This is a genomic window from Vibrio thalassae (assembly GCF_900089835.1).
GTDB classification, from domain to species: domain Bacteria; phylum Pseudomonadota; class Gammaproteobacteria; order Enterobacterales; family Vibrionaceae; genus Vibrio; species Vibrio thalassae.
This window is the reverse complement of the sequence record NZ_OANU01000002.1, coordinates 115,344-230,686: the sequence shown is the minus strand read 5'-3', so window position 1 is coordinate 230,686 and position 115,343 is coordinate 115,344. Positions and strand designations below refer to the sequence as shown.

General features: G+C 44.8%; 108 protein-coding genes, 2 tRNA genes and 1 pseudogene (1 of these 111 only partly in view). 84 read left to right on the top strand and 27 right to left on the bottom strand.

Annotated features, from left to right (window positions below):
* A complete protein-coding gene (locus VTH8203_RS01040) occupies positions 1–186 on the bottom strand; it encodes a DUF3545 family protein (RefSeq protein ID WP_096991961.1) in 186 nt (61 codons plus the stop codon).
* A 704-nt stretch (positions 187–890) separates the two neighbouring features.
* Between VTH8203_RS01040 and VTH8203_RS01035 the strand changes: the two genes are divergently transcribed.
* Both VTH8203_RS01035 and yaaA read left to right on the top strand, forming a co-directional pair.
* Complete coding sequence (locus tag VTH8203_RS01035; RefSeq protein WP_096991960.1) at positions 891–2,327, top strand: alanine/glycine:cation symporter family protein; 1,437 nt, start codon at positions 891–893, stop codon at positions 2,325–2,327.
* 107 nt (positions 2,328–2,434) lie between these two features.
* Positions 2,435–3,208 carry a peroxide stress protein YaaA gene (yaaA, locus tag VTH8203_RS01030; protein WP_096992180.1) on the top strand — a complete coding sequence of 258 codons (774 nt, stop codon included), beginning with the start codon at positions 2,435–2,437 and terminating at the stop codon, positions 3,206–3,208.
* A gap of 96 nt (positions 3,209–3,304) precedes the next feature.
* Here yaaA and srmB read toward each other — a convergent pair whose 3' ends face one another.
* A complete protein-coding gene (gene srmB / locus VTH8203_RS01025; RefSeq protein ID WP_096991959.1) occupies positions 3,305–4,528 on the bottom strand; it encodes an ATP-dependent RNA helicase SrmB in 1,224 nt (407 codons plus the stop codon).
* A gap of 99 nt (positions 4,529–4,627) precedes the next feature.
* Positions 4,628–5,350, bottom strand: a complete 723-nt coding sequence (locus VTH8203_RS01020) for a tRNA1(Val) (adenine(37)-N6)-methyltransferase (protein ID WP_096991958.1) — start codon at positions 5,348–5,350, stop codon at positions 4,628–4,630.
* 295 nt (positions 5,351–5,645) lie between these two features.
* Between VTH8203_RS01020 and brnQ the strand changes: the two genes are divergently transcribed.
* Positions 5,646–6,956, top strand: coding sequence for a branched-chain amino acid transport system II carrier protein (brnQ, locus tag VTH8203_RS01015; RefSeq protein WP_096991957.1), 1,311 nt, complete (start codon positions 5,646–5,648; stop codon positions 6,954–6,956).
* 88 nt (positions 6,957–7,044) lie between these two features.
* Here brnQ and fldB read toward each other — a convergent pair whose 3' ends face one another.
* Positions 7,045–7,563 (bottom strand): flavodoxin FldB, encoded by a 519-nt coding sequence (gene fldB, locus VTH8203_RS01010; protein ID WP_096991956.1) that lies wholly within the window; start codon positions 7,561–7,563, stop codon positions 7,045–7,047.
* 150 nt (positions 7,564–7,713) lie between these two features.
* On the opposite strand from fldB, the gene xerD reads away from it, so the two are divergent.
* From xerD to VTH8203_RS00980, 6 genes are all read left to right on the top strand, one after another.
* Positions 7,714–8,628 (top strand): site-specific tyrosine recombinase XerD, encoded by a 915-nt coding sequence (gene xerD / locus VTH8203_RS01005; protein ID WP_370739184.1) that lies wholly within the window; start codon positions 7,714–7,716, stop codon positions 8,626–8,628.
* Between the two features lie 30 nt (positions 8,629–8,658).
* Positions 8,659–9,444 (top strand): bifunctional protein-disulfide isomerase/oxidoreductase DsbC, encoded by a 786-nt coding sequence (gene dsbC / locus VTH8203_RS01000; RefSeq protein WP_096991954.1) that lies wholly within the window; start codon positions 8,659–8,661, stop codon positions 9,442–9,444.
* A 42-nt stretch (positions 9,445–9,486) separates the two neighbouring features.
* Positions 9,487–11,226, top strand: coding sequence for a single-stranded-DNA-specific exonuclease RecJ (gene recJ / locus VTH8203_RS00995; RefSeq protein WP_096991953.1), 1,740 nt, complete (start codon positions 9,487–9,489; stop codon positions 11,224–11,226).
* Positions 11,227–11,330: 104 nt separating this feature from the next.
* Positions 11,331–12,429, top strand: a protein-coding gene (gene prfB, locus VTH8203_RS00990) for a peptide chain release factor 2 (protein WP_096991952.1) whose coding sequence is annotated in 2 segments (ribosomal slippage) — positions 11,331–11,405 and positions 11,407–12,429 — 1,098 coding nt in all. Because the reading frame shifts where the segments join, the coding sequence is not laid out codon by codon here.
* Between the two features lie 34 nt (positions 12,430–12,463).
* A complete protein-coding gene (gene lysS / locus VTH8203_RS00985; protein ID WP_096991951.1) occupies positions 12,464–13,981 on the top strand; it encodes a lysine--tRNA ligase in 1,518 nt (505 codons plus the stop codon).
* Positions 13,982–14,197: 216 nt separating this feature from the next.
* Positions 14,198–15,526, top strand: coding sequence for a sigma-54-dependent transcriptional regulator (locus VTH8203_RS00980; RefSeq protein WP_096991950.1), 1,329 nt, complete (start codon positions 14,198–14,200; stop codon positions 15,524–15,526).
* 95 nt (positions 15,527–15,621) lie between these two features.
* Here VTH8203_RS00980 and VTH8203_RS00975 read toward each other — a convergent pair whose 3' ends face one another.
* From VTH8203_RS00975 to VTH8203_RS00960, 4 genes are all read right to left on the bottom strand, one after another.
* Positions 15,622–16,227, bottom strand: a complete 606-nt coding sequence (locus tag VTH8203_RS00975) for a fructose PTS transporter subunit IIA (protein WP_096991949.1) — start codon at positions 16,225–16,227, stop codon at positions 15,622–15,624.
* 9 nt (positions 16,228–16,236) lie between these two features.
* The gene (locus VTH8203_RS00970) at positions 16,237–17,931 is read right to left on the bottom strand and encodes a sugar phosphorylase (protein WP_096991948.1); all 1,695 of its coding nucleotides are present in this window, start codon (positions 17,929–17,931) and stop codon (positions 16,237–16,239) included.
* A gap of 15 nt (positions 17,932–17,946) precedes the next feature.
* Positions 17,947–20,577, bottom strand: coding sequence for a glycoside hydrolase family 38 N-terminal domain-containing protein (locus VTH8203_RS00965; RefSeq protein ID WP_096991947.1), 2,631 nt, complete (start codon positions 20,575–20,577; stop codon positions 17,947–17,949).
* A gap of 91 nt (positions 20,578–20,668) precedes the next feature.
* On the bottom strand, positions 20,669–22,072 hold the full coding sequence (locus VTH8203_RS00960; protein WP_096991946.1) for a PTS fructose transporter subunit IIC: 1,404 nt from the start codon (positions 22,070–22,072) through the stop codon (positions 20,669–20,671).
* Positions 22,073–22,247: 175 nt separating this feature from the next.
* On the opposite strand from VTH8203_RS00960, the gene VTH8203_RS00955 reads away from it, so the two are divergent.
* From VTH8203_RS00955 to VTH8203_RS00950, 3 genes are all read left to right on the top strand, one after another.
* Positions 22,248–22,895, top strand: a complete 648-nt coding sequence (locus VTH8203_RS00955) for a MurR/RpiR family transcriptional regulator (protein ID WP_096991945.1) — start codon at positions 22,248–22,250, stop codon at positions 22,893–22,895.
* Positions 22,896–23,210: 315 nt separating this feature from the next.
* Positions 23,211–23,336: a hypothetical protein gene (locus VTH8203_RS25340; RefSeq protein ID WP_268745541.1), complete on the top strand. Its 126-nt coding sequence runs from the start codon at positions 23,211–23,213 to the stop codon at positions 23,334–23,336.
* 114 nt (positions 23,337–23,450) lie between these two features.
* Entirely contained in the window at positions 23,451–23,702 is a 252-nt protein-coding gene (locus VTH8203_RS00950) for a hypothetical protein (protein ID WP_038225532.1), read from the top strand.
* Between the two features lie 52 nt (positions 23,703–23,754).
* On the opposite strand, the gene VTH8203_RS00945 is transcribed toward VTH8203_RS00950, so the two are convergent.
* Positions 23,755–24,789 (bottom strand): NADP(H)-dependent aldo-keto reductase, encoded by a 1,035-nt coding sequence (locus tag VTH8203_RS00945; RefSeq protein WP_096991944.1) that lies wholly within the window; start codon positions 24,787–24,789, stop codon positions 23,755–23,757.
* 145 nt (positions 24,790–24,934) lie between these two features.
* On the opposite strand from VTH8203_RS00945, the gene VTH8203_RS00940 reads away from it, so the two are divergent.
* Positions 24,935–25,240, top strand: coding sequence for a DUF6482 family protein (locus tag VTH8203_RS00940; protein WP_096991943.1), 306 nt, complete (start codon positions 24,935–24,937; stop codon positions 25,238–25,240).
* 17 nt (positions 25,241–25,257) lie between these two features.
* On the opposite strand, the gene mutH is transcribed toward VTH8203_RS00940, so the two are convergent.
* Positions 25,258–25,923: a DNA mismatch repair endonuclease MutH gene (gene mutH, locus VTH8203_RS00935; protein ID WP_096991942.1), complete on the bottom strand. Its 666-nt coding sequence runs from the start codon at positions 25,921–25,923 to the stop codon at positions 25,258–25,260.
* A gap of 628 nt (positions 25,924–26,551) precedes the next feature.
* On the opposite strand from mutH, the gene rppH reads away from it, so the two are divergent.
* The 5 genes from rppH to VTH8203_RS00910 are packed head-to-tail and all read left to right on the top strand — an operon-like array spanning position 26,552 to position 31,846.
* Positions 26,552–27,070, top strand: a complete 519-nt coding sequence (gene rppH / locus VTH8203_RS00930) for an RNA pyrophosphohydrolase (RefSeq protein WP_096991941.1) — start codon at positions 26,552–26,554, stop codon at positions 27,068–27,070.
* Between the two features lie 2 nt (positions 27,071–27,072).
* Positions 27,073–29,322: a phosphoenolpyruvate--protein phosphotransferase gene (gene ptsP / locus VTH8203_RS00925; protein ID WP_096991940.1), complete on the top strand. Its 2,250-nt coding sequence runs from the start codon at positions 27,073–27,075 to the stop codon at positions 29,320–29,322.
* Between the two features lie 20 nt (positions 29,323–29,342).
* Positions 29,343–30,134, top strand: coding sequence for a sulfite exporter TauE/SafE family protein (locus VTH8203_RS00920; RefSeq protein ID WP_096991939.1), 792 nt, complete (start codon positions 29,343–29,345; stop codon positions 30,132–30,134).
* 33 nt (positions 30,135–30,167) lie between these two features.
* Entirely contained in the window at positions 30,168–30,983 is an 816-nt protein-coding gene (lgt, locus tag VTH8203_RS00915; RefSeq protein ID WP_096991938.1) for a prolipoprotein diacylglyceryl transferase, read from the top strand.
* 11 nt (positions 30,984–30,994) lie between these two features.
* On the top strand, positions 30,995–31,846 hold the full coding sequence (locus VTH8203_RS00910) for a thymidylate synthase (RefSeq protein ID WP_096991937.1): 852 nt from the start codon (positions 30,995–30,997) through the stop codon (positions 31,844–31,846).
* Positions 31,847–31,999: 153 nt separating this feature from the next.
* Here VTH8203_RS00910 and VTH8203_RS00905 read toward each other — a convergent pair whose 3' ends face one another.
* Positions 32,000–32,308, bottom strand: coding sequence for a YMGG-like glycine zipper-containing protein (locus tag VTH8203_RS00905; protein ID WP_096991936.1), 309 nt, complete (start codon positions 32,306–32,308; stop codon positions 32,000–32,002).
* Between the two features lie 246 nt (positions 32,309–32,554).
* Between VTH8203_RS00905 and VTH8203_RS00900 the strand changes: the two genes are divergently transcribed.
* Positions 32,555–33,124, top strand: a complete 570-nt coding sequence (locus VTH8203_RS00900) for a Slp family lipoprotein (protein WP_096991935.1) — start codon at positions 32,555–32,557, stop codon at positions 33,122–33,124.
* Positions 33,125–33,176: 52 nt separating this feature from the next.
* Here VTH8203_RS00900 and VTH8203_RS00895 read toward each other — a convergent pair whose 3' ends face one another.
* Positions 33,177–34,322: a Na/Pi symporter gene (locus tag VTH8203_RS00895; protein WP_167385774.1), complete on the bottom strand. Its 1,146-nt coding sequence runs from the start codon at positions 34,320–34,322 to the stop codon at positions 33,177–33,179.
* A gap of 407 nt (positions 34,323–34,729) precedes the next feature.
* Here VTH8203_RS00895 and nhaR point away from each other — a divergent pair, with 407 nt between their 5' ends.
* Both nhaR and VTH8203_RS00885 read left to right on the top strand, forming a co-directional pair.
* Positions 34,730–35,623 (top strand): transcriptional activator NhaR, encoded by an 894-nt coding sequence (nhaR, locus tag VTH8203_RS00890; RefSeq protein ID WP_096991933.1) that lies wholly within the window; start codon positions 34,730–34,732, stop codon positions 35,621–35,623.
* 176 nt (positions 35,624–35,799) lie between these two features.
* Positions 35,800–36,099, top strand: coding sequence for an ArsR/SmtB family transcription factor (locus tag VTH8203_RS00885; RefSeq protein WP_096991932.1), 300 nt, complete (start codon positions 35,800–35,802; stop codon positions 36,097–36,099).
* A 64-nt stretch (positions 36,100–36,163) separates the two neighbouring features.
* Here the strand turns inward: VTH8203_RS00885 and rpsT are convergent, their stop codons facing one another.
* Positions 36,164–36,424 carry a 30S ribosomal protein S20 gene (gene rpsT, locus VTH8203_RS00880; protein WP_031493675.1) on the bottom strand — a complete coding sequence of 87 codons (261 nt, stop codon included), beginning with the start codon at positions 36,422–36,424 and terminating at the stop codon, positions 36,164–36,166.
* A gap of 258 nt (positions 36,425–36,682) precedes the next feature.
* Here rpsT and murJ point away from each other — a divergent pair, with 258 nt between their 5' ends.
* The 7 genes from murJ to VTH8203_RS00845 all read left to right on the top strand — a co-directional run bounded on the left by murJ (position 36,683) and on the right by VTH8203_RS00845 (position 45,561).
* Positions 36,683–38,245 carry a murein biosynthesis integral membrane protein MurJ gene (gene murJ / locus VTH8203_RS00875; protein WP_167385767.1) on the top strand — a complete coding sequence of 521 codons (1,563 nt, stop codon included), beginning with the start codon at positions 36,683–36,685 and terminating at the stop codon, positions 38,243–38,245.
* A 69-nt stretch (positions 38,246–38,314) separates the two neighbouring features.
* Positions 38,315–39,250, top strand: coding sequence for a bifunctional riboflavin kinase/FAD synthetase (gene ribF / locus VTH8203_RS00870; RefSeq protein WP_096991931.1), 936 nt, complete (start codon positions 38,315–38,317; stop codon positions 39,248–39,250).
* A gap of 62 nt (positions 39,251–39,312) precedes the next feature.
* Positions 39,313–42,141 carry an isoleucine--tRNA ligase gene (gene ileS / locus VTH8203_RS00865; protein WP_096991930.1) on the top strand — a complete coding sequence of 943 codons (2,829 nt, stop codon included), beginning with the start codon at positions 39,313–39,315 and terminating at the stop codon, positions 42,139–42,141.
* 115 nt (positions 42,142–42,256) lie between these two features.
* Entirely contained in the window at positions 42,257–42,760 is a 504-nt protein-coding gene (gene lspA, locus VTH8203_RS00860; RefSeq protein ID WP_096991929.1) for a signal peptidase II, read from the top strand.
* 127 nt (positions 42,761–42,887) lie between these two features.
* Complete coding sequence (fkpB, locus tag VTH8203_RS00855; protein WP_096991928.1) at positions 42,888–43,319, top strand: FKBP-type peptidyl-prolyl cis-trans isomerase; 432 nt, start codon at positions 42,888–42,890, stop codon at positions 43,317–43,319.
* A 29-nt stretch (positions 43,320–43,348) separates the two neighbouring features.
* Positions 43,349–44,305, top strand: coding sequence for a 4-hydroxy-3-methylbut-2-enyl diphosphate reductase (gene ispH, locus VTH8203_RS00850; protein WP_096991927.1), 957 nt, complete (start codon positions 43,349–43,351; stop codon positions 44,303–44,305).
* Positions 44,306–44,715: 410 nt separating this feature from the next.
* Positions 44,716–45,561: a magnesium transporter gene (locus VTH8203_RS00845; RefSeq protein ID WP_096991926.1), complete on the top strand. Its 846-nt coding sequence runs from the start codon at positions 44,716–44,718 to the stop codon at positions 45,559–45,561.
* A gap of 32 nt (positions 45,562–45,593) precedes the next feature.
* On the opposite strand, the gene dacB is transcribed toward VTH8203_RS00845, so the two are convergent.
* A complete protein-coding gene (gene dacB / locus VTH8203_RS00840) occupies positions 45,594–47,033 on the bottom strand; it encodes a serine-type D-Ala-D-Ala carboxypeptidase (RefSeq protein ID WP_208617708.1) in 1,440 nt (479 codons plus the stop codon).
* Between the two features lie 459 nt (positions 47,034–47,492).
* Between dacB and greA the strand changes: the two genes are divergently transcribed.
* The gene (gene greA, locus VTH8203_RS00835) at positions 47,493–47,966 is read left to right on the top strand and encodes a transcription elongation factor GreA (RefSeq protein ID WP_096991924.1); all 474 of its coding nucleotides are present in this window, start codon (positions 47,493–47,495) and stop codon (positions 47,964–47,966) included.
* Between the two features lie 143 nt (positions 47,967–48,109).
* On the opposite strand, the gene yhbY is transcribed toward greA, so the two are convergent.
* A complete protein-coding gene (gene yhbY, locus VTH8203_RS00830; protein WP_038225582.1) occupies positions 48,110–48,406 on the bottom strand; it encodes a ribosome assembly RNA-binding protein YhbY in 297 nt (98 codons plus the stop codon).
* Between the two features lie 112 nt (positions 48,407–48,518).
* Between yhbY and rlmE the strand changes: the two genes are divergently transcribed.
* The 17 genes from rlmE to VTH8203_RS00745 all read left to right on the top strand — a co-directional run bounded on the left by rlmE (position 48,519) and on the right by VTH8203_RS00745 (position 66,746).
* Positions 48,519–49,148, top strand: a complete 630-nt coding sequence (rlmE, locus tag VTH8203_RS00825) for a 23S rRNA (uridine(2552)-2'-O)-methyltransferase RlmE (RefSeq protein WP_096991923.1) — start codon at positions 48,519–48,521, stop codon at positions 49,146–49,148.
* A 97-nt stretch (positions 49,149–49,245) separates the two neighbouring features.
* A complete protein-coding gene (gene ftsH, locus VTH8203_RS00820) occupies positions 49,246–51,234 on the top strand; it encodes an ATP-dependent zinc metalloprotease FtsH (protein ID WP_096991922.1) in 1,989 nt (662 codons plus the stop codon).
* Between the two features lie 55 nt (positions 51,235–51,289).
* Positions 51,290–52,120 (top strand): dihydropteroate synthase, encoded by an 831-nt coding sequence (gene folP, locus VTH8203_RS00815; RefSeq protein ID WP_096991921.1) that lies wholly within the window; start codon positions 51,290–51,292, stop codon positions 52,118–52,120.
* A gap of 21 nt (positions 52,121–52,141) precedes the next feature.
* Positions 52,142–53,479 carry a phosphoglucosamine mutase gene (gene glmM, locus VTH8203_RS00810; RefSeq protein WP_096991920.1) on the top strand — a complete coding sequence of 446 codons (1,338 nt, stop codon included), beginning with the start codon at positions 52,142–52,144 and terminating at the stop codon, positions 53,477–53,479.
* 281 nt (positions 53,480–53,760) lie between these two features.
* Positions 53,761–54,096: a preprotein translocase subunit SecG gene (gene secG, locus VTH8203_RS00805; protein ID WP_096991919.1), complete on the top strand. Its 336-nt coding sequence runs from the start codon at positions 53,761–53,763 to the stop codon at positions 54,094–54,096.
* 34 nt (positions 54,097–54,130) lie between these two features.
* Positions 54,131–54,214 (top strand) — tRNA-Leu (locus VTH8203_RS00800).
* Positions 54,215–54,269: 55 nt separating this feature from the next.
* A tRNA-Met gene (locus VTH8203_RS00795) sits at positions 54,270–54,346 on the top strand.
* 234 nt (positions 54,347–54,580) lie between these two features.
* Positions 54,581–55,036, top strand: coding sequence for a ribosome maturation factor RimP (gene rimP / locus VTH8203_RS00790; RefSeq protein ID WP_096991918.1), 456 nt, complete (start codon positions 54,581–54,583; stop codon positions 55,034–55,036).
* Between the two features lie 33 nt (positions 55,037–55,069).
* The gene (gene nusA, locus VTH8203_RS00785; RefSeq protein ID WP_096991917.1) at positions 55,070–56,557 is read left to right on the top strand and encodes a transcription termination factor NusA; all 1,488 of its coding nucleotides are present in this window, start codon (positions 55,070–55,072) and stop codon (positions 56,555–56,557) included.
* Between the two features lie 22 nt (positions 56,558–56,579).
* Positions 56,580–59,300: a translation initiation factor IF-2 gene (infB, locus tag VTH8203_RS00780; protein WP_096991916.1), complete on the top strand. Its 2,721-nt coding sequence runs from the start codon at positions 56,580–56,582 to the stop codon at positions 59,298–59,300.
* Positions 59,301–59,512: 212 nt separating this feature from the next.
* The gene (gene rbfA, locus VTH8203_RS00775; RefSeq protein ID WP_096991915.1) at positions 59,513–59,929 is read left to right on the top strand and encodes a 30S ribosome-binding factor RbfA; all 417 of its coding nucleotides are present in this window, start codon (positions 59,513–59,515) and stop codon (positions 59,927–59,929) included.
* Positions 59,929–60,882: a tRNA pseudouridine(55) synthase TruB gene (gene truB, locus VTH8203_RS00770; protein ID WP_096991914.1), complete on the top strand. Its 954-nt coding sequence runs from the start codon at positions 59,929–59,931 to the stop codon at positions 60,880–60,882. Before rbfA ends, truB begins: the two co-directional genes overlap by 1 nt.
* A 118-nt stretch (positions 60,883–61,000) precedes the next feature.
* Positions 61,001–61,270 (top strand): 30S ribosomal protein S15, encoded by a 270-nt coding sequence (gene rpsO, locus VTH8203_RS00765; RefSeq protein WP_096991913.1) that lies wholly within the window; start codon positions 61,001–61,003, stop codon positions 61,268–61,270.
* A 312-nt stretch (positions 61,271–61,582) separates the two neighbouring features.
* Positions 61,583–63,724 (top strand): polyribonucleotide nucleotidyltransferase, encoded by a 2,142-nt coding sequence (pnp, locus tag VTH8203_RS00760; RefSeq protein ID WP_096991912.1) that lies wholly within the window; start codon positions 61,583–61,585, stop codon positions 63,722–63,724.
* Positions 63,725–63,893: 169 nt separating this feature from the next.
* Positions 63,894–64,829, top strand: coding sequence for a lipoprotein NlpI (gene nlpI, locus VTH8203_RS00755; protein ID WP_096991911.1), 936 nt, complete (start codon positions 63,894–63,896; stop codon positions 64,827–64,829).
* A gap of 119 nt (positions 64,830–64,948) precedes the next feature.
* The gene (locus tag VTH8203_RS00750; RefSeq protein ID WP_167385765.1) at positions 64,949–65,359 is read left to right on the top strand and encodes a MarR family winged helix-turn-helix transcriptional regulator; all 411 of its coding nucleotides are present in this window, start codon (positions 64,949–64,951) and stop codon (positions 65,357–65,359) included.
* 46 nt (positions 65,360–65,405) lie between these two features.
* Complete coding sequence (locus VTH8203_RS00745; RefSeq protein WP_096991910.1) at positions 65,406–66,746, top strand: MATE family efflux transporter; 1,341 nt, start codon at positions 65,406–65,408, stop codon at positions 66,744–66,746.
* Between the two features lie 40 nt (positions 66,747–66,786).
* Here the strand turns inward: VTH8203_RS00745 and VTH8203_RS00740 are convergent, their stop codons facing one another.
* From VTH8203_RS00740 to VTH8203_RS00730, 3 genes are all read right to left on the bottom strand, one after another.
* Positions 66,787–67,665 carry a U32 family peptidase gene (locus tag VTH8203_RS00740; RefSeq protein ID WP_096991909.1) on the bottom strand — a complete coding sequence of 293 codons (879 nt, stop codon included), beginning with the start codon at positions 67,663–67,665 and terminating at the stop codon, positions 66,787–66,789.
* A 13-nt stretch (positions 67,666–67,678) separates the two neighbouring features.
* Entirely contained in the window at positions 67,679–68,692 is a 1,014-nt protein-coding gene (gene ubiU / locus VTH8203_RS00735; protein WP_096991908.1) for a ubiquinone anaerobic biosynthesis protein UbiU, read from the bottom strand.
* Positions 68,693–68,818: 126 nt separating this feature from the next.
* On the bottom strand, positions 68,819–70,858 hold the full coding sequence (locus VTH8203_RS00730) for a bifunctional diguanylate cyclase/phosphodiesterase (RefSeq protein ID WP_096991907.1): 2,040 nt from the start codon (positions 70,856–70,858) through the stop codon (positions 68,819–68,821).
* Positions 70,859–71,037: 179 nt separating this feature from the next.
* Between VTH8203_RS00730 and ubiT the strand changes: the two genes are divergently transcribed.
* The 7 genes from ubiT (at position 71,038) to VTH8203_RS00695 (ending at position 75,379) form a co-directional block, all read left to right on the top strand.
* The gene (ubiT, locus tag VTH8203_RS00725; RefSeq protein ID WP_096991906.1) at positions 71,038–71,565 is read left to right on the top strand and encodes a ubiquinone anaerobic biosynthesis accessory factor UbiT; all 528 of its coding nucleotides are present in this window, start codon (positions 71,038–71,040) and stop codon (positions 71,563–71,565) included.
* Positions 71,549–72,064, top strand: coding sequence for a GNAT family N-acetyltransferase (locus VTH8203_RS00720; RefSeq protein WP_096991905.1), 516 nt, complete (start codon positions 71,549–71,551; stop codon positions 72,062–72,064). The genes ubiT and VTH8203_RS00720 overlap by 17 nt, the downstream gene beginning before the upstream one ends.
* 148 nt (positions 72,065–72,212) lie before the next feature.
* Entirely contained in the window at positions 72,213–72,644 is a 432-nt protein-coding gene (locus tag VTH8203_RS00715) for a DNA polymerase III subunit psi (protein WP_096991904.1), read from the top strand.
* Positions 72,637–73,095 (top strand): ribosomal protein S18-alanine N-acetyltransferase, encoded by a 459-nt coding sequence (gene rimI, locus VTH8203_RS00710; RefSeq protein WP_096991903.1) that lies wholly within the window; start codon positions 72,637–72,639, stop codon positions 73,093–73,095. The genes VTH8203_RS00715 and rimI overlap by 8 nt, the downstream gene beginning before the upstream one ends.
* Before the next feature lie 161 nt (positions 73,096–73,256).
* Positions 73,257–74,048, top strand: a complete 792-nt coding sequence (locus VTH8203_RS00705) for a hypothetical protein (protein ID WP_096991902.1) — start codon at positions 73,257–73,259, stop codon at positions 74,046–74,048.
* A 188-nt stretch (positions 74,049–74,236) separates the two neighbouring features.
* Complete coding sequence (locus VTH8203_RS00700; RefSeq protein WP_096991901.1) at positions 74,237–75,004, top strand: SDR family NAD(P)-dependent oxidoreductase; 768 nt, start codon at positions 74,237–74,239, stop codon at positions 75,002–75,004.
* 12 nt (positions 75,005–75,016) lie between these two features.
* Entirely contained in the window at positions 75,017–75,379 is a 363-nt protein-coding gene (locus tag VTH8203_RS00695) for a YMGG-like glycine zipper-containing protein (RefSeq protein WP_096991900.1), read from the top strand.
* 59 nt (positions 75,380–75,438) lie between these two features.
* Here the strand turns inward: VTH8203_RS00695 and VTH8203_RS00690 are convergent, their stop codons facing one another.
* Positions 75,439–77,052 carry a transmembrane adenylate cyclase gene (locus VTH8203_RS00690; protein WP_096991899.1) on the bottom strand — a complete coding sequence of 538 codons (1,614 nt, stop codon included), beginning with the start codon at positions 77,050–77,052 and terminating at the stop codon, positions 75,439–75,441.
* A 313-nt stretch (positions 77,053–77,365) separates the two neighbouring features.
* Here VTH8203_RS00690 and VTH8203_RS00685 point away from each other — a divergent pair, with 313 nt between their 5' ends.
* A complete protein-coding gene (locus tag VTH8203_RS00685; protein ID WP_096991898.1) occupies positions 77,366–78,490 on the top strand; it encodes a BamA/TamA family outer membrane protein in 1,125 nt (374 codons plus the stop codon).
* 53 nt (positions 78,491–78,543) lie between these two features.
* Here the strand turns inward: VTH8203_RS00685 and VTH8203_RS00680 are convergent, their stop codons facing one another.
* Positions 78,544–79,725 carry an MFS transporter gene (locus VTH8203_RS00680; protein WP_096991897.1) on the bottom strand — a complete coding sequence of 394 codons (1,182 nt, stop codon included), beginning with the start codon at positions 79,723–79,725 and terminating at the stop codon, positions 78,544–78,546.
* A 323-nt stretch (positions 79,726–80,048) separates the two neighbouring features.
* On the opposite strand from VTH8203_RS00680, the pseudogene VTH8203_RS25430 reads away from it, so the two are divergent.
* Both VTH8203_RS25430 and VTH8203_RS00675 read left to right on the top strand, forming a co-directional pair.
* Positions 80,049–80,126 (top strand): annotated as a pseudogene (locus VTH8203_RS25430) (peptide chain release factor 3); the annotation flags it as partial.
* A gap of 596 nt (positions 80,127–80,722) precedes the next feature.
* Positions 80,723–80,917: a helix-turn-helix transcriptional regulator gene (locus VTH8203_RS00675; RefSeq protein WP_096991896.1), complete on the top strand. Its 195-nt coding sequence runs from the start codon at positions 80,723–80,725 to the stop codon at positions 80,915–80,917.
* A 16-nt stretch (positions 80,918–80,933) separates the two neighbouring features.
* Here the strand turns inward: VTH8203_RS00675 and VTH8203_RS00670 are convergent, their stop codons facing one another.
* The 3 genes from VTH8203_RS00670 to VTH8203_RS00660 are packed head-to-tail and all read right to left on the bottom strand — an operon-like array spanning position 80,934 to position 83,423.
* Positions 80,934–82,175, bottom strand: coding sequence for a tyrosine-type recombinase/integrase (locus VTH8203_RS00670; protein ID WP_012368404.1), 1,242 nt, complete (start codon positions 82,173–82,175; stop codon positions 80,934–80,936).
* Between the two features lies 1 nt (position 82,176).
* Complete coding sequence (locus VTH8203_RS00665; RefSeq protein WP_040523228.1) at positions 82,177–82,446, bottom strand: hypothetical protein; 270 nt, start codon at positions 82,444–82,446, stop codon at positions 82,177–82,179.
* A 2-nt stretch (positions 82,447–82,448) separates the two neighbouring features.
* Entirely contained in the window at positions 82,449–83,423 is a 975-nt protein-coding gene (locus VTH8203_RS00660; RefSeq protein ID WP_096991895.1) for a ParM/StbA family protein, read from the bottom strand.
* 464 nt (positions 83,424–83,887) lie between these two features.
* On the opposite strand from VTH8203_RS00660, the gene mobI reads away from it, so the two are divergent.
* Positions 83,888–84,331, top strand: a complete 444-nt coding sequence (gene mobI / locus VTH8203_RS00655) for a conjugative transfer protein MobI(A/C) (protein WP_096991894.1) — start codon at positions 83,888–83,890, stop codon at positions 84,329–84,331.
* Positions 84,332–84,454: 123 nt separating this feature from the next.
* A complete protein-coding gene (locus VTH8203_RS00650) occupies positions 84,455–85,120 on the top strand; it encodes a pentapeptide repeat-containing protein (RefSeq protein ID WP_096991893.1) in 666 nt (221 codons plus the stop codon).
* A gap of 200 nt (positions 85,121–85,320) precedes the next feature.
* Here the strand turns inward: VTH8203_RS00650 and umuC are convergent, their stop codons facing one another.
* On the bottom strand, positions 85,321–86,628 hold the full coding sequence (gene umuC / locus VTH8203_RS00645; protein ID WP_279627159.1) for a translesion error-prone DNA polymerase V subunit UmuC: 1,308 nt from the start codon (positions 86,626–86,628) through the stop codon (positions 85,321–85,323).
* The gene (umuD, locus tag VTH8203_RS00640; protein ID WP_007105028.1) at positions 86,597–87,046 is read right to left on the bottom strand and encodes a translesion error-prone DNA polymerase V autoproteolytic subunit; all 450 of its coding nucleotides are present in this window, start codon (positions 87,044–87,046) and stop codon (positions 86,597–86,599) included. Before umuD ends, umuC begins: the two co-directional genes overlap by 32 nt.
* Before the next feature lie 656 nt (positions 87,047–87,702).
* Here umuD and VTH8203_RS00635 point away from each other — a divergent pair.
* Positions 87,703–88,608, top strand: a complete 906-nt coding sequence (locus VTH8203_RS00635; RefSeq protein ID WP_096991891.1) for a 3'-5' exonuclease — start codon at positions 87,703–87,705, stop codon at positions 88,606–88,608.
* A gap of 63 nt (positions 88,609–88,671) precedes the next feature.
* Here VTH8203_RS00635 and VTH8203_RS25335 read toward each other — a convergent pair whose 3' ends face one another.
* On the bottom strand, positions 88,672–88,803 hold the full coding sequence (locus VTH8203_RS25335) for a hypothetical protein (protein ID WP_262593537.1): 132 nt from the start codon (positions 88,801–88,803) through the stop codon (positions 88,672–88,674).
* Here VTH8203_RS25335 and VTH8203_RS00630 point away from each other — a divergent pair.
* The 17 genes from VTH8203_RS00630 (at position 88,750) to VTH8203_RS00555 (ending at position 109,064) form a co-directional block, all read left to right on the top strand.
* Complete coding sequence (locus VTH8203_RS00630; RefSeq protein ID WP_244181129.1) at positions 88,750–88,995, top strand: hypothetical protein; 246 nt, start codon at positions 88,750–88,752, stop codon at positions 88,993–88,995. The genes VTH8203_RS25335 and VTH8203_RS00630 overlap by 54 nt on opposite strands.
* 317 nt (positions 88,996–89,312) lie before the next feature.
* Positions 89,313–90,236, top strand: a complete 924-nt coding sequence (locus tag VTH8203_RS00625; protein WP_096991889.1) for a WYL domain-containing protein — start codon at positions 89,313–89,315, stop codon at positions 90,234–90,236.
* 113 nt (positions 90,237–90,349) lie between these two features.
* Positions 90,350–92,794 carry a type I restriction-modification system subunit M gene (locus VTH8203_RS00620; protein ID WP_096991888.1) on the top strand — a complete coding sequence of 815 codons (2,445 nt, stop codon included), beginning with the start codon at positions 90,350–90,352 and terminating at the stop codon, positions 92,792–92,794.
* On the top strand, positions 92,794–94,104 hold the full coding sequence (locus tag VTH8203_RS00615) for a restriction endonuclease subunit S (protein ID WP_096991887.1): 1,311 nt from the start codon (positions 92,794–92,796) through the stop codon (positions 94,102–94,104). Before VTH8203_RS00620 ends, VTH8203_RS00615 begins: the two co-directional genes overlap by 1 nt.
* Before the next feature lie 9 nt (positions 94,105–94,113).
* The gene (locus VTH8203_RS00610) at positions 94,114–95,277 is read left to right on the top strand and encodes a DUF4268 domain-containing protein (protein ID WP_096991886.1); all 1,164 of its coding nucleotides are present in this window, start codon (positions 94,114–94,116) and stop codon (positions 95,275–95,277) included.
* A 14-nt stretch (positions 95,278–95,291) separates the two neighbouring features.
* Positions 95,292–98,309: a type I restriction endonuclease subunit R gene (locus tag VTH8203_RS00605; RefSeq protein WP_096991885.1), complete on the top strand. Its 3,018-nt coding sequence runs from the start codon at positions 95,292–95,294 to the stop codon at positions 98,307–98,309.
* 18 nt (positions 98,310–98,327) lie between these two features.
* Entirely contained in the window at positions 98,328–99,413 is a 1,086-nt protein-coding gene (locus VTH8203_RS00600) for an ATP-binding protein (RefSeq protein WP_096991884.1), read from the top strand.
* Between the two features lie 22 nt (positions 99,414–99,435).
* A complete protein-coding gene (locus VTH8203_RS00595) occupies positions 99,436–99,987 on the top strand; it encodes a MarR family transcriptional regulator (RefSeq protein ID WP_096991883.1) in 552 nt (183 codons plus the stop codon).
* Between the two features lie 129 nt (positions 99,988–100,116).
* Complete coding sequence (locus VTH8203_RS24710) at positions 100,117–100,290, top strand: hypothetical protein (RefSeq protein ID WP_000224748.1); 174 nt, start codon at positions 100,117–100,119, stop codon at positions 100,288–100,290.
* Position 100,291: 1 nt separating this feature from the next.
* The gene (locus tag VTH8203_RS00590; RefSeq protein ID WP_096991882.1) at positions 100,292–100,660 is read left to right on the top strand and encodes a metal-dependent hydrolase; all 369 of its coding nucleotides are present in this window, start codon (positions 100,292–100,294) and stop codon (positions 100,658–100,660) included.
* Between the two features lie 9 nt (positions 100,661–100,669).
* Positions 100,670–101,824 (top strand): SAVED domain-containing protein, encoded by a 1,155-nt coding sequence (locus VTH8203_RS00585; RefSeq protein ID WP_096991881.1) that lies wholly within the window; start codon positions 100,670–100,672, stop codon positions 101,822–101,824.
* A complete protein-coding gene (locus VTH8203_RS00580; RefSeq protein WP_096991880.1) occupies positions 101,817–103,007 on the top strand; it encodes a nucleotidyltransferase domain-containing protein in 1,191 nt (396 codons plus the stop codon). The genes VTH8203_RS00585 and VTH8203_RS00580 overlap by 8 nt, the downstream gene beginning before the upstream one ends.
* Positions 103,008–103,721, top strand: coding sequence for a ubiquitin-conjugating enzyme family protein (locus VTH8203_RS00575; RefSeq protein WP_096991879.1), 714 nt, complete (start codon positions 103,008–103,010; stop codon positions 103,719–103,721).
* A gap of 116 nt (positions 103,722–103,837) precedes the next feature.
* Positions 103,838–105,988: a MobH family relaxase gene (gene mobH, locus VTH8203_RS00570; RefSeq protein WP_096991878.1), complete on the top strand. Its 2,151-nt coding sequence runs from the start codon at positions 103,838–103,840 to the stop codon at positions 105,986–105,988.
* 48 nt (positions 105,989–106,036) lie between these two features.
* Positions 106,037–107,872, top strand: a complete 1,836-nt coding sequence (gene traD / locus VTH8203_RS00565; RefSeq protein ID WP_096991877.1) for a conjugative transfer system coupling protein TraD — start codon at positions 106,037–106,039, stop codon at positions 107,870–107,872.
* 9 nt (positions 107,873–107,881) lie between these two features.
* Complete coding sequence (locus VTH8203_RS00560; RefSeq protein ID WP_096991876.1) at positions 107,882–108,442, top strand: conjugative transfer protein; 561 nt, start codon at positions 107,882–107,884, stop codon at positions 108,440–108,442.
* Entirely contained in the window at positions 108,429–109,064 is a 636-nt protein-coding gene (locus VTH8203_RS00555) for an IncC plasmid conjugative DNA transfer DtrJ family protein (protein ID WP_096991875.1), read from the top strand. The genes VTH8203_RS00560 and VTH8203_RS00555 overlap by 14 nt, the downstream gene beginning before the upstream one ends.
* A gap of 26 nt (positions 109,065–109,090) precedes the next feature.
* On the opposite strand, the gene VTH8203_RS00550 is transcribed toward VTH8203_RS00555, so the two are convergent.
* Positions 109,091–109,678, bottom strand: a complete 588-nt coding sequence (locus tag VTH8203_RS00550) for a plasmid-related protein (RefSeq protein WP_096991874.1) — start codon at positions 109,676–109,678, stop codon at positions 109,091–109,093.
* A gap of 288 nt (positions 109,679–109,966) precedes the next feature.
* Between VTH8203_RS00550 and traL the strand changes: the two genes are divergently transcribed.
* The 8 genes from traL to VTH8203_RS00505 form a co-directional block, all read left to right on the top strand.
* On the top strand, positions 109,967–110,248 hold the full coding sequence (traL, locus tag VTH8203_RS00540) for a type IV conjugative transfer system protein TraL (protein WP_000433889.1): 282 nt from the start codon (positions 109,967–109,969) through the stop codon (positions 110,246–110,248).
* On the top strand, positions 110,245–110,871 hold the full coding sequence (locus VTH8203_RS00535; protein WP_096991872.1) for a TraE/TraK family type IV conjugative transfer system protein: 627 nt from the start codon (positions 110,245–110,247) through the stop codon (positions 110,869–110,871). The genes traL and VTH8203_RS00535 overlap by 4 nt, the downstream gene beginning before the upstream one ends.
* A complete protein-coding gene (locus tag VTH8203_RS00530) occupies positions 110,855–111,751 on the top strand; it encodes a TraK domain-containing protein (RefSeq protein ID WP_096992177.1) in 897 nt (298 codons plus the stop codon). Before VTH8203_RS00535 ends, VTH8203_RS00530 begins: the two co-directional genes overlap by 17 nt.
* 2 nt (positions 111,752–111,753) lie before the next feature.
* The gene (locus tag VTH8203_RS00525) at positions 111,754–113,043 is read left to right on the top strand and encodes a TraB/VirB10 family protein (RefSeq protein WP_096991871.1); all 1,290 of its coding nucleotides are present in this window, start codon (positions 111,754–111,756) and stop codon (positions 113,041–113,043) included.
* A gap of 74 nt (positions 113,044–113,117) precedes the next feature.
* Entirely contained in the window at positions 113,118–113,690 is a 573-nt protein-coding gene (gene traV, locus VTH8203_RS00520; protein WP_158296034.1) for a type IV conjugative transfer system lipoprotein TraV, read from the top strand.
* The gene (gene traA / locus VTH8203_RS00515; RefSeq protein WP_000180225.1) at positions 113,687–114,073 is read left to right on the top strand and encodes a TraA family conjugative transfer protein; all 387 of its coding nucleotides are present in this window, start codon (positions 113,687–113,689) and stop codon (positions 114,071–114,073) included. Before traV ends, traA begins: the two co-directional genes overlap by 4 nt.
* Positions 114,074–114,293: 220 nt before the next feature.
* Positions 114,294–115,085 carry a type IV toxin-antitoxin system AbiEi family antitoxin gene (locus VTH8203_RS00510; protein ID WP_000095577.1) on the top strand — a complete coding sequence of 264 codons (792 nt, stop codon included), beginning with the start codon at positions 114,294–114,296 and terminating at the stop codon, positions 115,083–115,085.
* On the top strand, positions 115,078–115,343 hold the 5' end (the start) of the coding sequence (locus tag VTH8203_RS00505; protein ID WP_008844785.1) for a nucleotidyl transferase AbiEii/AbiGii toxin family protein. Its footprint extends 673 nt past the window's final position; 266 of the gene's 939 nt are visible here — the first part of the coding sequence; the start codon lies at positions 115,078–115,080; the stop codon falls past the right edge of the window. The genes VTH8203_RS00510 and VTH8203_RS00505 overlap by 8 nt, the downstream gene beginning before the upstream one ends.

The window sequence follows — 115,343 nt, the reverse complement described above, 5'->3', positions numbered from 1 at the left end:
CTAGAGGTCTACATCATCGAGAGAAAAATCGAGTCCGATGTCCATATCGTTGAGTTCTCGTTGTAAGCGCTGTCTGTCTTTAATGGCTTCAATTTCGCGCCATTTTCTTTTCACGGGTTTAGAGCGTCCTGCGCGAGCACGTGGAGCAACTAGTTCCGCAATCTCATCCAGTTCAAAGCCTTCCATAAGCTACCTCTACTATTGTTATTCTCCTCACGGAGCCCTCTTAGTACCATATTCTATGGCAGACTAACTTTGATTTGTTTCTCATTTGTTTCGCTAGTATGAAGTTTTTATGCCATTTTGAATGCAACCTCACACTTTTTAGTAACGCAATTGTCTAAAAAACAATCGATTGAATCACATTACGAAAAAGAAATTGTTCAGTAAGATTGTTAATACCGTGTGCTGAGAAGAGGGTAACTGGCGAATCTTGTCTTACGATAAACGTTCTCATTGCATGATAATGTCTAAAAAGTATTCCATTTGGTAAAGTGCCGTTCATCCGTTGATGCACCTAGGCTTGTCTTCTAATAAGCAAACATTCAGTTGTTTACTTGCTATGCTTATCTATTGTTACTGGTATGTTGGTGTTTTAATAATCGATGGTAAATAAATTGCTTTGCAAAGTGTTAACTTTTCGTGATTTTATGGTGAAAAATAACAATAATATACGCATTGTTGCGTATTGATTTTTGTGCGCCATGACTGCAAAATCCGCCCGTCAAAAATAAGCCGACTTGTATGGCGTTCCCAATAGGTAAGAAATACAAGCTAAGTTGTCGTGAAAAACAGTGAAATTAACAAAACCACAGGGATAGGGATAACCACACAACTTAGGAAGCACTCGGATGTGCAGCTCGGTACTCTAACTTTAAGTGAGGTTTAAAGTGACAGACGTTATTAATCTAATGAACGATCTTCTGTGGGGATCGATTCTGGTTTATTTACTCGTAGGTGTGGGGATTTACTTTACAGTACGCCTTGGGTTTATTCAGTTCCGCCATTTTGGTCATATGTTCAGTGTGCTGAAAAACAGCCGTAAAGCTGACAGTGCTGGTATCTCTTCTTTCCAAGCTCTTTGTACCAGTCTTGCAGCTCGTGTTGGAACCGGTAATATGGCTGGCGTTGCCGTTGCGCTAACCGCTGGTGGTCCTGGTGCTATCTTCTGGATGTGGCTTATTGCTATGCTCGGTATGGCGACATCATTTGCTGAAAGCACATTAGCGCAGCTATACAAAACGAAAGATGACGACGGCAACTACCGTGGTGGTCCTGCGTACTACATGGAAAAAGGATTGGGCATGCGCTGGATGGGCGTGTTGTTCTCCATCTTCCTAATCATTGCTTTCGGTTTAGTCTTTAACGCTGTACAAGCGAACGCGATTGCCAATGCAATGAATACCGCGTTTGGCTTCGACCCTATGATTGTTGGCGTTGCTATCGTCCTTATCTCTGCGTTCGTTATTTTCGGTGGTGTACGTAAGATTGCTCGTACTGCTGAACTGATCGTTCCAATCATGGCGCTAGCTTACCTTGCACTTGCGATTGTCGTCATGGTAATGAACCTTGAGAAAGTGCCAGAAGTCATCGCTTACATTTTCAAAAGTGCCTTTGGTTTTCAAGAAGCGGCAGCGGGTGGTTTAGGTTACGCGATTGCTCAAGCGATGATCCAAGGTATTAAGCGTGGTCTGTTCTCGAATGAAGCGGGTATGGGTTCTGCACCCAATGCTGCGGCATCGGCTACGCCTTATCCACCGCACCCAGCGTCACAAGGCTATGTTCAAATGCTAGGTGTCTTTACCGACACTATCGTAATTTGTAGTGCGACTGTGGCGATTATTCTGATGTCAGGTGAGTATGTTCCACACGGTGAAGTGACAGGTATCGAGCTGACTCAGCGCGCGCTAAGCTCTCAAGTTGGTAATTGGGGTGGTATCTTTGTTGCTGTGGCGATTTTCTTCTTCGCATTCACATCAATCATTGCTAACTACTCATACGCAGAAACGAACCTTATCTTCCTAGAACACAACCACAAAGCAGGTCTTGGTCTGTTCCGTGTCATCGTACTTGGTATGGTAATGTTTGGTTCAGTCGCGACGCTACCAATGGTTTGGGCTCTGGCCGATGTTTCGATGGGCTTGATGGCCATTGTTAACTTGATTGCGATTATCTTGCTATCCGGCATTGTTATTAAGCTTGCAAAAGACTACAACCAACAACTTAAAGCAGGCAAAGTACCAACGTTTGATGCCAATGATTACCCTGAACTGAAGTCTCAACTTGAGGAAGGTATCTGGTATAGCAAAGAGACAGATAACAAGTAATTACTTTTACCTATCTCAAAAATAGATTAAGCCATGCACTATTTGATTGAAGAAAGTGCATGGCTTTTTTTATACTGGAAGAAACCATTATTAAAAAGAGTACAGTCATGCTTATTGTCGTTTCACCAGCAAAGACCTTAGATTACGAATCACCACTAGCCACTGAGCGATTCACGCAACCTGAATTGGTCGATCAGTCTGCGGAGTTGATTGAGGAGTGTCGCAAGTTAACGCCAGCTGATGTATCTGCATTAATGAAAGTGAGCGATAAGATTGCAGGGCTGAATGTTGCTCGATTTGAACAGTGGTCACCGACGTTCACGACCGATAATGCTCGTCAAGCGATACTGGCCTTCAAAGGCGATGTGTACACTGGGTTAGCAGCGGAAACCTTATCCGAAGCCGATTTTGATTATGCACAGCAACATTTACGTATGTTGTCGGGTCTTTATGGTCTTCTAAAACCACTCGACTTAATGCAACCCTATCGATTAGAGATGGGCACTAAGTTAACCAATGCTCGCGGAACCAATCTCTATCAGTTTTGGGGCGATATTATTACCGATAAGCTGAATGACGCCTTGAATGAGCAAGGTGATAATGTGCTAATCAATCTTGCTTCGAATGAATACTTTAAAGCGGTTAAGCCTAAGCGGCTAGATGGCAAAGTGATTACTCCAGTATTCAAAGACTGCAAGAAAGGGCAATATAAAGTGATTAGCTTCTATGCTAAGAAAGCGAGAGGCATGATGGCGCGTTATATTATTGAAAACCGTGTTGATTCTATCGAAAAGCTTACAGAATTTGATGTTGCGGGTTACTACTTTGTTGAAGAAGAGTCGACAGCCACAGAATTGGTGTTCAAGCGAGAAGAACAGTAGTTTTTCAGCGGTGGTGCTATGCACTGCTTAGCGCAATGAGAAAGGGCTCTAATGTTTCATCATTAGAGCCCTTTTTGTTACTGAGACAAGGTGAAGTTATTTTTTCTTACTGCTTTTCTTTTTCACGGCTTTTTTCTTGTCTTCTTTTTTCTTCTTTTTCTTGAATACCGGTTTTTTATGGGTCGGGCGCATACCATCAATGAAGCGCTCTTTGACGAGCTCTTTGGTGTAGCGACCTACACGATCCATCATTGGTTGGTCATGAGCTTCTACAATCGAGATGGCAATGCCTTTTTTACCTGCACGAGCAGTACGACCAATGCGATGTAAATACACATCAGCGCTGCGCGGTAAGTCATAGTTGATCACGTGTGAAACGTCTGGAAGATCAATGCCGCGAGCCGCGACATCCGTGGCTAACAATACGTTTACGCTACCATCTCGGAAGCGGCTAATCGCGTTGTTGCGGCGATCTTGAGGCATCTCACCTTGAATCCACGCACAAGGTATTTGTGCACTGTCTAGTTGCTGACGCAGCTCGCCAAGACGTTCGCGGGTTTTCAAGAACACAATGGTACGCTGAGCTTGTTCAGTCAGGATATGCTTAAGCAGAGCCAGTTTGTGCTCGGCATTGTCTGCACGATGGTACCACTGAGTGATTTTTTTGCGCTCACGCGTTGATGGCTCTGCAGAAATTTCAGTGGGCTCTTTCAACAGGTCGGCAGTAAACCCTTCTACACCACGACCTTCGAGTGTTGCGGAGAATAACAGCGTTTGCTTGCGCCAACGACATTCTGCAGACAAACGGTCAACGGTCGGTCCAAAACCAAGATCGAGCATACGGTCCGCTTCATCCAACACTAACCATTCGATCGCGCGACAATCAAAACGCTCGGATTCGATGTATTCCATCAAGCGTCCTGGTGTTGCTACAACAATATCTTGAGTTTGAGCGAGCGTATCGGCATGCGTATCGTAAGTCACACCACCAGTGATAGTCGCCACTTTTAAGCGTGTATGTTTTGCGAGCGCCTGAGTGTGCTCTGCTACTTGCATCGCGAGTTCACGAGTTGGCGTTAAAATCAGAATACGCGCAGGCCCTGCTTTCTTGCGTGGAAAGTCCAGCAAATATTGAATTGCTGGAATAGCAAAGGAAGCCGTTTTACCCGTCCCCGTTGGCGCTGAGGCTAAGATGTCTTTGGCATCGAGTGCTTGTGGGATAGCCTGTGCTTGGATCTCTGTAGGGCGGCTATAGCCCATTTCCTCTATCGCTTCTAAAAGGACAGGATCTAAATCTAATTCAGCGAAGGTTCTGATCACTATGGTGTCTCCACAAGACGTAAGTTAGCCCTGAGCAAAAAAACAGCAATCAGGGAAAAAGTAGGGCGGCTATTATACTCAAACAGAGCCAGAGCGCACTTACATTTTAAGGTAAAAGTCTTTGGTTAAGGCAATAAAATCCTCTGAGTAGCCACCAGTGTCAGAATGAATGACCAAATGCTCTGATATTAGAGTGGTTGGCTGCTTGCCTAGGGCAAATAAAAGTCGATGACACGGCTTTGTTTTGGTCGATTGGACATAACAAATACGACGTAAGTGCCAGCCTTGCTGTTTGGCAAGGGCAATACACTGCTCCCCTTCGACTTTGGGCAAAACGAAATTGGCCTCACCATCGTTGGTGAGCAAGTTAAAACAAGTCGCAAGCAACTGTTGATGGGAGAGTGTATCAGTATGTCGTGCAGTGGCTCGATGTTGGTTCTGAGCCTGCTCACCACTATTGAAATAAGGTGGGTTACAGATAACTCCGCTAAACGACTGTGAGAACGACGTCGTTAACACGTTACCGTGAAGCAAAGACACTCTTTGAGACCACGGAGAGTGACAGATGTTGTGGCTTGCGTCTTGGATAGCGATATCATCGATATCGATAGACGTGATACGCGCTTTGGCATAGCGCTGTGCAACCATTAACGAGAGTAATCCCGTTCCGGTTCCTATGTCTAAGATATCCGTTGAATCGCTGTATTGCGCCCACGCTCCCAATAGCACTCCGTCAGTGCTAACAGGCATACCCGCATGACCGTCAAAAATGGTGAACTGTTTGAATTGGAAACCTTTGGTTTTTGAAATATTGGAAGTCATGGTTTATTTTGTTATTTGTGTTCTAAATAGTAACTATCACTATTGTTAAATATTTGAGTGGTTATATGTTCTGTTTGTAATCAATGTGTTTTTATTTTTAGATAGTATAAATGTTCGCCCAAAAAGAAAGTGGTAGAGAATCTAACTAGTTTGACAATGCCAAAGCAAATTAATGTAGTGTTTATTTCTATATCTATTGCTTATTGACTAGTGATTCGTCATTATGCCAGCCTTATTTTTACGTTAGAGCAAAGACTCTTTCGGTCAACACAACATAACAAGTAAGGGCATATCTGTGAAACAGACGTTGAAAACAACAGATATTATAGCAGTCGGCTTCATGCTGTTTGCATTTTTCCTTGGCGCAGGAAACATCATCTTCCCACCATTGGCTGGCCAATTAGCGGGCGATCACTTATTACCAGCGATGACTGGTTTTCTTCTCACTGCAGTAGGTCTTCCTCTTATTACCATTATTGCTGTTGCGGTGGCTGGAGGTTCTTGGGAGCATCTGACTAAGGATCTGCCAAAACGAGCTGCTACCCTGATTGCAGTACTTATCTTTATCATCATTGGTCCTGCGTTCGCGGCTCCGCGTACTGGTTTGGTTGCGTATGAAATGGCGGTTCGTCCATTTTTTGCAGATGCAGCTCAAATGCACTTGACCGTTTTCTCGATTTTGTTCTTTGTTATTGCGATGGCGTTTGCATGGTCTCAAGGCAAACTGATTGATGTGATCGGTAAGATTTTGACACCAGTACTATTTATCGGTCTCATTATTCTAGCGGGTGCGGTATTTATTGATCCTCAAGGAGAGTTGATTGCACCGGTTGGTGATTATCTTACTCAACCGCTGACCAAAGGTTTCCTTGAAGGTTATAACACCATGGACACGTTTGGTTCTCTGATGTTTGGTATGCTTATTGTTGATGCATTACGCAGTAAGGGCATTACGGAACGTGCTGCGACGACCAAGTACCTGATCAGCTCTGCATTGATTGCAGCAGCAGGTCTTGCGTTTGTTTACATCTCACTATTTTATTTGGGCGCTACGAGTGCAACCGTTGCGACTAGCGCTGACAATGGCGGTGTGATTCTTAGCCACTATGTTCAAGCTTTGTTTGGTCCATATGGTCAAATCGTGTTATCAGTGATTGTACTGTTGGCGTGTTTGACAACTGCTATCGGTTTGATTTCAGCATGCTCTGATTATTTCAGCTCACTGACTTCTATCAGCTATCACAAGTGGGTCATCATTGTTGGTGTGGCTTGTGCTACAGTAGCGAACATTGGTTTGTCTCAATTGATCGCGCTCTCAGTGCCAGTTCTATTTGCACTTTACCCAGTAGCGATTGCGTTAGTGGCTTTGACGTTTGCTCGTAAGAAACTAGCGAACCCTAAATTAGCGTATCGTGTGGTAGTACTTGTTGCTCTTACTTTTGCGTTAATTGATGCGGCAAAAGTAGCGGGTCTGGATGTTTCTGTCTTTAACGTTCTGCCACTATTTAGTGTCGGTATGGGCTGGGCAATGCCAACATTTGCGGCGATTATTTGCATGTGCTTTATCGGCAAAAATGATGAAGAGTTGACGCAAAAGGCCGCCTAACAAATCTTGGTGAATACTTTGATGATAAAAATGGCGCTTCTTTGGAAGCGCCATTTTTTTTTGTGCATTGGTGTTGAGTGGGTAGGGCTTAAAGTAAGTGTTGATATTCTACCAAAATCTGTTCACACCACGTCGCGATACGTTCATCACTGAGTTCGTACTGAGAATCTTCATCCAGTGCTAAACCAACAAATTGACTGCCGTCTTTAGTCAATGCCTTTGAGGCATCGAATTCGTACCCTACATTCGGCCAGTAACCAATGAATGTTGCACCTGTCGCCTTGAGTTCATCGTGGAGCAGACCCATAGCATCAAGATACCACTCACCGTAACCTTCTTGATCACCAAGGCCGAACAAAGCAACGACTTTACCTTGTAGTGAAACATCGGAAACTTGGTCCCAAATTACGCCCCAATCTTCTTGAATCTCGCCAAAATCCCAAGTAGAGATGCCGAGAATCAATAAGTCATACTCGCTCATCTGAGAAATAGGCGTATCTTTGACGTTAAAAATATCGACGATATCTGGGCCTATGATTTCGCGAATCTTTTCTGATGCCATTTCGGTATAGCAGGTTGACGAACCGTAAAATAAACCTATTTTCATCATTCTTTCTTGCTGTCGTCCTATATTGTTCGAGATTCTACCCTTAATCTGGACATCTTTGCAGCGCTTATTCATCTTCAATGGGTTTTTTATGGCATTATCGTTTCTTCTCGCATACTCTGTTAAAAGTACTGTATAAACATCCAAGAGGTGGTGGTGAGCGACGTAAATATCCAAGATCAGGGCTTAGTGGAACAGTTTCTAGATTCCATGTGGATGGAAAGAGGTTTGTCAGAAAATACACTCTCTTCATATCGCAATGATCTATTTAAGTTATTGAAATGGATGAATGAACAGAACTACCGTTTGGACTTTATTAGTTTCTCGGGGTTGCAGGAGTATCAAACGTGGTTGATGGATGAAAACTACCAACAAAGTTCTCGTGCAAGAATGCTCTCTGCGATTCGCCGTCTGTTCCAATACCTTCATCGTGAAAAAATACGTTCGGATGATCCTACAGCATTGTTGGTCAGTCCGAAGTTGCCAAAACGATTACCTAAAGACTTAACAGAAGATCAAGTGACTGCATTACTCGAAGCCCCTGATCCTAATGACCCGATTGAACTGCGCGATAAAGCCATGTTGGAGCTGTTGTACGCAACGGGATTGCGTGTGACGGAGTTAGTGAGCCTGACGATGGAGAATATCAGTTTACGTCAAGGTGTAGTTCGAGTCGTTGGTAAGGGGAATAAAGAGCGTTTGGTCCCTATGGGTGAAAATGCCATTGACTGGATCGGTGAGTTCATCGACAAGGGTCGGCCTAGTTTACTGGGGGATAAAACCTCGGATGTGGTATTTCCGAGTAAACGTGCAAGGCAGATGACCAGACAGACCTTTTGGCATCGTATTAAGTTTTATGCTGTGTTGGCGGACATTGATACTGAATTACTGTCACCACACGTATTAAGACATGCTTTTGCGACACATTTACTGAACTATGGGGCCGACCTTCGTGTCGTACAGATGTTGTTGGGGCATAGTGACTTATCGACAACACAAATTTATACTCACGTAGCAACAGAGCGACTGAAAAATATTCATAGCCAGCATCATCCAAGGGCTTAACTTAACGTTTTTTATACAAAGGTGATTTTAATGAGCGTAATGCGCCGTTTGACTTTACTTACTCTTCCTTTTTTTGTTACTGCTTGCGGTGCGGAAGAAACACAATCAACTCCTCAGAAAGCGGAAACTGTCTCGGTAGCAGCCGTACAAGCCGATGAGGCCGCAATCAAGGCGAGGTTTGCCAAGATAGGAATCCAAGTTGATGACATCGTTGCCTCAGATATTAATGGGTTAGTTGAAGTACGCACCGAAGGTGGTGTTCTATTTGCTGCTCCAAGCGGTGATCATTTTATTGCTGGTACGCTCTATTCTTTGGATGATAACGGAAATTACAAAGACATCATTGCTGAGCGTCAGGCTCCGATTAATGCTGAAAAAATTGCTAAGTTCAGCGACAGCATGATCGAGTACAAAGCAAAAGATGAAAAGTATGTGGTGAACATTTTTACCGATATCACATGTGGTTATTGTGTTCGTCTTCATAGTCAAATGCAGGGTTATAACGACCTAGGTATTACGGTTCGTTATCTTGCTTACCCACGTCAAGGTGCTACGGGGCAGGTTGCCGAGCAAATGGCAAAAATTTGGTGTTCTGATGATCCTGCCGCCGCGATGCACGATGTCAAAGTCAATCGTCAAGAACCCAAGTCAGAAGGCGATTTAGCACAATGCAAAGAGACCATTGTCAAACACTACAATCTAGGTCGTGAGTTAGGTATTAGTGGTACCCCAGCTATTTTCTTACCAAACGGTGAGATGGTAGGAGGGTATTTACCACCTGCTGAGCTTCTTAAGCGCCTAGAGCAAATCAAATAATTATTAGGATAAGGGCTCGATATTACGAGCCCATTTTTGTTTATGATAGAAATCCAACGCCGTCCCGAAGTCGATATATCTGCTTTACCTGATTCCATTCCACCGCTATTAAGACGCCTGTATTTATCACGAGGTGTCACTGATGTTGCTCAGCTAGAGAAAACCGCGCGTGGCCTAATTTCTTATCAACAGCTTGCGGGCATTGACGCTGCTGTCGCCTTGTTATTCGAGGCAATCAAGCAGCAAAAGCGCATTATTGTTGTCGGAGATTTTGATGCTGATGGCGCGACGAGTTCAGCGCTGTCTGTTCTAGCTCTTCGGATGCTGGGCAGTCGAAACGTTGATTACCTTGTCCCCAATCGTTTTGAAGATGGTTACGGTTTAAGTCCGGAAGTCGTTGACCAAGCCATTGAAATTGGGGCTGAAGTGATCATGACCGTTGATAATGGCGTGTCCTCTATTTCGGGTGTCCAGTACGCGAAAGACAATGGCTTACAAGTTTTGGTGACTGACCATCACTTACCTGGGGCAGAGTTGCCCAATGTCGATGCTATGGTTAACCCCAACCTTAACGAATGCGGTTTTCCTTCGAAAGCATTAGCCGGTGTAGGGGTAGCCTTTTACTTAATGATGGCGCTGTGTGTGTTTATGCGCAAACAAGGTTGGTTTGCCGAGCAAGGCATGGCTGAACCCAAGCTCATGGAGCTGATTGATTTGGTCGCCCTTGGTACGGTAGCGGATGTGGTCCCTTTAGATGAAAACAATCGTATTTTGGTTCATCAAGGTTTGCAGCGCATTCGTGCCGGCAAGGCTCGCCCGGGGATACAAGCGTTAATTGAAATCGCCAAACGTGATGCACGCAAGTTGGTCGCATCAGATTTTGGTTTTGCGTTAGGGCCAAGAATTAATGCCGCAGGGCGACTTGATGATATGTCGTTTGGCGTTGAGTTGTTGATGTCCGATAACATCCATGCAGCGCGACGTATGGCGAGCGAATTGGATGGCTTAAACCAAACTCGTAAAGATATTGAAGAGGGCATGAAACAAGAGGCGCTGGCGTTTTGTGAACGCTTGCAGATCAGCGATAAATCTGAGCTTCCTTACGGTTTGGCTCTGTTTCAGCGAGATTGGCACCAAGGGGTGATAGGTATTCTGGCTTCGCGGATCAAGGATAAATTCCATCGACCAGTGATCGCCTTTGCTGATGGTGGTGAAGGCACTATCAAAGGCTCATGCCGCTCTATTCAAGGGCTGCATATGCGCGATGCCTTAGATCGAATCGATACACAAAATCCAGGACTTATTTTGAAGTTTGGTGGGCACGCGATGGCGGCTGGTCTGACTATCATGGAGAAAGACTACGAACGTTTTAGTAAGCTGTTCGATGCAGTGGTTCGTGCTGAGTTAGGGGATACCGCACTTAAAGGCATCATTTTGTCCGATGGCGAATTAACACCTGAAGAGTTTTCAATGCACACAGCGGAGCTGCTTCGCGCTGGTGGGCCGTGGGGGCAAGCTTTTCCTGATCCGCTATTTGATGGTGAATTTAAAGTATTGCATCAAAAACTGGTGGGCGAAAAGCACCTTAAGTTGATGGTTGAACCTATGCATAAAGGGTTTGGTAGCAATATTATGTTAGATGCGATCGCCTTCAACGTAGATTTACGCCGTTGGCCAGATGCCTCAGTGAAAACGGTTACGTTGGCATATAAATTGGACATTAACGAATTTCGCGGAAACCAATCGTTACAGTTGATGGTAGACCATATAGAACCTCGCTAGAGCTGGCTATTTTAGGTCAAGGAAGTTCGATATTTTTCTGTATCTTCGTCACATTTTTGAGTAGAATTCTTCGGTTAAATTCTACTCATAAATGCTGAGCAAATATGTTTGAAATCAATCCAATTAAAAACCGCCTACAGGATGTGACTGAGCGCACTAATATCCTGAGGGGGTATCTTTGACTATGACGCCAAGAAAGAGCGTCTAGAAGAAGTTAATGCAGAACTTGAACAACCGGATGTATGGAATGAACCAGAGCGTGCTCAAGCGCTAGGTAAAGAGCGTGCATCACTAGAAGCAGTGGTAGAGACTATCGACCAACTTGACCAAGGTGTTGAGGATGTTGACGGCCTATTAGAGCTTGCGGTTGAAGAAGAAGATCAAGAAACCTTCGACGAAATTGAGCCGGAACTTGCTGAACTGGAAACCAAGCTGGCTAAGCTTGAGTTCCGTCGTATGTTCTCTGGCGATCATGACGCATCAGATTGTTATATCGATTTACAGTCTGGCTCTGGTGGTACAGAAGCGCAGGACTGGACTAACATGATGCTACGCATGTATTTGCGTTGGGCTGAAGCAAAAGGCTTCAAGACCGAAGTGATCGAAGTGTCTGAAGGTGAAGTTGCTGGTCTTAAAGGCGCAACAGTGAAAGTCTCTGGTGAGTACGCTTACGGTTGGCTTCGTACTGAAACGGGTGTACACCGTTTAGTGCGTAAATCACCATTCGATTCTAGCGGTCGCCGTCATACTTCATTTGCTTCTGCATTTGTCTATCCTGAGATTGATGACAATATTCAAATCGATATTAACCCTGCCGATCTTCGCATTGACGTATATCGTGCGTCTGGTGCTGGTGGTCAGCACGTAAATACCACAGAGTCTGCGGTACGTATTACTCACGTGCCAACCAACATCGTGGTGCAATGTCAGAATGACCGTTCTCAGCACAAGAACAAAGACCAAGCGATGAAACAGCTTCGTGCCAAACTGTTCGAATTTGAGCTTCAAAAGCAAAACGCAGAGAAGCAAGCGAACGAAGATGCGAAATCTGACATCGGCTGGGGTAGCCAAATTCGTTCGTACGTTTTAGATGACTCGCGTATCAAAGACTTACGTACAGGTGTCGAAAATCGTAACACTCAAGCAGTACTTGATGGCGATCTAGACAAGTTTATCGAAGCTAGCCTTAAATCAGGCCTTTAAGCTTTTCACCAATTTAAAACGGGATACATCGAAAATGACTGATGATGTTCAAAATGAAAACCTACAAGAAGAAAACAAGCTGATTGCTGAGCGCCGCGCTAAATTGGAACAAATCCGAAAGAGCTGCAAGGCGAACGGACATCCGAACGATTTCCGTCGTGATGCGCTTGCTGGTGATCTGCAAAAAGAATTTGGTGAAAAGAGCAAGGAAGAGCTGGAAGCACTGAACCATGTCGTGTCAATTGCTGGCCGTATCATGGCAAAACGTGGCCCATTCCTTGTGATTCAAGAAACTTCTGGTCGTATCCAAGCATACGCAGCGAAAGATGTTCAGAAAGAACTTAAAGAAAAATACCAAGGTTTAGACATCGGTGATATTGTCGGTGTAAAAGGCGCGCTTCACAAATCAGGTAAAGGCGATCTTTATGTAAACATGGAAGAGTACGAGTTGCTAACGAAAGCACTGCGTCCACTTCCAGAGAAGTTCCACGGTCTAACTGACCAAGAGATGCGTTATCGTCAACGTTATGTTGACTTGATCGTCAACGAAGATTCTCGTCAAGCATTCATCGTGCGTTCTAAACTTGTGTCTGCGATTCGTAACTTCATGAGCTCAAAAGGCTACCTAGAAGTGGAAACACCAATGATGCACGTGATCCCTGGTGGCGCGACAGCTCGTCCATTTGTGACACACCACAATGCCTTGGATATCGACATGTACCTACGTGTTGCTCCAGAACTTTATCTGAAGCGCCTCGTTGTTGGTGGTTTTGATCGTGTATTCGAGATCAACCGTAACTTCCGTAACGAAGGTCTTTCTCCTCGTCACAACCCAGAATTCACAATGATGGAATTCTACCAAGCTTACGCAGACTACAAAGATTTGATGGATCTGACTGAAGAAATGCTAAGCACAGTTGCGATGGATGTTCTAGGTTCTACTTCAATGCCTTACGGTGATGAGACGGTAGAATTTGGTGGTAAATATGCTCGTATGAGCATGTTTGATGCGATCAAACACTACAACCCTGAGCATGAGCAAATTCAAGCGCTAACAGAAGAAGACCTAACTAATCGTGATCTTATGGTTTCTATCGCGAAATCAGTACACGTTGAAGTGGAAACGTTCTGGACATGTGGTCAGCTTCTAGAGGAAATCTTTGGTGAAACGGCAGAACCAAAACTGATTCAGCCAACTTTCATCACAGGCTACCCAGCGGATATCTCACCGCTAGCACGTCGTAGCGATGACAATCCATTCTTTACTGACCGTTTCGAGTTCTTTATCGGTGGTCGTGAAGTAGCTAATGGATTCTCTGAGCTTAACGATGCAGAAGACCAAGACGCTCGCTTTAAAGCACAAGTTGATGCAAAAGATGCAGGTGATGACGAAGCGATGTACTACGATGCAGACTACATCACTGCGTTAGAACACGGCTTACCGCCAACAGCGGGTCAAGGTATTGGTATTGATCGTTTAGCAATGCTATTTACCAATACTCACACAATTCGTGACGTGATTCTGTTCCCAGCAATGCGTCCACAGCAATAAGCTGACACCTTAACTTATTCGAGCAAAGCCTCTCTTCGGAGAGGCTTTTTTCATGCCAAATTTCCATAAATGTTGATACGAAAGTCATAAATCGTGCGCCAGTCTTATTTATGAGACAGTGGCGATTGCGTTAATTGCGATAGTTCTATTTGATAGAACAGATGAATTTAATAAAATTAATAATTTGAATCTAAAAGCAATAAAAGGAATGATGTAATGGGAACCGAGTTTCGGATGGATTCTATCCCCGGCTCTTTAGTTGTAGTGGGTGGGACCTATGAGCCATGGCTATCTGTATTGGAACAGGCAGGGTGGCGATGCACGCAATGTTCTGACTTGCGAAAAGCCGATGCCTTGTTTTCAGAGATAGGTCCTTGTATTGGGATTGTAGACTTAACAAGAGACGACTTTAGCCTGAATGGGATAGCGAAACTTGTCAGTACCCACAAGCAGGTTCGCTGGATAGCCTTTATTCGTGAATCTCAATTGAGTTCAGATACGATCTGCCAGTTTATTGTTAACTTCTGTATCGATTTTTTCACCACTCCGATTCCCGACTCGCGTTTGATGAGCACCATTGGTCACCAGTTAGGAATGCTAAAACTGGAACAAAAAGTATGGCCGCACAATGGCAACGACAACGACCTTGGTTTGGTAGGGCAATCACTACCAGTTAGACGATTGCGCGATCAGATAAAACGCATCGGCCCCACCGATGTCAGTATAATGATTCATGGCGAAGTTGGATCAGGCAAGGAGTCAGTAGCTAAAGCCATTCATCGCTGTTCTGCACGTTCTCAAAAACCCTTCATCGCCGTCAACTGCCGAGCATTTTCCGACGCGCGTTTTGAAAATGAATTCTTTGGCATGCATGATGCCGACCGAGCATCGCTTTTAGATCAAGCCTCGGGCGGAACCATTGTTCTGAATGACATTTTTACCTTACCTCCCAAACAGCAACTTAACCTGCTTAAGTTCTATCAAGATGGTCAAATAGAGACGGCTAAGGGCATCAAAGAATTTGATGTGCGTATTTTAGCAGCGGATACATCTGATATTGAAAAAGCACTAGGCGATGGCATGTTCAACGAAGATCTATTTCATTGCATAAATGTTCTTCGTATCAATGTACCAAGCCTTAAAGAGCGTGCGACGGACATTGGTTTGCTGGTCAGTCACCATATCGGTCAGTTTGCTAAAGAGTTTAATTCTCCAGTCAAATCTATCGATGATGATGCTCTGAAAACGCTGACGTATTACCATTGGCCTGGAAATGTGAAAGAGCTGATGAATCAGGTGAAACGTGCGGTGCTGATGACGGAAGAAGAAGTGCTGACTAAAAAGCATTTTGAGCTGCCCGGTACTTTCTCTGGCAAGCGCAGCTTGAAGAGTATTCGAGAACGTTCTGAGCGTGATGCGTTGATCTTAGTGCTAGATAGCCATAATGGACAAGTTACACTAGCTGCCAAAGAGTTGGGCATTTCTAGGGCGACGATGTATCGTTTACTTAATAAACATAACCTTATTACTGAAGAGACGGTTTAGGTTTATGTTAATTCAGCAAAAAAGGCGCAATAGCGCCTTTTTGGGTTCATGAAGTTGGTAACGAGCCAATCTGCGACTGAAGTATGAGTAAGTCGTTAGAGCATTAGAAACAACAGTACAGAAATTACCAAGCCAGCACCTAAGACTAGAGGGTAAGCTTTACCACTGATATCGCGTGCCATTTCAGGTTGTTCCATCGGCGGTACATCGTTTTCAGTCTCAGCTGGTTGTGACTCTAAATTCTCCTCGTCTGAGGAGAGCAGTGCCATAACTTGTTGCTGGCTTGTCGCATTTTGCAGTGCTTCGCGAAAGTCATCTTCTACTAAAGATGATGTCAACGTAGTCAACACTTCCATATGAGTAGACCCCGCTTCTGCAGGTGGAATTGCGAGTAAAAAGATCATAGTTACTGGCTCGTCGCCGTCTAGTCCTTTCCACTGCAGTTCGTTTTTCAACAGCGCACAAGCAAAAACAGGCTCAGTAACGGCAATAGACTTACCATGAGGAATAGCAAGGTACTCCCCTAAAGCGGTTGGGCCTTCTTCTTCTCGCAGCATAACCGCATCTAAAAACTGCTGTCGGTTTGTCAGTTTTCCTGCTTGGTCAATACGATCTGTGAGCGCATTAATTGCGCTAAAGCGGTCTTCAAAAACCGCATCCAACATGATCAAATTTTCTGAGGTCAGTTGTGATAAGTTCATCTGCGGCTCCTATGAGTTTGTTAACCAAACAAATTGATAAGGGTTAAGAGTAAGCTGGGCGTCGAAGATTGCTCCGGAAACGAGATCTTGACCGCCATTGTCTAGAGAGACATGTTGTGTGTTTTCAGAAAGATTAACGATAAAACGAATGGCGTCGTTACCTTCACCTCGTTGTAATCCAAATAACTGCGGTGCTAGCTCCAATACACTTTGTGTAGAGGTAGGCGAGAACGCTTTATGCTGCTTTCGGATATTCAGTAAGCGCACCATTTCTTTGTAGACTTTTTGACGTAGTGAACCCACCTCATCCAACTCCGCTTCTAAACTTTCGAGTTCGAATTTCTCTCGGTTAATGCGGCGATTGATACCAGAATCTATCATCCCTGGTAGGTCATTTTCACTCCCCAACAAACTGTGGTAGTAAATCGCTGGAACGCCAATAAATGACAGCAAAATAGCTTGTGCGGCTAGGAATTTCCTGGATTTGAGTTCAATGTTATCTTCCGGCTCAGTTATGGCACTTAGATAATTAATATTTAACTCATAAGGTGACTGTGTGCCATCACCATTGTGCTTATAATTGACTCTGCCGCCTTTGCGCTCAACATGCTCGCACATCATCTGTCGGTCCTCATTAGTGAGGATACCTTCTGTTGGGCGTACACCAATACCATCGTGACTCGCAAGGAAGTTGAAATAGGTGGTTTTGCGCCCGAGCTTAAGAGATGTGACGGCTTCTTCAGTTAATCCTTTCGCCCACCGTGTGAGAACTTGGCTATCTTGGCATAAGAAAGCATGCAGAGTTAACGGTGGCAGTGGGAATTGGTACACCATATGAGCCTCATCACCTTGACCGAAGTAAGAAATGTTTTCTTTATGTGGCACGTTGGTTTCGGTAATAAGAAGGCTACCCGGCATGACCTCATCTAGCACTATACGCCACAATTTGATGATGTTGTGTGCCTCTGGTAAGTGGATGCAACTAGTATTAAGGACTTTCCAGATAAAGCCGATTGCATCGAGGCGGATGGAGCGGCCACCATTAGCTGCGTACATTAATAAGATATCAATACTTTCTAACAACACTTTTGGTGACTGGAAATTAATATCAATTTGGTCGTCAGAAAATGTGGTCCACACATGAGTAGTGTCGCCGTTTGCTTTGGTAAAGGGTGTCAGCAGTGGCAAAGCTCGCGGGCGTGTAACGCTTGAGTAATCTAATTCAGGGTCACATTCTACAAAATAATCTTGATAAGCTTCATCGTCAGCAAGGAAGCGTTGGAACCAATCACTGCTCTTAGAAATATGATTAATGACGCAGTCGTACATGAGGTCAAAGTTTTCAGCCAATGCATTTAGATCTTGCCACTCTCCAAGATTCGGATCGACTTCACGATAATCCACTACGCTGAAACCATCGTCTGAGGTATATGGAAACATGGGTAAGATATGGATATTGCTGATAGCTCCGGCAAGATACTTATCCGCAAAACACTTCATGGTTTGTAACGTTGGTTGTCCTAGTTTCTTGAAGCTATCACCATACGTGATTAAATATGTGCTGTTTTGATCCACCCAATTGGAATATTGTGGTGCGCGCTCACGCCATTTCTCCACCAAATTAAGGATGTCGTTGGTCATTGATTCTGCTTTATCTTCGCCGTATAAAGCCGAGACCTTGGTATAGATTCGTTGTTTGATCATGTAATTGTTCCTAGCCTACAACTTAAATTTGAAACTGACACGTAAGTCGATGGTGTTATTTGGTTTAACTTGCCATTGTTGTTCAACTAAATGCTCACGATGGTTAACGCGCTCTACCGTGGCAAAGTGTTTAAAGGCGTTGGTATCAAGCTGTATCGTCTGCTCAGTCGGGTTGTAGAGGCGCACGATAATGGCATTACTTTCATAGAACGAGTGACCTACGCTGGATAATTGCAGTGCTTGGTTAAGTTCGAATAGACTAAAATGTTGAGCAATTTCATGATTCTCAAAGCGAACTTGGAAACGCTCAAGACGGTTTTCGAAGCTATTGAGAATCTGTTTCTGATAACTGAATGGTGAGTCTAGAAACTCTTGCTCCATTTTACGTACGGTCTGATGACTAGACTCTTCGGTTAATGCGATAGCAAAGCTGAAGGTCATAGCTTTCTGTAGTTGAGCATCCGGAGTGTAAACCACGGTGTTGTTGATACCGGAAGCTCGGCCAGGACGCCACAAGAGATCATCTTTACCAAGTCGGCCAGTTGACTTAAAAAGAGTTAATGCAATGGCGCTTGAGTGTTGTTGTGGTAAAACTTGAAACTCTTTAATGCCGCGGCCGTTAATGATCATGGCTTGACCTGCATTTTCAATGGCGACAGCACCGTCAGTGGTTTCAATATCAATAGGACATTCGCGGAACTGCTCTTGCCAGCCTTCAGTAGAGGGTGCAATAGGTCGTTTCATTAACGCAAACGGCTGAGTGCTTAGCGACTCTTCGGCGACTACATCTGAGTTGATGACTACTCGCACTCGGTGGTCAGAAACTTGATTCTCGGTTTCAATATCTACGCGAAGCTGCTGTTCATCACGAAGCAGAGTGAGAGTGATATCAAAGGTTGCTAATACGGAGTTGTTGCCAGATACACGAGCTTCTAGATCTTTTGGTAAAGCTAGCTGAGCCCTTAAAGCCATGCGCTGTTGTAACTCGCCTTGGTTTACTTCTAGCATGCGTAGTTTGGTACAAGTTATTGGCGTATCGCCTGCAAGTGGCGAAAAGTCGTAGGAATCACCATCATCGGCTTGCTCTTCAAAGCTCAGTAATTGTGTGATTATACGACCTGTACGTTTGTCTTCTAGAGTTAGCTGATCCTCAACGAAACTTAATTTTATAGCTTGGTTTTCAATGAAAAACGCATCGCTGGCGGTATTATTTTTCTCACTAGCTATTGCGTTAGTCACTTGAAGAACTTGATATCCTAAAGCAGGAAGGTCTTTAACAACTACATTCAGCTCAAATCGATAGTAAGGCGGGACTTCTACCTCGCGTTCACCATCTTTAGTGACTTCTATAACCTTGCCACCATCTAGAGTCTCGCGACTAAGAACTTCAGTTTCTAAAGTATTCTCACCATCTTTGAGGGTAATATGTTCAGACTTTGAGAAAGCAACCACTCGCGCTATGCCGTTATAGGTGGTTGGGCGAGAATTGAAAATCATTACTTCATTGTCTTGGCAAGCTTGGCTTGCGAGTTCTTTCACCACTAGGTTGTATAAACCGTGACAAATTTCTTGAGCTTGTTTTAAGCGGTGCATGATATCGGCATTAGTGGCATCGCTGTTGCAGCCCCCCATGCTGTCATGAGCATGACATTCAAGGATTTTTTTCCAGGCGATGTCCACAAGCTCAGTATGTACTTTGATTCCTTGTGCTTTCGCTATAGCAATCACTACTTCAAGCTTTTTCACTAAAAATTGCTCAATTTCGAAGTTCAGTTTTTTGATGTCGTAACGCACTGAACCGATAGTTTTATGAATACGGGTATAGCGTGGTGCTTTAAACTCTCCAAGGTACGTCTCAAACTGTTCGTTATTGTGGCGCAGATATTCAACGAAGTTCTCCATAGAAGAGATGGTGTAAATATCCTTACTAGGCGAGCGCTCTGTCGCAGCAGCTAACGTCGCCGGAAGATTTGGGTCAATGTTGACTTGATCACCCCCTGATGGAATAAGCACTTCATCTAGCCCGGATAGCGCTTTGATTTTCTCCACCATAGGGAAGATTTTTTTGTCTAAATGGTCTGGGTCTGGAACAATGTTCTTGGCCGCTCCATAGCCGTGGACCAAGTTATAAGCGTAGATAGTGTCATCGCCTGGTGATTGCCAGTGGAAATGGGATTTTTTGACTTGTTGGTCGTAATCTATACCTCGCCAGAACACGATGTTATCAATACCCAGACCTTTAAATAGCGTAGGCATTTGAGCATTGTGACCAAAAGTATCAGGTAAGTAACCAACGGTCATGCTATGGCCCATTTCTTCCGCTATGTGTATACCGTACTTTAGGTTACGGATGATGGACTCTGCACCAACATTGTAAGTGTCCGTTTGAGTGTACCAAGGCCCAACAAATAACTTACGTTCACGGATTAGCTTACCCATACGTTCACGCATATGAGGGAGTACTTTAAGGTAGTCTTCGACAATGGAAGATTGGCCATCTAAGTGATAGCAGCTATAGCTAGATTGGTTTTCTAGTGTCTCTATCACTTTAGTAAAGTTGTAGGTGGCAAGCACGTCACTGTCTTGCTGAGTAAAATACCACTCACGATCCCAGTGAGTGTGCGGAATGACATGTACTTTCGCCATGGGAAAATCTCTTTAACTGGTCTATCTAACTGCGATTAAGCAAGTTCAATATGAGAAGAATAAGGGGACGAGCATGTCGTCCCAGTGACGTTTATGCGTTTGAAGTATCTGGCTTAGTGCATAGCAGTAGAGCGAGTGCGATAAAACCTGAACCAATTAATACTGAAATGGTATAGCTGATTGGGTCAGAGGATAGGAACCAACCCCAAACAGCCGGCAATGGTAGGTCTTGCCAGACGTTAAGTAAGACGCCGACTTGTGTACCTATGATCGAACCTAGGATCATAATTGGAATCATTTTCGGGTTCTTAAGAATAAATGGAATCGCACCCTCTGAAATACCAATCAAGCCAAGCATTAAAGAGGTTTTGCCAACCGTTTGTTCTTCACTAGAGAAAACCGGTTTACGGAACTTGCCGTCAAGCATTGCGGCGATACCAACCCCAATTGGTGGGATAACAATACCCAGTTCACGAGCTAATAAATCGAAACCTTCACCCATACCGTTAAGGCCAAGAGCTACTGAACCGGCTGCTTTGTTGATAGGGCCACCTAGGTCAAAGGCTGTACCTGCGGCAATCACCATTGAGTAGATGCCTCGTCCAGCATCACCAGCTTGGGTGAACAACTCGATCATCGCCATATTCAACGCGCCAAAAAACGGATTGATGGCATACTCCATAGTGAGCACCATGACCACACCAGTAATAGCTGGTACCAGTAACATGGTTTTCAGGGTAGTAAGCTCGGTCTTCACCTTAATTGTGTCATTAAGGTAACGAACTAGATAACCCACTAAGAAACCGATAGCTATAGCCCCAAAGAAGCCTGAAGGAGCCCAGCCTTCAAGGTCGAAGAAGCGTTTGTACACTTCATCACTCATGATGCCGCCAATAAACGCTGGAATAAGAGCTGGTTTTCCTGCTATCGAATAAGCCAAGTATGCCGCGAAAATGGGGTACATAAACTTGATGGTCATGAAACCAAGCTTGTCGAGAGTTTGGATTGGCGTACCCGAGATATCAATGAATTCACCAGTAATCTTCGCTACTGCCATCAGCAAACCACCGAGCACGACGACAGGCAGCATATAACTGATACCTGTCATGATATGGCCGATGGCAACTTGATAGGCTGAGCGGTGTTCTTCGACTACATGAGTACTTGTATTGCTCTTTTGCTTGCCGAGGTTGAAGACAGTCGGTAGTAAATCGTCAACGCGTTTGATGAGTTCTTGGGTGCGGACTTTGAGTGGGTTAGCACTATCAAATCGTTCCATTTCCATGATTGGCACATCGATCGCGAGTACAACGCCATCTGCGGTTGCGATGTCGTGGGCGGTTAGCTTGTTCTTTACGCCATCACTGCCTTGAGTTTCAACTTTGACTTCATAGCCTTGTTGTTCTGCCCAGCTTTGGATTTTCTTTGCTGCCATAAAGGTGTGCGCAATGCCTGTGGGGCAAGCGGTTACTGCAACGATTTTCTTCTTCGTCATGGTTATTCACCGTTATTATTATTTAACTGCTCGCAGTATATTTTTCCGTGATGTATCAAGATACTGTTTCTTGGTACAAGCCATGTATGACGATACTTTTGTGAGACTCATCAAGGAAAAAAACGTCATTTTCGCGCCTAATAATAGTCAAACCGTTTCTAATTAAGTGTAAGCGATGAATACCTTTAAGGGCATAGAGCGAGCGATCTACGAATATCTTATTACTCACACTGGTGAGTTACACGAGATCTCGGCTAAAACTATAGCTAATAAGGCGCTGACTACGACGACATCTGTCAATCGAGTATGCAAAAAAATGGGGTATGCGAGCTATACCGAGCTTCGCTATAGGCTTAAAAATGACTTGCGTAAGCAAACAGTGACAAAGGATGAAGAAGAGTCACAATTGCAGCGTATTTCATCTGTCGTGAATGCCCTTAGTCAATCTCCTGTTGTCTATCTCTATTCGCGCGGAGCATCGATTGTTAGCGTGACCTATTTATCGCGCTTTTTATCGCTGGCGAACATACCTCATCTAGTGATTACCGATATTCATCAGTTAGCTCGAGCTGAAAAAGGAACGTTGATCTTAGTCAGTAAGTCCGGTGAAACGCAGGCAGTTGTGGAAATGGCACATAATGCAAAGCGTAAGGGGTTGAAAGTGTTTGCTATTAGCCATATCGGTTCGACATTGGCTTCGATTGCTAACACTAACCTTGACTTGGAAGAGCAGGTCGACGGTATTTCTCCATACCGGCGCGAGTCGCAAATTCAGTTGCTTAAAATTATCGATGTTATTGGACAAACGCTTTTGGAGGGCTAATAGACCAATTATTTGTCTGTAATTTGTTATTTCTAGCAAATTTAAGTGATCTTTCTCGTGTAACGACAGAGTCTTACAAAGTCTGATGGTTTTTCTCTAGAATAAAATCATTCTCTAATTTTCTTTACATATTCAACGAAATACTTTGTATCACTAGAGTGAATTTGTATTTAGTTAGAATAATCATACTTATTCAATTGTTTTGTAACATATTCGTTGAATTTATAAACGATTTGCATAAGAATCATCCCTGAGCACTACGCTCAACCTTTCAAATTTATTTCGGATTATTAAGTGATTATGGAGGCACAGAAAATGATGAATCGTATTTCTTTTATCAATATTTGTGCTGGCCGTTTTACTCATGCGGATCGAATCTCGACTGATCTATCTACTGCAATGGCAGCGGATAAACCGTCAATCGATACAGCACACGCTTAATTAGTCCGTAACCTCAAGAGGCTGCGGAAATAGCAGTCAACTGAGGAATCACAACATTTCTCCTTATATCCTGACCGCTATTTCTCTCCTCAAATTATTTTCTAGGAGAAAACGATGCGTACTTCAATTTACTTAACAGTTGCAACTTGGCTTATTAAAGCAGACATCCAAAAAGAAGAGCGTGAGTGGAGACGACGCTACCGTCGCAATGCACACCACTTGCCACTCCACAATGAGCACTTGTTAAAGGACATTGGTTTCGATAAACATGGCCGCCCACTGGGCCAAGTTGCTCCACCTCACATTGTAGCGAAACGTAAAACTCGTCATCTTCGTCGAGAATTACACTCTAGAATAGCTACGTAAAAAAAGGGCAGGTCGCTTATCGCGACCTGCCCATACTGTGTGAAAAACCTATTTAGGGGCATGGGTTAGAATATTTAGCCCCTATTTCTTGAAGTTCATTCAAGAGTTCATCAGAGAGTTCCACGTCGATGCTGTTTATGTTGCTTTCTAATTGCTCAAGATTGGTTGCACCAATAATATTAGAAGCGACAAATGGACGTTGATTAACAAAGGCTAGTGCCATCTGAGCTGGTTCAAGGTTATGCTCGCGAGCTAGGTCCACATAAGCCTGCGTCGCTTTAATACCTTGCGGAGTAAAGTAACGGACAAATCGCTCAAATAGACTGCAACGCGCTCCCTCTGGACGTTGTCCATCGAGATATTTTCCGCTCAAACAGCCAAAAGCGAGTGGTGAGTAGGCAAGCAGTTCTACGCCTTCGTGGTGGCTAATTTCAGAAAGGCCGACTTCAAAGCTACGATTGAGTAAGTTGTAAGGGTTTTGGATCGAGACAATTCTTGGCAGATCATGTTTTTCGGCCAATTTAAGTAGCGTCATGACTCCCCAAGGTGTTTCATTGGAAACGCCGATATAGCGTATTTTTCCTGCCTTAATGAGCTCGTTTAATGCTTCGAGTGTCTCTATGAGCGTCACTTCTTCATTACCCTCAGGATAGGGGTAGTTAAGTTGGCCAAAACAATTGGTTTGTCTTTGTGGCCAATGTAATTGGTATAAATCGATATAATCCGTTTTCAGACGGTTTAAACTGTCATCCACAGCTATATGTATATTGCGCCTATCTAGGCTCATATTGTCGCGGATATAAGGAATATTTCTGGGCCCAGCGACTTTAGTGGCCAAGACGATTTTTTGTCTTTTATCGGAGTGTGAAAGCCAATCCCCAATATATTGTTCCGTTTTTCCTTGAGTCTTAGCACTTGGTGGGACAGGGTACATCTCAGCGGTATCAATAAAATTTACTCCGCGTTCGAGTGCAAAATCGAGTTGATTGAATGCTTCCTGCTTGGTGTTTTGCGCACCAAACGTCATGGTTCCTAAGCATATCTTACTGACTTCTAGCGAAGAATGTGGGAGGTTATGATATTTCATTGAGCCTTCCTTGTTTGTTGTTGTTTTTCTCCACTATACCGAGTTTTGATAAAAGATCTGTGTGTTTAATAGCCAATGTGATTATTTTTACTAAACTGAAATTTATCAGTATGCATTATCCACAAGAAAAGTAAGGAGGTGGAATATGCAAAAGCATCAGCTCGATCGCTGGTTACATGGTTATCACAAAGACACCTATAAGCAACCGAAAGTCTTTGTGATTGGTTGTGCTGATATTTCACACTATTTGTTAGCGGTGGAATACAAACATAAATTAGAACCTATAAAACAAGACGATGAACCAATTCACTTTGAATCCTTGGATTTGGTAAAAGAAGAGTTACATCGTTTAGGCATAGAAAAAGCTTATCTTAGATTACATAATGCGTATGATGAGTGTGGCAGCACTGAAATTAACCGTTATTGTGATATTGAATTAAAGCTTCATTAATTATAGGTGCGCTTTTTCTAAGCGAAGTACTGCTCTAATAAATAGGCAGTGAAGCGTGCTCGCAGGTAAAAGCCTCGGGGGAGGGTTCGTATTCTTTGACCAGAGGTGCCATAAGCCTCGGTTTTTACACGGCTGTTAGCGGCTTTAGGACGAATCTGAAGCACTTCACCGGTATGAGCTGTAATCTGATTGACCTGACCTAGCGTGATAAGCTCCATCAACTCTTCCCAATCATTTTTCAGCATGGTTTCTTCTTCTGCCGATGGGCTCCAAATTAAAGGGGAGCCGACATGACGTTCAGCAACCGGAATCTCCCGCTCTCCCTCTACGGGCAGCCAAAGCACGCGTGATAATTTATTCCGTATATGACTGGTTTCCCAAGTTACTCCCTGAATACCGGTCAATGGAGCCACGCAAACAAAAGTCGATTCTAATGGTTTTCCGGTGTAGCTGATTGGAATGCTCTTTAGTTCAACCCCGATCTCAGGGAAATCTTGAACAGGTTTACTGCCTGCTTTGGCACCTAAATGCCATTCGAGCAGCTGTCCTACCCAACCTTTATCTCGTTTCAGATTCTCAGGTACGTTCATACCTGCTTGAGCAGCGAGCTCGCCAAACGTGAGTCCAGCGATATCACGAGCACGTTGTAACAGTTCTGCTTCGGAAGTGGGAGTGGGGTTCATAGATACGTTGTAAACTGCTGTTTGCTTATTGAAGAGTCTTCCATTCTACCATGGCCTAGCTGAATTTCTCGGTATAAAAAAAGATCAGTCTGACTGAGAATTGATCTATTCATGACTTATCCACAGAAAATTTATCAGATTTGCTATTCTATACTTGATCTGTATGAATAATCAGTATTTTGTCGTGGATTAATGCTTGATAAATCGAGGTTTGTTTGAAATATGATAGATTGAGTGTGGATAAAATAGCCGTAGGTTGATCTTTGACCGATCTGAGTGTGTGCATTTTTTGGAGTTTAATAATTGATCAGTTTAAAGGTGAGTTTGTTTTAATTGCCTGAAATAATTAAGTTTAATTGTTTTTGGTTAATTAAACTCTGTTCCAACGTGCTAGAAAAAACAACAAAATCTAATGAAGAACATAGATTCTTCACATGGTTATTCACAGAAAAGGTGAATAAATGTGGGCTGGGTCTCATTGTTGTGTTGATAACTAGGGCTTTGTGCGAAACTTATCCAGTAAGGTGTCATTTAGTGGTAATTGTTCAAATTTACGGGCGACTAAGTTTGCTCAACTTGGGGATATGTGGAAAAATCAGAGTAATGAAAATTTAATTGAGGTTGGCCAGTGATAGATGGCGATGGTTACCGACTCAATGTTGGTATTGTGATATGTAACAACCATGGTCAGGTCTTCTGGGCTAAGCGATACGGACAACACTCATGGCAATTTCCTCAGGGCGGTATTGACGATGGTGAATCCCCTGAGCAAGCTATGTATCGAGAACTGTATGAAGAGGTGGGATTAACCAAGAACGACGTTAAAATCGTTGCGGTAAGTCGCCATTGGCTGAGATATAAGTTACCTAAACGATTAGTACGTTGGGATTCGAGACCGGTCTGTATTGGGCAAAAACAGAAATGGTTTTTACTGCGCTTAGATTGTGATGAATCTAAGATCAATATGCAGCGTGGTAATACCCCTGAGTTTGATGGTTGGCGCTGGGTAAGCTATTGGTATCCAGTGAGACAAGTGGTTTCTTTTAAACGAGATGTGTACCGACGTGCGATGAAAGAGTTCGCGTCACTAGCAATGCCGTTTAAGGAACGTAAATTCAAAGGCAAGAGAAAGCATCGAAGAGGGTAAGTATGCTATCGCAACTAAGGGATATAGTTGAGCACGTTTCAAAGGTTGAAAATGTGCACGCCGCCCTCGAAATTCTTGTTCAACAAACTTGTGCAGCTATGCATACTGAGTGCTGCACAATCTATTTGGCGAATAACGATAAACAGCGTTTGGAGTTAATGGCGACACAGGGCCTGACCTTCAAAGGCGATACTATTCATATTAGTTTCAATGAAGGTTTAGTGGGTTTGGTAAAGCGAACGGCTGAACCAATCAACTTAGCCGAAGCGGCCAAACATCCTGCATTCAAATTCTTCCCTCAGCTTGGTGAGGGTATCTACCATTCCTTCTTAGGTACGCCGATCATCCATCGCAAACAGGTACTAGGGGTTTTGGTTATCCAGCAAAAAACCTCGCGTCAGTTTAGTGAGATGGAAGAATCTTTCTTAGTCACGCTTGCTGCACAGATAGCGGTTTTGATAGCACACGCCACCGCGCAAGGTCATGGCTTCTTTGACGACAATAAAACAGCCGTTATTAAAGGTATTGGGGCGTCTTCGGGCATAGCGATAGGTCCAATATGGTGGGATAACACTCAGCCGGATCTTAATAACGTGTTCCCAGCGTCGGCGCTGGACATTGCCCGTGAACATGAAACGTTGTCAGTCGCGATCGAAAACGCACTGGCAGATTTCAAGCGTATGCGTAAAAAGTTGGATCTGGAGTTAAATAAAGACGCTCTGGCCATCTTTGACTTATTTACCCACTTACTGAACGACCCTATGCTGCGCAATGATTTAAAAGCGCAGATTCAAAAAGGTGACAAAGCGGACTGGGCATTGCGCCAAGTCGTAGAAAGCTATGCGAATCGTTTCGCTAGGATGTCTGATGTCTATATGCGAGAGCGTGCCCAAGATGTGAAAGAACTTGGTCAACGTTTGCTGTTTTTCCTACATCATACTGAACAGCCTATTCACGAGTTCAATGAACCTGTCATTCTGGTAGTGCGTGAGCTTACGGCATCAATTCTTGCTTCTGTTCCAAAAGAGCAATTATTGGCTGTGGTCTCTTTAGAAGGGGCTGCTAACTCTCATGCGGCGATTTTATCTAGAGCGATGGGCATACCTGCCGTTATGGGGGTTAACACCAACCCTGAGCGATTGAGTGGCAAAATAGGGATCGTCGACGGCTACAGCGGTGAAATTTTCCCAGATCCTAGCAGCGAGTTACTGCTTGAATACCAAGAGCTTGTCACAGAAGAAACCGAGTTGTCTCGGATGGTCGAACAGACGGTTGATTTAGAAGGCTGTACAAGTGATGGTCGGCGTATACAAATATTACTCAATGCAGGCCTGAGTGCGGATACCAGTATCTCTCTGAACAGGAATGTTGATGGAGTAGGACTGTACCGAACCGAAATCTCGTTTTTGCTTCAACAACAGTTCCCATCAGAAGAAGAGCAAGTACATCAGTATCGTTCGGTACTCGGTGCTTATCCCACCAAGCGTGTGGTGATGCGTACACTCGATATTGGTGGAGACAAACCTTTACCTTACCTACCCATTGATGAGGATAATCCTTTCTTAGGTTGGCGAGGTATCCGTTTCACTCTCGATCATCCCGATATTTTCTTGATCCAGCTGCGCGCCATGCTAAGGGCAAGTGAAGGGCTAGATAACCTGAGCATTCTTTTGCCTATGGTGTCGTCGGTTCAAGAGCTTGATGGGGCGACAGCCCTTATTGAACAAGCTTATCAGGAAGTGTCTACAGAGCATCCGAAGGTAAAACGCCCAGAGATTGGCGTTATGATCGAAGTTCCTTCCATGTTGTATCTTTTGCCGTTTATGGCCCAGAAGGTGAACTTTGTCTCGGTCGGTACCAACGATCTTACACAATATCTATTGGCTGTTGACCGCAACAATGCTCAAGTCGCTGATATCTACGAAACACTGCACCCGTCAGTCTTAGCAGCGATGAAACATATATTTGAAACGTGTCAGTCGTATCATCTCCCCGTTTGTATTTGTGGTGAGTTAGCCGGTGACCCGATTGGTGCTCTGCTGCTGGTTGGGTTGGGATACGATACGTTAAGTATGAACACCTCGAACGTTGCGAAAGTGAAATATTTACTCAGACAAACCTCACAGCAAGAACTGAAACTGCTTGCTGACAAAGCATTGATGCAACCTTATGGTGAAACCATTTATAATCAAATGCGTGATTACTTTGAGGATAAAGGACTAGCCGGCTTTATCCGAGCAGGTAAGTCCTAACTAAACCCTTTGGAATACATGTGAACTACGAACTGATCTTATTGCTATTGTGCCTTGGTGCAGTAGTCGGCACCATGTCCGGATTACTCGGTATTGGTGGGGGGCTCATTGTTGTCCCTGCGCTGGCGTTTATCCTACCTAAATTTGGCATTGCAAGTGATATGGTTATGTATATTGCGCTGGCAACCTCGTTGGCCTCTATCATTATCACATCGGGCTCGTCAGCGCTTAACCACCTTAAGCTGGGGAATGTTGATTTGTTTGTGATCAAGTGGCTTATGCCTGGCGTGGTCATAGGCGGGTTTGCAGGCTCCAATGTTGCAGAGTGGATTCCTTCTCATTATCTACCCAAAGTATTTGCTGTCATTGTATTGTTACTGGCGATACAGATGTTTCTGTCAATCAAATCACAATCAACGCGAAGCCTTCCTAGTCCATTTATTACCACATGTTGCGGTGCAGGGATTGGGATGGTGTCGAGTTTAGCTGGAATAGGTGGAGGTTCGATGTCAGTGCCTTTTCTTAGTAAACATGGCGTTGAGATGAGAAAAGCGGTAGGCTCTTCTTCAGTATGTGGTTGCGTGATCGCGATCGCAGGTATGGTTGGCTTTATTTTGCATGGCGCTAAAGCGCAAGGACTGCCGGAATACAGTATCGGCTATGTCTACTTGCCTGCTTTGCTCTCAATTGCAGCCACTTCAATGTTGACAACGAAATTTGGTGCAAAATTGGCGACAACCATGCCAACACCGAAACTAAAGAAGATTTTTGCAGTCTTCTTATTATTCGTTGCATTTTCAATGATGTTTTAATTTCAATATTTAAACCTGATAAGTGAGCGTTTTATGTCTCAGGGATATATCCAGTTTCCTAATATCGACCCGGTTCTCGTTGAATTAGGTCCCATTTCTATTCGTTGGTACGGCTTGATGTATCTTGTCGGTTTTGCATTTGCGATGTGGTTAGCTAATCGCAGAGCAGACAAGCCAAACTCAGGATGGACGCGAGAGCAAGTGTCTGATCTGTTGTTTGCGGGCTTCCTTGGGGTAGTGCTTGGTGGTCGTATTGGTTATGTTCTTTTTTATGGTTTTGATGAACTGCTGCGTGACCCGCTTTATTTGTTTAAAGTTTGGACCGGAGGCATGTCATTCCATGGTGGCTTGTTAGGTGTTATTACCGCCATGTTCTGGTATGGCAAAAAGAATGGACGCACGTTTTTCAATGTTGCCGACTTCATCGCACCTCTTGTTCCTTTTGGGCTTGGTATGGGGCGTCTAGGTAACTTCATGAACAGTGAACTCTGGGGCCGTGTGACCGACGTGCCTTGGGCGATCATCTTCCCAAATGGTGGACCTTTTCCACGTCACCCATCTCAACTGTACGAATTTGCGTTAGAGGGAGTGGTGCTATTCTTGATTTTGAATTGGTTTATCAAGAAACCGCGTCCAGAAGGGGCGGTGTCAGGTTTATTCCTTCTTGGCTATGGTACATTTAGATTCTTGGTCGAGTTCGTACGTGAACCTGATGCGCAGTTAGGACTGTTTGGTGGCTTTATTTCTATGGGCCAAATCCTGTCTTCTCCGATGATCATCATTGGTGCGCTAATGATTGCGTGGGCATACAAGGTTAACGGACCTAAACTACAAAAAGTATCGAAGTAATAGGAATTGTCGTGAAGCAGTATTTAGACTTATGTCAGCGAATCGTTGACGAAGGTGTTTGGATTGAAAATGAGCGTACAGGTAAGCGCTGTTTGACGGTAATCAACGCTGATCTTACCTATGATGTCGCCAACAACGCATTTCCTCTTGTCACCACGAGAAAGAGTTTCTGGAAAGCGGCTGTTGCGGAGCTTCTGGGATACATTCGTGGTTACGATAACGCGGAAGATTTTCGTAAACTGGGAACCAAAACGTGGGATGCTAACGCGAACTTAAACGATGCGTGGCTGAATAATCCTTACCGTAAAGGTGAGGACGATATGGGGCGCGTCTATGGTGTACAAGGTCGCGCATGGACTAAACCTGATGGTGGTCACATAGACCAACTTCGCAAGATAGTAGACGACTTAAGTAAAGGTGTTGACGATCGTGGTGAGATCCTAAATTTCTATAACCCAGGTGAGTTTCATATGGGGTGTTTGCGCCCATGTATGTACAGTCATCACTTCTCGCTATTGGGAGATACCTTGTATCTAAACAGTACGCAGCGCTCGTGTGACGTTCCGCTTGGCCTAAACTTCAACATGGTTCAAGTTTATGTGTTCTTAGCGATTATGGCTCAGATAACAGGCAAGAAACCGGGGCAAGCATTCCACAAGATCGTGAACGCGCATATTTATGAAGACCAGTTGGAACTGATGCGAGACGTTCAATTAAAGCGTGAACCATTGGCCGCTCCGACGTTCCGAATTAATCCTAAGATTAAGACCCTTGAGGACTTAGAAACGTGGGTAACGCTGGATGATTTTGACGTGGAAGGCTACGAGTGCCACGAACCCATTCGATACCCATTTTCAGTCTAATACACAGGCCGAGCATTGCTCGGCCTGATTGTTTTAAACAAGCGCTACCAGCTGATTTTATCTCTCACTAAAGAAACCTGCTGTAGGGCTAAAAAGGCAGTAACGAGGGGGGAATGTTACTCTGCCTTAAACGTTAAATCACGATGTAAGCGCTTAGTCGTAATAAGCATCCTCGATAATCTCCTCTTCGACGATATCTTCTTCTACGGCAACTTCTGTCGCTACTTCACAGGCGCCTTCATCGTAGGCACCGTCAACGGTACCTGCAACCGCGCCAGCACCGCCGCCAATAGCAGCACCAGCTGCTGCGCCAGATCCCCCGTCAACGATACCGCCAACGACAGCTCCGGTAATGGCGCCATCAACAGCGCCATCAATAGCGCCTTCAGCAGTTTGATCACAGTAGTAGGCATAACTTGGTGAAGAAAGGAGTAAAGCGAGGGCAAAGAGTTTAAGTTTCATGGTTTGTTGCTTGATTGATGAATTTACCTATTATCCTAAGTAATTGAATTGGTTATTATAAGTAACACATCGTCAAACCTTGGTTAGTTTCAAGTGTGTTTATTGTTGCAGCCAATTGACGAAGGTGAATAGATTTTCACCATTGATTGTATCGTTAATAATATAAAGAAAAGAAGGTCATGAGAGACTTGCAGGGGGGCAAATAAGTCACTCATACTTGAATAAAAGCAGTAATGGAGAGGGAATATGCGATTTTTAGGGATGGTGTTAAGTCTGATATTGATAGGATGCAGTAGTGCGCCTGATGAAGTCAAAGTCGCCGACGAGAAGCTATTGGTTGGGTTTGCTCAAGTCATGGAAGAGGCCACACCTTATGTCGGTCAGCCTGCGAGATGGGGTGGGGTGATTGCAAATTTGACTCATTCAACATCCGGTGCGAGTGAACTACAGATCAGTCAATTTGAATTGGACTCAAGAGGCCGTCCAGATAAGACCCTGCAGGGCAGCCAACGATTTGTCGTCAAGATCGACAGATTTTTAGACCCCAAAGTATTTACTCAAGGTAAATCAATGACATTTGTCGGTGTAATCGAGGGTATGTCGTCAATTACTGTTGGGCAACAGAAACTCAAGGTCCCAGTACTGAAGGCTTCAAACTACTACCTTTGGACAGAGGATAAGCGCATTAAGGCCTATTACGTTGGCGATCCATATTATGACTATTACTACGATCGCTATTACTATTGGGATGATATCAACGACGCTGACTTGATCGAGCACTATGACGACTTCGATTATGATTATGGTGATTTCTAGATAGCAAAAGGCCCAGCTAAATGTAGCTGGGCCTTTAAATCAAACTGAATATCTATGCTGTTAGCGCTAGAATAGTGCCTGGAATAACAACAAAAATAGAAGCAAGGTAACCAGCGACAACGGCTTTATTTTTAATAGCCATATCTGAGAGATAGTCTGCGCCTTTCACTGGCAGCTCTCTCAAGAAAGGAATACCGAAGATAAATACGGTTGCCATGATATTAAACACAAGGTGCACCAGCGCGATTTGCAGTGCGAATACTGCGTATTCTCCAGAAACGGCTGTCGCTGCTAGTAGGCCAGTGATACATGTACCGATGTTGGCACCTAAAGTAAATGGATAAACATCACGAACTTTCAGCGCACCTGAACCAACAAGCGGAACCATAAGGCTAGTCGTTGTTGATGAAGACTGTACAAGGATCGTAACGATTGAGCCTGACGCGATACCGTGTAGTGGACCACGACCAATTGCGTTCTTAAGAATCTCACGTGCACGACCAACCATTAGGCTCTTCATCAATTTACCCATTACCGTAATTGCTACGAAGATAGTTGCGATACCTAGAGCAATCAACAGAACACCACCAGTCACACTACCAAATGAGCTTAGTGGCTCTTGAATAGCAGAAACGACAGGCTTGGTAATTGGTTTGATAAAGTCTAGCCCCTTCATGCTCATATCACCTGTTGAAAGCATTGGTGAAACAAGCCAGCTAGAGATTTTGTCTAGAATGCCAAACATCATTTCCAAAGGAAGGAAGATAGCAACGGCTAGTAGGTTAAAGAAGTCATGGATCGTCGCGCTAGCAAACGCACGCTTAAACTCAGTGTTGCAACGAACGTGACCTAAACTTACTAGTGTATTGGTAACCGTAGTACCAATGTTTGCACCCATGATCATAGGGATAGCCGTCGTGACAGGTAATCCACCCGCAACCAAGCCAACGATGATAGAAGTAACAGTACTTGATGATTGAATCAGTGCCGTCGCTACCAAACCGATCATTAAGCCAGCCACAGGGTGTGAAGCAAATTCAAATAGAACTTTGGCTTGTTCACCTGTCGCCATTTTAAAGCCACTACCCACCATAGAAACGGCAAGTAGTAATAAATAAAGCATGAAGGCCAAGTTAGCCCAGCGTAACCAACGCGTCGTATTCGACATTGGAGTCGCAGCTGTAGTTGCTTGGTTCATCATAGTTTTCTCCATTTGGCCTGTGTAATTCGTAAAGTGGCCTGTTGTTGAATCTGACGCGATATTAGATCTCAAATATTACAGAAATATGACGTTTCTGTTTCTATGTTAATTAACTGCGATGTTTGCTTGATTTTTGTGCACCATCTATATCTTAATTTATCTAATATATTGATTTTTATGATTAAAATTATTGGTGAGAAAAAGAGATTAATTTACTCTCGTCGATGGAAAAATTCGATTTATGGGCATTTTTATGATGCTTATATGACAAATAAGCCTTCATTGTGACAGTTGTTTATTCGGAAATTTCGTTGAATTTTATTTGTATCGTAAATTTTACCGAATATTGTCGCCTTGGAGAGATTTTGCTATAAATGAAACTCACTCATTTTAGGCGCTATCGTATGTCACACCTTAACTACAATCACCTCTATTACTTCTGGATGGTCTGCAAGCAAGGCTCGGTAACAAAAGCTGCAGATGCGTTGTTTTTGACACCTCAAACCGTGACTGGTCAGATTAAAGCTCTCGAAGAGAGGATGGATGGCAAACTCACAAAGCGTAATGGGCGTAGTGTTGAGCCAACAGAGTTAGGTCAACTGGTGTATAAATATGCCGATCGCATGTTTGGCTTGAGTTATGAAATGTTGGATATAGTGAATTACAGTCAGCGTTCCAATGTTTTGTTTGATGTGGGGGTGGCTGATGCACTTTCTAAGCGCCTAGTGAGTAAAATATTGATGACGACTATTCCTGCCGATAACAGTATTCATTTACGCTGTTTTGAATCGACCCATGAGATGTTGTTAGAGCAATTAGCTCAGCACAAGCTCGACATGATCTTATCGGACTGCCCTGTAGATTCAAGTCAGAGCCCGGGTTTATTTAGTAAGAAGCTTGGAGAAAGTCGCATGAGTTTCTTCACCTCAGGCCATATCGATAATGTGAGTTTTCCAGAGATTCTCGAACAAAGACGTTTGCTTATACCAGGCAGTCGCACTTCCATGGGACGTAAAGTCCTACAATGGTTTGATCAGCAAGGCATTCAACCGAATATTCTCGGTGAATTCGATGATGTCGCTCTGATGAAAGCATTTTCTATGTATAAAGAAGACGTGATATTTCTCGCACCGAGTATCTACATGTCCGAAATGAGAGATAAGCGTAACCTTCAATTGATTGGTGATATTGAAGATCTTAAAGAAGAATACTACGTCATATTTGCAGAAAGAATGATTCAGCACCCAGCAGTGAAGAGTGTTTGTGAAGCCGATTTCACCGATCTTCTCGCTTTTTGAGACAGGCTGAGGTAACAAATTGGTAAAGAGAAATACACTATTTTAAACAAAGCGCTACTAACAATATTTTTATCCATGTAAAATGTGATGAGATTTACGGATTTATTACTTGAAAGATGGTTGGTATCTAAGTGGTAACGAAGTAAATAAGAATGGATGATACATAGAGGTAAAATATGAACTTGCAGGAGATGGAAAAAAACGCGTCACAAGCGGTAGTTCTCCTTAAGGCAATGGCTAATGAGAGACGTCTACAAATTCTATGCATGTTGCACAATACAGAATTATCAGTAGGAGAATTGTGTGCTCGGTTAGAACTTAGCCAATCGGCGCTATCACAGCATTTAGCTTGGCTACGTCGAGATGGTTTAGTGTCCACGAGAAAAGAAGCGCAAACGGTCTACTACAAATTGAGTAGTAAAGAGGTTCGTCAACTGATTGAACTATTGCATGGCTTTTATTGCAGTTCAGACTAACGTGATTTATAGATATAAAAAAACCGGCATCAGCCGGTTTTTTTAACACAATACAAAGTCTAAATTATAGAGCTTTGATTGCAGCAGAGAAGCGTGCCTTGTGACGAGCTGCTTTATTCTTATGAATAAGGCCTTTAGTCGCCATGCGGTCAAGGATTGGAGTAACTTCTGCAAATGCTGAAGTTGCTGCTTCTTTATCGCCAGCTGCGATAGCTGCGATTGTTTTCTTCATGTAAGTGCGCATCATAGAGCGACGGCTAGCGTTGTGCTGACGACGTTTCTCAGCTTGGATAGCGCGCTTCTTAGCAGATTTACTGTTTGCCAAGGGTCTAACTCCCAAAAACTTAGTTCGGTGACAATTTAAGGGCGAGGAATATCCCTCATTTGCGCTTAATTGTCAAATGATTTGTGCAAAAACCCGACGATACAAAACAAATTTTGATATCTGTGGGCTATCGCGGTTAAGATGGCGGGGATTCTAACAGTATTTTTCGACCAATGCTAATACTAATCCTCTCTTCAATAACAAACGCTATTGAATCCGATAAATAGCAAGCATTGGCTAGGTAATTCAGAGGTTATTGTGAGTAAACGCCTTCTTAAGTCGGGCATGGTTGTTAGTGCCATGACGCTGGTGTCTCGTGTGCTTGGGCTAGCACGAGATGTTGTAGTTGCCAACCTCATGGGGGCAGGTGCGAGCGCAGATGTTTTCTTCTTTGCGAACAAAATTCCTAATTTTTTACGCCGTCTATTTGCTGAAGGCGCCTTTTCTCAAGCCTTTGTTCCCGTTCTGACGGAATACCATGCTTCCGGTGATAAGGACAAAACTCGAGACTTAATTGCTAAAGCATCAGGGACCTTGGGTGTTATTGTCACAATAGTGACTTTATTGGGCGTATTAGGGTCGGGTGTGGTCACGGCGTTATTTGGTTTCGGCTGGTTCTTAGATTGGCTGCATGATGGCCCCGCTGCGTCAAAATTCGAGCTTGCCAGTCTGATGCTTAAAATTACCTTTCCTTATTTATGGTTCATCACTTTTGTCGCGCTATCTGGGGCGATTCTCAATACCTTAGGTAAGTTTGCTGTTTCTTCTTTTACTCCTGTTTTTCTGAATGTCATGATTATCCTCTGTGCGTGGTTTATTTCTCCAAACCTTGCTCAGCCGGAAATTGGTTTAGCGATCGGCGTCTTCTTAGGCGGTTTCGTCCAGTTTGCGTTTCAATTGCCTTTTCTTATTAAAGAGGGCGTATTGGTGAAGCCCAAGTGGGGGTGGCGCGATCCTGGGGTCGTGAAAATCAGAACCTTGATGATCCCTGCCTTATTTGGGGTGTCAGTGAGCCAAATTAACCTGCTTTTCGACACCTTTATTGCCAGTTTCCTAGCGACAGGCTCGATCAGTTGGCTTTATTATTCCGATAGACTTTTAGAGTTTCCGCTAGGCTTGTTTGGCATTGCCATTGCGACGGTTATTCTTCCTGCATTATCTCGTAAGCACGTAGATGCGCATAGCGAAGGATTTGCTAGTACGATGGATTGGGGCGTTCGCATGGTGATTTTGCTTGGATTGCCCGCCATGTTGGGGCTGATGGTCTTGGCAAAACCGATGCTTATGGTGCTGTTTATGCGTGGAGAGTTTACGCCGAATGATGTTCATCAAGCGTCTTTGTCACTGTTAGCTTATGCTTCTGGATTGCTTAACTTTATGTTAATTAAAGTTCTCGCTCCAGGTTATTACTCGCGTCAGGATACCAAAACACCAGTGAAGTATGGCATTGTAGCCATGGTATCGAACATGGTGTTCAATGCTATCTTTGCTTATTTTTATGGCTATGTTGGACTAGCAATGGCGACGGCGTTGTCAGCATTTATCAATATGGCGTTGCTGTATCGTGGGTTGCATCTGCAAAACGTCTATCAGATTAGTCGTCAAACGATTGGGTTTGTTGCCCGTCTCGCAGTCGCTGCTGTGGTGATGGTATTGGTGCTACGTTGGCAACTGCAAGATATGCAACAATGGTTAACGTGGGGCTTAACACAACGAGTGTATACGCTGGTTGGTTTGATTTTGATTGGTGCGGTAAGTTACCTAGTCAGCTTGATGATAATGGGTGTGCGACCTCGAGATCTAAAAGCAGCGACAGATTAACAATGATTGGTTATAATCCGTCGGTTTCACACTAGTATAATTTCATTAAGCAGGTGGTTTAGTCGTTTCATGGAACTCATTCGAGGCATACATAACCTAAAAAATCAGCACCATGGCTGTGTGTTAACCATCGGGAATTTTGATGGTGTGCATTTGGGGCACCAACGTGTACTCGAACAGGTAAAGAAAAAGGCCTCGCTTTTAGGCTTACCTGCAGTGGTAATGACTTTTGAACCACAACCGATGGAATTGTTTGCCAAAGATAAGGCACCAGCAAGACTAACTCGTCTTCGAGATAAGTTTGAGTTGCTGGATGCGATGCACTTGGATCGCTTGTTGTGTGTCAATTTTAACCGCCGCTTTGCCAGTATGTCTCCAGAGTCTTTTATCAAAGACTTGTTGGTGAATAAATTGGGTGTTAAGTTCCTTGTTATTGGCGATGATTTTCGCTTTGGCAAAGGGCGTGAAGGCAACTTCGAGATGCTCAAAAAAGCCGGGGAAGAGTTCGGTTTTGAGGTGGTGAATACCGCGAGCTTTTGTGTCGAAGAGACGCGTGTGAGCAGTACGGCGATTCGTCAGGCGCTGGCAAGTGATCATCTTGATGAAAGCGCAGAAATGTTAGGGCGTCACTATACGTTGTCAGGAAGAGTGGCTCACGGTCAGAAATTGGCGCGTGATTTTGGTTTTCCGACCGCTAATATTTCTTTGAAACGTTATGTTTCTCCTGTGCGTGGTGTATACGCAGTGCAGGTCTTTGGGGTGGACAGTCAACCGTTACCCGGTATTGCCAATGTAGGCAAAAAGCCGACAGTAGCAGGGACAACCCCAGATCTAGAAGTGCATATATTTGACTTTGAAGGCGACCTTTACGGTAAGCAAATCGAAGTCGCGCTATTGCATAAAATTCGTGATGAGAAAAAGTTCGAGTCACTTGAGCTGCTTAAGCAGCAAATAGAATTGGATGCTGATGTAGCTAGGGTGTGGCTACGTCAGTTTAAGGGTTAGCGGAAGATTCCACCGTTAACATAATGTCTAACTTTCGCCCAATACAACGGAATTAAGAATCGATGAGTGACTATAAAGATACCCTGAACCTACCTGAAACAGGGTTTCCTATGCGCGGCAACTTGGCAAATCGTGAGCCAGAGATGCTTGAGCGTTGGTATAAAGAAGATCTTTACGGAGAGATCCGTAAAGCTAAGAAAGGCAAAAAATCCTTCGTGCTGCACGATGGACCTCCATACGCGAACGGTGACATTCACATTGGTCACGCACTAAATAAGATTCTTAAAGACATTATTATTAAATCCAAAACACTTTCAGGTTTTGACGCCCCTTATATTCCTGGTTGGGATTGCCACGGTCTACCAATTGAATTAATGGTAGAAAAGAAAGTTGGCAAACCAGGCCAGAAGGTAACGGCGGCTGAGTTCCGCGAGAAGTGTCGCACTTATGCACAAGGCCAAGTTGAAGGTCAAAAAGAGAGCTTTAAACGTTTAGGTATTCTTGGTGAGTGGGATAAGCCTTATCGCACGATGGACTTTGATACAGAAGCGAACATCATTCGTGCTCTGGGCAAAATAGCTGACAAAGGTCATCTATTAAAAGGCTTCAAGCCTGTTCATTGGTGTACAGACTGTGGCAGTGCACTAGCTGAGGCGGAAGTAGAATATAAAGATAAAGTGTCTCCTTCTATCGACGTTCGCTTTAAAGCTGCGGATGAAAGCGCGCTTATCTCTAAGTTTGCCTTGAATGAAGGACACGAAGGTCAAGGTGATGTTTCTATCGTTATCTGGACAACCACACCTTGGACTCTGCCTGCCAACCGTGCTGTTTGTTTACGCGATGACCTTGAATATGTGCTCATTCAAATTGAAGGTGAAAACCCAGAACGTATTATCGTTGCCTCTGAGCTGGCGAAAGACGTGATGGACCGTGCAGGTATTGAGCACTTCCATAACCTTGGTTTTGCGAAAGGTGCGGATCTCGAATTATCTCAATTCAACCATCCATTCTATGACTTTACGGTACCCGCGATCCTTGGTGATCACGTAACCACTGATTCTGGTACTGGTGTGGTGCACACGGCACCAGGTCACGGTCAAGAAGACTTTGCCGTTGGTCAAAAATACGGTCTAGAAGTCGCTAACCCAGTAGGTTCTAACGGAGTCTACCTGCCTGACACCGAGCTGTTTGCTGGTCAGCATGTATTTAAAGCTAACGACGCTGTGGTAGAAGTTCTTAAAGAAAAAGGTGCGCTATTGCATCACCACGCTTACGAGCACAGCTATCCGCACTGCTGGCGTCATAAAACGCCAATCATCTTCCGTGCAACACCACAGTGGTTCGTATCGATGGACCAAGCTGGCCTACGTGCGAAAGCACTAGAATCAATTAAAGGTGTTGAGTGGATGCCTGAGTGGGGTCAAAGCCGTATTGAAGGTATGATTGAAGGTCGCCCTGAGTGGTGTATCTCTCGTCAGCGTACATGGGGTGTGCCAATTGCGTTGTTTGTTCACAAAGAAACAGCTGAACTTCATCCGAACTCACTAGAGCTTATTGAAAAAGTGGCTCAACTTGTTGAGCAAAAAGGCATTCAAGCTTGGTGGGATGTTGACTCTGCAGAGCTTCTCGGTGAGGAAGCGGACAGCTACGAGAAGGTGCTTGATACACTGGACGTATGGTTCGACTCTGGTGTAACACACTACTCTGTTGTCGATGCACGTGAAGAGTATAACGGCAATAGTGCAGACCTCTATCTGGAAGGTTCTGACCAACACCGCGGCTGGTTCCAATCGTCGCTAATTACATCTATTGCGATGAAAGACGAAGCACCATACAAGCAAGTGCTGACGCATGGCTTTGTGGTTGATGGTCACGGCCGTAAGATGTCGAAATCTATCGGTAACGTTGTTGCTCCTAAAGATGTAACCAACAAGCTGGGCGCTGATATCCTTCGTCTATGGGTAGCTTCAACAGACTACACTGGTGAAGTAGCGGTTTCTGATGAAATCCTGAAACGTTCTGCTGATGCTTATCGTCGTATTCGTAACACGGCTCGTTTCTTCCTAGCGAACCTAAATGGCTTCAACCCAGAAACGGACCTAGTACCTGCTGAAGAAATGGTGGCACTTGACCGCTGGGCGGTTGGTCGTGCGTTAGCGGCACAAGAAGAGATCGTGAAGGCTTACGGCGAGTACAATACACACGCTGTAACCCAACGTTTAATGCAGTTCTGTTCCGTCGAGATGGGCTCTTTCTATCTTGACGTGATCAAAGACCGTCAATACACAGCGAAACTAGGTGGCCACGCTCAGCGTAGCTGTCAAACCGCGCTTTACTACATCGTAGAAGCACTGGTTCGTTGGATGGCACCAATTATGTCGTTCACAGCCGATGAGATCTGGAATGAAATGCCGGGTCAACGTGACAAGTTTGTATTTGCAGGTGAGTGGTTCGATGGCCTATTTGGTTTGGCTGAAGGCGAAGCGCTGAGTAATGAATTCTGGAATGAAATCCAAGCAGTTCGTAACGCAGTGAATAAGCAGCTTGAATCGGCTCGTGCTGAGAAGATCATTGGTGGTGCGCTGCAAGCAGAAGTGACGCTATACGCTGACGACGCATTGGCGGCAGCGATCAACAACCTAGAAGATGAGCTTCGCTTTGTTCTTCTTACTTCAGCCGCTAAGGTTAAACCACTGTCAGAGAAGACTGATGCAGCGAAACAGACAGAAGTTGAAGGTTTGTTTGTTGAAGTAAAAGCAACGGAAAACGAGAAGTGTGACCGTTGCTGGCACCATACTCCAGATGTAGGCACTATCGAAGGTCATGAAAAGATTTGTGGTCGATGTGTTTCCAACATCGCTGGTGAAGGTGAAGTTCGTAAGTTTGCTTAATTAACAGTAAGCCAACGGAACTTTTAACTAATATGACAGCCCCAGTTTTTACTGGGGCTACTTTTAGCTACTACTTTTCTTATGCTTGTTTAAGCATGACAATTTAAGGATTGGAATGAGCGAAGCAACAATTACCTTTAAGCAATCGGGCGTGCGCTGGCTTTGGTTAGCCATTGTTATTTTTATTGCCGACATTAGCATCAAGCTTGTTGTTATGGACAATATGGGATACGGCTGGGCAAATCGCATCGAAGTCCTGCCATTTTTTAATCTACTGTATGTTCACAACTATGGTGCAGCATTTAGCTTTCTGAGCGAACAGGCAGGCTGGCAGCGTTGGTTATTCACTGGTATCGCGTTTATAGTGACCGGATTACTTACCTATTGGATGAGTAAGCTTCCAGCCAAAGAAAAGTGGAATAACATTGCGTATGCCATGATCATCGGTGGAGCCGTTGGTAACGTGTTTGATCGTGTCGTCCATGGTTTTGTTGTTGATTATCTGGACTTTTATTGGGGTACATACCACTGGCCCGCCTTCAATCTCGCTGATATGGCGATCTGCATTGGGGCTGGCATGATTATTATCGACAGCTTTCGCAGCAAAGATGTCAAATAATAAATGAGAATAACCCTAAGCGCTGTGCGTTGATATGCACGGCGCTTTTTTATATAACAATAGCGATAATGATACGATAAATAGCAAAGGGCATTTACGACCCTTTGTAAACAAAGGAAGCAGTAACGTGAGCAAAATTTCCCAAGATAGTGCGGTCACTCTACATTTCACCATTAAACTGAAAGACGGTTCGATCGCGGATAGCACCCATAACATGGGTAAGCCTGCGAAATTTATCATTGGTGATGGCAGTTTAAGTGAAAACTTTGAAAGTTGTTTGATTGGCTTATCGGTCAACGACAACAAAGCGATTGAGCTTAAAGCGGAAGACGCCTTTGGTCTGCCAAATCCAGACAATGTTCATCATATGGATAGAGCAAAGTTTGTGGGTGACTCTGAAGTGGAAGTCGGTACAATAATGGCCTTTTCTGGCCCTGATGGTATGGAAATTCCCGGTATTATTACCGAAATTGTGGGAGATTCGGTAACGGTAGATTTTAATCACCCGTTAGCTGGACAAGACGTGACATTCGAAGTAGAAATTCTCGAAGTAGAATAATAAGCACAGTAAGTAGAAGCGGTTCATCAATGAGTAATGAAATGAAGATTAAACTAGCAAACCCACGAGGCTTTTGCGCCGGTGTAGACAGAGCAATCAGTATCGTGGAACGTGCGTTAGAAATGTACCAACCGCCGATTTATGTTCGTCATGAGGTGGTTCACAACCGATTCGTGGTCGAAGGGCTAAAACAGCGTGGTGCGATCTTTGTGGAAGAACTCAGTGAAGTGCCAGATGACAACATTGTGATATTTTCTGCTCATGGTGTTTCACAAGCGGTTCGCAAAGAGGCGAAACGACGTTATTTGACTGTGTTCGACGCGACGTGCCCATTAGTGACAAAAGTTCATATGGAAGTGGCTCGTGCGAGTCGCAAAAATATGGAAGTCGTATTGATAGGTCACGCTGGTCACCCTGAGGTAGAAGGCACGATGGGACAATATTCGAGTGATACCGGTGGTATGTATCTGGTCGAGCGACCAGAAGACGTGCCATTGCTCGAGGTAAAAGACCCAAGCAATCTACACTATGTGAGCCAAACGACGCTGTCGGTCGATGAAACCGCAGATGTTATTGATAAATTGCGTGAGGTGTTTCCTGATATTCAAGGTCCTCGTAAAGATGATATCTGCTATGCAACCCAAAATCGCCAAGACGCCGTTCGTGAACTCGCACAAGCTGTCGATGTGATGGTGGTCGTCGGTTCCACAAACTCATCGAATTCAACACGCCTTAAAGAGTTGGCAGAGAAACTGGGCACGCCAGCCTACCTAACGGATACTCCGGACTTAATTAAGGCCTCGTGGTTTGAAGCTAAAGGCTTAGTTGGGGTCACCGCAGGTGCTTCAGCACCCGAAGAGCTTGTAAATCAAATCATTGATAAAATTAAAGCACTAGGTGCCAGTGATGTTGAAGAAGTGTTAGGTCGAGAAGAAAATATGTTCTTTGAAGTGCCAAGAGAACTGCAAATAAAACAAGTTGATTAGATCTAGAACGCCGCAATATGATGCGGCGTTTTTTATTAAGTGCTGGCGGTGCTGTTAATGATTTATAAATCCTTGTGCAAAGATTAAGAAAGGTAAAAAATCGTTTCAACCAAGATAATCACCTTTACTCACTGATGAATTTTGGTATCCTAGCGCCGCTATCGAATCGATAGCTTTTTCGGAGATAACTATGAACAATACCGACCATCCTCCTAGTATCAAGGGAGAAAAGTAACAACTCGTCGGTAATTGCGATCTTCGTGCCTACCTTCGAGGTAGGATTCCTTTCCTTTTAATAACTTATCGTTATTTTTCTCCTTGTTGCTATTCGTTAAGACGCCTGCATTTTTGTGCAAGGCGAGTGTTTTGACGTTTGATGGTCGTTACCAACGCTAATCGGGAGATTCGCCATGACGGTAATGAACAACACTTATATTGACAACGCAGCACTGTTTTCTGAAGAAGAAATCAATGCGGCAACTCAAGCATTCTTAAAATACGATACAACACAGCAGTTGAATCTACTGACAGTGATGCCAATCGATGAGGCGGTTGGTGTGCTACAACATTGTGCACTGGGGCAAGTGCAATATTTAATTGAGCAACTGGATCAGCAGGGTCATGATAGGCGCGCTCGACATTATGCCCACCAGTTGGGACTGATTCACTCGGAAGCAGAAACAACGGGCGGTTATTTAACGACGGGCGTTTTGGACCATGTAAAACAACGTATAGGTTGGATCATTACGTTGGCACTACTCGGTATCGTCTCAGGCCTTATCATCGCTCAGTATGAGGATACACTGAGTCAGTTGGTGTTATTAGCAGTCTATATGCCTGTTATTGCAGCAGCGGGTGGTAATACAGGCACTCAGGCGGCCACTCTAGTCATTCGAGCCTTAGCGACAGGAGAATTGCGCAAAAGGCAATGGTTAGAAGTGCTCTGGAAAGAAAGCCGTGTTGCTGTATGTCTGGCGGCGGCTGTAGCACTGGTGATGATTGGTCGCATTCTTGTTTTTGGCGACGTCAGTGCCGCTGGTGGTTTTGATATTCATTTGATTGCAATGGCCATTGCGGTGGCATTGTTTATCCAAGTGACTGTCTCGACCACACTCGGAGGCGTACTACCAATCATTGCTCGATTCTTTAAACTCGATCCTGCGGTACTAGTAAGCCCTGTACTGGCATCGATTGTTGATATATCGGGAATGTGGATTTATTTTACGGTCGTTAACCATTTCTTAGGTTTATCTTAATACCGAGAATGTCGGATGAAAATGAAGCGCAGCTAGGGCTGCGCTTTATTTTTGGAACGTCCCAAAGAGTAGCTGTAGTCGACTATTTGGCGGTAGTAACTCTGTTCAAACTGCGTTAACGGTGAAATGGTTGGCTTTTTCGCTTTCGATTTTTGAGGGTGATAGTCGGTGATAAATTGGACAAATAAGCTTTCTGGCTTGCCCTTATCATTTAGGCCGTATCCCATCATATTGTAGGTCCCAAATAATGAACCACTCTTCGCGATAAGTGCACCTTTAATCGGCGTTTTTCTCATACTAGAGCGATACTTTAATGTCCCATTACTGCCGGACACTGGCATAAGTTTGATAAGCTTTAACGTGTTGTCGTTGTTATAAATGTAGCGCAGGATTTGCTGCATTTGAGCCGCCGTCAAACGATTATTGCGCGATAACCCAGAACCATCCTCTAGAACGGCAGATTGAATATCGATACCTGCTTTAGTGGCTAAGATCTCTTTAATTGCCGCTGTACCGTTTTTAAAGGAGCCTGCCTGTCCATAATAGCGAGCACCGAGCGTTTTGGTGATATTGTCAGCGTAAAGGTTATTTGAGTCCTGAAGCATTACTGCCAACAATTCTTGTAGTGGCTTTGAGCGTTGAATGAACAATGGTCGCTCATTATCGAGTTGAGGGTTGCCTACCTTTATCTCACCCTTAAGACTCATCCCTAAACGATTCAGCTCTGATTTTATTACCTCTGAGGTAAACAGCTCGGGTGAAGCAACGGCAAACTTGAGTGGTAAAGGCGCGCTTCTATTCACCACACAACCGTCAATAGAGTAGTGGTTATTGCTATCAAACTGCAGTTCTAGATCACAATGAGCTTGTTCTTGGTTTTGTTTAGAAACACTAGTGGCAGAGGTTGAAACAGTAATGGGTTGATGAGCCGGAACATTGACTCGAGTCGTACCATCTTTATTGGTATAGAGTGCACCTTGGACACAGTTACCATCTAGAGTAATAGCGGAAGACGGGGCGCTATAGCAAACACCCAAAATATCCCATGGCCATCCGACAGCCCTTTGGTATCCGGTAAACGCACTATCATCAAGCCAGATGGTATCGATGTTGTTGCCGACGCTGGCTTTCGCTTCTTTTAACATCGTGGTTAGGGATTCACGACTAAACGTAGGATCGCCTGTATAGCGGATAATTAGGGTGTTTTTAGAATGCGATAATACTGTTTCAAAACGAAAATCATTAGGTAATAGGAGTTTTGCAGCAAGCGCAGTGACCACTTTAAGTGTGCTGGCAGGAGGGAAAAACTGATCTACATGCTGAGAGACCAGACTTTCAGATGGTGAGCTTAACGGCGCTAAAAGTAGCGCACTGCGGCTTCCGTCAGGTAAGTACTGTGTGGCTTCAAGGCTCGCAGCAAAAGAGGACAAAGGCAGCATCATTACAGTGGCAAGCCAGCATTTAAAGTTCATAAATCTGTTCATTTAGGTGAGCTTATTTTTAATGTAGGCTAACAACCTATTAAGTCGAGATAAAGTGATAAATTATCAAATAAAGTGATGAGTTTTTTATTAAAGTTGGCGTTGGGAATCCATAAAGATTTGTGGACAATATAAGTCTCAACTTCGTCGAGTTGACCTTGCGTCTGCCAAGAAACCTAAGCTATATTGTCTTGCTGACCTGTAAGCTCTCGAACTTAAGGCAGAATAGAGCCAGTGTTCACGTCGGAACACACGGACAATCACCATCCTAGCGAGTTTTAGAGTGATGGATTGCTTTCTGGATTAAATGAAAGAACGTGTGAATTTCAGTGATTTGTACACCCAGTTTGATTACACTAGGCTTAATCCAGTTATTTTTTAAATTGTACTCAGGCTTGCTTGAGTAGGGTTTTATTGTCCAAAGCATGCTTTGGAAAAGAGGTTGTTAAAATGGAAAAGGTTCCAATGACTGTACGTGGCGAAAAACAGCTACGTGAAGAGTTAGATCGTCTACTTAAGCTACGCCCACAAATTTCTGAGGCTATTGCGGAAGCTCGTGAGCTTGGTGACTTGAAAGAAAATGCAGAATATCATGCAGCTCGCGAAGAGCAGGGGATTTGTGAAGCTCAAATTCGTGACATTGAGTATAAACTGTCTGTTGCTCAAGTGATCGATGTGACTAAGTTAGATAACTCTGGCAAGATCATTTTTGGTTCAACCGTGACACTGATCGATATTAACACGGACGCAGAGCAAACGTACCAAATCGTAGGTGATGATGAAGCGGACATTAAGTCTGGTCGTATTTCGGTAAGTTCTCCAATCGCTCGTGGATTGATTGGCAAAATGGAAGGCGATGAAGTAACAATTGTTACCCCTGGTGGCCAAAAAGATTTTGAAATCGATAAAGTTGCTTATCTTTAATGCGTGTTATTTACAAAAGTCGCCATTGGCGGCTTTTTTGTACGGGCAATAGAGAGTCGACTGTAAGAAAAATGAAAAGGCCGCTATTGCGACCTTTTCCACTTTGAAACAAAATGTTTCTAAAAAATCAAACAGTGAGCAAATTACTTGCGTGGTAGTTCGATTTTCTTTTGCTCTGACTGACGGTAAAGAACTAGAGTCTTACCGATAACCTGAACTTTTTCAGCTTTGGTTTCACGCACAATCGCGTCGATAATCAATAGCTTAGTTTCACGGTCCTCTGATGCCACTTTCACTTTAATCAGTTCGTGGTGGTCAAGAGCGATTTCTACTTCCGCTAGAACAGCCTCTGTTAGTCCATTTGCGCCTAGAAGCACGACAGGTTTAAGTGCGTGTGCTAGGCCTTTTAGGTGCTGCTTTTGTTTGGTGCTTAGGTTCATAACGCGGCCAAATTTATTTACTATTAGGGTTGAAAAATCGTATTTTAACGCCATCTAATGACGAAGACTATACTTTATTCTGAGGGCATGCCCTTATTGAAGTGGAATTTGAATGAGTAAGCAAAAACATTCGGCCAGTTCAGGTCGTTGGCTGAAAGAGCATTTTGATGATAAATATGCGAATGAAGCCAGAAGAAAAGGTTACCGCTCTCGTGCTATCTTTAAGATTGAAGAGATTCAAAATAAAGATAAGTTACTGAAACCTGGGATGACAGTGGTTGACCTAGGCGCTGCTCCTGGTGGTTGGTCTCAATACGCTGCAAAGGTCGTTGGTGATGAAGGGCAGGTAATTGCTTGCGATTTATTACCGATGGATCCAATATCCGGTGTAAGCTTCCTTCAAGGTGATTTTCGAGAAGAAGCGGTTCTAAATGCACTACTCGAAAGAATCCAACCGGATATGGTCGACGTAGTAATGTCTGATATGGCTCCTAACATGGCAGGTAACTTATCTGTCGATCAGCCTAGAGCAATGTATCTTGTTGAACTAGCATTAGATATGTGTCATCAAACTTTAGCGCCTGGCGGCAGTTTCGTAGTGAAAGTGTTCCAAGGTGAAGGATTTGATGAGTACGTCAAACAGGTGCGCGAAGCCTTCAAAGTGGTGAAGATTCGCAAACCAGACTCATCTAGAGCTCGCTCTCGTGAGGTGTTTATTGTGGCTAATGGTTTCAAAGGCTGAACATTAGTTTACAAAGACAAAATTAACAATGTAGCTACAGCCTAAAAACTGTAGTACCCTACCTTTAATTACAATTAGTTATCGAGAGGCTGACACCTTGAGTGACATGGCAAAGAATTTAATTTTGTGGTTAGTCATCGCCGTTGTGTTGATGTCGGTATTCCAAAGCTTTGGACCAGGCGAAAGCAATGGCCGAGCGGTAGATTACACCACGTTCGTACAGGAAGTTGGCAATGGCCAGATTCAAGAAGCTCAATTTAAAGACAGCGAGATAACCTTTACTCGCCGTGGCGGTGGCAGTCGCTTTGTGACTTACATGCCAGTTTATGATCAAAAGCTACTTGATGACCTAATTAACCAAAACGTAAAAGTTTCAGGGACACCACCAGAAGAACAAAGCCTACTAGGCACTATCTTTATCTCTTGGTTCCCAATGATTCTTCTTATTGGTGTTTGGATTTTCTTCATGCGTCAAATGCAAGGCGGCGGCGGTAAAGGCGCCATGTCGTTTGGTAAAAGTAAAGCTCGTATGATGAGTGAAGAGCAAATCAAAACTACGTTTGCCGATGTTGCAGGTTGTGATGAGGCAAAAGAAGACGTTAAAGAACTCGTCGACTACCTACGTGATCCAAGCCGATTCCAGAAATTGGGCGGTAAGATCCCAACGGGTGTTTTGATGGTTGGTCCTCCAGGTACTGGTAAGACATTGCTTGCGAAAGCTATCGCTGGTGAAGCAAAAGTGCCGTTCTTCACGATTTCAGGTTCTGACTTCGTTGAAATGTTCGTTGGTGTTGGTGCATCTCGTGTGCGTGACATGTTCGAGCAGGCGAAGAAAGCGGCGCCTTGTATCATCTTTATCGACGAGATCGATGCGGTAGGTCGTCAGCGTGGCGCTGGTGTAGGTGGTGGTCACGATGAGCGTGAGCAAACACTAAACCAAATGCTGGTAGAAATGGATGGTTTCGAAGGTAACGAAGGTATTATTGTTATCGCTGCTACTAACCGTCCTGACGTTCTTGACCCTGCGCTACTTCGTCCAGGCCGTTTTGACCGCCAGGTCGTGGTTGGTCTACCGGATGTGCGTGGTCGTGAGCAGATTCTTAAAGTTCATATGCGCAAAGTACCTCTAGCCTCAGACGTCGAGCCATCTTTGATTGCACGTGGTACTCCGGGCTTCTCTGGTGCAGACCTTGCAAACCTAGTTAACGAAGCGGCACTATTTGCGGCACGCGGTAACAAGCGCAATGTCTCTATGGTCGAGTTCGAATTAGCGAAAGATAAGATCATGATGGGTGCAGAGCGCCGCTCTATGGTGCTTTCGGAAGAAACCAAAGAGTCGACAGCGTACCACGAAGCGGGTCACGCAATCGTTGGTCGCTTGGTTCCTGAGCACGACCCTGTGTACAAGGTTTCCATTATCCCACGTGGTCGTGCGCTGGGTGTGACAATGTACTTACCAGAGCAAGATCGTGTAAGTATGTCTCGTCAACACTTAGAGTCGATGATCTCCAGTCTATATGGTGGTCGTCTTGCAGAAGAACTTATCTACGGCAAAGACAAGGTTTCAACGGGAGCATCAAACGATATCGAACGTGCAACAGATATCGCACGTAAGATGGTGACGCAATGGGGCTTCTCAGAGAAACTTGGTCCACTGTTATACGCAGAGGATGAAGGTGAGGTGTTCTTAGGTCGCAGTGTGACACAAACGAAACACGTGTCTGGTGAGACTGCGAAGTTGATCGATGAAGAAGTTCGTCTAATCATCGACCGTAACTATGACCGTGCGAGAAAAATTCTAGAAGAGAACATGGATATCATGCACTCGATGAAAGATGCACTGGTCAAATACGAAACCATCGATGCAGGTCAAATTGACGACTTGATGGAGCGTAAAGATACGATTCGTGAACCAGCTGGTTGGGCTGATCAAGTTAAGCCTCAACAAGAAAACACGCCTGAGCCAAAAGCGGAAGCGAAGCCGCAGCAAGCAAAGCCAAGAGTTGAAGAGTCTGCCCCTGTTACTGACTCAGAAACGAAAGCTGAAAAAGTAGAGTCTGAATCCACGAAAAAAGATTCAGAGTAAGCATTAATAATTAAGCCCCGAGTTTTGCTCGGGGTTTTTCTTGTTTATGACAACCATGATTTTAAAAGCAAACAACAAATCCCTTGTTTTGGATCGCCCTCATGTTATGGGCATCGTCAACGTCACTCCTGATTCATTCTCTGATGGTGGTAAATTCAATTCTGTTGATACGGCGCTCACACAAGTGGAAGCAATGATTCAGGCCGGTGTCTCGATTATTGATATTGGAGGGGAGTCAACTCGCCCAGGTGCTCCAGATGTCACGTTAAAGGAAGAACTGTCACGCGTTATCCCGGTAATTCAAGCGATAAGAGAGCGTCATGATGTTTGGATTTCTATCGATACTAGCAAAGCAGAAGTGATGCAAAAGGCGGTCGAGGCCGGCGCTGACCTCATTAACGACGTAAGAGCGCTTCAAGAGCCAGGGGCTTTAGCGGTTGCTGCCAAAGCTGGCGTGCCCATTTGCTTAATGCACATGCAGGGACAGCCAAGAACCATGCAAGCAAGCCCATTATATGATGATGTGATTGCTGATGTAGCAGCGTTTCTCGAACAGCGCATCAAAGCCTGTGGAGAGGTTGGGATTGCTAAAGAACAACTGATTCTTGATCCAGGGTTTGGTTTTGGTAAAACCCTAGAGCATAATTATCACCTACTGGCTCACCTTGAAAAGTTCCATCAGTTTGGGTTACCAATATTGGCAGGGATGTCTAGGAAGTCGATGATATTTAAATTGCTTGATAAAGCACCTGCAGATTGTTTAGCGGCAAGCTTGGCTTGTGCAACGTTGGCTGCGGCAAAAGGTGCACAAATTATTCGAGTTCATGATGTGAAAGAAACCATTGAAGCGATGAAGATAGTCCAGATGATGCAAGCAAATATATAACAATAAAACTAGGGAAATACTATGTCACAACGACGTTACTTTGGTACAGATGGTGTACGTGGAAAGGTCGGTCAATACCCGATTACACCTGATTTTGTGCTCAAGCTAGGCTGGGCAGCCGGCCGTGTTTTAGCGAAACAAGGCACAAAAAAAGTGATTATTGGTAAAGATACGCGTATCTCTGGCTACATGTTGGAATCGGCTTTGGAAGCAGGGCTTTCTGCTGCAGGTTTAAAGGCGATCTTTACCGGACCATTGCCAACCCCCGCGGTTGCCTATCTAACACAAACATTTCGTGCCGAAGCGGGCATTGTCATTTCAGCATCACACAACCCTTATTACGACAATGGCATTAAGTTTTTCTCGTCGGAAGGAACCAAACTGCCTGATGCGATCGAGCTGGCTATTGAAGAGGAACTCGATAAAGAGATCGAGTGTGTTGAGTCATCTGAGCTAGGTAAAGCAAGTCGCCTGAATGATGCAGCGGGCCGTTACATTGAGTTTTGTAAAAGTACTTTCCCACATGATCTGAGTCTAGCTGGATTAAAGGTTGTACTTGATTGCGCTCATGGTGCGACGTACAAAATTGCACCTTCTGTGTTTGCCGAATTAGGGGCTGATATCATCTCAATGGGTGTTGAGCCAGATGGGACGAACATCAACCACGAAGTTGGTGCAACGGATGTTCGAGCCCTACAAGCCCGAGTGGTAGCTGAACAAGCTGATATTGGTTTAGCGTTTGATGGTGATGGTGACCGAATTATTATGGTCGACCACCTGGGTAATAAAGTCGATGGTGACCAAATCGCTTATATCATTGCTCGTGATGCACTACGCCGTGGTGAGTTAAAAGGTGGCGTTGTTGGAACGCTGATGACGAACTTAGGGATGGAAAACGGCCTCAAGCAGCTTGGAATTCCATTCGTTCGTGCAGCAGTCGGTGACCGTTATGTGATGGAGCAACTGTTAGAGAAAGGGTGGCGTATTGGAGCTGAAAACTCAGGGCACGTTATTCTACTTGATAAAGTCACCACTGGTGATGCGATTGTAGCTGCATTACAAGTTCTAGCTTCTATTATAGCTGCCAAAATGTCGCTTAATGAGTTAGCAAGTGGTATGACACTTTATCCGCAAGTTTTGATCAATGTCCGTTTTAGTGGCGATGCAAACCCACTGGAAGCAGATGCTGTCATTGCTGCGGTGCAGAAAGTTGAAGCAGATCTTGGCGATAAAGGTCGAGTATTACTGCGTAAATCAGGGACTGAACCGCTACTTCGAGTGATGGTTGAAGGCGAGGATGAAACCTTGGTTAATGACTCCGCGCAGCACATTGCCGATATTGTAAAACAAAACTGTTAATCTTAATGGGGCATACCCGTCAACAAGAACCAAAAACTGCTTTTGGTTCTTGTTTGTTTTTTATATGATTAACCGATTATTCTTTATAACGATTGAGCTTTTCGCCTTTTTTTTGAGCGGTTAGTGGCTTGGCGAAAGATTTTTGTCATTTTTCTCTTGTCAGTCAGTGCGGCATTCGCTAGTATTGCCACCGCCTTCTCTTAGGAGGCCATAGCCAGGTTTTCAATGCATGTAGCAATGAAAGCGGCGCTGGCTCAACAATTTGGAACATAGGTGGACAAATGATTCAAGTTCTACTTGTGATTTACCTGTTGGCTGCGCTTGGTGTTATTGGCCTAGTGTTAATTCAACAAGGTAAAGGCGCAGATATGGGAGCCTCATTCGGTGCTGGCGCGTCAAACACTGTGTTTGGTGCTAGTGGCTCAGGGAATTTCCTAACCCGAATGACTGCAATTTTTGCAATCGTATTTTTTGTTATCAGCTTAGTACTTGGCAACATGTACACTCATAAAGATGAGTCTCAATGGATTGACCCTTCTAAAGGTCAAGCTGTTGAACAGCAAGTTGATGCAGCGAGTGATGTTCCTGCTAAAAGCAGTGATGAAATCCCTCAATAAGTTGGTCGCTTTTTTATAGACGATTAACTTAGTTGCCGAGATGGTGAAATTGGTAGACACGCTAGCATGAGGTGCTAGTGCCTTTGGTGTGAGGGTTCGAGTCCCTCTCTCGGCACCATTATTTATAAACTTGTAATACAGTTTGGTGAGCGTATAATGCTCAGCAAGTCGGACGCGGGGTGGAGCAGCTTGGTAGCTCGTCGGGCTCATAACCCGAAGGTCGTCGGTTCAAATCCGGCCCCCGCAACCAATACTTTCTAAGTGTTGATGGATTACAAGTTTAGCAGTGTGAAAAAATCACTGCACACTAAGAAAACACTAACTAGTATTTTAGAGTGTTATTTTTTCTTAGTGATCAGGGTCCAGCAACAAATAACCCCGACTATCGGGGTTTTTTGTTATTTGAGCTTTTTGAAAACGCTCAGATAAATGCTTGGAATTTAAATTGGGCTATATGCCCTTTTTTTGTTTCTGGAGTGGTTCAATGACTGGTTTAGAAAGACAACTTACAGAATTGCTCGAAGCGCCTGTAGAGGCACTTGGCTACGAGCTTGTTGGTTTAGAGTTCATCCGTGCTGGTGAGCATTCTACCCTTCGTATCTATATCGACCATGAAAATGGTATTACTGTTGATGCTTGCGCAGAAGTAAGTCATCAAGTAAGTGCAGTAATGGATGTTGAAGATCCAATTACGGTGGCTTATAACCTAGAGGTGTCTTCACCAGGCTTAGAAAGACCACTTTTCAAAGCAGCACACTACGAACAATTTATTGGTCACGAGGTCAGCATCGTTCTGAAAATGGCTGTAGGTAACCGTCGTAAGTGGAAAGGGATAATCCATTCTATTGAAGGCGAGACTGTCACAATCATTGTTGACGGCAACGAAGAAGAAATGGCACTAAGTAACATTTCTAAAGCTAACCTGATCCCTAAATTTTAGGTCCCTAATAATAAAAGCTTAGAGGCTAGATAAATGAGTAAAGAAATTTTAGCGGTAGTAGAAGCAGTTTCTAACGAGAAAGCTGTTCCTCGTGAGCGTATTTTTGAAGCGCTAGAAATCGCGCTTGCGACATCAACAAAAAAGAAGCACGAAATCGAAATTGATGTACGTGTAGCAATCGACCGTAAAACAGGCGAATTTGAAACATTCCGTCGTTGGATGGCAGTAGAGGAAGTTGAGTTCCCAACAAAAGAGATCTCAATTGAAGCTGCACAATTCGATGATGAATCTATTCAAGTTGGTGACTTCGTAGAAGAAGAAATCGATTCTGTCACATTTGACCGTATTACGACTCAAACAGCGAAACAAGTTATCGTACAGAAAGTACGTGAAGCTGAGCGTGCACAAATCGTTGAACAGTTCATTGATAATGAAGGCGACCTAGTGACTGGTGTGGTTAAGAAAGTTAACCGTGACACCATTATTCTAGACCTTGGTAACAATGCTGAAGCGGTTATTCTACGTGATGACCAACTGCCTCGTGAAAACTTCCGTCCAGGTGACCGTGTACGTGGCCTTCTGTACAAAGTGGCTCCAGAAGCTCGCGGCTTCCAGCTATTCATTACTCGCTCTAAGCCTGAAATGTTGGCAGAACTATTCCGTGTTGAAGTGCCAGAAATTGCCGAAGAGCTAATTGAACTTAAGGGCGCTGCTCGCGATCCTGGTTCACGTGCTAAGATCGCAGTGAAAACTAACGACCGTCGTATCGATCCTGTAGGTGCGTGTGTTGGTATGCGTGGCGCACGTGTTCAAGCGGTATCTGGTGAACTTGGCGGTGAGCGTATTGATATCGTACTTTGGGACGATAACCCAGCACAGTTTGTTATCAATGCAATGGCTCCAGCAGATGTTGCTTCTATCATCGTTGATGAAGACGCGCATTCTATGGACATCGCGGTTGAAGCGGATAACCTAGCACAAGCTATCGGTCGTAGCGGTCAAAACGTACGTCTGGCGTCTCAACTTACTGGTTGGGAACTGAACGTAATGACAGTTGCAGACCTACAGAAGAAACACCAAGAAGAAGCAATTGCTTCTATCGAAAACTTTATGAAGCACCTCGACATCGAGCAAGACTTTGCAGAAATGCTGGTTGAAGAAGGCTTCTCAACTCTAGAAGAAGTGGCATACGTGCCAGTGAACGAACTTCTAGAAATCGACGGCTTAAACGAAGAGCTTGTAGAAGAGCTTCGTAGCCGTGCAAAAGATGCCCTTACTACACTTGCGCTTGCTCAAGAAGAGTCATTTGAAGGTGTTGAACCAGCAGAAGACCTACTCGCACTAGAGGGTCTAGAGCGTGAAATGGCATTTAAACTAGCTGCCAAAGGTGTAGCTACGCTTGAAGATCTTGCAGACCAAGGTGTAGACGAGTTAGAGGGTATTGAAGGGCTAACAGAAGAGCGCGCAGGCGAGCTAATCATGGCTGCACGTAACATCTGTTGGTTCGGCAACGAAGAATAATAATCAGCAAGGAGGTAGTTGCATGACAAAACTTACGGTTAAAGCACTTAGCGAAGAAATTGGTACGCCAGTGGATCGCCTAATTGAACAACTTGCTGATGCTGGTCTTAATAAATCAGAGAGCGATCAGGTGAATGATGAAGAGAAGCAAACGCTTCTTACTCACCTGAAAAAAGAACATGGTGATACATCGGGTGATGCTGAGCCTACTCGTCTTACACTACAACGTAAGACTCGTAGCACGTTATCTGTTTCTGCAGGTGGCGGTAAAAGCAAAGATGTACAGGTAGAAGTGCGTAAGAAGCGCACTTATGTAAAACGCAGTGCGATCGACGAGCAAGCAAAACGTGAAGCTGAGGAAGCAGCAAATCGTGAGGCGGAAGAGCGTGCACAACGTGAAGCCGAAGAGCTAGCCAAACGTGAAGCTGCAGAAAAAGCACAGCGCGAAGCTGAAGAGAAAGCAAAGCGAGAAGCCGAAGAAAAACGTTTAGCTGAGGAAAAAGCAAAACGTGACGCGGATGAAAAACGCCAAGCAGAATCAACAGCAGAAAAGCGCGACGAAGCGGAAAAGGCTAAGAAACAAATGAACGCAAAGAATGCTGAAGCGAAGAAAGAAGCGGACGAGCTGAAGCGCCGTCAAGAAGAAGAGGCGCAACGCAAGGCAGAAGCTGAGGCGGCTCGTCTAGCAGAAGAAGCTCGTAAACTGGCTGAAGAAAACGAAGCTCGTTGGTCTGAGGAAGAGAAGAAGTCAAAAGACAGCGAGAAAGCTGACTACCATACAACGACGTCTTCTTATGCTCGTGAAGCAGAAGATGCTCAAGATCGCAGCGAAGAAAAAGCACCTCGTCGTCGTAAGAAGAAATCTGCTCAAGAGCGTGACGATTCACGTAGCAGCAGCCGTAGTAGCCGTAACCAACGTGGTAAAAAAGGCAAGTTGGCTAAACCAACGTCTATGCAGCACGGTTTCGATAAAACAGCGACAGTTGCTAAGCAAGATGTTGTTATTGGTGAGACGATCGTGGTTTCTGAGTTAGCTCAGAAGATGTCAGTTAAAGGCACAGAAGTCATCAAAGTGATGATGAAGATGGGTGCAATGGCGACCATCAACCAAGTGATCGACCAAGAAACAGCTCAACTTGTTGCTGAAGAAATGGGTCACAAAGTTATTCTTCGTAAAGAGAATGAACTGGAAGAAGCTGTACTGTCTGATCGTGACGCGACATCTGAAGCTGTATCTCGTGCTCCAGTTGTTACTATCATGGGTCACGTTGACCACGGTAAGACGTCAACACTGGACTACATTCGTCGTACACACGTTGCTTCTGGCGAAGCGGGTGGTATTACCCAGCACATCGGTGCATACCACGTTGAAACTGAAAACGGTATGATCACTTTCCTTGATACTCCGGGACACGCAGCGTTTACTGCAATGCGTGCTCGTGGTGCTCAAGCGACAGATATCGTTGTTCTTGTTGTTGCAGCGGACGATGGCGTAATGCCACAAACGGTTGAAGCTATCCAGCACGCGAAAGCGGCAGGCGTACCTCTAATCGTTGCTGTGAACAAGATCGATAAAGAAGATGCGAACCCAGATAACGTTAAGAACGAACTGGCACAGTACGATGTTATCCCTGAAGAGTGGGGCGGTGAGAACATGTTCGTTCACATCTCTGCGAAACAAGGTACTAACATTGACGGTCTTCTAGAAGCGATCCTGCTTCAATCTGAAGTACTAGAACTAACTGCTGTTGCTGATGGCATGGCATCGGGTGTGGTTGTTGAGTCATTCCTAGATAAAGGCCGTGGTCCAGTTGCTACTGTACTTGTTCAATCAGGTACTCTACGCAAAGGCGATATCGTACTATGTGGTCAAGAATACGGCCGTGTACGTGCAATGCGTGATGAACTAGGTAAAGAAGTCACAGAAGCGGGTCCGTCTATTCCTGTGGAAATCCTAGGTCTGTCTGGCGTACCTTCATCAGGTGACGAAGCGACTGTAGTACGTGATGAGCGTAAAGCTCGTGAGGTAGCGAACTACCGTCAAGGTAAATTCCGTGATGTGAAACTTGCTCGCCAGCAAAAAGCGAAACTAGAAAACATGTTCTCTAACATGACTGCTGGTGACGTTGCTGAGCTGAACGTAGTACTAAAAGCTGACGTACAAGGTTCTGTAGAAGCTATCGCTGACTCGCTAGTGAAACTGTCTACTGACGAAGTGAAAGTAAACATCGTAGGTTCTGGTGTTGGTGGTATTACAGAGACTGATGCGGTACTTGCAGCAGCATCTAACGCTATCATCCTAGGCTTCAACGTACGTGCTGACGCATCTGCTCGTCGTGCAGTTGAAACAGAAAACCTAGACCTTCGTTACTACTCAATCATTTACCAATTGATTGATGAAGTGAAACAAGCAATGGGCGGTATGCTTGCTCCTGAGTTCAAGCAAGAAATCATCGGCCTTGCAGAAGTACGTGACGTATTTAAGTCTCCAAAACTTGGCGCAATCGCTGGTTGTATGGTGACAGAAGGTACTATCAAACGTAACAACCCAATCCGCGTACTGCGTGATAACGTTGTAATCTACGAAGGTGAGCTAGAGTCTCTACGCCGCTTCAAAGATGACGTTCAAGAAGTTAAGAACGGTTACGAATGTGGTATCGGCGTTAAGAACTACAACGATGTTCGCGTAGGCGACCAAATCGAAGTATTCGAAATCGTTGAAATCAAACGTACTCTAGACTAATTGACAAAATCGCTACTCAGCTTTTTACTTGAGTATTGATGGTTGTTGAATACGCCATGGGGGGCTGGTTAATACCATCCCCCCATTTTTAAATACCCAAATATCTTCGAAAGGGTGCGCCATTTCTTCAGATACTTTCCTTGATATAAGTTTATTTAGGCACTCTGAATCCTGCATTTTGAGGTCATTTGGGTATTATAGTGAGAAAAAAAATGTCAAAAGAATTTAGCCGCACACAACGTGTTGCGCAGCAACTACAAAAAGAGCTTGCTCTTATTCTTCAACGCGAAGTTCGTGACTCGCGCCTAGGCATGGTGACGATTTCAGACGTAGAAGTCTCGCGTGACCTTGCTTATGCCAAAGTATTCGTTACTTTCCTATGTGTGGGTGAGCAGACTCCAGAGTCGAGCCTAGCAGCGCTTCGTGAACACGAAGCTCACATTCGCATGATGCTAGGTAAACGCATTCGCCTACGCCTAACACCGGAAGTACGCTTCCACTATGACAACACGCTTGTCGAAGGTATGCGTATGTCTAACCTAGTAAGCGAAGTTGTGAACGAAGACAAGCGTAAGCAAACTGAAGCCGGTCGTGGTGCAGAAAACGGCGCTGAGGGAGAAGAGCAGTAATGGCTAGACGTCGCAAGGGACGTCCAGTCAACGGCGTTATCCTTCTAGATAAACCAACCGGTATCTCATCGAATGACGCTTTGCAAAAAGTAAAGCGTATCTACTTTGCTGAGAAAGCTGGTCACACTGGTGCACTTGATCCACTGGCAACGGGCATGCTGCCAATTTGCTTGGGCGAAGCAACAAAGTTTTCTCAATTCCTATTAGATTCAGACAAACGCTATCGTGTTATCGCTAAACTTGGTGAGCGTACTAATACCTCTGACTCTGACGGTGAAGTAGTCGAAACTCGCGATATCAATGTGACGCCAGAGTTTCTTGATGAGTGTATTGACCAGTTCCGTGGTGAATCTGACCAAGTACCGTCAATGTTCTCGGCGTTGAAATATCAAGGTAAGCCACTATACGAGTATGCTCGCCAAGGTATCGAAGTTCCGCGTGAAGCTCGTAAGATCACTGTGTACGAAATCGTTTTGCACCGCTTTGAAGGTGACGAAGTTGAGATGGAAGTACACTGTTCTAAGGGGACTTACATCCGTACAATCGTCGATGATTTGGGTGAAATGCTAGGCTGTGGCGCACACGTAACTATGCTACGTCGCACCGCTGTGGCTAAGTATCCTTATGAGAACATGGTGACTCTTGAACAGCTCAATGAGTTGTTTGAACAAGCCAAGCGTGAAGATCGCCAGCCTCGTGAATTGTTGGACCCATTACTTATGCCAATGGACAGTGCGGTGCAAGACCTTGAAGAGGTGAATGTATTGCCAGAGCTGGGTGATATGCTTCAGCATGGTCAGCCGGTACAGGTTCCAGGCTTGCCTGTTGATGTGCCTGTGCGCATGACAATGGGCGAAGAGCGCGTATTTATCGGCGTTGGTGCTATGAATGATGATGGCAAACTCGCACCTAAGCGTTTGGTTGTATTTCGTGAGGAAGAAAGTGCTCAATAGAGCAACGAATACTCCTTGCTCTAGCTAGAATTATTCCCTATAATTCGCGCTTCGCGTAGCGGCTGAATCAGAGATTGGCTGCTACAACTTTTAAACCTACTCTTATTAGGAGAGAATTATGTCTCTGAATGCAGAAACTAAAGCAGCAATCGTTGCAGAATACGCACAAGGCGAAGGCGACACTGGTTCACCAGAAGTTCAAGTAGCTCTACTTACAGCTTCTATCAACCACCTACAAGGTCACTTCAAAGCACACAAAGGCGATCACCACAGCCGTCGTGGTCTTCTACGTATGGTTTCTCGTCGTCGTAAACTTCTAGATTACCTAAAAGGTAAAAACCTAGGTCGTTACCAAGACCTAATCAAACGTCTAGGCCTACGTCGCTAATCAGCGTCTGAATAGAAAGTTTGTTAAAAGGGGCTATATGCCCCTTTTTTGTTAGCTAAATTTCTTAGTTAATAGCAAAACTTCCACTAAGTAGTTTATACTACGTCCCGTCTGAACTTAGTTGTGTCACGCCATTGAGTTCAGCCACAATCGGCTCAGTACATTACAGTCCATTTAGTCGACCTTAGGGTCGCGACTATTCCAAGCGCGCTTACTCTTCTCAAAGAGAAGTTTGTTTGAACTAGTCGCGATTTGTAATGCATTGAGCGCACAATCAATTATCTGGAATGATTCCAGAAAAAAGGAAATACAATGTTCGAAAAACCAGTTGTTAAGTCGTTCCAATACGGCAACCACACTGTGACGCTAGAAACTGGCGTTATCGCACGTCAAGCTACTGCAGCTGTAATGGTAACAATGGACGATACAGCCGTATTCGTTTCTGTTGTTGGTAAAAAAGAAGCAGTAGAAGGTCAAGACTTCTTCCCACTCACTGTAAACTATCAAGAGCGTACTTACGCTGCAGGTAAAATCCCTGGTGGTTTCTTCAAGCGTGAAGGTCGTCCTTCTGAAGGCGAAACATTGACTGCACGTCTAATTGATCGTCCAATTCGTCCTCTTTTCCCTGATGCATTCAAAAACGAAGTACAAGTTATTGCAACGGTAGTTTCGGTTAACCCGAATGTACAGCCAGACATCCCAACAATGATTGGTACGTCTGCAGCGCTTGCTATCTCTGGTATCCCGTTCAACGGTCCTATCGGTGCAGCGCGTGTTGGTCACATCGACGGTCAACTTGTTCTTAACCCAAGCAACACTGAGCTAGAAACGTCTAAGCTTGACCTTGTTGTAGCGGGTACTGAATCAGCAGTACTTATGGTTGAATCAGAAGCTGACAACCTAACAGAAGAAGAAATGCTATCTGCAGTTGTGTTTGGTCATGACCAACAGCAAGCTGTTATCACTGCAATTAACGAGTTTGCGGCTGAAGTTGCTACTCCAGCTTGGGATTGGGTTGCTCCAGAAGAGAACACAGCACTTAACGAGCGTATCGCTGAACTAGCAGAAGCTAAGCTAGTTGAAGCGTACCAAATCACTGAAAAGATGGCTCGTTACGACCGCATCCACGCGATCGCAGCAGAAGTAAACGACGTTCTACTTGCTGAAGATCCAGAAGCGAACACTAAAGAAATTCACACTATCTTCCACGATCTAGAGAAGACAGTAGTACGTCGCAGCATCATCGCGGGTAACCCACGTATCGATGGTCGCGAAAAAGACATGGTTCGTGCGCTAGACGTACGTACTGGCGTTCTTCCACGTACTCACGGTTCTTCACTATTTACTCGTGGTGAAACTCAGGCTCTTGTTACTGCGACTCTTGGTACGCAGCGCGATGCTCAAATCATCGATGAGCTAACTGGTGAGCGTAAAGATCACTTCCTACTACACTATAACTTCCCTCCATACTGTGTTGGCGAAACAGGTTTTGTAGGTTCTCCTAAGCGTCGTGAAATCGGTCACGGTAAACTGGCTAAGCGTGGTATCGCAGCAGTAATGCCTTCTATTGAAGAGTTCCCATACACAGTTCGCGTTGTATCGGAAATCACTGAATCTAACGGTTCATCTTCAATGGCTTCTGTATGTGGTACATCTCTAGCGCTTATGGATGCTGGTGTTCCAATCAAGTCTTCTGTTGCGGGTATCGCAATGGGTCTTGTTAAAGAAGGCGACGATTTCGTAGTTCTTTCTGACATCCTTGGTGATGAAGATCACCTAGGTGACATGGACTTTAAAGTAGCAGGTACTAACACTGGTATCACTGCACTTCAAATGGACATCAAGATCGAAGGTATCACTAAAGAGATCATGCAAATTGCTCTTAACCAAGCGCAAGGTGCACGTAAGCACATCCTTTCTGTAATGGATGAAGCTATCTCTGGTGCTCGTGAAGAGATCTCTGAGTTCGCTCCACGTATCCACACAATGAAGATCAGCGCAGACAAGATCAAAGACGTTATCGGTAAAGGTGGCGCGGTTATCCGTCAGCTAACTGAAGAAACTGGTACGACTATCGAGATCGAAGATGATGGTACTATCAAGATCGCTGCAACTGACGGTGACCAAGCGAAAGATGCGATCGCTCGTATCGAAGCTATCACTGCAGAAGTTGAAGTAGGTAAGATCTACACGGGTAAAGTTGCTCGTCTAGCAGACTTCGGTGCATTCGTAACGGTTCTTCCAGGTAAAGATGGTCTAGTACACATCTCTCAAATCGCTCACGAGCGTGTTGAGAAAGTGACTGACTACCTAAAAGAAGGTCAAGAAGTTCAAGTTAAAGTGCTTGAAATTGACCGCCAAGGTCGTGTACGTCTAAGCATGAAAGAAGCAATGGAAAAGCCTGAAGCGAAAGCGCCAGCTGCAGATGAAAATTCAGCGTCTGACGCAGAATAATTTGCTTTTCTAGACCATTACGTTAAAAAGCGTGTTATAAAGAGGGGGCAAGAGCCCCCTTTTTTCATGCGCGAAGAAAAATTCCCACTACCACGCATTACGGTGTGCAGTGCTAACGACACTCTTAACGTTGCCGATAATAGCGAGTGGGTACAAGGAGAATGATATAGTGAAGTTGTTTCGAATCTTAGGATTAAGCTTAGTGGTGGCAGTGACTGGTTGTGCTACCAACTCGTCAACACAAGATGAACAATGGTTGAACCCACCAATGGCAGTGCCATTGCAAGCGAATGTTCAATACGAAGTTCAAGTCGCCCGATTGACACAGCTTCTACAACGTAGTGACCTTGAAAATGACGTCAGGGCAAAAATGCACTTTGAGCGAGGCTCCTATTATAATAGCTTAGGGTTACGTGATTTAGCTCAGCTAGACTTCAATCAATCATTGCAGCTTAACCCGGCGCAGCCCGTTGTCTTCAATCAAGTTGGTCAATACTTCACCCAAATCGGTGACTTTGACTCTGCATATGAAGCTTTTGATTCAAGCCTAGAACTTGACCCGTCAAACTCATACGCGTTAAGAAACCGCTCTATTGCACTTTACTATGGTGATCGAATTCCACTTGCGATAGAAGGGATGACTCGTTATTACCAAGAAAATCCTTCTGATCCGTATCGCGCCCTTTGGTTATACATCATATCTCGAGAAGCGGGGCCTTTGGACGCTGCAATCGCTTTAGAAAAGCGCTACCAAGCACGTAACAATGATTGGGGGTGGATTCTAGTAGCTCTAATGCTGGATAAAGTATCTGAAGAGCAAGCCTTTAAGGCGATTCTAGCCAGCAGTAGAGATAATACTGTGCTAGCAGAACGTCTCACAGAGGTGTACTTCTATCTCGCCAAGCGTCACCAAGTCGATGGTAACTATCCAGCGGCAGTATCATTATACAAATTGGCTATTGCTCAAAATGTCTACGATTATGCCGAGCACAAATACGCATTTCTTGAGTTAACTAAGATTTTTGAAATAGTTAGAGCACAACAAGTAGAGCAGGCAAAACAAGAGGCTAAGCAAGCGGAAACGAACAAAGCCGAAGCTCAGTAGCCTGATTTACCACCGAATCTGTTATCAAAACACCAGCTAGGCTGGTGTTTTTTTATGCGTTGAAGTTCATTTCCAATTTCGGTAAACTAGTTAGCTAGGCTAATTAATAGTTGATATGAATGACTATAGAAACCAACTTAGAAAAAATGGAACGCCTGACCTCGAAAGTCTGGCGTAGCTATAATAAAGAGGATCCATTAGGGCATCTGAGCTTTAATGAATACGATTACTTAAAGGCGATTCAGTCCTCAGCGGAGCCGATTCGCTTAACGGATTTGGCCAAAGAGTTGGAGGTGTCGAAACCTTCGGCAACGAATATGGTCAAGAGGCTCGAACGTAAGGGCTTGGTTAAGCGCTTGTCTTGTACAGAAGATGCACGCTCCAAACGAGTAACACTGACAGAAAAATCACGGTTGCCACTCGCATCTGAAGCTGAAATATACAGTGTCGTTGCGGACAAACTGCGAATACACTTAAACGAGCAGGAATTTGCACTGCTTGATACGTTATTAACAAAAGCATTGAGATAAAAATTTAAGGATTTAGTTAGCCAAGATAACTAAATAATTTAACAGTATGACTGAGAAATCAATCTATAAACAATTCTGGCGTTATGCAGTTCCAACGGTAGCGGCCATGCTAGTGAATGGCCTCTATCAAGTAGTGGATGGTATCTTTATTGGGCGGTATATGGGAGGAGACGGTCTAGCCGGTATTAACCTCGCATGGCCAATCATAGGAACGATTCTTGGTTTAGGCATGATGATTGGTGTGGGTACGGGAGCGCTAGCTTCAATCAAGCAAGGTGAAGGTGACCTTTCGCAAGCGAAGAATGCGCTGGCGACAGGACTTATCACCTTAATTGCCTTAAGCCCGATTATCGCAGTGATATTGTGGCAATACTCTCACGTCTTTTTGAGTATTCAAGGCGCAGAAGGGCGTGTGCATGATTTAGCGATGCAGTATTTGGACATCTTAATCATTGGGGGCGTATTCACACTTGGCTCGATTGCGGTGCCATTCTTGTTGCGTAATGATGATAGCCCGAATACGGCGACGATGTTAATGGTGCTAGGTGCCATCATTAATATCGCCTTGGACTACTGGTTTATCGCGATTCTTGATTGGGAATTACGCGGAGCTGCCCTTGCGACGGCTATTGCTCAAGCGGTAGTTACTTTGCTAGGTTTTGCATATTTCTTCTCAAGTAAAGCGAAAATGCGCTTAACTTTTGGCGATCTTAAGTTCCAATTTGCTTTGCTGCCATCCATTACTTCTATTGGTATGGCGAGCTTCTTTATGTATGCGTATGGCTCATTTATGGTCGCGCTGCATAATGGACTCTTTGCAGATTATGGTTCAATCACTTTAGTTGGAGCTTATGCGATATTAGGATATATCGTCGCGTTCTACTACCTCGTGGCAGAAGGGCTTGCTAATGCGATGCAACCATTGTTGAGCTACAACTATGGCGCGAGACGACAAGACAATATGCGCAAGCTATTTAACATTGCGACTTTGAGTGCGGTAATAGGCGGGGCAATGTTTGTAACGCTGTTGAACCTATTTCCATATCAAACCGTTTCTATCTTCAACTCGACTGAGTCTGCGTTAATTGAGAACACTGTAAACGGGATTCGATTGCACCTATTCTCCATGTTTTTAGATGGCTTTATTGTGGTTGCGGCGGCGTACTATCAAGCTATTGGTCATAGCCGCAAAGCACTATTTGTGACGTTAGGGAATATGTTAGTTCAGTTACCGTTCTTGTATTTGATGCCTAAGTTATGGGGCGTGAATGGTATTTGGGTAGCATACCCGCTTTCCAATATTGCAATAGGAATAGTGGTTGGCATCATGATGTGGCGTGATATCAGGAAACTTGACCGAACGGTATTACAGCCGACAGCAGCCTAATTAAAAAGACCTCAGAGTGAGGTCTTTTTGTATTTTGGAATCAGAGTTGTTTGATATCAAGGCCTGCAATCTGATGCCAGTAGCCGTTGCATTGTCTATCCATCAATGGTGAAGGCTGCGAGCCATCTTCGTTGGCTTTAAAGCGATCGACTTCTGCAAAGGTATCCAGTCCCAGCGGACTGAGTCTGACTACATCAACCAAACCATGCATCGATTTGAGATCGTTGATCAGGTTGTATTGATAACCTGATTGAGTTTGGATGCCATTTAAGTTGAAGACCGATTGTCCTTCCTGACTTTCAACTTGAAGCCCTGTTGGGTACTTGATACAGCACGTCTCACAATCATCTTTTGCACGGTTTTCTGCACGAGCAGTAAAACAGCGCGCCGAATACGCGAGAGGCAAGTAACCGTGGCCAAAAACTTCCAATTCAAACTGGTCGCGGATGCCAAGGTTATGCGCTTGTTCTAAGGCATTGCTGAGCCATTCACGTGATAGTTCTACAGGCATGCACCAGCGAATCATCCCTTGTTTTACAAACAGTTTTAGGGTGTGCGCATTGTAGGTATTGACTGCAGGGCCAACAACAAATGGTACCTTGTGTTCACTAGCCAGTTGAATCGCTGAAACATCATTTGCCTCGATAGCAAAGTCACCGTTGTCGATGTACTTTTTCATAATGTTCACTTCGCTTGGTGCTTCGAGTAATGCCATCGTCGAAAGAACCACCTGTTTACCAGCAGCGTTCAATTCTTTGGCGATGTCTAACCAATGTGCAGGTTTCATTTCTCTGCGCTTAGAGCACACGGTTTCTCCGAGATAAACAATATCAGCTGAGCTTGATTTGGCTTGCTGATAGAAGCTCTCTATATCTTGTTTCGGCCAAAAGTACAGTAATGGGCCTAATGCATACTTCATAACTTGCTGTTCCTTACTGCCATTTTCTGTGGTAAGCACCTAAGGTCGTTTGGGTGCCTTCAGAGACATTTGCCAAGGCTTGGTCCCAAACTGGCTTGACTTGGTAGTGTTCTGGGTTACGTTGGTATAAATCAATGGCTTCTCGCCATGTTCGAGTCACTTGTTCAACATACGCTGGGCTGCGCTGGCGTCCCTCAATTTTCACAGAGGCGACGTTTGCTGCAAATAACTCAGGAAGCATAGAGAGTGTATTCAAACTGGTTGGTTCTTCAAGGGCGTGATAGCGTTTACGTTCACCATCAATATCGGCTTCAAAACGACCTTTACACAGTGTTGGATAACCAGCGTTTTCCCCTTGAGCGTAACGGTCAATAAGAATATTGTTAAGACGAGATTCGAGCCCTTGCTCTGTTTCTTGCCAACGCACGTATTTTGCTGGTGAGCACGCACCAACGGTATTTGGTGATTCGCCAGTAAGGTAAGAGGATAAATAACAGCGTCCCTCTGACATTATGCAAAGGCTACCAAATGCGAATACTTCTAGCTCGACGTTAGATGTCATGTTTCTAGACAGCTGTTTTACCTGATGAATAGATAAAACGCGCGGCAGTACCACTCGTTTCACATTGAAGTTCTTATGGTAGAAATCCACTGCTGCAACATTGGTCGCAGACGCTTGTACCGAAAGGTGCAGTTCGAGATCTGGGTATTTATTGGCGGCGTAATCCAATACGGCAATATCGGCGATGATGAGCGCATCTACCCCTAGGTCTGCTGCTTGATCGACCGCATTGGTCCAGCGTTCAAAACCATTTGGGTGGGCAAAGGTGTTCAAGGCGATATGCAACTTTTTATTGTGGTCACGAACATACTGAGCTGCTCGCTCTAGTTTTTTCCCGGTAAAGTTCAGACCAGCAAAATGGCGTGCGTTAGTATCATCTTTAAAACCGATGTAAACCGCATCCGCACCACAATCAATAGCTGTTTTTAGAGCAGGTAAATTCCCTGCTGGGCATAAGAGTTCCATATGCTCATTACCATATTTCTGACAGTAGCCCGCATTTTATGAACAATTATGAACAGCGAATTTGATGTAAGGCATGTTTACCTTAATAAACACGTAATTAACACCAAAGAGGTAACGTTAACATGGTTAATTTCGGTGACGACGGTTTTGAGCGAAGAGTGCTTCAACTTCATGTTTCGGTTGAGGGCGGTGGAAGTGGAAGCCTTGGATGGAATTGCAGTTGAGATTGGAAAGCAAGGTTGCTTGATGACGAGTCTCAACACCTTCAGCAACGACAGAAAGATTGAGTGACTTACCAAGGTTAATAATGTTCTCAATCACAGTGAGCTGTTTTGGTAGCGTATCGATGTCCATGATAAAAGCTCGGTCTATTTTGAGCTCATCGATCGGAAAGTGAGCAAGGTAAGATAATGAAGAATACCCGGTACCAAAATCGTCGATCGATAGTGCAAAGCCTAACTTTTTAATCGCATCGAGCATTTGCAACGTATGCTCACTATTACTCATCACAGCACTTTCCGTCAGCTCAAAAGTAATGCAGTTAGGGTCGAGCCCAGTACTACGTAATAAGCGTTCCATATAGTCGATGAGCTTTGGATTACCAAACTGCTCTGGAGATAAGTTGATGGCGACTCTGCCCGGTAAGATGCCTTGAAGTTTCCAACGTTTGACGGTATTGAATACATCGCGCATTACGACGCGACCTAAGCTTTCAATTAGTCCGGCTTGTTCTGCAACAGGAATGAAAGAGGCTGGACTAATGTAGCCTTCAACCGGATGCTTCCAACGAACTAAGGCTTCAGCGCCATTAATGCTAAAGTCACGAGCGTTCACTTTAGGTTGATACCACACTTCCAACCCATTTTGTTGCAGTGCTTTTTGTAGTTCGATCTCTAACCAAAGACGCATACGTGCCTCTTTGTTCATTTGATCGTTAAACTTAACCAAGCGGTTTCTACCACGTGCTTTAGCTTCGTACATCGCAGTATCGGCATTTTGCAGCAAGATACGTGCATCGTTTCCATCACTTGGATAGTGGACGCTGCCGATAGAGCATGCCAGACGTTTACTAAAGTGGTGTAGGTCGAAAGGTTGGTTGATAAGACCGATGATCTTCTCTGCCAACATCTCTACAGTACTATTACTTTCTGGTTCAGGCAGAATAATGCCAAACTCGTCACCGCCTAAATGCGCAAGAACCGATTGTTGAGGAAGATGTCGCTTGAGTCGTGAGGAAACTTCTTGAATCACTCTATCGCCAATGTGATGACCAAGAGAGTCATTGATATTCTTAAAGTTATCAATGTCGAGGTAAAGCATGACGAGTGGGGTTTTATCTTGAATGAAATGATCTAGGCAGCGAGTAAAGCCAAGTCGGTTGTAGAGTTTGGTTAAGGTATCAATATTAACGTCTTCATGACTGTTCTGAGCGACTGGATGAGGTTTTTCATCCATATCTTGAATCAGCACCAGATGCGCGCTATTGCCAAAAAGGTTGGCATTATCCACGTGTAACGAAAGCCGACGGCGAGTTCCACAATACTCGCTGGTCAAAAAGTGCAGTGGTGTGCCAGTAACAATATTGGATAAATCGAGCTGCACACGATTATTATTTTTCTCATTACTCAATAAACGATTGAGTGATTCCCCCAGCAAGTCCGTACTTTTGGTGTAACCAAACAGTCTGGCAGAGGCAGGGTTGGCAGACAAAATGCAATCGTCTTCGACTAGGATAAGTCCGTCAGGAATGAGCTGAGACAGTTTGAGGAACTTACTTTCGGATTCTTCAAGTGAACGAGTTAAAATCTGTTTCTCGGAGGTGTCGATGGCATGGAAAACGATGTACTCGATAACACCTTCATTGAGGATCGGAGAAACGCTGAAATGCAGACTGGATTCTACGTCCGACTCATCGAGGGTAACCTCTGCCTCAATCGATTCACCTTGAAGTGCTCGATCATAATACGGTTTTAACTGGCTGTAGAAACGCTCACCTAAAATCTGCAAGTCATTCATGCCGACTAAGTCACTGTGTGTTAACCCTGCCACATCACAATAGCGGTCATTGACCATACAGTAATGATGTTCGTCATCCAAAATAGCGAAAAAGAAGGGGCTATTGGATGTTAACTTTGCAAAGTATTCCTTTAACATTTTGGATGACATCAATGTACTACCAGTTCTCCGCAGAGCTTATATATCCGTAACCCCAACACTATAACTGTGATTTATCAGTTAGAAAAGGGTAAAGGTGAAAGCAAAAAATTTTTGATGCACAACAGGATTTTTTTTGTACTAATACCGTATTATTAGCCTTCTGAACTACAAATTAACGGAAAAACCGCGTGTTAGACAAGATTCGAAGTCAACTAGTTAAAAACGCAGCACAAATTTTGCGATCTCCAGTCCACTTTCTGCCAACGAAAATCCAAAATAGAGCGTTGCTTGAAGGGCTAAAAACCGTTTTTAAAGAAGCACTTGAGGACGGTGACTTTGAATTTCTCGAAGAAAAATGGTTAAAAGTTCATATTCGTGATCTAAACCTCAGTTGGTATATTTCTTACTGTAATGAGCAGCTGGTTGTGTCTGACACTATGCAGCAAGAAGATGTCAGTTTTAGCGGTAATTTAAATGACTTGGTGTTAATCGCTGGTCGTAAAGAAGATCCAGATACTTTATTCTTTCAGCGCCGCTTGAGTATTGAGGGAGATACCGAGTTAGGCTTGGAAGTGAAGAATTTGATGGACAGTGTTGATCTAGATGCTTTACCTAAACCAATGCTTTCTGCATTAACTCATTTAGCGGATTTCGTTTATAAAGGCACGCAGCCATCAACGAATCCTAACGAGGTAGCGAATGCTTATTCGAACTGAAGCTCCGGCGGATATACTCGCTATTGATCGACTACTAAAATCGGTATTTGAGACCGAAGCTGAAGCCGATTTAGTCATGACATTGCGAGAAAATGGTCATTTAACGCTGTCTTTGGTCGCTTGCACTGACGAAGGCGAAGTGGTGGGGCACCTACTGTTCTCTCCTGTCACTATTGAAGGTGATGACCTGTCTTGGCAGGGCTTAGCACCACTAGCCGTGGCTAAAGCGTATCAAGGTAAAGGTATCGCCGCCGCATTAGTTGAAGAAGCATTCAGCACATTGCCAGAATTCGGTTACCCAGCTTGTGTGGTACTTGGGGACCCTCAATATTACGGACGATTCCAATTTAAACCGGCGGCTGATTACGGACTCCACTGTCAATGGGAAGTGCCACCAGGCGCTTTTCAAGTGCGCTCGCTGACAGAATACTCCGTTGCCGAGCAATTGGCAGGTCGTAAAGGCTTGGTGGAATACTGCCCCGAGTTTAACGGTTTGTAATCACTATCTAGATTGATGCTTTAAGCCTAGTTTAGTGTTATCACTGCTAGGCTTTATTTTGACCAGTATGCTGATATCTTGGTAATCAATTCGAGCTCTGCTAAACTGCGCGTCATTATGACGGTGAAATACTTGGCGCGAATCAATCATGCAAGACAGCATAAAACTACAATTAATGGGCGTTCAAACCTGGGAACTCATACATCCAGAGCGTATTCCTGTCCGTAGCCAAGCTTTGTTGTCTCTTCGAGTTGATTGTCGATTGCTGTTTGTATCTTCAGTAAAACCAATAGATGACAGTGCTTTGTTCTACCAAAAGATTCTTAAAGCGATGACATTGGAACTGACAGACACGCTGCACATTTCACCAGAGCAATTGCTTCTTCTCGACGGTGAACATATTCCTGAGTGGATTTGGTTTGCTGGCGATGACAAAGCAATAGAACGTTTCACGCAACTGACACAGCAGTATCAGTTGAGTCCTCCCCCGAAAAAACTCGTTTCTCCTCATTTGACCAATATTAATGGTAATGACATGGAAAGACGTGCACTTTGGAATCAGATCCGCGCCTATGGCTAACTTTGCATTTACAACTATGGACACCGAACATCTTGATGCGGTGTTATCTATAGAAAATCAGGCTCACTCACACCCTTGGAAAGCTTCCATGATCAATGAACTTAATGGACGTGGTGCATTCAATTGCGTTCTTTTGGTCGATGAGCATGTGGTGGGTTATTTTTATGCGCAGAATATCGTGGGTGAGGTATCGCTACTGAATATCGCAGTTGCGCCAAGTGAGCAGGGCAAAGGTTATGGTAAAGCGTTGTTGAACCATTTCCTAGAACAGTGTGAAAGTCGTCAAGCAGAGAGTGCATGGTTGGAAGTTAGAGAGAGTAACCAAGCCGCTGTGTCTTTGTATCTTGCTGAAGGATTTAACGAAGTCGATAGACGTCGTGATTATTATCCGACAGAGCAGGGCAGAGAGGACGCGGTCATCATGAGTTACTACTTTCTGTTCTCTAATTAATCATTCTACTCACTCAATAAAGGGGCACCTATTGGCTGCCCCTTTTATTTTGCGCTCAACCTAACAACTCTGTTTATAGGTTACATTACCCGTAGTTACTTCGATAAAAATAACAATTCCTCATACTTCCTATTAGTTATTGATAACAATAGGAATAGAAAATGAAACACGTCTCTGTACTGTCGGCAACTTTACTAAGCGTTGCAAGTATTCAAGCCATCGCCGACGAAACGCAAACCAACGATCCTGCGGATGTAACACGACCTCAAACCTACCTCAAAGTTGATTCGGGTGCGAAAGGCAAAGATGGCATGACGCGTCTGCAATTGAATATGGCAGGGTCTTATAACGAAGATATTGGCTATTTGGGGCAATTTGAAACTGACTTTCAAACCAATCTGGACGGGGGAGAAGGCAAATCAAAAGACTTCGGGTTAGCGCGTATTCGAGCTCGTTACTTCCAAGTTCATGCGACCGGCTCTGAGGTATTATCTGAAATAGGCTTTTCGCTCGATTACATTAGCTACGGTTCCAACTGGGTCGCTAAAAACTCAGGAACAGAGCAAACCGCAGCAATTGGTGCGGTGGCGAAAGTGCTCACTCCATTTGAAAACTGGGTTTCTTACCCGAATCTTGCCGTCATGAGAAACGAATATGACAACGGCCGCTCGGAGAGTGGTTGGCAAGCCAATTGGTTTAACTCGTTTTATCTCTCAGAGAAAGGCTCTTACCTTACCGTCAACCCTCAATATGCCAACTATAACAACGCGCTAGGTAAAAACGAGCAATCTTTAGAGTTAAATTTTGAAGGGGGAATCCCACTAACAGAGGATGGCAGTATTTGGGGTAACCTGACCTATTCTGAACACTTCATCAAAGCCGCTGGTGAGTCTCGAATGAAGCATCTAGATGGCAACCGAGAGATTCGCTTAGGTGCGACCTGGTTCTTCTAAACAGCCCACTTTGTGACCTTAAGGCATGGAAGCCTTAATTTTATTTGTTGAGTTCTCGTGTTACTGGATCGTTTCCAGTTACTAACTGCACAACCTTAGCCTATCAAGATACAGTCCCCCCCTGATTTCGTATCACTACCGATAAGAGAGTGTTACCAGCCAGCATAACAGAGAGGAGAAGACTCACGATGAATGCGCCATTTGAGCTAAAAGACAAAGTTGTCGTCATTATTGGTGGTATATCGGGTATTGGTGAGGCAATTGCGCGACGCTTTGTTCTCGCTGGAGCCAAATTAGTTATCGCTGGCATCAATGCGTTAGACCAAGATTTACAGTCTTTAGATGCCTTGTATATCCATGCTGATGTGACCGATGAACTGTCGTTGAGTGAGTTGATGGCCATTACTTTTGAGCGATTTGGCAAAATCGACGTGTTGGTCAATTGTGCAGGATCTACCAACGGTTACAGCACCATTATGGAATCTAAAAAAGATGAATATGAAGCGAATTTTTCCGTGAATGCTTTAGGTACGGCGCTATCAATGAAGCATGCGGTGCCTTATATGCCAAGAGGAAGCAGCATTATCAATATAGCGTCTGTGTCAGGAACACAAGGTGTGCCTTATCTTGGTGCTTTGGCTAGTTCAAAGTGGGCAGTACTGGGCATTACCCAAACGGCGGCGTTGGAGCTAGGCAGTAAGCAAATCCGTGTGAATGCTGTTTGTCCAACATCGGTGGATACCCCTCGTGCTTATGCCAAAGGGGGAGAGCCTCAATTACGGATGGAGCGACGCTCTATTCCTATGGGGCGGATCGCTCAACCTGAAGAAGTGGCCGCTGTAGTGCATTTTCTTGCCTCTGAGGACAGCAGCTTTGTCAATGGTCAGTCCATCGGGGTTGATGGCGGTTTTAGTGTGGGCATGAGCATCGAAGCTTACAACCAGCTTGCGCAGTAATTGGGAGTCAATATGCTAAAACGAATTCGAATCTTGTTAGCGCTGATCGTAACGGTCAGCTTAAATAGTTACGCTTATTATTGTGACCAAACGGCAGAAGGCACTATTGTTGGTGCAGTAGATGGTGCCATTACCGGTGCGATTGTCGGCGGTATCGTGGATGGTGGTGAAGGCGCAAAGACGGGTGCCGTTATCGGTGGGGGCGCAGGTGCTGTGGGCGGGGCCATTGATGGCTCTTATTATGAAGGCGCATGTGAAATGGCAACGGATGTAGTTGTCGAAGATGAAATTATTGCAGAAGAGTACATTGAAGAAGAGATCGTCGAGGAAGAGATTCTTGAAGAAGAAATGTACGATGATGACGATTATGATTAACGGCTAAAATGACAAGAGAGCCATTGGGCTCTCTTGGTAAGTTTCAGTGCTAATGTAGATTACAATCTTGCTAAAGCGTCGAGTAACTTGTTCTTAATGTCCGAGCTTGCAATATAAGCACTGAGATAGTGTTCTTCATTGTTTTCGAAGTTCGGTTGCATCTGTAGCATTTCTTTATAGCTAGCTTGAGCCTGTTTGAACTCTCCCTTATATACTTGGATGACCGCTTTGAGCATCGGGATCCAAAAGACGCGACGAAGTGATAATTGGCTAATAGCTTTGTCTGCACCATCAAAATCATCAAGCATAATTTTATGGATGATCGAAGCCACAGAAAACCAAGGTGGCTTAAATGGGTTCAACGCTTTGGAGTCTTGGATCAGTTTCAGTCCACGTTCGAACTCACTTGCCATACATAATGCCCAACCTGATAAACCGATTTGATACGCAGCATTAGGGTTTATTGCGATCACTTTATCGACGGTCTCGATAACGCCATTAACGTCACCATTTACTTGATGCGCCATTAACATGGCGATCTGTGATTCTTGGTTGGTTGGCTCTAACTCGATGGCGCGTTTCGCATAGTTAAGCGCCGTATCTACAGCACTCTCAACCGTATTCAGGCCCAACATATCAGCGTCAAAATAGAGAACGGCAAGCATAGCGTGCAGTAAGGCGACATCTGGTTCGTTTTGTACCGCGCTTAATAGCGCTTGTGTGGCTTGTTGGTGAGTGTCCTCAGAGAGTGTCATCAGGTAGTGACGATAGCGCAGCGTAGCTTCATAGGTGGAGAGGTGTTCGATCTTTTTCTGGTTGCTACTTTGGTAGATCTCGCGATGAATAATCCCAAAACTAGAAGCCAACTCAGCCACTACCTCGGCAATAATATCGTCTTGAACGGAGAACAGGTCATCGGTAGCTAAATCGCAAGTGTATTTTTCTGCCCAAACTTGCTCCCCGGAGTCCGTCCGATAAAGTTTGGCATAAATTCTTACTTTATTGCCAAGTGCTTGCATAGTACCAGAGGTGATAAACGAGACACCGAGTCTCTCGCCCAACCCTTTGACATCGGCAGATGTTCTCGGATCAATGCTAGTGTCTCCGAGTGCGTGCATTGAAACGACCTTAAGCATATCAAAGCGAGCAAGTTCGGTTGCCAATTCTTCGCCAAAACCTTCTGCAAAGAAACGTTTTTCAGGATCGTCTGAGAGCGAGAGGAAGGGTAATACCGTAAGTGTAGGACTGAGAGATTTTTGAGTCTCACGAGCTAATTGAGCTAAGGACGCAGTTTGCCTTGTAGCTTGAGGAGCTTGCGGAGTGAACAATGGGCTATATCGACCTTTGGGAATCGATAAAACGATAGGGTCATTGATGCCTTCGGTAAGGTAGTAGGTTTCAAGCGTCCGACGAACTCGTCCTGCTTGAATTCGAACAATAGGATCCGCTTGGTGATCAAAATCGGCATCTCTAGCAAATACTTCTGTCGCGATAGTAAATTGTTTTAGGCGATCACCATTACCAATTAACGTTTGCTCAACAACAAAAGACAAGAGCTCTTTCATTTTTGGACTTTGATCAAACGCTTTACTGGAAAGGATGCGATTCAGCTGTTCTTTCACGCGAGTTTGATTCTCTTCTATTCGAATATCTAATGGAGCTTGTTCTGACACCGTAGTTCACTCTCTTATCGTAGGATCTGGACATTTTGCCACTTTAGGACAGCCAAAAATAGTAATGAGTTCACTATTTGCGAAGGCTTATTGACGTTAATTAAGGGTAGCATGAAATCTTTTAGTGCTTGTATAGAAAGCATTGAACTGTAGGGCAAGTCCGAAGTTCCTTAATAGATAGCGTCTTATCCTAGCGTGGTAGTAGGAAGTTTTTGAAATAATGTGTATTTAGTTGGATAATTGCTAACGCAAATGACTAGCAAGTCTTCCATAGTTTTGGTGGATCGATTTGCGTTATGTTCAAGGAAGAATTATGAAGAAGCTACCAATTTTGTTAATAAGTGGTATGGCAGCGACATCTTCTGTCTCTGCAATGGAACAATTTCTCGATCCTAAAGATGGCATGTTTGATGCCAGTAAATGGGTGCTGGATAATGCGGTTGGGTTTATGCCTGTGCCAATTATTATTACTGACCCGGCAGTGGGCGCTGGTGGCGGAGCGGCATTGCTGTTCTTCCATGAATCAGAAAAACGTAAACAGTTGCGTAAAGAGAACCCAGATGAAATGGTCGGATTGCCGCCGAGTGTTACGGCTGTCGCGGCAGCAGCAACGGAAAACGGCTCGTGGCTAACGGGGGCATTTCATTTTGGTTCATGGCAGGAAGATACTTGGCGCTATCAAGGTGGTCTATTTTACGGCTCTTTCAACCTAAAATATTATGAAGGCGATGTCCCTTTCGATTTCAATATCGACGGTTTGTATTTCATGCAAGATATTGACTATCGAGTGGCTGGTAGCGATTGGTTTGTGGGGGCAAAGTATTCGATTCTCTCGTCTCAAAGTACCTTTGATATTGGCAATATTATTCCAGGGATACCTCCTTTGGATTACGATATGAATGATGCTGGTGTTGAACTAAAGGTCACGTATGACAGCCGAGACACCATTTTCACTCCTAATGATGGTATAAAAGCGAAATTAAGCATCGATTTTCACAATACCGCTTTTGGTGGTGATGCTGATTACCAAAAAGGGCGTTTCCAAGCCAATTACTTTGCTCCATTAACGAACGATTTCATTCTTGGTCTTCGTGGTGATTATCAAACGGTCACTAACGATGCGCCTTACTATGCACGCCCATTTATTAATATGCGTGGTATACCTGCGATGCGTTATCAGGGGGATGATATGGCCTTGGTAGAAATTGAAGCGCGCTATGATCTTACCCCTCGTTGGTCACTCGTTGGTTTCACAGGAACAGGTAAAGCATTTGATGAAGGTGATAGCTTCTCGGACGCTAAATATCAAAATGTAGTGGGGGGCGGTTTCCGCTATTTGGTCGCGAGACAGTTAAATATGCGAGCTGGTGTCGATGTGGCGAAAGGCCCGGAAGAGTGGGCTTATTACATTACCGTCGGCCATGCTTGGCAGCTGTAATCGACCCGAATGGGGCTGAATGAACGGGCAGCCCCTTTACTTTCAGTTTGAGATTACCGCTTGGTCTTGAACATTAGCGTTGCTAAAGCTAGTAGTAAGGTGATGATAATGCTGGCTGCGCAGTAATTTACAACGGAAGTAAACCCTCCCACATCAATCAATTGACCAGCAATGTAAGTGCCTACACCAAAGCCAATCGCCATCGCAAACATGAGAATGCCTTGCGTTAACGCTGGCGTGCTCGGACTAAGCTCTTCGGCAATGGCAGGAATTACCATATCGAACCAAGAAATAGCTTGCATCAGTAACACGATCAGTAAAATCGGTACTAGGCTTGGGATATCACTTCCCATCGCCAACCACAAGCCAATAGCGGTCACTGCATAGCAGCAAAGTGACACTATCCAAATCAAGTAAGGGCTGCTTTTCGCGGCTAGTCGACCAGCTGGCTCTAGAAGTAACATTGTTAATATGGCCGAGCCTGCAAGACCAAATGCAGAATGCCCAAGATCAACATTAAACACTTGTTTAATGATGATAGGCCCCGTTTCCATCAAGTTACTGGTCGTGAACATAGAAACAAATACCGTAGCAAGAAACAGCACAAATGCTATGGTGGTGTGCCTGCTTTTATTGGTGTTGATGCTGCTGTCATCATGCTGCTGCGCAGTATCAGGGATGCGGATTGCTGGCGGAGGGGCAATAAACACACTGATGATAGAAACACACACCAACACCATGATTATGAGCAGCTTTTGTTCACTACTCCAGCCGAGCAAACTGACCGTCCCTAACAAAGCACCAGCAATCACAACACCTAAAAACTGACATTGAAACAATCGGCTGAGTCCCTGTGCTTGTGATTTCTCGGGTAGCGAGTTGAGTACAAACGTGGGATTTAATACCAGTTGGGATACGGTACCAATGCCAATAGTCAATCCGACCAGAAGATAGACGTAGGCATTAGTTTGGGCGAAATAGAGCAAAATGAGCGAGAGCAAATGAGAGAACAACGCGACTTTTTGCATCTGGCGATGAATACGGTATTTATCCGCGAGCCAACCGACAAAAGGTGCGCTAATGCCAAAAAGACCAATCAAGGACATCACACTGCCCATAAGTGCGCCACTACCTGTTCTTTCAATGATTAGAGGTGTCAACAACAAAGCAATACCTGCCCACTGTACAACACCATTTGACATCTGTGCGATGTACCAAGGTTTGAATGTTTTCATCGTATGTTCCTCAAGTTGATGGCCTTTTGGCCCCAGCGTGGTAACGATAATCTCAGTAAAATGCGTTGAGTTATCGACGCGCTAATGATGGGAAAAGTATATGGAAAGCTTTGCAGCTTGAGCAGTGTGTAACTCGTTGTTACCTGAGTGCAGCAAGTAAGTTACGTCAAAAGAGCGACATCTAGAAACGAGAGGGAAACTAGTGATTGAGAATCCAAGCTAGATCGGTGAAAATAGCGCCCATTATTTTTTCGACGCCTTCGAGTAGTGGCTGAGCCTATTACTCTCACTCACTATTCCACAAACCAAGAAGATCGAGATTCATGTCAAATCCTCAATTTCAGCAACAAGTTTCTAAGCGTAGAACTTTTGCGATCATCTCTCACCCTGATGCCGCCCAGCCTTTCAACGCTTAAAACCACCTTTCATTGCACACCACAATCACATCTCTACGTACTGAATTTAAAGGCTTTTTGTCTTTTTCTCGTTTCTTTGCTTTTCAATGATGTTCAAGCGTAACCTCGGAAAATGTGTACAAACTTGAGTACAAATTCCGTTTTAGAGGCCTTTGGCGAAAATTCCATGACACAAATCTGGCTGTAGGCCTTGTGGTTACTGGGTTTGATGAAGAAAGTGCCTTCTGCTTTTGGTACTTTGGTTTCGACATTACAAAAGCGGAATAAATGCGATCATCTCTAGTTTTATGTTTGTAAGCTTATGAATTTAAACGGTTCGTCATTGTGGTTTTTGATGTGTCATCGTTGCGAGTGTACAAACAGTGTGTACAAATTTTTCTCGTTAGGCATGTTGATTGCTATTCATGACACAAACCGCCTTGTAGCCCTTGTTATTCATAGGTTTGAGCTGAAAAGTACCTAATAGCAACATTTGTGTTTTGATAAGGCTGATCTTCTGAACAAATCATGCATCTTTCTGACCATCAACAAGTGATGAATCAGGCGATGATAGCTTTACATTGATTTTCAGGAGAATGCAGATGACAGCAGTAGCGCACCAGACAACCCCTTTTCTAACATCTTACGAAGTGATGGCTCGTTACCACATTAGCTATACGACGCTCTGGCGAAGAATAAAAGATGGCAGCTTGCCGCAACCTCGTATCAACCGAAATACACGAAACAAGCTGTGGCACATTGAAGACTTGGAGGAGTATGAGAAGAAAGAGGACTGAGCCTCTTTCTTTTATTTTACTGTCCGAAACGCCAGTTGAATGGAAAGCCTGTCGGTTCGATGATGGTTTCTAGCTGTTGATACCAAACGTCGTAAGCATGACGCATTTCATCCAGGTACTGATATTGGTTGTAGATAGCATCCAACCCTTTTTTGCTGTGGCCAATCATCAACTCGGCAACTTCTTGCGTCGTGATGGCAGACATTCGCGTTCGCATCGTTCTTCGAAGATCATGCATAGACCAGTGTTCCATCTCAATACCAAGCGATCTGCGAGCCCAGATTTTCACATTGTTAGGAATAGTGGTATCAAAGCCATTTGTGGCAAGCTCTTCTTGTCCGTTCGCGGGAAACAAGTAGGTTGATTTGCTCATCTGCATCGCCAGTTCAATCAGCTCTATAGCTGGCTTAATCAATGGCCGCATGATCGGCGCTCCAATTTTCTCACCTTGTTTGCGGATCTCTATAGGCACTGTCCACATTGCTGATTGCAAATCAAAGTGATGCTTTTCAGCTTGTATGAGTTCTCCCTTGCGACCGCCCAATAGCAGAAGTAGCTTTATGTAGATGCGATTCTTCTCAGTGATTTTTGACTCATGCAAATAGCGCCAAAGTATCCTGATCTCGTTGTCATTTAGCACCCGAGTCCGTTTGCCTTTCTTACCGCCAACCTTCTTTGCTGTGATCCCAGCAGCAGCGTTAATTTCCAGGATTTGTTCATCAATCAGCCAGTCATAGAACTTATGCAGTACAGACACTAGGCGCTCTGTGTTTGAAGGAGACGATTCCGAAACCTCACGAAGACAGTTTCTTAAGGACAATTCATTGATGTCAGTTAATGGGTACTTGCCAAGTCGGGGCAGCAAATATATTTCACTGCTGCGTTTTTGGAAGTGCCACGTTTTCTCCTTTAGCCCTTGCTTACCGGCAGAGTCTATCCAGTCTCGAAAAATCGATTCGAAACTTTGGTTGGCAGAATACTTAGCCCGTTCCTGCTGTAGGTAGAGCTTGGGATTTCTGCCCTGATCAAGTACAGCCCTTAACCTATCCAGCTCATTCCTAGCTTCAGCAAGCTTCATAAGTGGGTAAGTACCTATGTCTACCCGCTGTTGCTTGCCATCGAAACGATAACGAAACTGAAAAACGATTTTGCCCTTGGGCGATACCCGAGCACTTAGCCCATCACGGTCGGCTTTTACTACGGTTTCTTTTGCTTCTTTATTTAACCTGGCATCGAGCCAGCTAACTGATAACGCCATGTTATAAGCCCAGCCCTAGTTTTGATTTTAATGATTGTTTACGTGATTCTGCTTTGGGTTCTGGCGCTGTACTCATAGAAGTCACTTCACCATCTGGGGCATGGCCATCCACCGGTGCAGATGTCGTGGATAGATTGGGTTGGCTCATGTGAATTAACCCAAAGGTGGCCAGCATCCGCAGACGCTCAGCGCGTTCCCGTGGTGGCGTCTTTTCCAATTCTTTGAGCAGTTCAGGGTGGCTCCCTGGGGGAATGTTGACGACAACTCTCATAATCAGGCCCCATAAAACCAGAAGCCTCGGACGTTCGCCAAAACAGACTGTTCCGGCACGATGATCTTGCTTCGTGAAAAAATCTCCTTGGCCGCTTCCTTATAAGCCAAGGCTCCACCTCCGGCGATCAACACCAAGTCCGCATTAATGCTTTCGTCGCGCATTGATTGGCGCATGGCTGTAAGAGCGACAGGCGCTACCTTTTTCATGGCAGCATTCAGATAAGGTGAAATATCGACTTTTTCACCAAATAGCAGCACCTGCAAGTCGCCGGTTCTCATGGCTTTTTCAAGTCGATCCATTCCGACTTTGGCACCGTGATCTTCCGAAATCAGCTTATCAATGGTTTCCAGTAGCACGGACATCGCCTGAAGACTGGTTCCTGATGAGCTGTAGCGAATTTCTCCGGCCTCAAGGGCAACCCAGTCAACAGAAAAAAAGCCAGGGTCTATAACGACGACGCGACCTTCTTCAATCAAGCCCAAATCTCCACCTGTTTGAACCAGATCCATATATGCACCGGCAGGCTGCGGCAGCACTTTGACGTCATGAACGGTGATGCTGCGCTTAGGCGTCACTTGATGGACACCTTTTAAACGTTTCACAAGGTCAGACTTACGTTGTGGTTCATGAAACTGGGAAACCGGTAATCCAGTGACAACCAAATCGATGGATTCTGTTTCAGCCATTAACAAGGCGGCATGAAAAAGCGCTTTATAGGTTTTTGTGGTGGGATATTCCGGGTGAAGCTCTCGTTCCCAGCCTTGAAGGCGTCCAGCAGGCACTCCAACGGCCCAACGCTCATTATCGACAGAGACATACAAACAAGTCTCATCATCGCCTCCACCGATACGCTCCGGCATACGATCCGCAGGACCGGCACCCGCAGGTAGAATAATGGTTTTCGGTTCACTGCCTGATTGGCCAATGGCCAGCTTCAGGTTTGAGTAACCGATATCTACGCCTAGTACAAACATACTTATCTCCTGTGCACTCAAAGTGCTCTAACGGTTTTCAATCAACCGCACTGGTCACGCTTGGGCATTTCCAAGTGCTCTGGCGGTTCACTCAAATGTCATTATCAGGATTCGGTGCACTGGCGGTGGGCAGAAAGGTGACAAATCCTTTCATCTATCTGCCTATTGCATTTTCGCAAAAGTATGAGAATAGGCGCTGTTTGGCGGCGGATGACTGAGCCAAAAAAATCGAGACGCCAAACGTCGTTTGCATTCTGGCCTGAACTTGCCAAACGGTTTGTATTTTCATGGCAATACGTCTTTTTAGGCGTTTTTAAGTGAAATCGGATTGTATCCCTTGTCAGGTATGGGATTGCGCGAGTTGATTTATATCGAGACGCCAAACAGTGATTGTTACGGCAGTTTTACGTTTGGCGTTTCGATCCAAAAGCCAAACGGATAGTGGTTTTGGCTTTTGGTGTTAATTGGATGGGGAAATTGGTTTGGTAGAAATCGTCAATGAACAATGGAAAGCAGATGTATCAGATTTACTTCAGCAAGAAACGGACAGGCTAAAAGCGCTGGCACGAGCTGAAGTTGATGACTTTTGGGTTACCCATTACAAGGTTCGAGAGAATGAGCCCTTTAAAGACTGGGGTCTGCTTGGTGTCCGTATCAGAGACTTTAAGTATGGCTTTGGCATAGAGTGGTATATCAACAGTTTTCACGGTCAACGAGGCAAACGCGTGGTCTTTAGCAAGGGGCTGCGTATCTCAAAGACGAAGCTGAGATACGCATTTTTAGACTGCCAAGGTTTGGCCAAAGAATGGGAGCTAGTGCTGGCCATGGAGAAAGAGGAATTCTTCAGTGATATTCGACGCCAGGTTGATAAGCTCAACATGCTGCGTCGAAGAGTCAATGCATATTGACGTATTTGATTTTCTAAAGCAGCAAAAAAACAGAAATGGCGTATATGATCTCCTTAAAAATCAAGGAGACTAGTCTCTCCTGTTGTATAGTTGCTTGAAAATTTAGGCTTAACAGGAAGAGTTATGGCAAGGAACAAAAAAAATAATCGATATAGTTATGTGCAAAAGCAGGCAGAGCACACTAAATTTTACAACAAAAACTTCAATAAAACTTCGAGTTTTAGCTCCGTATTCAGCGAGTCACATTTCAAAAATACATCTCTGGTTGGTGCAAAGTTCAAATATTGCAACCTCAATAATGTGAGATTTGAAAACTGTTTTTTACAGGGAGCTCATTTTAAAAAGTGTACACATGACGGCCTTAAGTTTGAAAGATGCATATTGATTTCAACTTCCTTTGAGCGTATGCAGTTACATGGTGTCGAATTTGTTGATTGTTATATTTTAAGTACTAACACTCATGCATGTAAGCAGTTTCAAAACAGCAAGGTATATAACAGTTTTCCTGATGGTGCCCAGTATCCTTCTGATTTAATGAGTATTGTTGATGTTTTGAGAGAGAATTCTTTTATAAGAAAATCCGGGGTGCTTCATAGGAAGGGCGGCAAAGTAAATACAATTGCACTGGATTTTTTGCTTGATGAATTCGGAGTTAACTACCTAATCAATAACTTGTCTAAGCTAAACACACTAGAGTCCGATTTCTATACATTGAGTTATATTTCGGCATTCTTGCGGAGGGTTGGAAATCCTGATAGCTTAGACATTACCCGGCCCACAGCAACATAGAAAATACCTACGATAACGGACGGATACCAGTCTACGGACCGATGCGGGTTGAAAGTTGAAGTCGTTAAAACGTTAGTGGAGGTGATGCCTATGGTGTTGGATTTTATGACAGTGACAGCATTTTTTGTTCTTTGTGCCTACAAACTTTTAGTAAAGCTCCTTTCTATGTCTAGCTGTGTGGTTAATTTACATTTATTTCATTACTTCACTCGCGGTAATTGGTCCCAGCGTGTTGTGTAGGCGGGAGACAAATGCTCTCGCTTCATCGACCAATCTTTCTTCGTACCTTGTCCAGCAAAGAAAACCTTTCCGGCACCGCTTTGATTAATGGTGTCCAATACAGACATTAACTGTTGGCTATTAGAGCGGGTCGATATGTCATCGAATAGTCCTAGTTGAAACATGCCAGGATCGTAAAAGTCAGACAGCATGACGCCCGCTTTGGCATAACGAAAACCATCCTTCCAAATTCGCTTGAGTAAGTGATTGGCCAGCTCGATAAAATCCCGCGTGTCGCAACTGGGGATTAGCAATTCACCCGATGCAGAGTTGCTGTACTGCGGCTCGTTGTCCTTAAAGGGGTTGGTACGTATAAACACGGTCAGCACTTTGGCTTGCTGCTGTTCTTTGCGAAGCTTCTCAGTGGCGCGGGTTGCGTATTCGCATACGGCTTCACGTAACAATTCAAAGTGCGTTACTTTTACGCCAAATGAACGGCTACAGACAATTTGTTTCTTAGTTGGTGGGATCTCTTCAAGTTCAATGCACGACTCACCATTGAGCTCTCTGACGGTTCTCTCTAAAACCACCGAAAACTGGTCTCTGATGGCTCTAGGAGAGGCATTGGCGAGGTCTAAGGCTGTGGTGATACCCAACGCATTTAAACGCTTAGAAAGCCGTCTACCAACGCCCCAAACATCATCAACCGGGACTAATGCGAGCAATCGACGTTGCCGATCTGGATTGGTCAGGTCTACAACCCCCTGAGTGGCGGGGTATTTCTTGGCGGCATGGTTAGCCAGTTTGGCGAGTGTTTTTGTCGGTGCAATGCCTACACAGACGGTGATCCCAATCCAGTGGCCTATGCGCTCTCGCACTTGTTGTCCGAACTCGACAAGGGATAGGACAGACTCAATACCGGTTAAATCCAGAAACGCTTCGTCAATGGAGTAGACCTCTACTCGTGGTGCCATCTCCTCCAAAGTGCGCATCACTCGACTGCTCAAATCTGCGTACAGCGCGTAATTGGACGAGAATGCCAAAATGCCATGGCGCTGCATTTCAGCTTTGATCTGAAAGACGGGTACGCCCATTTTTATACCGAGTAACTTAGCTTCACGTGAGCGTGCAACCACGCAGCCGTCATTGTTAGACAGAACCACAACCGGCGTATCTTTTAAATCAGGACGAAACAGCTTCTCACAACTGGCGTAAAAGTTGTTGCAGTCCACCAAGGCAAATACTGGCATGGGATAGTCACGACTTACGGCGCATGTTTCGCACCACATTGGTGACCACACCAAATATCTCTAACTCTGTCCCTTCAGGAATATGAATGGGCTCATACACCTGGTTTCTTGGGATCAGCATGACGCACGGCCTTAGTTGAAGCTCCTTTACCGTGAGTTCACCATGGATACCAGCGATGACAATGTCACCGTGTTCTGCTTGGACAGAGCGATCAACCACCAAAATATCATCTGGGTGAATCCCGGCATCAATCATTGAATCACCTTCAACACGCACAAAGAACGTTGCAGCTGGTCGCTTGATGCACAGCTCGTTGAGGTCGAGCGTTTGCTCAACATAATCCTGCGCTGGGGAGGGAAAACCAGCAGAAACACGTTCCATGAACAATGGAATACGAAGGCGCTTGGCTTTGATGAAGGCAAGTGCGCCGCTACGGCCTATCAGCGAGACACTCATGACGAACCTCGAAAAATCATAATTAATACTGTTTGTTTATACAGTATCTAATGCTATGCTGATTTCTACAAGTAAAATTGTAGGTAAAACTGTAGTTGTTCGAGTAAGACGCTGTGTTGTCGGTGATTTCTTTTTTGTGTTGAAAAACTAGATGTGGGGGAATCGCTCGCCCTCGTCAAAGCCTGCAAGGCTTGGACAATACTGCTTCTGCCTACTGCTCTTGTTTCTGTTACTGATCCTGTTACTGCTACTGGTTAATGCATGGGTCAAGTAACCGTCAGACAAGGCTTGTTGAACCCTTTGCAAAGGGTTTAAAAACAGTTAGTAAAATTCTGCTTCGTATTGAATTTACTGGCTTAAAGCGAAGTCAGGAGCATCATTAAAATGCTCAGTCGAACTCAGTTAAAGCCTTTTTCAACCGTTTGAAAAGGGATTGGCTAAGCCATACGTAAAGGGTATCGGTAAGGGTTACCTAAAGGGTTTAGCTAAGGCTTTCTGAAAGGCTTAGCCAAAGCCTTCATACATGGGTTCAACCAATAGAAAGATTAAAAAAACGCAGAGGTATCCAAGGTGCATTTTGTACAAATGCGTTTATAAACGAACAGGGCACAATGAAATAACCCAAAGCGAACAACAGAATTGAAGAGGAACCATCAATGACAAGAGACCCTGCGCCATTTCCGCTAGAGCGCCTCGCGGATATCCCAGAAAGACCAGAAGATTTTAGATTGCTGGAGCGTATTCCATTAACGCGTGAGCCGCAGTCCTGGCCACTTGAACTTTCTCCTATGGTCGGTGATGAACAGCCAATGGTGCTGCTCGATACAGAGACAACCGGACTGTCTGCCGATGATGAGTCCATTATTGAGCTTGGTATGGTTAAGGTGCTTTACAGCCCCTCTGCTAGGCAGATTGTGTCGATTGTTGATGTGATCAGCATGTATGAAGATCCCGGCAAGCCAATCCCCGAGCTGATTACCGAGTTAACCGGTATCACTGATGAGATGGTGCAAGGCCAGCACATTGATGATTCACTGGTAGCGAGTTGGTTATCCGATGATCCGCTGGTGGTTGCACACAATGCACAGTTTGATCGTCCTTTCTTTGAAAAGCGGTTTGCTGCATTAGGCCATCTATCTTGGGCCTGTTCAGCCAGTGGCATAGATTGGAAGGCACTGGGTTTTGAAAGTCGAAAGCTTGAGTACCTGCTGCTTCGCTTAGGTTGGTTTTATGAAGGACACCGAGCTGCAACCGATTGTTTGGCGATGGCCTGGTTGTTCCATTTGTTGCCCGAGTCCGTTGCAAACTTGTTGTCTGAAGCAGACAGGCGAACTGTGTTAGTTCGTGCGTTTGGTGCGCCGTTTGACGTAAAGGACTATTTAAAAGAGCGCGGTTACCGCTGGCATGACGGCGTAAAAGGTGCCAACAAACATTGGTGGCGCGAAATCAGCGAAGACGACTTGCCGCAGGAACAAACTTACCTGGATGATTTGTACCATCGTGGCTCAGAACATGCCCACTATGACTACAAAGATGCCCGCAATCGATTTAAAGCTTTGTAGCTCTCTATAAGGTAAGCCTTGCATATTTGAAAACCTCTGGAAAATGGAAAGTGAACTCATGGTTTAACCAACAAGAGGAATCTTTCCATGTACCAAGACACCTACATTGAATACTGGGGCGAAATCTTCGTCTCTGCCCGCATCATTGAATTTGGCATCACGTTCGAGCGCTTTCTTAAAGATCCATGGAAGCACTTGATGTCCTGTGGCCAAGAGTCTGCACCGGACGCGATTGCTGAGGGGATGCTGCCATTGCTACCAGCCCAGGCAGAAGTTGCCAGGCGTGTTCGAGAGAGTGAGCAACGAGTCCTGATGTCTACAGAGACGGACAAAGGGGTATCTCATCGTGGCAACATCGTGGTGCCATTGGTTCGGGTAGCGCATTGATAGCGGCTATCAGCAATGGCATGAAACAATGTCTTCACGCCCATACCTGAGCGGCAATTGCAATCTAGATCAAAAAGTTGCCGCTTAGCCTTCTCTACAAAATAATTTGTGATAGGATGATACCTAATAAAATTAATTAGGTTGAAGCCTATTCAGTGTTTTATGGCTATCTGTCCAGCTTCAACCGGTAGAGATTGCTAAGTCATTGCGGATAAAGAGCAGCATTGAGTGACACTATTCAATGTGATTAAGCGATGTCTGACGGTACTTTATAAACAGAGTTTTAAGAATCTGGTTGAATTGGATAAACAAGACGCATGACAAATGATGGTCTGAAACAAACCGTAGTGGCGAAGCCAGATAGGCTTTCGCAGATAGCGCAGTTGCCACAAGCAACCAGGGATCGCATTGCCCACATCGATTTCACCTTATTGTTTAAGGGCGAAGCGGTACGGGCGGATTTAGTTGATCGCTTCAGTATAGCCGCCGCACAAGCAACGAAAGACTTCACCCTATACCGAGAGCTTGCGCCAAGCAACATTGAGTATGACCAAAAGCTCAAGTTGCACAAGCGTGGTGAAGCATTTGAACCCCTGTTCGACTACGACGTTGTGAGAACTCTGGCAACCATTAGCCAAGGCTACGGCGATGGCTTCACTGGAAAGGTAAAACCACCTCTGGCTTGTGAAGCGCCTTATCACCTTAACAAGCCGAGTTTATCGATAGTAGCGAAAGTCACCGAGGCCATCCACAAAGGCAAAGCCTTGAGTATCACCTATGTGTCGTTATCGAGCGGTGAAACAACGCGTGAAATTGTACCGCATACGCTGGTGGACAATGGCCTGCGTTGGCATGTTCGTGGTTTTGACCGCAAGCATGGTGAGTTCCGTGACTTTGTATTGACCCGCATTAAAGCTGCGGTTGTGCTTGAAGATTCCACTTTGTCTGAAACGGAGCTCGAAACCCAAGACCGGCAATGGAACAGATTTGTAGAGCTTGAGTTAGTGCCACACCCACGTATTGAGCACAGCGAAGCGATAGAGCTGGACTATGGCATGACGGGTGGCGTTCTAAAGGTTGAGATTAGAGCAGCAACCGCTGGCTATTTGCTACGCCAATGGCATGTGGATTGTTCTACGGAACACTCATTAATGGGCTTTGAGTATCAGCTTTGGTTGCGTAACAGCCAGGCACTTTATGGTGTCACAAACTTAAGCATTGCGCCGGGAAGAACAAGTTAATCAAACGATGTAGCGACCATTGAGACGTTACATAAAGAACAGAATTTTAAATTTATAGTGAAGCCGTTGCAGCAACCTAGTGGGATGCAACCAACACTGAACAGGAAAGTAAAATGGATCATAGTGTACATAACAAGCTCATCTCATTTATTTGGAACATTGCCGACGACTGTTTACGTGACGTGTATGTTCGCGGTAAGTACCGTGATGTGATTTTACCTATGGTGGTATTGCGACGTTTAGATACGTTACTTGAACCCACCAAAGAAGCCGTGCTTGAAGAGGTAAAGTTCCAAAAAGAAGAGATGCAAGCCACGGAGCTTGATGATGAACCGTTGAAGGCGGCCAGTGGTTATGTCTTTTACAATACATCTAAATGGACGCTGAAATCCCTGTTCAACACGGCGACTAATAATCAACAAATATTACTCGCCAACTTTGAAGAGTACCTACTTGGCTTTAGCGATAATGTTAAAGAGATCATTGAATGCTTTAACCTCAAGTCGCAAATTCGTCACATGGCCTCCAAGCAAGTCCTTCTTGATGTCGTCGAGAAGTTTGTTTCCCCTTACATAAACTTAACTCATGAAACGGTCGAAGACCCAGATGGCAACAAGATGCCAGCCCTTACTAACCTAGGTATGGGTTACGTGTTCGAAGAGTTGATCCGCAAGTTCAACGAAGAAAACAATGAAGAAGCAGGTGAACACTTTACGCCACGTGAAGTTATTGAACTGATGACGCACCTGGTGTTTGACCCAGTGAAAGACCAGTTGCCGCTTACCATGACAGTGTATGACCCTGCGTGTGGTAGCGGTGGTATGTTGACTGAATCTCAAAACTTCATTGAAGAGAAATATCCAAACGACAGCCGAGATGTTTATCTTTACGGCAAAGAGATCAACGACGAGACCTACGCGATTTGTAAATCGGACATGATGATCAAAGGTAACAACCCTGAGAACATCAAAGTAGGCTCCACCTTGTCTACCGACGAGTTTGCGGCTTCACGCTTTGACTTTATGTTGTCTAATCCGCCATATGGTAAGAGTTGGGCGTCTGAACAGAAGCACATTAAAGACGGCAGTGATGTGATTGACCCACGTTTTAAGGTTAGCCTGAAAGACTATTGGGGAAATCTCGAAGTGGTAGATGCCACGCCACGTTCAAGTGATGGCCAGCTACTCTTCTTAATGGAAATGGTCAACAAGATGAAAGATCCTAGCGTAAGCCCATTAGGCAGCCGGATTGCTTCTGTTCATAACGGCTCATCGCTCTTTACCGGTGATGCGGGCGGTGGCGAAAGTAACATTCGTCGCTTCATCATTGAAAACGACATGCTAGATGCCATCGTTCAGTTACCTAATAACCTGTTCTATAACACCGGCATTACCACTTACATTTGGGTGTTGAACAACAATAAACCCGAGGCACGTAAAGGTAAGGTGCAACTGATTGATGCCAGCTTGCTATACCGTAAGTTGCGTAAGAACTTAGGTAACAAGAACTGCGAATTTGCGCCTGAGCACATCACGGAAATCACCGATACTTACCTCGCGTGTGTGGACGTTGAAAGAGCACTTGATGCAAACAATGATCCTATCGGTATCGCCAGTAAGGTCTTTAGTAATGACGACTTTGGCTACTACAAAGTCACTATCGAGCGCCCAGATCGCCGCAGAGCCAAGTTCACTCAAGATGCAATAGCACCACTGCGTTTTGATAAGCAGCTTAGTGAAGTGATGGAGTACGTGTACGCAGAGCACGGCGAACGTGTTTACGAAAAAACTGGATATGGATCTGATCAGAAAAAGAGCTTCTTAAAATCCATCGAGAAAGACATTCTTTCTTGGTGTGAAGAGAACGACATCAGTCTCAATGCCAAGGCTAAGGCAAAACTGCTTGATGTGAAGCACTGGCTGGCGCTAAAAGCATTGCTTGAAACTGCACAAACGCTGATGGCTGATATCGGTAGCAATGAATTTGATGACTTCAATAGCTTTAAAACCCAAGTTGATAAATCGCTAAAAGCCCATGCCATTAAGCTTTCAGCACCTGAGAAAAATGCCATCCTGAACGCGGTGAGCTGGTATGACGAAACCGCCAAGAAAGTGGTTAAAAAGATCGTTAAATTAACGGGTGATAAATTAAACGACCTGCTGGAGCGCTATGAATGTGAAGTCGCTGACCTGCCAGATTTTGGTTATTACCCCGTTCCTACAGCAGAAGGCGGTAAAAAAGGCGAGTTCATCACTTACGAGACCAACTCAGACCTGCGAGACACAGAATCTGTTCCCCTACGTAAAGACGGAGAGCAGCAAAGCATTTACCAGTACTTCCTAGACGAAGTGAAGCCGCATGTCGATGAAGCATGGATAAACCTAGATACGGTAAAAATTGGCTATGAAATCAGCTTCAATAAGTATTTCTACCGTCATAAACCACTGCGTAGTTTAGATGAGGTCGCAACTGATATCATCAACCTAGAACAAAAAGCCGAAGGTCTCATTGCGCAGATATTGGGTGTGAACGTGGCAGAAGTTCAGGGAGAGGCTTAATGGAAAGTTTAGCGTTGATGCCGAGGTATGAGGCTTATAAAGATTCAGGTGTTGAATGGCTAGGGGATATTCCAAGTTCGTGGGAACTCAAGCCTGGCTTTGTTGCCTTTCGTGAAAGTAAAAGTAATAACAAAGGGATGAAAGAGAATACGGTTCTATCCCTAAGTTATGGCCATATAGTTGTTAAGCCAGAAGAAAAGCTCGTCGGTCTAGTTCCTGAATCGTTTGAAACCTATCAATTGGTAGAGCCTGACGACATCATTGTTCGTTGTACCGATCTTCAGAATGATAAGGTAAGTCTAAGAACTGGCTTGGCAAAAAATAAAGGCATTATCACAAACGCATATTTGAACTTGCGGGTAAAAAATGGCTTTGATGCTCGATTCCTTCATTACTACCTTCACGCTTTAGATACCACCAAAGTGCTCTATAAATTTGGTTCGGGCTTGCGTCAAAATTTAAGCTTTCTTGATTTTAAAAGACTGCCAATATTCGAGATCCCTGAAGATACACAAAAGCTGATAGCCAACTACCTCGAAAAGAAAACAGCACAAGTAGACGAAGCGATTGCGATCAAAGAGCAGCAAATTAGTCTGCTGAAAGAGCGTAAGCAGATCATCATCCAACAGGCGGTGACCCAAGGGCTTGATCCCAATGTGCCAATGAAAGACTCCGGTGTGGATTGGATTGGTAAGATTCCAGAGCATTGGGAAGTTAAGCGACTGAAGTATGTTTTAGAAGAGAGAAACGAACGCTCTAAAACAGGGGAGGAACCTTTGTTTATGGTCAGTCAAGTTCATGGGCTTGTTGTGAGAGCTGATTATCACGACAAGGCAGAAGTGGCTGCCAGTAATATCGATAATAAAGTCGTTTATAAGAATGATTTGGTTTTTAATAAGCTTAAAGCACACCTCGGAGTCTTCTTTAAAAGCAACATTGAATTCAAAGGATTAGTTAGTCCTGATTATGCCGTCTATAAATGTAAGGAACATATTTATGACGCCAAATACTTAGAGATATTATTCCGTCACCCTTCATATATTCAGCAATTCATTATCAGGGCGACAGGAGTTGTTGAAGGATTGATTCGCCTGTATACAGGTGATCTTTTTGATATTCCCGTGCCAGTAGCACCATCAGGTGAACAAGCTGAAATTTTGGCATATACAAAAAGTCAGTCTAGTGCATATGAGAAAGCTATCGAGATACAACAGAATCAAATCGAAATGCTCAAAGAATACAAAACCTCCCTGATCAACAGCGCCGTGACAGGAAAAATCAAGATCACCCCAGAAATGGTTGAGCAATAGGATACGATTATGTTCACGGTAAATCATCAGACCAATAGGATTAGTCCGGTTAAGACGAAGAAGTTCAGTGAGTTGGGCTTTACTGAGCGCAAGCATCTTCAGGAATGGTTGGCACACGAACCTTCCGCACTGGGTGAAGAGCTACTGATTGTTCAAAAGGAGTTCGATGGCTTTGATGATACCCGTGAACGCTTAGATTTACTGGCACTGGATAAAGATGGCAACTTGGTCATTATTGAAAACAAGCTGGACGACAGTGGCCGAGATGTAGTTTGGCAGGCGCTTAAATATGCCTCTTACTGTGCCAGTTTAACCAAAGCGCAAATAGTTGAAATTTACCAGCAGTATTTAGACCGCTATGAGCCTGTAACAGGAGAGGTTGACCTGTTAAATGCCCCTGCAAGTGCTTCGGCGAGAATATGTGAGTTTTTGGATGCGCCCGATCTGGATGAGTTAAAGCTCAACCTGGGTAACAGCCAGCGCATTATGCTAGTTGCGGCAAACTTTCGCAAAGAAGTGACCAGCACAGCGCTGTGGTTATTGGGTCAAGGAATTAGCATTGCCTGCTTCAAAATTACGCCTTATTCACTGGGTGAACAGCTACTGATTAATATTGACCAGATCATCCCAACGCCAGAAGCGAAAGAGTTGATGATCGGCATTAATGCCAAGGAAGCGGAAGAAAAAACCACCGAAGTGGTACTAAAAAACCGCCATACCGTGCGTCGCGAGTACTGGGAGCGTGCCTTAGAGGCGTTTCAGAAAAGCTCTTGCCAACTCTATAACAACATTAGCCCAAGCAAAGATCATTGGTTATCAGCAGGCTCAGGGCTAAGTGGATGTCCGTATAACCTGATATTTCTGCAAAAAGAGCTTCGAGTAGAGCTTTGGATCAGCCGTGGGGTTACTGAAGAGAATAAATACCTTTTTGATTTGTTGAGTCAGTCCAAACAAGACATTGAGCATACTTTTGGTGCAGAACTTGAGTGGATGAGGCTGGATGAGAAGAAATCTTGCCGTATTCAGTTTTCGACCAAAGCTGATGGGTTTAACAAAGAGACTTGGCCCCAAGCGGTTGCGTGGCACTTAGAGCAGATGACAAAGTTAGAAAAAGCCTTAAAAGGACCGCTGCAAAAAGCGGCTGAGGCAATGAAACAGAAGAATTTTGATTAAGGGAACTTACAATTATGGTCAGTCAAACCAATGAACAAGCATTAGAGTCGGCCATTGAGAAATGTCTGGCTGGGATCAGTACTGAAGAGCTCAAAGAGGGGCTGAGTCAGCAGTCACTGGGTGCTGGATACTTCATTGGTGCTGCTAGTGACTTTAATATGCAATATGCCATTGATGAGCGTTTTTTCTGGCAATTTCTGCAAAAGACACAAGAAGTAGAGTTGGCCAAACTGCAAAAGAACAACCCCTCAGATTGGCAGCGTAAGTTACTCGAACGATTTGACCGACTGATTAAGAAGCATGGCATTCTGCATTTACTAAAGAAAGGGCTAAGCGTAGACGATGCTCATTTCAATTTGCTCTATCCAGCCCCTTTGGCAAGCAGTAGTGAGAAGGTAAAGCAAAACTTTGCAGATAACGTGTTTAGTTGTACTCGCCAAGTGCGCTATTCCATGGCAAATCCCCTACAAGAAATCGACATGGTATTGTTTATCAACGGAATACCCTTGATAACGCTGGAGTTGAAAAACGCATGGACGGGGCAAACAGCGCGTTATCACGGCCAAAAGCAGTATCGGGATGATCGAGATGCAACTCAGCCATTGCTGACCTTTGGCCGCTGCCTAGTGCATATGGCGGTCGATACCGACGAAGTGTATATGACCACCAAGTTATCAGGTGGCAGTACCTTCTTCTTGCCGTTCAATAAAGGACACAATCTTGGACAAGGCAATCCGCCGAATCCATCTGGCCATAAAACGGCATACCTATGGCAAGAAGTATTCACCAAAGAAAGCTTGGCGAATATTATTCAGCATTTTGTGCGTCTGGATGGGTCAAGCAAAGATCCATTACCAAAGCGAACTCTGTTCTTTCCTCGATACCATCAATTGGATGTGGTGAGAAAATTAGTAGACCATGCTGCCCAGCACGGTGTCGGTCAGACTTACTTAATTCAACACTCTGCCGGTTCAGGTAAGTCTAATTCGATTACCTGGGCTGCTTATCAGTTAATTGAAACCTACCCTGCATCGTCTGATGTGGCAGGCGGAAAAAGCCTGGAGCAGCCGTTATTTGACTCTGTAATTGTGGTTACCGATAGACGCCTATTGGACAAGCAACTGCGAGATAACATTAAAGAGTTTTCTGAAGTAAAGAACATTATTGCCCCGGCGAACAAGTCTTCTGAGCTTAAGCAGGCGCTGGAGAATGGCAAAAAGATTATTATAACGACGATTCAGAAATTCCCGTTCATTATTGATGGTATCGCCGATCTTAGTGACAAGCGCTTTGCGGTGATCATCGATGAAGCACACAGCTCACAGTCTGGTTCGGCGCATGACAATATGAACCGAGCGATGGGCAAGTCTGAAATCGAAGAGGTAGAAGATGCTCAGGATAAAATCCTTCAGGCGATGAAATCGCGTAAGATGCGCGGGAATGCATCGTACCTGGCATTTACAGCGACACCAAAAAACAGCACTTTGGAGAAATTTGGCCAGCGCCAAGAAGATGGCTCTTTCAAGCCGTTTCACTTGTATTCGATGAAACAAGCCATTGAAGAAGGCTTCATCTTGGATGTGCTGGCAAATTATACGACATACAAAAGTTATTATGAGATTGAGAAATCAATCGCTGATAACCCTGAGTTTGATACCAAAAAGGCGCAGAAAAAACTCAGAGCTTATGTAGAGCGAAGCCAGCAAACGATTGATACCAAGGCAGAGATTATGCTGGAGCATTTTGTTCCACATGTCGTGAATGCGAAAAAGCTCAAGGGTAAAGGTAAAGGAATGGTGGTCACTCAAAATATTGAGACGGCCATTCGATACTACAAAGCGATAAGGCGAATACTTGAGGAGCAAGGGAACCCCTTTAAAGTTGCCATTGCTTTCTCAGGAACCAAAGAAGTTGATGGTATTGAATATACCGAAGCAGATATTAATGGTTTTGCCGAGTCAGATACCAAAGATATGTTTGATACCGATGAGTATCGACTTTTAGTGGTTGCTAACAAGTATCTGACTGGCTTTGACCAGCCTAAGCTTTGCGCCATGTATGTGGATAAGAAGCTCGCCAGTGTCTTGTGTGTACAGACATTATCTCGTCTCAATCGAAGTGCGCCTAAATGGGGTAAAAAAACTGAAGACCTGTTTGTTTTAGATTTTTTCAACTCGGTTGAAGATATTCAGTCAGCATTCGATCCTTTCTACACAGCAACGTCATTGTCCCAAGCTACAGATATAAACGTGCTGCACGAGTTGAAAGATGAAATGGACGATGTCGGTGTGTACGAATGGTATGAAGTTGAAGACTTTGTTACGCGTTATTTCAAGAATGAAGACGCCCAGACACTCAGTCCAATCATTGATGTTGCAGCAGCACGGTTTGACCATGAGCTGGAGCTTGAAGCTGAAGCTAAAGTGGACTTTAAGATTAAAGCCAAGCAGTTCGTGAAAATCTATGGGCAGATGGCGTCTATCATGCCTTATGAAATGGTCAGCTGGGAAAAACTGTTTTGGTTCCTGAAGTTTTTAATACCGAAATTGAAAGTGGAAGATCCCGATGCTGATGCTATTGATGAGCTTCTCGATTCTGTCGATCTGAGTTCATACGGTTTGCAACGTGTGAAGCTTAACCACAGCATTAAACTTAGTGACCAAGAAGCGGAGCTTGATCCTCAAAATCCGAACCCACGTGGGGCGCATGGCGGTGAAAAAGAAACTGACCCGCTGGATGAAATCATTCGCACATTTAATGAACGATGGTTCCAAGGCTGGAGTGCCACACCTGAAGAGCAAAAGGTTAAGTTCGTGAACATCGCTGAGAGTATCCGCAATCACCCAGATTTTGAATCTAAATACAAAAACAACCCAGATCCTCATAATCGAGATTTGGCCTTCGAAAAAATGCTCAAGGAAATTATGCTGCAACGCCGTAAAGATGAACTTGAGCTCTACAAGTTGTTCGCAGGAGATTCAGCATTTAAAGCCTCGTGGACGCAAAGTATGCAACGAATGGTAGGTATGTAGGTAGAAAGGAGTGATGGTTTGCTGAAGGCAGTCTCAGAGTTATTAGATGGGTCACCAGGCCTGAAAGGACGTCAAATTGCCAAGGAGCTAGGGCTGGATAAGTCCCAAGTGAACTCGTTTCTTCACAAAAACCAGGATATGTTTGTGAAAAACTCAAATCATGAATGGTGCTTGATACGGGCTCAGCATGTGGAAATTGATTTCGGTACAGGTTGGATTGATGAGAAAGCCTTTGAGAGTGCTATCGGTAAGCTTGCGTATCAAAAAGATGCAAACAAGATAACATTTAGATTCGGCATCGATTGTAAGTTTTTGCTGATAGCATTGGCCCGTTTTCTTGCTCTCGCGAATCAGCTCACTGCTATTGGGAAGGATGTGGTGATAGATACTACAGCATGTCCTAATACACACAGTTTTTTTAGCAGAAATGGCTTCTTTGATTATCTTAATCAAAGTGTAACTTGTTTCCCTGAAAGGCCCGCGATGTCAGCTGCTAAAACTTATCGGGATAATAGCGATACCTTGGTCGAACTAGGAGAGATTGCACAGCCAACCCAAAACAAAGAGCTTGTAATTCGTTTGGGCGACAGGTTTGTAGAGCATTCTTCAGCCAGCTATTTCTTAGCGGCTAAGACTGTTTTTTCAGAGCTTGTAGGCAACGTTACTGATCACAGTGAATCCAAAATACCTGGACTAGCAGGTCTGCAAGTGTATCGACCGTATAATAAACCAAAGCATATTCAAACAGTCATATCCGACTCTGGTTTAGGTATTGCCGCTACCTTGAGAACAACATTACAAAGTGAACATCCGAAGTTGTACGCACAGTTTTCAGCGGAAACTGTTGAGAATGACATTGCGCTCGTTCAAAAAGCATTTACATCTGGTGAGGTTAGTCGCTTTGGTAAAGGCCGGGGGCTAGGCTTTAAGAGTAGTCGAGAGCACGCTAGCAAAGAGAAAGTTATCATTGTAATTAGGCAGCTAACTTTCTCATTGGCTTTGGTATACTCGAAGGGTCAACTTATCAATGTTTCTGAAGATCGAGGGTTGGTCCCTATCACAGGAACCCATATCTGCTTTGACTTCTATGTTGACAATTTCTGATAAATAGTGTCAACTTAAGCAGATGAAACAGTTAACTCATAAAATTCTTCTTTCAGAAGTCGTAGGTTCTGACCATGCCTTTGGTAACGATGAAGGTAGTGAAGCCTATGTGAAGATTAAAAAGATCGTTGATGGTCACCCATCATGCGATATTTTTGCTATCAGCTTGGAAGGCATTCGATTCACTGATGCTTCATTTCCTCGTGAAAGTATAATCTCGTTGGCTAAAGCATTAAAAGGAGAAAAAGGTTTTTACCTTTTTAATGTACCGAGTCGTGACCTTCTGGACAATTGGTCTTATGGCGCTACAGCCAAGGATCAACCTCTTCTAGTCAAGAGCGATAGCGGTTACGAAGTGCTTGGTGTAAAACTCAGTGCGACTGTCAAAGAGCTTCTAGATTTTGTTATTGCAAAAAAGACAGTGACTTCGTCACATGTATCTAAGCACTTTGACATTTCAGCACAGAATGCCAGTGGTCGATTAAAGAAGCTTCATGCTACAGGTCTTGTGTTAGGGCAAAAAGAAGTGGCAGAGTCAGGTGGACTGGAATTTGTCTACCGATCAATTGTGTAGTTTTTTTTGGTTTTCTGGTTAATCTGCTTGCGTTAATCAGAATTGAAGTTTATTATTTGATCAGATCCTTTGGATCTTTTTTATTAATATCTGATAAATGTGATTAAGTTAAGCAGAATAGGAGGCTTTATGGCTACAAATCCCCCATCAGGTGACGGACACAGAAACGGTGCCGTTAAAGGTAGATCTCAGACTCAGACGCCAAGCGGACATTGGGTAAAGCGAGATGCTGATACTGGTCGATTCATGGATGTAAAGACATCTGACAAAACGCCTTTTAAAGGCGTCAGGAAGGAGAAATAGTTTGGCTAATGGTAAAACCCATTTGGTCGTCGGGGCTGCGGTTGGTTTAACCGTTGCCCTAGCGGACAACAAAAAACAAGCTGTCAGTCACCATCCTGTAACTGCCATTACGGTTGGCTCTCTATTTGGCAAGCTTCCAGATATTCTGGAACCCTCTTTGGGTAACCCTCACCATCGCCAGTTTTGCCACAGTCTATTGGTGTTAACTGCACTAGGTGTTGGTCTTAAACATTTGTATGAGTGGCAACCGGAAGAGGCAAGTGATAAGTGTCTTCGCGGGCTGGGGCTAATAGCCGGATGTGCTTATGTCAGTCACTTGCTCTGTGATGCGACAACACCGCGCTCACTTCCGTTAATTGGCAAACTATAGGAGTTTTGAATGGTCGTTGAAGTCACGAGGCACATTAAGCGTCCTGTTGAGCGGGAGCTTTGGGCTCGCGCAGCTGCTCGTTGTCAGTTTAGCGGGTGTAATAAATTGTTATACAAATCAGCGGTGACCCAGGAATCGGTCAATGTCTCTCAAAATGCTCATATTTACGCATTTTCTGAGAATGGGCCTCGTGGTTGGGGACTCTTTAAAACCAAGCCAACCAGCTTGAATGACGTCAGCAACCTCATGTTGATGTGCTATGACTGTCACAAAAAAATTGACCAGAAAGGCAGCGAAGACAGGTATCCAGCCGATCTCTTGATTAGTTGGAAAATGCAGCATGAGCAACGTATAGAAATCCTCACAGGCATTGCTCCTGATCGCAAATCAAATGTTGTTTTATATGGTGCCAATATTGGAACTGAAAGATCACCGATTAATTATCACGGTTGTGTTGAGGCAATGTTTCCGAATTGGTATCCGGCAACTGAAAAGCCAGTGACACTATCCATGGTATCAGAGCTGAAGGATCACTCTGAACAATATTGGCAAGCAGAGTCGCAACACCTAACGAAGCGTTTTCAAAGTAAAATTTCATCGATCATCGAAGAGGATTCTTGTAAGCATTTTTCATTGTTCGCGTTAGCTCCTCAGCCATTGTTAATAAAACTTGGCGCTTTGCTTACCGACAAAATTGAGGTCGAGACTTATCAGCTGCATCGAGAGCCTAAGGGCTGGTTTTGGCAAGACTGTTCAGATGATTTTGAGTACATCATCAACAGACCTCAAAATATGGAGGGGAAGCCTGCCCTAGTACTTTCTTTGAGTGACCATGTGTCGCATGAGCGAATTACTCGGGTTATAGGGCCAGATACATCGATTTGGGAAGTGACTATCAAGCAGCCTCATAATGATTTCATGCAGTCAAAGCAGCAGCTCTCTTTGTTCAGAAAGTGCATAAGAAAGCTGATTGTTGAAATCAAAAATACACACGGGGATGCCACGCCACTGCAAATATTTCCTGTGATGCCAGTATCGTGTGCCGTCGAATTAGGACGGGCCAGAATGCCTAAGGCTGATATGCCATGGCTTATTTATGACCACGACATAAAAACACAACAATTTGTAGTGGCAGTCGAGCTTCGAGGAGACCTTCATGAGTAATACTAAAAGTAACGATGTTCTAAACACAATTCTGGAAAAAATTGAGCTACCAGAGAGTGCTTATGAAAAGGCTGAAAAACGCTATAAGGATCTAGGTGATTGGTTACATCGCCCAGAGTCAACATGCGTGAATTTTGATCCCCACGTGTTTTCTCAAGGGTCCTTTCGTTTAGGTACGGCGATTAGGCCCGATTCAGAAGAACAGTATGACCTAGACATGGGGTGCAATCTTCGGCGTGGCCTGGATAAAACGTCTATCACTCAAAAGCAACTAAAGCACCTAGTCGGTCATGAATTAGAGCTTTATCGAAACGCCAGAGGAATTAAGGAAGAGCTAGCCGAGAAGAAACGCTGTTGGCGCTTAGAGTATGCCGATGGTCTTAGCTTTCACATGGACATAGTTCCGTGTGTGCCAGAGAGTGATACAGGAAGAGGACTTTTGAAAAAGCGGATGGTCGAAAACTCTAAGTTTGATGAAAACTTGGCTCAAAACGTGTCTCAGCTTGCAGTTTCGATTACCGACAACACAGATTCCACTTATGCAGTTGTGAATGAAAACTGGCGTATCAGCAATCCTGAAGGATATGCTCGATGGTTTGAAACGCGCATGAAGACGGCACGGTTAGTGATAAACGAACGTGAAATGCGATTTAAAGCCAGTATAGATAGTCTGCCATATTATCAATGGAAGACACCCTTACAGCAGGTTATCCAATTATTGAAGCGTCATCGTGACACTATGTTTAAAAACAATGAGGATAGTAAGCCAATATCGGTAATCATCACTACATTGGCGGCTAAATCGTATAAAGGTGAAAGTGATTTGGCTTCAGCGTTGAATACGGTGCTCTCCGAGATGGATGACCATATTTCTGCACAAGCGCCAATGATTCCGAACCCAGTCAACCCAGCCGAAGATTTTGCAGACAAGTGGTATGACGAAAAATCTGCTCAATACCGATTACAAGAAAACTTTTATAAATGGCTGTATCAAGCTAGAGCTGACTTTAGTGCTCTTTGCTCAAGTGATGATACGCAACGAATAGTAAATGCGGCGCAAAATGGTTTGGATTTGAAGCTTGATTCAAGTTCGGTAGCACGTCTATTGGGTATTCCTGCGGTGACAACAAAACCAACTTTCGCAATTCAATCATCTGATCCAAAGCCATGGTTTAAGCAATAGATGAAGCACTGGAAGGCTGTGGGCCTAGAGGCTTTTCTCTCGGCCTATCCGAACATTAGATTAGTAGATGTCCATGCAGATAAGATTGAGTTGCTGGGAGAGTATCAGTTAAAAGCACAGCTAGCTGGAAGTCGGTTTATTGAGCGAACATTTTCTCTAAGGATTGTATGCCCAAGTGAGTATCCTAGGGCTTTACCAGTGGTGTTTGATACAGCTGGTTACTTTCCTCGTAATCAGGACTTCCATACTTACTCTGATGGATCATTTTGTCTTGGCTCAGACCTAAAAATTAAGTCAATTTTGAAAGCCGACTCGTCATTGACAACCTTTTTCGAAAAGATTGTTGTCAGATTTCTTTATTCGGTGTCCCATAGGGTTGAATTTGGCAACTTTCCCTATGGCGAACTGGACCATGGTGAGAAAGGCCTGATTGATGATTATTCTCAGTTGTTCAATGTTAATGGTAAAGCATCGGTTCTACGGGCACTGAAAGCGTTAGGTTTGCGCAAGCGTGAGGCAAATAAATTACCTTGTCCATGTGGTTGTGGTGATCGTCTTGGCTCGTGTGACTATCGGTTTGTCTTGAACGAGTTTCGTCAAGTTGAGCGCCGCCGATGGTTTCGCGATCACCTACAAGAAGCTTTTACACCGATTGAAAAACCCAAAAGGAGAGTTGGGAAAAAAACTAAAAGGCCAAGTAGAAATACGCCTTAGCTTAATCAGCTCCCTCAGCATTTTTTGGCGTATGTGTTAATACATATCGGATTTTTTAGTCTAATCAACCGGCAACGCCAGATTGAACCTTCACACTATCGTGTCGGAGGTTCACTATGTTCAAAAAACTATTTTTTCAAACCAAAGCACTACCAGAGCTTTCATCGCAACTGGATGCAGACATTCCACGCTATCCGCCATTCCTGAAGGGGTTGCCAGCTGCGTCACCCGAGGATTTGCAGTCCACACAAGACGAGCTAATTGCCAAACTGCGCCAAGTACTTGGCTTTAACCAGCGTGATTTTCAAAGGCTAATTCAGCCCTGCATTGATCATCTGGCGTCCTATGTTCACTTGCTGCCAGCATCTGAGCATCATCATCACAGTGGCGCTGGTGGTTTATTACGTCATTCGTTGGAAGTTGCTTTCTGGGCTGCACAAGCTGCTGAAGGGATCATCTTTGTTGCCAGTGGCACACCGGTTGAGAAAAAAGAGCTTGAACCAAGGTGGCGTGTTGCGGCGGCATTAGGCGGTTTGTTCCATGATATTGGTAAGCCCGTTTCAGACCTGTCCATTACAGACGAAGATGGACGCTATCAGTGGAACCCATTTTTAGAAACTTTATCCCAGTGGACCACAAATAACAGTATTGAACGCTATTTCATTCGCTGGCGCGACGGACGGTGCAAGCGGCACGAGCAATTTTCAATTCTGGTGTTAAACCGGGTGATGACACCTGAATTGCTCGCCTGGTTAACCCAGCCGGGCCCTGAGATTTTGCAAGCCATGTTGGAAGCAATTGGCAATACCGATCCCGAGCATGTCCTGTCTAAATTGGTTATTGAAGCTGACCAAACCAGTGTCCAGCGAGACCTGAAAGCTCAACGAATTTCCGTTGACGACAACGCCCTTGGTGTCCCAGTTGAACGCTATCTACTTGATGCTATGAGGCGATTACTTGCCAGTTCGCAATGGCTGGTCAATCAGCGAGACGCCAGAGTCTGGGTACGAAAATCGAATCAATCAACCCATCTTTTCCTGGTTTGGAAAAGCGCGGCTAAAGACATCATTGAGCTATTGGCCAAAGACAAGATACCTGGCATCCCAAGAGATCCCGATACCCTTGCGGACATCCTCATTGAGCGAGGATTGGCCACTAAATCCGCCTCAAATGAGCGATATGAAAGCCTTGCCCCTGAAGTGCTGATCAAAGACGACAAGCCAATCTGGCTACCCATGCTGCATATATCTGAGGCCGATTTATTGTTCAGCTCGAATGTACCAAGTGGTGTGACACTGTTTAACAAATCTGAGTGGGAAGCAAAACAGCAAACACAAGCAGAGCCACAGAGTCGCTCCAGTGAGCAGCCAGGCTTGCCTGAAGCGTCATCATCAATTGAACACAGCAAATCGGCTGAGTCGCCATCGACAAAACCGTTAGAACAAGATGATGAACTTCGTCATTCAATCGATGTTAATAACCTCCAGTCAGCAGAAAACGATCCAAGAGATGGATGTGAAAAGCCTAACAATTCATATGATGGCGCTATCTCAAATAACGTAAGCCAGCAAAACGAAGCAGCATTGAATCTGCCTGAATCTTTGGCGTGGCTCCCAGAGGCCAGCAGTGCGTTGGTTATGGTTGATGAACAGATACTGCTCCGCTATCCCGATGCCGTAAGACATTGGTGTGCTCCCCGAAAACTGCTTGCTGAACTCAGTCAATTAGATTGGCTTGAACTAGATCCTGCAAACCCGACACGTAAGGCCAGAATTGTGACTACGAATGATGGCGTTCAGGAGCAAGGGTTGCTGCTGAAAGTATCGATTTCTAAAGGGCTAACTGCACTGATAGACATCTCCAAACAAGACGAAGAACCGGCGGCAGCAATTCAGAACGAAGAGGCTTCACAGCGTCCGAGTCGAACAGAGACAACCAATGCCCAAGCAAAAGAGCCCGCCACAAGAACGGAGCGAAAGCAAAAGCCGATTGCGCCCAATGCGAACTCAAGTACAGACCCCAAACACGCGCAGCGGCAACAGATGGTTAATTTTGTGAAAGATTTGCCCATCTTACTGACCGATGGCGATTACCCAGACGTGGATCATAGTGCCGATGGTATTCGCGTCACGATACAAACCTTACGCCAAGTCGCCAATGCGCATGGCATTCCAGCCGGACAGCTACTTCGGGGGATCTCGGCCAGTGACCAATGCCAGTTTGATGAGGGGGAAACGGTTCTGTTTACCGCTCACGCTAAACGTTAATCCATTTGAAGTTAAGCGGATTGTAAACGGTTATTTTGCGGAGCATGAATGAAAGAAAACGCATATGAGATGCCCTGGCGCACGAACTATGAAGCCATGGCAGTAGCTGGTTGGCTGGTTGGAGCAACTGGGGCAATTGCCGCAGAAATGCTGACAGAGTTACCACCTGAGCCATTTTGGTGGATGACAGGGATTTCCTCGGGCATGGCGTTGTATCGCCTTCCTGAGGCTTATCGCCTTTATAAGTTGCAGATGGGGCTAAAAGGCAAACCATTGGCATTTATGGAGCTGTCGCATTTGCAAAAGGTGATGGCAAAACATCCTGATGAATTGTGGTTAGGGTATGGCTTTGAGTGGGATCAACGTCATGCCCAACGCGCTTATGAAATCCTAAAGCGGGATAAGCAAACCTTGCTTAACCAAGGGCACGCCTCTTATCGAAAGAATAGCCAAATGGGTTCGACTTGGATTCATGGTGTCGAGCCCAAAGAAGAAGATGTGTATCAGCCAGTTGGTCACACAGAAGGCCATACCTTAATTGTCGGTACGACCGGTGCCGGAAAAACCCGATGCTTTGATGCGATGATCACTCAGGCCATTTTGCGCAATGAAGCCGTGATAATTATTGACCCCAAGGGAGACAAAGAACTTAAGGATAATGCACAGCGAGCCTGTATTGCCGCCGGTAGTCCTGAGTGCTTTGTGTATTTTCATCCGGGTTTTCCAGAGCATTCAGTACGTCTTAATCCCCTGAGAAACTTTAACCGGGGCACTGAAATTTCCAGCCGAATTGCGGCCTTAATCCCATCCGAAACCGGTGCTGATCCATTTAAAGCCTTTGGCCAAATGGCACTGAACAACATCGTGCAAGGTTTGTTGCTTACTTCACAGCGTCCTGATCTGAAAACACTGAGACGATTCTTGGAAGGTGGCCCAGAGGGCTTGGTAGTAAAAGCCGTCACAGCCTGGGGGGAGCAGGTGTATCCGAACTTTAGTGTGGAGATTAAACGCTTTACTGAAAAGGCCAATACCTTGGCTAAACAAGCCATGGCGATGCTGCTTTTTTACTACGAACGCATTCAGCCCGTTGCCGCCAATACTGATTTGGAAGGCCTTTTGAGCATGTTTGAACATGACAGAACCCACTATTCCAAGATGGTGGCTTCACTGATGCCGGTGCTCAATATGCTCACTTCAAGTGAACTTGGCCCACTGCTATCACCGATTGCAAACGATGTGAATGACAGCCGGTTAATTACGGATTCTGGCCGTATTATCAACAATGCCCAAGTGGCGTATATCGGCTTGGATTCATTGACTGACGCCATGGTTGGCAGCGCCATCGGTTCGTTGCTTTTATCCGATCTCACCGCCGTGGCCGGTGACCGCTATAACTATGGTGTTGATAATCGTCCCGTAAATATCTTCATCGATGAGGCGGCTGAAGTCGTCAACGATCCCTTCATTCAACTGCTCAACAAAGGCCGTGGCGCAAAAATGCGTTGTGTGATTGCTACTCAGACCTTTGCTGACTTTGCAGCTCGAACAGGCAGTGAAGCTAAGGCTCGCCAGGTGTTAGGTAACATCAACAACTTGATAGCCCTTCGGGTGATGGATGCCGAAACGCAGCAGTACATTACTGACAATCTGCCAAAGACTCGGTTGCAGTACATCATGCAAACTCAAGGTATGTCGTCCAACTCGGACAGCCCCGCGTTGTTTACCGGCAATCATGGCGAGCGCTTGATGGAAGAAGAAGGTGATATGTTTCCACCGCAGTTATTAGGCCAGCTTCCCAATCTGGAGTACATCGCCAAGCTTTCAGGTGGCCGTGTGATTAAAGGTCGCATTCCTATTTTAACCAGCTCTACACAGGCAGCATAAGGAGTCTGTATGCATCATTCTGTCTGTCTGAAAATGACAACACTTACCAGTAAAGAAATGCTCGCTCAGTGGCAGCAACATAACCCCCAGTTCAAGGAAACCTTAAGACTGCTTGAAACCGACTGGCCTCATGCTTTGGCCTCGGTGTATTGCTTGGCGGACTACTTAACGGATGCGTTCACGTTAGATGGCCATTCCATCTTTGATTTGTGTCTGTGTAATGGTTTGGGCAGTTATGAAGAAGTCAGTTGTGATGATGATAGTGTACGCCTTTGGCATTTCATTGAGGCACTGACCTGGACTGCCGCCAGTGCTTTAACGGGGATTCGCCTGCGTGATCCTGACCATTTCGAGTGGGCCGCCGTAGATGGTGTGTATTTCTACTCCTGGATTCGTAATCGTCCTAATCGGATGGCGTATCTGGCTGAAGGACGCATCGAAGTGCGTTATGTCAGCGGTCATACGACGACAAAGCGGCTTCAACAAGTGATCAAAGCCCGGATTATGACGCCAACCGTTGCAGCCATGCTGGCGCGAGTCGAAGAGGATATTTGGCATGAGCAAGCATAAGTCGGTTTGGCTGCTGTGTCTGGCACTGATGCTGGAGATTATTGCCATTGGCGTGTTAGTGCCCGGTGATTGGACTGGCCGGGTCATTAGTAAAGAGAAGCAGATGATCCAAAATCAATTGGGCGCAAAAACGAGCTATTGGATTGGTCAAACTAGCCATGGCTGGTATCAATCATGGGTTGTGGATACGCAGATGGAGCAATCTGTGCGTGATTTTCTGATCCCCACTGAAGAGCAGCGACTGCGCTCTAAAGGGATGGAGAACATGGGAGGCTTTTGGTTTGTCTGGGTAGAAGACCGTATTCAGGCATTTTTTGATGTGTTGTACCAAGTGTTCACTCGATTTGCTTTACTGATGGTCTGGTTGCCCTTTGCGCTTATTCTCATGTTACCGGCGTTGTGGGACGGCTTGATGACCTGGAAGATTAAGAAGACAACCTTTGATTTTTCGAGCCCTATCATTCACCGCTACAGCATGATTATCCTGGGCTCAGGTGTCATTTTGCTGTTTATGGGATTGTTCGCCCCGCTGGCCATTCCACCGGTGGTGCTACCGTCGCTGATCATCGGTTTAGCATTAATGGCGGGGTTGGCGTTAAGTAACTTGCAGAAGAAGATATGAGGCCAGTTAGGCCTCATCTTGTAGAGCTAAAACCTGACGCCTACGGTATTGCCGTTCTCGTCTTCAGCAGGCAAATGGTAAGTATCAATAAGGTGGCCTTGAAGCCAAATATATTGAGGCATCCAAAAAGAGTACTGTCGTATAAGAGCCAATACTTCTTTTAACGGTTTGTTTGCATGAGGCTCGGCAAGACGAAAGTACATGAATGAGCAATAATCTCGAAAATACTCATGAAGCTCTGAATCCGATAGCGTTTCTTTTAGCGGCCTGTTTTGTTCGTCGTCCTCATCAGGGGAATTGGCATAAGTTTCAAATAGCTGCTTTTCAGTAAGCATCTCCAATAAGTGGTCTTCAATTAAAACCCCATCACTGGTATCGACATCCATACCATCTTTGACATCAAAAGCCATGACACATCCAGAAGATAATGCCACCTCTGATGGTTTCAGTACGTCATTAGCTTGTACAACCTGATGCCAATGATTAAAACCAGCAGATACTGCAATTTCATCGAGTGCTTGAGTGTGTGTAATGGATTTTTCACGTTTAAGCTTTCGTGCTTTTTGCTTTAAACGTTCAACCGTGTCAGAGGAAATGATTTTAATAATTTGCATTGAGTTTCTCCTATTAGCGAATACGGTGCCCACTGCCGAGGTCGCAGAAAAAACCTAAGCAAAAAATAAATTTGATATGCATGTCGTCCCGTCCGGGTTTGCTAAAGTGGGCAGCTGGTCTCGACACGACCAATATCCTCATCATATCAACCGCATCAAAAAGATCAATTGTTAGTATTGTCTGAGTAGAACCCTCAAAACCTTCAAGAATTCGGCATCTAGCTGACCACTGAAGCTGCCAATCCCGAGGCATTCTTCACTTCTCAATTCAAACAACGAGGAGTGACTATGGAACCTGTGAATATTCCATCCTATATCGATGACCCGCCGCACTTCCTGCTTTGGAGTGCTGATGAGATGGCTCCCATTCTGTTGGGGCTAGTGATCGGCATTTTTACCGGTAATGCCTTGGTTTTATGCCTGTTGGGGTTGGTGACAACCAAGCTCTATCGGCGTTTTCGTGATGGTCGCCCAGATGGTTTTATTCTTCACGCCATCTACTGGGCCGGACTGTTGCCAACCAAAGCCAAGACGATCCCTAACCCATTTATCAGGAGCTATCTGCCGTGAAGTTCGACGTGTTTTTAAAATCATGGCAAGGCACGCAATTAGAGAACCGATGGCAACGGTTTCTGATTGCGGTGCTGGTGCTATCTAATTTGCTGCTTGCGGTAGCGGCATTTTCTCGCAATACCGTGGTGGCCATTCAACCACCAACCTTGACTGAAACGGCTGAAGTGTCACGAAACCAGGCCACTCAGCCTTACCTGGAATCTTGGGGACTCTACCTGGCTGAGCTTATGGGCAACGTGACGCCGGGCAATGTGTCCTTTATCCGGGTTGCTATCGAGCCGCTACTTTCACCTGCGGTGTACCAGCAAGTGGTCGATGCACTGGAGATTCAGGCAAGACAGATCCGTGAAGACCGAGTCACGCTCAAATTCCAACCCAGACAAGTGGAGTATGAGTATGAAACCGGCCATGTCTTTGTGACCGGTTATTCCTTGGTCTCTGGACCATCTGGAGATGAACAGCGCCAAACTCGCACCTATGAGTTTGACATCGATATTGAGCAATACCGTCCAAAACTCAATTGGATGGATACGTATGAGGGGCAAGCTAGAACGAAGCGAGTTCGTGAAAAGTTGACCCAAGAGCAAAACCGGAGGGTGAATGATGCGAACCAAAATTAGTCGATGGATGACACCAAGCTTAATCGCAATGAGCTTGAGTGGCGTCCTGTTATCTCAAGCGTCGTATGCAGACGTGGAATTGCCGATTGTGCCAGCCAGTGTGATGAAGCAGTCTGCTACTGCAAATCCACCTGTTCAAACCAATCCGGTTTCAACGGATGTGCCAACAACGTTACTGATGACACCGGGGGTTAATGAACTGATCCCTGTAGCTCTTGGGCATCTGAATCGGATTGTGACGCCGTTTGAATCGCCTCAGGTGAGAACAACCAGTGATGCTCAGACGCAAATCAAGGGGAATGTTGTATATGTGGCCACGGACAAAGAATCACCGGTTTCACTTTACATCACTCCGCCTGGTCAGGAAGCGCCCGCATTATCTGTCACCTTAGTACCTCGTCGTATTCCACCGCGTGAAATCACCTTAGCTATTGATGGTCAGCAGTGGCCTATTAAGGGCGTCGTGAACCGCAAAGCCGCCACTTGGGAAACGGCTCAGCCATACGTCGATAGCTTACGTGATTTACTCAGACGCCTTGCACTAAATGAGTTACCACAAGGCTATGACATCCGTTTAGCTGGCCAAACTGACACAAGCCCGAAATGTTTTCAGCCTGGCTTAAAGTTTGGTTTTAAGCAGGGGCAAATTGTGACGGGACATTACTTCACCGTCTATGTAGGACTGGTTGAAAGCTTTGCCGATGAGCCGATAGAAGCCAGTGAAATAGCCTGTCATGCACCAGATATAGTGGCAAGCGCCTACTGGCCTCGCAATATCTTGTTGCCGAGTGAAAAGACTGAGTTGTATGTGGTTGTTCGCAATCATCGTGAAGAACCAGTGGAAAGTCAGCGACCTTCGCTTCTTGTGGGAGGTAAGTAACGATGAAAGCACAATGGGAACAAATGAGCCCGAACATGAAGCGGGGTCTATCGGTTGCTGGTATTGCTGGTGGTCTCATCCTTATGGTGATGGTGTTTTCACCTAATCCTGACGATGGCTCAAGTAGTCGGAACCGGCAGGAAACAATCCGGCACATTCTTACGGATACCAATACTCGTGATGTTGGGGTCGATAGTTTGGCTGCGAACGTAAAACTACTTAGTGAGCGCAATGAACAGTTACGTCGTGAAGTTGAGCGCTTGCGTCGTGACGTCGATTCAGGACGGCTAAGCCCAGGTTCGCCTTCTATACCAAGTGAGGTCAATGCGGAGCTGGCCCGCCTTAGAGCGGAACTTGATGATGTTCGCGCAGGAGGTGATGCAGCAGTTGAAGGCACAAATAGCCGTTTTGAAGTGCCTTTATCTGCCATGGAATTACCCAAAGACGAAAAGCCTCTGCCGTCTAACCCAGACGACTATTTTGCCAATGCGCCGCTGCCTGATCCGCTCTATCAGCAGCCAGCCAATGGCCACGGTACACGAGCACGAGATGTTCCATTGCCGCCAATCACGATTCGTATGATTGAGCCTGAAGTGGTTGCTGAACCAGAGGTTGTTGTGCAAGAAGCGCCGCCTTTGTATCTACCGGCGGGCAGCATCATCTCAGGTACTTTGATCACAGGTTTGGATGCTCCTACTCACGAGTCCGCAAGACGCGAGCCTTTTCCTGCATTGCTGAGGATTCAAAAGGAAGCCATTTTACCTAACCGATTTAGAGCGGATATCAAAGAGTGTTTCTTGATCGCCGCAGGTTACGGTGATTTGAGCTCTGAGCGTGCTTATTTGCGAGGCGAGACCATTTCATGTGTGAGAGAAGATGGTGGCGTCATTGAAACGCGACTGGATTCTTATGCTGTGGGTGAAGATGGCAAAGCCGGTATTCGTGGCCGATTAGTGTCGAAACAAGGCCAGCTGGTGGCCAAATCGATGATGGCCGGATTCCTTCAGGGCTTGGCTGGCGCATTTGATGTAAATCCTGTTCCGACGATTCAGACGGGTAATGCCGGTGATACTCAGCTGTACCAGCAAGTCATGAGCCAAGAAGCATTACAAGGCGCTGCGATTAAAGGCACCGGTAAAGCATTGGATCGAGTGGCCAAGTTCTATTTGGACATGGCTGAAAATATGTTCCCAGTCATAGAGGTAGACGCTGCAAGGAAAATTGAAGTCATAGTCACTCGTGGGGCCTCGTTGTCGTTGGCCACTTCGCAAGGGGGAGGTGCAAGAAGATGAAAAAATCCTGCATGTTGCTAACCGATCGAAGTCCGTTTCAGACAATAAGATGTGTATCCAGAGGAGAGTTAACCATGACGACATCAATGCAGAACAACCCAAAGCACCAGTCAAAACAGTGGTCTAAAGCTGGATTACTTTTATTGGCAGTCGGCTCAACCTTATTGTCTGGCTGTAGTTCATTGGGTCTTGGGAGTAGTGAATATGGATGCCCAGGTATGCCTGACGGTGTGCGCTGTTTATCCGCTCGAGAAGTCTATGAGCTTACCAGTAATGGCGCTGCACCCAAGACGATTGATGCTGTGGCGACTCGAATTGGTTCTCCCTCTGGGTATTCACAATCTGATTTAGAGACAGGACTGCTGAGCCATCCAGCATTACCTGAGACGCAGCAATCTGCACCTATTCGCATTCCTTCAAGGGTGATGCGAATTTGGATTGCGCCTTGGGAGGATGACCGTGGAGATCTGAATTTATCCAGCTACGTGTTTACCGAAATTGAACCGCGCCGGTGGGATATTGGGGTGTCAGCACCTCGAACGGTTTCGCCTGTGCTACGTCCACTTCAGACTCAGAGCGATTCAACCTCAGCGGGAGCTGATGGTAGGCGCGATAACTTGAGTATCTACGGAGAAACTAACGAATGACAAATGCAGTTCGCACCATTCAAACTCAGCGCCTAATGACCATTGGTGCGCTTGGTTTGATGGCGTTAATGATTTCGGAGCCCTCATTTGCGGGCACCGGTGGTGATGCTTTCACTGATGTGTGGGATACCCTAAAAGATTGGACCCAAGGTACTTTGGGACGGATCGTAGCGGGAGCCATGGTTCTGGTGGGTATTGTGGGCGGTATCGCTCGCCAAAGCTTGATGGCTTTTGCCTTGGGCATTGGTGGCGGTATGGGTCTCTACAATACGCCAACAGTCGTTGAAAGTGTTATGTCTGCAACTTTACCTGTTGTTGCCAGCACTCAAGAAGTCATTGGCACAACAGTTCCAGCAATCAGCGCCGTCTTACTGGGCACCTGAATGTGAGCCATATTAGGCAGTTCACTTAAGGCAATCAAACTTAGGTCTACACAACATCGGGTTATTGGTGATGTTGTGTAGACCTTTTCATTTCAGCGACGCCACATTAACGAACTTGGTTTACATTATTTGGTATATTAATACCTAAGGTGTTAAAATTCCTATCATAATAAACTATATGGTTTATACTGTTCGTGATATTCATACTTTGGGTGTTAAAATGTCATCTAAAATAAACTGGCTTGTTGCTCATACTTCTCCTGGTGCGCTAGTACTTCAGCAATGGCTGACTGAAAACGGCGTGAGCTACTCGTTGGCTCAAAAGTACGCGCAGAACGGTTGGCTGAAGAAGCTTAGTTCTGGTGTGTACTATCGTCCAAATGCGCAGGGCGATATAAAGCCAACTTGGGTTGATGCCATTCAAGCATTGGATGTGCAATTGGGCGTTCCAGTTCATTTGGCTGGACTGAGCAGCTTAACTCACCAAGGACTGAGTCACTATTTACAGCTGAACAAAGAGCAAGTTTGGATTTGCGTTAAAAACAAGTCGTCCTTACCGAAATGGTTTCGTGAATTCCCTTATCAGAATTGGTTTTACTGTGGAAACCATAAGCTTGAAGTGAATCCCGAGAAAGATTTGAAAAGGATCACGGTTAAAGAGAAAGAACTCACTGTCAGCTGTGCAGAACTTGCTGCCTATGAAGTGGTAGATGCGATTGGAAAGCTGATTTCATTTGAGCATGTCGCAGAATTATTTCAGGGTTTAGTCAATCTTAGCCCTAGAAAAGTACAAGATATTCTTGAACGAAGCAGCTCTGTTCAGGCAAACCGAATATTTCTATTTCTGGGTCGATACTACGATCACCAGTGGGTCAATCGCATAGATGAAACAAGAATTAAATTGGGGGCAGGAAAGCGGCAGGTTGTCGAAAAAGGACGTTTTGATGAGCGATATCAAATCACAGTGCCAGAGATATTAAGCGTCAAAAAAGGTGAACAACATAATGGATAAAGATAGCCCATATTACAAACAGGTTTCTTTGCTCATAAGAATGCTGCCTGTGGTAGCAACAGAGACGGTTTTTGCACTTAAAGGTGGCACCGCCATTAATTTATTTGTGAGAGATTTTCCTCGGTTATCTGTAGATATTGATCTTGCTTATCTTCCACTTGAACCAAGAGATGAGGCTTTGATTAATGTCAGGGCTGCATTGCAGCGCATTACAGACAGAATCAATACTCAACCAGATATCAGAGCGGCATTTCAGGA

Coding starts and splice junctions, on each gene's coding strand:
- VTH8203_RS01040 (WP_096991961.1), bottom strand. CDS start 186: ATGGAAGGCTTTGAACTGGATGAGATTGCGGAACTAGTTGCTCCACGT.
- yaaA (WP_096992180.1), top strand. CDS start 2,435: ATGCTTATTGTCGTTTCACCAGCAAAGACCTTAGATTACGAATCACCA.
- VTH8203_RS01020 (WP_096991958.1), bottom strand. CDS start 5,350: ATGACTTCCAATATTTCAAAAACCAAAGGTTTCCAATTCAAACAGTTC.
- fldB (WP_096991956.1), bottom strand. CDS start 7,563: ATGAAAATAGGTTTATTTTACGGTTCGTCAACCTGCTATACCGAAATG.
- dsbC (WP_096991954.1), top strand. CDS start 8,659: ATGAGCGTAATGCGCCGTTTGACTTTACTTACTCTTCCTTTTTTTGTT.
- recJ (WP_096991953.1), top strand. CDS start 9,487: ATGATAGAAATCCAACGCCGTCCCGAAGTCGATATATCTGCTTTACCT.
- lysS (WP_096991951.1), top strand. CDS start 12,464: ATGACTGATGATGTTCAAAATGAAAACCTACAAGAAGAAAACAAGCTG.
- VTH8203_RS00980 (WP_096991950.1), top strand. CDS start 14,198: ATGGGAACCGAGTTTCGGATGGATTCTATCCCCGGCTCTTTAGTTGTA.
- VTH8203_RS00975 (WP_096991949.1), bottom strand. CDS start 16,227: ATGAACTTATCACAACTGACCTCAGAAAATTTGATCATGTTGGATGCG.
- VTH8203_RS00970 (WP_096991948.1), bottom strand. CDS start 17,931: ATGATCAAACAACGAATCTATACCAAGGTCTCGGCTTTATACGGCGAA.
- VTH8203_RS00965 (WP_096991947.1), bottom strand. CDS start 20,577: ATGGCGAAAGTACATGTCATTCCGCACACTCACTGGGATCGTGAGTGG.
- VTH8203_RS00960 (WP_096991946.1), bottom strand. CDS start 22,072: ATGACGAAGAAGAAAATCGTTGCAGTAACCGCTTGCCCCACAGGCATT.
- VTH8203_RS00955 (WP_096991945.1), top strand. CDS start 22,248: ATGAATACCTTTAAGGGCATAGAGCGAGCGATCTACGAATATCTTATT.
- VTH8203_RS25340 (WP_268745541.1), top strand. CDS start 23,211: ATGATGAATCGTATTTCTTTTATCAATATTTGTGCTGGCCGTTTTACT.
- VTH8203_RS00950 (WP_038225532.1), top strand. CDS start 23,451: ATGCGTACTTCAATTTACTTAACAGTTGCAACTTGGCTTATTAAAGCA.
- VTH8203_RS00945 (WP_096991944.1), bottom strand. CDS start 24,789: ATGAAATATCATAACCTCCCACATTCTTCGCTAGAAGTCAGTAAGATA.
- VTH8203_RS00940 (WP_096991943.1), top strand. CDS start 24,935: ATGCAAAAGCATCAGCTCGATCGCTGGTTACATGGTTATCACAAAGAC.
- mutH (WP_096991942.1), bottom strand. CDS start 25,923: ATGAACCCCACTCCCACTTCCGAAGCAGAACTGTTACAACGTGCTCGT.
- ptsP (WP_096991940.1), top strand. CDS start 27,073: ATGCTATCGCAACTAAGGGATATAGTTGAGCACGTTTCAAAGGTTGAA.
- lgt (WP_096991938.1), top strand. CDS start 30,168: ATGTCTCAGGGATATATCCAGTTTCCTAATATCGACCCGGTTCTCGTT.
- VTH8203_RS00905 (WP_096991936.1), bottom strand. CDS start 32,308: ATGAAACTTAAACTCTTTGCCCTCGCTTTACTCCTTTCTTCACCAAGT.
- VTH8203_RS00900 (WP_096991935.1), top strand. CDS start 32,555: ATGCGATTTTTAGGGATGGTGTTAAGTCTGATATTGATAGGATGCAGT.
- VTH8203_RS00895 (WP_167385774.1), bottom strand. CDS start 34,322: ATGAACCAAGCAACTACAGCTGCGACTCCAATGTCGAATACGACGCGT.
- nhaR (WP_096991933.1), top strand. CDS start 34,730: ATGTCACACCTTAACTACAATCACCTCTATTACTTCTGGATGGTCTGC.
- VTH8203_RS00885 (WP_096991932.1), top strand. CDS start 35,800: ATGAACTTGCAGGAGATGGAAAAAAACGCGTCACAAGCGGTAGTTCTC.
- ribF (WP_096991931.1), top strand. CDS start 38,315: ATGGAACTCATTCGAGGCATACATAACCTAAAAAATCAGCACCATGGC.
- ileS (WP_096991930.1), top strand. CDS start 39,313: ATGAGTGACTATAAAGATACCCTGAACCTACCTGAAACAGGGTTTCCT.
- lspA (WP_096991929.1), top strand. CDS start 42,257: ATGAGCGAAGCAACAATTACCTTTAAGCAATCGGGCGTGCGCTGGCTT.
- ispH (WP_096991927.1), top strand. CDS start 43,349: ATGAGTAATGAAATGAAGATTAAACTAGCAAACCCACGAGGCTTTTGC.
- VTH8203_RS00845 (WP_096991926.1), top strand. CDS start 44,716: ATGACGGTAATGAACAACACTTATATTGACAACGCAGCACTGTTTTCT.
- dacB (WP_208617708.1), bottom strand. CDS start 47,033: ATGAACTTTAAATGCTGGCTTGCCACTGTAATGATGCTGCCTTTGTCC.
- greA (WP_096991924.1), top strand. CDS start 47,493: ATGGAAAAGGTTCCAATGACTGTACGTGGCGAAAAACAGCTACGTGAA.
- yhbY (WP_038225582.1), bottom strand. CDS start 48,406: ATGAACCTAAGCACCAAACAAAAGCAGCACCTAAAAGGCCTAGCACAC.
- rlmE (WP_096991923.1), top strand. CDS start 48,519: ATGAGTAAGCAAAAACATTCGGCCAGTTCAGGTCGTTGGCTGAAAGAG.
- folP (WP_096991921.1), top strand. CDS start 51,290: ATGATTTTAAAAGCAAACAACAAATCCCTTGTTTTGGATCGCCCTCAT.
- glmM (WP_096991920.1), top strand. CDS start 52,142: ATGTCACAACGACGTTACTTTGGTACAGATGGTGTACGTGGAAAGGTC.
- secG (WP_096991919.1), top strand. CDS start 53,761: ATGATTCAAGTTCTACTTGTGATTTACCTGTTGGCTGCGCTTGGTGTT.
- rimP (WP_096991918.1), top strand. CDS start 54,581: ATGACTGGTTTAGAAAGACAACTTACAGAATTGCTCGAAGCGCCTGTA.
- nusA (WP_096991917.1), top strand. CDS start 55,070: ATGAGTAAAGAAATTTTAGCGGTAGTAGAAGCAGTTTCTAACGAGAAA.
- infB (WP_096991916.1), top strand. CDS start 56,580: ATGACAAAACTTACGGTTAAAGCACTTAGCGAAGAAATTGGTACGCCA.
- rbfA (WP_096991915.1), top strand. CDS start 59,513: ATGTCAAAAGAATTTAGCCGCACACAACGTGTTGCGCAGCAACTACAA.
- truB (WP_096991914.1), top strand. CDS start 59,929: ATGGCTAGACGTCGCAAGGGACGTCCAGTCAACGGCGTTATCCTTCTA.
- rpsO (WP_096991913.1), top strand. CDS start 61,001: ATGTCTCTGAATGCAGAAACTAAAGCAGCAATCGTTGCAGAATACGCA.
- pnp (WP_096991912.1), top strand. CDS start 61,583: ATGTTCGAAAAACCAGTTGTTAAGTCGTTCCAATACGGCAACCACACT.
- VTH8203_RS00750 (WP_167385765.1), top strand. CDS start 64,949: ATGACTATAGAAACCAACTTAGAAAAAATGGAACGCCTGACCTCGAAA.
- VTH8203_RS00745 (WP_096991910.1), top strand. CDS start 65,406: ATGACTGAGAAATCAATCTATAAACAATTCTGGCGTTATGCAGTTCCA.
- VTH8203_RS00740 (WP_096991909.1), bottom strand. CDS start 67,665: ATGAAGTATGCATTAGGCCCATTACTGTACTTTTGGCCGAAACAAGAT.
- ubiU (WP_096991908.1), bottom strand. CDS start 68,692: ATGGAACTCTTATGCCCAGCAGGGAATTTACCTGCTCTAAAAACAGCT.
- VTH8203_RS00730 (WP_096991907.1), bottom strand. CDS start 70,858: ATGTCATCCAAAATGTTAAAGGAATACTTTGCAAAGTTAACATCCAAT.
- VTH8203_RS00720 (WP_096991905.1), top strand. CDS start 71,549: ATGCTTATTCGAACTGAAGCTCCGGCGGATATACTCGCTATTGATCGA.
- VTH8203_RS00715 (WP_096991904.1), top strand. CDS start 72,213: ATGCAAGACAGCATAAAACTACAATTAATGGGCGTTCAAACCTGGGAA.
- rimI (WP_096991903.1), top strand. CDS start 72,637: ATGGCTAACTTTGCATTTACAACTATGGACACCGAACATCTTGATGCG.
- VTH8203_RS00705 (WP_096991902.1), top strand. CDS start 73,257: ATGAAACACGTCTCTGTACTGTCGGCAACTTTACTAAGCGTTGCAAGT.
- VTH8203_RS00700 (WP_096991901.1), top strand. CDS start 74,237: ATGAATGCGCCATTTGAGCTAAAAGACAAAGTTGTCGTCATTATTGGT.
- VTH8203_RS00695 (WP_096991900.1), top strand. CDS start 75,017: ATGCTAAAACGAATTCGAATCTTGTTAGCGCTGATCGTAACGGTCAGC.
- VTH8203_RS00685 (WP_096991898.1), top strand. CDS start 77,366: ATGAAGAAGCTACCAATTTTGTTAATAAGTGGTATGGCAGCGACATCT.
- VTH8203_RS00680 (WP_096991897.1), bottom strand. CDS start 79,725: ATGAAAACATTCAAACCTTGGTACATCGCACAGATGTCAAATGGTGTT.
- VTH8203_RS00675 (WP_096991896.1), top strand. CDS start 80,723: ATGACAGCAGTAGCGCACCAGACAACCCCTTTTCTAACATCTTACGAA.
- VTH8203_RS00670 (WP_012368404.1), bottom strand. CDS start 82,175: ATGGCGTTATCAGTTAGCTGGCTCGATGCCAGGTTAAATAAAGAAGCA.
- VTH8203_RS00665 (WP_040523228.1), bottom strand. CDS start 82,446: ATGAGAGTTGTCGTCAACATTCCCCCAGGGAGCCACCCTGAACTGCTC.
- VTH8203_RS00660 (WP_096991895.1), bottom strand. CDS start 83,423: ATGTTTGTACTAGGCGTAGATATCGGTTACTCAAACCTGAAGCTGGCC.
- VTH8203_RS00650 (WP_096991893.1), top strand. CDS start 84,455: ATGGCAAGGAACAAAAAAAATAATCGATATAGTTATGTGCAAAAGCAG.
- umuC (WP_279627159.1), bottom strand. CDS start 86,628: ATGTGGTGCGAAACATGCGCCGTAAGTCGTGACTATCCCATGCCAGTA.
- umuD (WP_007105028.1), bottom strand. CDS start 87,046: ATGAGTGTCTCGCTGATAGGCCGTAGCGGCGCACTTGCCTTCATCAAA.
- VTH8203_RS00635 (WP_096991891.1), top strand. CDS start 87,703: ATGACAAGAGACCCTGCGCCATTTCCGCTAGAGCGCCTCGCGGATATC.
- VTH8203_RS00625 (WP_096991889.1), top strand. CDS start 89,313: ATGACAAATGATGGTCTGAAACAAACCGTAGTGGCGAAGCCAGATAGG.
- VTH8203_RS00620 (WP_096991888.1), top strand. CDS start 90,350: ATGGATCATAGTGTACATAACAAGCTCATCTCATTTATTTGGAACATT.
- VTH8203_RS00615 (WP_096991887.1), top strand. CDS start 92,794: ATGGAAAGTTTAGCGTTGATGCCGAGGTATGAGGCTTATAAAGATTCA.
- VTH8203_RS00610 (WP_096991886.1), top strand. CDS start 94,114: ATGTTCACGGTAAATCATCAGACCAATAGGATTAGTCCGGTTAAGACG.
- VTH8203_RS00605 (WP_096991885.1), top strand. CDS start 95,292: ATGGTCAGTCAAACCAATGAACAAGCATTAGAGTCGGCCATTGAGAAA.
- VTH8203_RS00595 (WP_096991883.1), top strand. CDS start 99,436: ATGAAACAGTTAACTCATAAAATTCTTCTTTCAGAAGTCGTAGGTTCT.
- VTH8203_RS24710 (WP_000224748.1), top strand. CDS start 100,117: ATGGCTACAAATCCCCCATCAGGTGACGGACACAGAAACGGTGCCGTT.
- VTH8203_RS00585 (WP_096991881.1), top strand. CDS start 100,670: ATGGTCGTTGAAGTCACGAGGCACATTAAGCGTCCTGTTGAGCGGGAG.
- VTH8203_RS00580 (WP_096991880.1), top strand. CDS start 101,817: ATGAGTAATACTAAAAGTAACGATGTTCTAAACACAATTCTGGAAAAA.
- VTH8203_RS00575 (WP_096991879.1), top strand. CDS start 103,008: ATGAAGCACTGGAAGGCTGTGGGCCTAGAGGCTTTTCTCTCGGCCTAT.
- mobH (WP_096991878.1), top strand. CDS start 103,838: ATGTTCAAAAAACTATTTTTTCAAACCAAAGCACTACCAGAGCTTTCA.
- traD (WP_096991877.1), top strand. CDS start 106,037: ATGAAAGAAAACGCATATGAGATGCCCTGGCGCACGAACTATGAAGCC.
- VTH8203_RS00560 (WP_096991876.1), top strand. CDS start 107,882: ATGCATCATTCTGTCTGTCTGAAAATGACAACACTTACCAGTAAAGAA.
- VTH8203_RS00555 (WP_096991875.1), top strand. CDS start 108,429: ATGAGCAAGCATAAGTCGGTTTGGCTGCTGTGTCTGGCACTGATGCTG.
- VTH8203_RS00550 (WP_096991874.1), bottom strand. CDS start 109,678: ATGCAAATTATTAAAATCATTTCCTCTGACACGGTTGAACGTTTAAAG.
- traL (WP_000433889.1), top strand. CDS start 109,967: ATGGAACCTGTGAATATTCCATCCTATATCGATGACCCGCCGCACTTC.
- VTH8203_RS00530 (WP_096992177.1), top strand. CDS start 110,855: ATGCGAACCAAAATTAGTCGATGGATGACACCAAGCTTAATCGCAATG.
- VTH8203_RS00525 (WP_096991871.1), top strand. CDS start 111,754: ATGAAAGCACAATGGGAACAAATGAGCCCGAACATGAAGCGGGGTCTA.
- traV (WP_158296034.1), top strand. CDS start 113,118: ATGACGACATCAATGCAGAACAACCCAAAGCACCAGTCAAAACAGTGG.
- traA (WP_000180225.1), top strand. CDS start 113,687: ATGACAAATGCAGTTCGCACCATTCAAACTCAGCGCCTAATGACCATT.
- VTH8203_RS00510 (WP_000095577.1), top strand. CDS start 114,294: ATGTCATCTAAAATAAACTGGCTTGTTGCTCATACTTCTCCTGGTGCG.